The sequence below is a fragment of the Chachezhania sediminis genome (assembly GCF_009765275.1).
In the GTDB taxonomy this organism is placed as follows: Bacteria; Pseudomonadota; Alphaproteobacteria; order Rhodobacterales; family Rhodobacteraceae; genus Chachezhania; species Chachezhania sediminis.
This window is the reverse complement of sequence record NZ_VOPH01000012.1, coordinates 1-106,761: the sequence shown is the minus strand read 5'-3', so window position 1 is coordinate 106,761 and position 106,761 is coordinate 1. Positions and strand designations below refer to the sequence as shown.

The window sequence follows — 106,761 nt, the reverse complement described above, 5'->3', positions numbered from 1 at the left end:
GGAATCTCGTCCGCGATGTCGGCATAGTCGTCGGCCAGGTAGACGTCGGTCCAGCCCACCGGCGCGTCCTGCCCGTCGATATGGCGGGTCTGGCGGATCAGCATCCAGCGCCGGCCGGGGCGGTCGCCCAACCGCTGCGCCAGCGCCTCGTCCGCGACGAGGGGGGCGATGTCCTGCACCTTGCGAAAAGACGGCCCGGCGAAGTGCATCAGGTCGCCGGTGGCGGACATGGAATGGACATAGGTCGGCGGCGGTTCGGTCGAGGTGACGCGGGTCGCCGCACCCTGCTTGCGTTCGATCATGCCCATCCGCTGCAGTTCGGCCATGGCGCTGCGGATGGTCGAGCGGCTGGCGCCGAAACGGGCGCAGAGCACCGCCTCGCTGGGCATCGGGTCGCCGACCCTGAAGTTGCCGGACCGCAGGTCGGCCATGATTCGGGCTGCCACCTCGGGGTAACGCTTCTTCATTTCAGCAGGCATTCCAATGGCTTGCGCAGAGTCCCCATGACCCTGCTTGACCTGTTGCCCATCTTGCACCAACATATCCGCATAAGTCAACTTGTTCGAACAAGTTAGGGGGAGACGGGGATGACCATGGATCGCGCGGGTCTTCAGGCCGGGATGGAACAGGCCGTGGACGGGGCGCAGGAGCTGGACGCCGAAGGCCATGACCGGTCCCTGCCGTGGTGGCTGGGCGTGGCGCTGACGGTGCTGTCGGCGGCCTATGCGGCGTTCCACCTGGCGGTCCTGAACTTCTGGTCCATCGACGAATGGGTCTATCGCGTGATCCACGTCAACATGGGTGCCGCGCTGGCCTTCATCGGCATCCGGGCCTGGCGGGGGGAACGGGGGCGCAATGTCCCGATCCCCGACTGGATCCTGATCGCGGCCGCCATCGGCTGCACGGTCTATGTCGCGGTGAACCTGCAGATGCTGATCATGCGCACGGGCGTCATCACCACGACAGGGGATTTCATCTGCGGCGTGGCGGGCACCATCGTGGTGCTGGAATTCGCCCGTCGGGTGGCGGGGCTGGTCCTGCCGGTGATCGCGCTGATCTTCATGGGCTATGTCTTCGTGGGCCCGTGGCTGCCGGGGATCCTGCATCACCAGGGGTTCCAGACGGCGAACTTCTTTTCCTTCCTCTACAGCCAGGACGCGATCTTCGGCATGACGGTCGCGGCCTCGTCCCGCTACATCATCCTGTTCGTGGCCTTTGCCGTGTTCCTGCAGGCCTCGGGCGCCGGGGACTATTTCATGCGGCTGGCGATGACGCTCTTCGGCGCGGCGCGCGGCGGTCCGGGCAAGGTGTCGGTCTTTTCCGGCCTTCTGTTCGGCACCGTGTCCGGGTCGGCCGTGGCCAATGTGGTGGCGTCGGGCACCTTCACCATCCCGATGATGCGGCGCGTGGGCTACTCCCGCGAAAGCGCCGGCGGGATCGAGGCGGCGTCGTCTTCGGGCGGACAACTTGCCCCGCCGGTGATGGGGGCAGGGGCCTTCATCATGGCGGAAATCACCGGCATTCCCTATTCCGACATCGTCGTGGCGGCGGCGCTGCCCTGCCTGCTGTTCTATCTTGCGATCTATCTGACCGTGGACCTGCAAGCCTTGCGGACCGGCCTGACCGGGATCCCCCGGAAGGAGCTTCCCAAGGTGGCCGAGCTGAAGGCCGACGCCTTCCTGCTGCTGCCGCTGGCGGTGCTGCTTTACATCCTGCTGTCGGGCTATTCGATCATTGCCGCCGGCACCTGGGGCCTGGCCGCGACGCTGCTGGTGCTGCTGAGCCGCGAGATCGGGTTCCGGTCCTATGTGCTGGCGCTGCCGCTGGTCCTGTTCGTGGTGCTGCCGCTGACGGGGATGGCCGTGAACATCGCGGGCGCCATCGCCTTCCTGTCCAGCATGGCGCTGCTGCTGGTTCTGGCGGTCGTCACGGGCAAGGCCGCGAAACTGCCCGGTGCCGTGAAGGTTCTGGGGGTCGAGACCTTCCGGGGCCTTGCGGATTCCGCCCGCAAGTCGCTGCAGCTGATCAGCGTGATGGCCTGTGCCGGCATCGTCGTGGGCGTGCTGGGGCTGACGGGGCTGGGGGGCCGGTTTTCGTCCGTGCTGCTGTCGGCGGCGGGGGAAAGCCAGGCGCTGGCCTTCGCGCTGGCGATGATGATTTCCATCGTCCTGGGCATGGGGATGCCCACGACCGCGGCCTATGCCATTGCCGCCGCCGTGGTGGCGCCCGCGCTTCAGCAGATGGGCATTTCGGCGCTGGCCGCGCATATGTTCGTCTTCTACTGCGCCGTGATCTCGGCCATCACGCCGCCGGTTGCCATCGCGGCCTTTGCAGGTGCGGCCATCGCGGGGGGCAAGCCCTGGCCCACGTCGATCCGCGCCATGCGCTATGGCATCGCGGCCTTCGTGCTGCCCTTCATGTTCTATACCAGCCCCGAAATCCTGCTGCAGGGCAGCTGGATCCAGACGGCCCATGTCTTTGCCACCGCGCTGGTCGCCATCTACCTGATCGCCGTCGCGGGCGAGGGGCAGCTTTACGGCCCCGCCACGCCGGTCGAACGCATCGTGGCCGCCATCGCGGCGCTGCTGCTGTTGTGGTCCAGCCTGGGCACCGACATTGCCGGGCTCGCCATCGCCGCGCTGCTTCTGCTGTGGGCCCGGCGGCGGGCCGCGCCTGCCGCGGTGGCCGCGGCACCCGGGCGCTGAGCCCTTCAGGAACCACCCCAAGAGACAACCCCGAGGAGGAGACCCCATGACCATCAGACACAGCTTCATCGCGGCCGCGGCGCTGGCCGTTGCCACGGCCCTGCCGGCGGGCGCACAGACCGCGCCCGCGTCCATGACGATTTCGACCGCGTCGCCGGGCGGCGTCTATGCGATCTATGGCGAAGGCGTGGCCGGCGTGGTCAGCGATGTCGTGGGCATCCCGACCTCGACCCGGCAGACCCAGGGCCCGGCGCAGAACCTGATCCTGCTGCAGGGCGGGCAGACGGAACTGGCGATGACCACATCGGGCCCCGCATGGGAAGCGATGAACGGCGAGCTGGAGCTGGCGCCCGGCAAGAAATACGGGGACCTGCGGGTTCTGTTCGCGATGTATCCGACGCCGTTCCAGATGATCGCGCTGGAAGACAGCGGCATCGACAGCCTGGACGACCTGGCAGGCAAGCGCGTGGGCGCGGGCCCGCGGGCGGGCACCGGCGGCACCTACTGGACCCGCTGGATGGACAGCATGGGGATCGACGCCAGCCTGCAATATGGCGGCATCGGCGACCAGGCCAGCCAGCTGGCCGATGGCCGGCTGGATGCGATCATCACCGCGGGCGGCATTCCACACCCCGCGCTGTCGGAACTGGAGAACACGCAGGACGTCACCATCTTCGGCATGTCCCCGGAAACCCAGGCGACGCTTCTGAAGGCCAATCCCTATGCCGTGCCCTTCGTGATCCCGGAGGGCACCTACAAGACGCCCGGCGGCGATCTGGACACGGTGGCGATGTGGAACTTCGTGGTCGTCGATGCCTCGATGCCCGACGACGTGGCCTACCAGGTGACGAAGGCCATCCTGGAAGGGAACGAACGGATGGTGGCGACCCATGCCGCGGCCAAGGGCACGGTGGCGGAAAACATCCTGCAGGACACGTTCATCCCGCTGCATCCGGGCGCCGCGAAGTACTATCAGGAAGTCGGTGTCGAGATCCCGGCCGCCATCGCGCCCGGCAGCGAAGGATAAGGGCATGAGCCTGGCATCGACCGCCCCGGGGCTTCTGTCCCAGACGCAAGGCTATCTGCGCGCCATGTCGGTCTTCGGCGAGGCGGGGACGGTCGATGCCTATCTGCAGTTCGAGGCGGCCCTGGCCGAGGTTCAGGGCCGTCTTGGCATCATCCCGGCAGAGGCCGCGGCGCCCGTGGCAGCCGCCTGCCGGTCGGGCGGGCTGGACCTGGACCTGCTGCGGGTCCGGTCGGCGACGGTGGGCTATCCCATCGCGCCGCTGGTCGAGATGGTGGCCGAAAAGGTCGGTCCCCATGGCCAGTGGGTGCATTACGGCGCCACGACGCAGGACGCGATGGACACGGGGCAGGTGCTGCAACTGCGCGCCGCGCTTGGTCCTGTTCTGGCGGATCTGGACCGGACGGTGGGTTTGCTGGCCGATCTGTGCGCCCGGCACCGGCACACGCCGATGGCGGGGCGGTCCAAGCTGCAGCACGGGGTGCCGATCACCTTCGGCTACAAGGTCGCCGTCTGGCTGGACCAGATCGCGCGGGCGCGGGACGATCTTGCCGCGGCATTGGACGCCGCGTCCGTTCTTCAGTTCGGCGGCGCTGTCGGGACACTGGCCTCGCTTCGGGACCGTGGCATGGCGGTGCGGCAGGCGCTGGCGGAACGGCTGGACCTGACGGAGCCCGACATTTCCTGGCATGTCAGCCGCGACCGGATGGCAAGGCTGACCGGGGCCGTGGCCGCGATGCTGGCGGCGCTGGGACGGATGGCGGTGGACATCGCGCACATGATGTCGACCGAGGTCGGCGAGCTGGCGGAACCGGCGGCGGCGGGGCGGGGCAGTTCGTCGACCATGCCGCAGAAGCGCAACCCGGTGATCTGCGAGGCGATGATCGAGGCCGCGCGCACCGTGCAGGGCGCGCCGGCCGTGGTGCTGGACGCGATGCTTCAGGAACACGAGCGCGGGCTGGGCCATGGCTATCGCGAGCGGATGGCGATCTGCGATGCGACCGCGCAGCTGGCCGGGGCCGCGACGCTGTCGGCCGAGCTTCTGGCGGGGCTGGAAGTGAACGTCGACCGGATGCGCGCGAACCTGGACCTGACCGGCGGGCTGATCCATTCCGAGGCGGCGATGATCCACCTGTCGGAAAAGCTGGGCCGCCTGCGCGCCCATGCCGTGCTGCACGAGGTCGCCCACCGCGTCGGCAACGGGGGCGCGGGATTCGAGGCCGCGCTGGCCGAGGTCGCGGGCGAAACCCTGCCGCCGGGCCTGACCGACGCCGCCGCCGGGACCGATGCCGCTGCCGCGATGATCGACCGGGTGCTGGCCCGGATCGGCGGTGCGGTGCGCGACGTCGCCGAATAGGCCGCATCCGGGCGGCGGGGCCGGTCCTGCGTCCGCCGTTCGGGCGGCCGTGCGGTTCCTTCGGTCTGTGCTTTCCCGGTCTTCCCTGTGCCGCTCGGCATCCGGCGCCGGCGCGTTTCGCGCGGGACGCCGACGCTTTGCCTGAACCCCCGTCATTCCCTGTCCTGCCCCGTCTTGCAGACCCGCCGGGCGCCGCCCCGGCGGTCGCGACGTGCTGTGCCGGTGTCTGCCGCGGCGCTTTCCTGCTGCCATATTGCGCAAACTGGCATTCAAAAGGCCGGCAGGGTGGAATATCCGAATCCAAAAATGCTTTTCATGCAATCAAAACGCTGTAAGGTTGCGGTGAAGAGTCTGCGCCCGGTATCGGTCCTGCCGGTGTCGGGTCCGGGCGGGAGATAACAACCGACAGGGGTTCCACATGACTATTCACTCAGGCCGCTGCGCGACATGTGCGGCGCTTGTGCTGTCTGCCGGGCTGGCCATGGCCGGTGCGGCCCAGGCGGACACGGTGCTGAACGTGCGCATGAATGCGGATATCCGGGCGCTGGACGGGTTCAACCGCGACAGCAACTCGGACACCGTCACTCACCACATCTTCGAAACGCTGGTGGCCTTTACCGCCGATCTGGGGATCGGGCCGGCGCTGGCGAAGGACTGGACGATTTCCGGGGACGGGACCGTCTATACCTTCCACATCCGGGACGGGGCGACCTTTCATGACGGATCGCCCGTGACCTCGGCCGATGTGCTGTGGAACTGGAAATGGCGCACCGATCCGGCCAATGAATGGGTCTGCGCGTCGGAGTTCAACGGCGCCAAGGGGCTGGAGGTCGTGTCGGTCGAGGCGCCGGACGACGCCACCGTCGTCTTCACCCTGAACGCGCCCAATGCGCTGTTCCTGATGCAGCTGGCCAATATCCAGTGCAACGCCTGGATCGCCAGCCCCGCGAATGTGGGCGAGGACGGCAAGTGGATCGCGGGCAGCGCCATCGGGTCGGGGTCCTTCATGCTGGAGGACTGGGCCAAGGGGCAATATGTGCAGCTGACGGCCTATGACGGTTATGTGCCGTCGGGCGCGCCGCTGTCGGGCCTTTCGGGCGACCGGACCGCGGGTGTCGATCACGTGCGGTTCCAGGTCATCCCGGATACCGCCGCCGCCGAGGCCGCGCTTTACGCGGGCGAGATCGACATCCTGCCGGGATTCGAGGCCGCGCGGATCGACCAGGCGACCGGCCGGGGGATCGTCGTGGATTCGGCGCCGGGGCTGAGCTGGACGCCGCTTCTGGTCCAGACGCTGGACCCGATGATGTCGAACCTGACCTTCCGGCAGGCGCTGGCCCATGCGATCGACTGGGACCAGATCGTTGAGGTGCGCACCAACGGCCTGGCGTCGCACAATTCCTCGGCCGTGGCCGAGGCCAGCGTCTTCTTCGACGAGGATTTCCTGGAATGGCCGGAATATGACCCGGCCAAGACGGCCGCGCTGCTGAAGGACGCGGGGTACAATGGCGAGGCGGTGAAGATCCAGACCAACACCCGCTATCAGGGCATGTACGACAATGCGGTGCTGGTGCAGGCGATGCTGATGGCCGCCGGCATCAATGCCGAGTTGGAGACGCTGGACTGGGCGGCACAGCTGGACAACTACCTGGCGGGCAAGTTCCAGATGCAAAGCTTCGGCTATTCCGCGCGGCTGGACCCGTCGCAGATGTACGGCCGCCTGATCGGCGACAAGGAAGCGTCGCCCAGCCGCCAGTGGCAAAGCGACGAGGCGATGGCGCTTTACGTAAAATCGACCCAGACCGCGGATGTCGAGGAACGCCGGGCGATCTTCAAGCAGCTGCACAAGCTGATGGTGCAGGACCTGCCGATCTTCGGCCTGTACTACGAGCCGGTGATCGACGCGCTGGGGCCGAAGGTCGAGAATTATACCGTCTGGGCCGCCGACAAGACGCTGTTGTTCGGGGTCGGCAAGGCCGACTGACGGGCCGCTTCAAAGGCCGGGTGACCGGGTCGTTTTCCGGTGCGCGGGCGGGGATTTTCCCGCCCGTCTGCATTTGGGGACCGGTGCCGGCATGCCTCTGGCCGTTTTGTCATGCTGTGGGATGTCGTCCCGGACGGGACGGACCGGGCCGGGCCGGTCGGACCTGTCACGACGGGCAAATCAGGCCGGGACGGACAAGTCGGAACAGTCTGCGTCAGGCCCGTTCATATGGCGTTCAGGCGGCGTTCAGGCGCAGGGACGCTTCCAGCAGGCGCTTCGTGTAGGGATGTTCCGGCGCGTCGAAGATCCGGTCGCGGGGGGCCAGTTCGACGATGCGCCCGGCCTCCATCACCGCGACGCGGTCGGCCACCTGTTCGACGGCGCCCAGATCGTGGCTGACGAAAAGACAGGCAAAGCCGTGGCTGTCCTGCAGGTGGCGGATCAGGTCGAGGATCTGTTTCTGCACGGTCATGTCGAGCGCCGAGACCGGTTCGTCCGCGACCACGAAGGCGGGCCGTGCGATGACCGCCCGGGCGATGGCCACGCGCTGGCGCTGCCCGCCCGACAGCTGGTGGGGAAAGCGGGTCATCAGGGCGGGATCCAGCCCGACCTCGACACAGCAGTCGCGGGCGCGGGCACGCCGGTCGCCGTCGGACAGGCCGGGCAGATGGCGCAGTGCCTCGACCAGCAGGGGACCGACCCGTTGCCGCGGATCGAGCGAGGAATAGGGATCCTGAAAGATCATCTGCATGTCGCGCCGGGCCCGGCAGCGCGAGGCGGTGCCCTGATCGCCGATGTCCTGCCCGCGAATGCGGATGCTGCCGGTTTCGGGCCGTTCCAGCCCGATGATCGTCCGTCCCAGCGTCGTCTTGCCCGAACCGGAGGCGCCGACCAGCGCCAGTGTCTCGCCCGGGCGGATCGCCAGGTCGACGTCGTGGACCACGCGGCGGAACCGTTTCGGGCGCAGGGGCCCGGCCTTTTCCGGATAGCCGATCGACAGGCCGCGGGTTTCGACCAGCGGCGCGGCATCCGTCGGCGGGCGGGCAGGGCCGCGGCGGGGCAGGGCGGCGACCAGTTTCCTTGTATAGGCGTTCTGCGGTGCGCGCAGCACGTCGCGGGCGCGGCCGCTTTCGACGGCGCGGCCCTTTTCCATCACCACCACGTCGTCCACGTAGCGGGCGACCATGCCCAGATCGTGGCTGATCAGCAGGACCGAGGTGCCGCTGGTCCGGGTCAGGTCGACCATCAGGTCCAGCACGTCGCGGCTGACCAGCGTGTCCAGCGCCGTCGTCGGTTCGTCGGCGATCAGCAGACGGGGCTTCAGCAGCATGACCGACGCGATCATGATCCGCTGCCGCATGCCGCCGGAAAATTCGTGGGGCCAGGCAGACAGGCAGCGTTCGGGGTCGCGGATCTGCACCCGGTCCAGCATGGCCAGGCATTCCGCCCGGATCTGGCGGGTCGACAGCGTCGTGTGCAGGCGCATCGCCTCGGCCAGTTGCTGGCCGATCCGCATCGACGGGTTCAGCGAGACCATGGGCTCCTGGAAGATCATCCCGATCCGCGCGCCCCGGATCGCCCGCATCTGCGGTGCCGAGGCGCGGGTCAGATCCTCGCCGTCGAAGAGGATCCGGCTGTCCGGCGTGGGCGACAGGCCCTGGGGCAGCAGGCCCAGGATCGACCGTGCGGCCAAGGTCTTGCCCGATCCGCTTTCGCCCACCAGTGCGGTGAACTGACCGGGCGGGATCGCGAATTCCAGATCGTCGACCAGCGTCAGCGGCGACCGGTCGGGGCGGATGGTCAGGTTCCTGACGATCAGTCCGTCCTGCATCCTCAGCCTCTCATCTTCGGGTCAAGCCAGTCGCGCAGCGCGTCGCCCAGAAGGTTCACCCCCAGAAGCGACATTGCGATGCAGAGCCCCGGCAGGATCACCATGTGCGGCGCCTGCGCGGCGTGGGGGCGGGCGGTCGACAGCATGTTGCCCCAGCTGGGCGCCGGCGGCGGCACGCCCAGCCCCAGGAACGACAGCGAGCTTTCCGACAGGATGATCCAGCCGAACATGGTGGTGGCCAGCACGATCACCGGGGCCATGCAATTCGGCAAAACGTGCCGAACCATGGTGTACAGTTCGGAATTGCCGCCCACGCGCGAGGCTTCGACATATTCGCGGGCACGGACCGATAGGACCGTGCCGCGCACAAGGCGGACGACCACGGGCATGTAGGCCAGTCCCAGTGCGATCACGATTCCCGTCCGGCTGGCGCCGAAGACGGTCATGAAGCCAAGCGCCAGCAGCAGGCCCGGAAAGGCCAGGAAGGCATCGTTGAAGATCATGATCGCCCGGTCGGGCAGGCCCCGCAGGAACCCCGCCAGCGTGCCGAAGACCAGCCCCAGCGCCACGGCCACCAGCGTCGTCACCAGCGCGATCCCGACCGAGGTGCGCGCCCCGTAGATCAGGCGCGAGGCGATGTCGCGCCCGAATTCGTCGCCGCCCAGAAGATGCCCGCCGCCCGGGCCCTGCATGCGGGCGGGCAGGTCCAGCTTCAGCGGGTCGACGGGCGCGATCCAGGGGGCGAAAAGCGCCATCAGCAGAAGGATGCCCACGACGGTGCCGCCGATCCACAGGTTCAGGGGCAGGCGTCTCATTCCGCGACCCTCGGGTCCAGCAGCGGATAGACGAGGTCCACCAGAAGGTTCACCATCACGTAAAGGAAGGCGATGAACAGCAGGCAGCCCTGCACCAGCGGATAGTCCCTGCCATAGATCGCGTCGATCATCAGCCGGCCCAGGCCCGGGATGGTGAAGACCGTCTCGATCACCGCGATATTGGCCAGAAGGCTGCCCAGCACCAGGCCGATCAGCGTCCAGGTGGGCGCAAAGGCGTTGCGGAAGGCGTGGCGCCACATGACCGCGCGTTCCGACAGGCCCTTGGCCCTGGCATGGGTGATGTACTCCAGGCGGCTGACCTCGATCATCGAGGCGCGGGCCATGCGCACGATGGAGCCCATTTCGACCAGCACGATGGTCACGACCGGCAGGATCATCGCCCGCGCCGCCGCCCAGGCATCCTGACCGAAGGGGACATAGCCCACGATGGGCAGCCAGCCCAGTTCCAGCCCGAAGACCAGAAGCAGCATCAGCCCCATCCAGAAGCTGGGAATGGACAGAAGCAGGGTCGAGCTGCCGATCACGGCCAGGTCGCCGGCGCTGTCCTGGTGCCAGGCGGCCAGGATCCCCAGCGGCACGGCGATGGCGACCGCCAGAAGGACCGAGGCCAGGACGATGGTCGCCGACACGGAAAACCGGTCCAGGATCAGGGGCAGCACCGGATCGCCCAGCACGATCGAGGTGCCGAAATCGCCCCGCAGGATCTGCCCGGCCCAGGTCAGGAACTGGACCCAGACGGGATCGTCCAGGCCCATCGACCTGCGCATCGCCGCGACCTGGTCCGGTTCCGCTAGATCGCCCAGCATCAGGGTGGCCGGGTCGCCCGGCACCATGCGCATCAGAACGAAGATCGTGACCGCCACCAGAACGAGCGTCGGCACAGCGCTGAACAGCCGGGACAGGACGAAGCGCAGCATGGCCTAGTCCCGCAGGTCCATGTCCAGCCGGTAGCGGGTGAAGGTGTCGTTGACCGCCGGCAGGGGCGCGATATCCATCACGCCCAGGGCCGGTTCCATCAGCACCATGGCGACGGTGGCCGACAGGTTGCCGTTGCCCTTCTGCAGGGGCGGACGGCAGACGCCGTAGGGATCGGCGAACCGGTCCATCAGCGCGGTCTTCAGATCCTCGACCGTCAGATCGGCCCGGCCGTCCAGATGATGGCGCACCCGCGCATCGCGGTAGAGACTGTCGGGCACATCGTCGAGCCCGGTGTCCTTCAGTTTCGACAGTGCCGCATTGTGCAGCCAGTGATTGGCGTGGACGATCAGGCCCTGCGCATCGGGATAGATCGCAAAGGATTCGTCCGGGGCGCATTCCAGGTTGACGGCGAACCCGCCGGCATAGCCCAGCATCATGTTGTTCGACCCGGACTTGGGCGTCACTGCGACCACCCTGATCGCATGGGCGAAATGCGCAGCCTCCAGCGCGCGGCGGCGGATCAGGGGCAGGGGGATGCCCAGGCCGCGATAGTCGCGGTCGCATTCCAGGTAATTCGCGGTGATCGAGATACCGGCGGCATTCATCCCCGACCGGGCGAGGCCCCCGGCCTCGGTGAAGGTCAGGAAATCGGGGCCGTCGTCGCGTTCCACCTTCAGCACGACCGAGGTGTCGGCGCATTCGGCCCGCCAGTCCCAGTTCTGGCCGTGGATCAGGTGGCCCGCGTCCGTGGCCCCGGGCAGAACCACCGCCCCGGTGCAACCGTCGGGTTCGGGGTCGGGCTGTGTGCCGGTCCGGCGGTCGGCCAGTTGCAGCACCTCGGTCCGGGCGTTGATCAGCACGATCTCTGCCTGCGCCAGGTCCGCGCCTTCGGCGATGCCTTCGATCTCTTCCATCAGGTCGGGGGCCCAGTCGCGGATCCGGGGGGCAAACCCTGCGGCCATTTCCAGCACGTCGTCCCGGGTCAGGCCGCGCTTGCCCAGCGAGCCCATGTAAAGATCCACCGACCCCCGGATGCGGTCCCGGGCCTGCTCGCCATAGAGGCGGCCCCGTTCGCGCGGGGTGCCACGGGTCTGGATCAGCGGAAAGGCCGGGTGATGTTCCATGAAGAAAGATCCTGAATCGGGGTATTCCCGGCACAGTATGTGCATTTTGAGCATACGAAAAGCAAATAATGTCCTGCGGGCCGTCTACCGCCGGGGGGGCGAAGCGGCTATGGTTGCCGGACCGTTTCAAGTGGGGATCATGGCCAGCGTGGGACAGGACGACAGCCGCGACGACATCACGCCGCTGCAGATCGAGGTGATGCGCGGCGTCGTGGAGCTGATCCGCGACGAAGGCTGGGCGCCGGGCACGCGACTGTCGGTTCCGGATCTGGCGCGGCGCTTCGGCGTGTCGCGCTCGCCCGTCACGGTGGCGCTGGGGCTGTTGACGGAACGCGGCATCGTCGCCGCCATGCCGGCGCCGCATCGCGGGCTTCAGGTCGCGGTCGACCTGCGCGACATGGACGTGGCCGACATCGCCCCCAGCAGTCCGCTGGACGATCTCTATCGCCGGATCATGCGCGACCGGGCCTCGGGCGACCTGCCGCAGGACGTGTCAGAGGCCGAGTTGATCCCCCGCTACGACATTTCCCGCGGCGTGGTGCGCAAGCTGCTGATGCGGTTCGCGGCCGAAGGGCTGGCACAGCGCCAGCCCGGGCACGGCTGGCGCTTTGCGGATTCGCTGGATTCCATGGACGGGCTGCGGGACAGCTATGAATTCCGGATCACGGTGGAATGCGCGGCGTTGCGGTCGCCCCGGTTCCGGATCAACACGGGCCAGCTGGACAGCATCCGCCGGATGCACCGGCGCATCCTGGACGGCGCGCTGCAGCCCACGGGCGAAGAATGGTTCCGCGTGAACGCGTCCTTCCACGAAGGGCTGGCCGCAATGTCGGGCAACCGGTTCTACCGCGATGCGATCCACCAGCAGAACGCCCTGCGCCGGATGCAGGAGGCGGCCAGTTTCGAGGAACTGAGCGCCGACCGCATCCGCGAATCCTGCGAGGAACATCTGGCCGTGCTCGACGCGGTCGAGGCAGGCAACATGGACTGGGCCGAGGCGCTGCTGCGCCAGCACCTGAAGCAGGCGGCGGAATACTAGGGTCCTGACCCTGGGGTCAGGACCCCGGGCCCGTCTCAGTCGTCGATGAATTCCGCGACCTCGTCGATCCCCGCGCGGCGGGTGCGGAAGCCGTTGGCGGGGTGGGTCTTGTCCTCGAACCCGAAGGAGATGCCGCAGACCACCAGCCGGTCGTCGGGCAGGTTCAGGTGGTCGCGGACAAAGTCGGCGTGATGGGCAAAGGCCGCCTGGGGGATCGAGGCCAGACCAAGCGCCGTTGCCGCCAGTATGAAGTTCGACACATAGGCGCCGCAGTCGATGGCGCCATAGGTGCCCAGCTTGCGGTCGGTGGTGACGATGGCCACGTGCGGCGCACCGAACAGGCGGAAGTTTTCCAGCGCCTGTTTCGCCGAGGCCGCGCGGTCGCCCTTCGGGATGCCGACGCTGTCGTAAAGCCGGAAACCGCTTTCGCGCCGGCGGTCCAGATACTTGCCTTCATAGGCTTCGGGGAAGGGCAGGTCCGACACGACGGCGGCGCCGCCCGCGGCCCAGTCGGTGATGCCCTTCGAAAACCGCTGTGCCGCGCGGCCGCCCAGGATCGTCACGTGCCAGGGTTGCGTGTTGCACCAGCTTGCGGTGCGCTGTGCCAGGGTCAGGATCCGGTCGACGGTCGCGCGGGGGACCGGATCGGACAGGAAGCCGCGGCAGGAATAACGCTCCTGCAGCAGCCGTTCGAATGTCTTGTCCAGGGTCAGTGTGTCCGTCGTCATGGGCCGGGTCCTTTGTCGATTCCGGGCGGCGGCGGGTGCATCCGCCGTCCCGGGGGCGGACGGTAGGGGGTGCAATCCCGGCCGGCAAGGCCCATGGCGCAAAATTCGAAGCGTTTGCATGAAGCAATTGACTTATGGATCGGCCGATGCAAGATTGTGCGCTGTTTGCGCTAGATCCCCGGCGGCCCAATCCTGCAGGGCCACGCAGATTTCAAGGAGATCGGGATGCCGGCCAAAGGTTCGACGCCATGACCGGGGCCGTCACAAATCGCCAGTTCGTCGGGGACAGCCTGGGCGGTCCGGACGCGTTCGTCCTGCGCCAGGCCATCATGCCGGAACCGGCCCCGGGGACCGCGTGGCGCTGTGGGATCGGGCGGCGTCGGCAAGGTCATCATCACGCCCCGAGGGGCAAGAAATGGCCGCGTGGGCCGGGGGCTGCGCGGCTGCGAGGAGGACGCATGGACTATCAGATCGAACGGCGCGGGGCCGGGGCCATCTTCACCCTGAACCGGCCCGACAAGCTGAACGCGACGACGCCGCAGGTCTGGGACGGGCTGACCGCGCTGCTGGACGAACTGGAGGCCGGCGGCGGGCGATACGTGGTGATCACCGGCGCGGGACCCAGGGCCTTTTGCGCGGGCACCGATCTGGGCACCACGGTCGCCCTGTCGAATGACGAGGTCGCCAATCGTTGCGACATGGTGCGCAAGGTCCTGCTGCGGCTGCACCGGTCGCCGGTGTTGTCGGTCGCGGCCGTCAACGGCCTGGCCTATGGCGGCGGGATGGAGCTGGCGGCCGCCTGCACGCTGCGGCTGGCGGTGCCCTCGGCGCGCTTTTCCGTGCCGGAAATCAAGATCGCCGCGATCCCGGCCTATGGCGGCACCCAGTACCTGCCGGCGGTGCTGGGCCCGGCCGTGGCGCTGGACCTGCTGCTGACCGGGCGGGTCCTTGGCACCCCCGAGGCGATGACGCTGGGATTCCTGAGCCGGATCGTGGAGGCCGGCGCCGATGTCGTGGCCGAGGCCGTCGCGGTGGCCGAGACCGTGGGCGGCTTCAGCGCCCCGGCGGTCGCCGCGATCCGGTCCGCGGTCGCATCCGCCGGGCCGCAGGTGACCGAGGCGGGCATGGCCCGCGAAGGCATCCTGGCGCGCGAAATCTTCCAGGGCGAGGACTGCCGTGAAGGCACCGCCGCCTTTCTGGAAAAGCGTGCACCGGTCTTCACCGGGCGCTAGGTCCAACCCCGGGCCCGCCCCCGCGCACTGCCAAAGTGCCATCCGAAAAGCCCCAATTCTGTTGACAAGCGGCAGGGGGCTGACTACCACTAAAGCAATCGCCTCAGTCATATGACTTCCTTGCGGGGAACAGGAATGAGCCAAGGCGAGTAGGGAGGAAATTATGAACAGTTTCAAATTTCTGGCTGCCGTGGCAGCCGGGTCTTCGATCATGTCCATGGCCAGTGTGGCCGATGCCCAGACGCTGCGGTTCGCCTATGGCCACCCGCCGGGATCGATTCTGGACTATGCCGCCAATGCCTTTGCCGACAGCGTGGCCGCGAACGAGGAAGCGGGGCTTGAGGTGCGGACCTTCCCGTTGTCGCTTCTGAACCTGGTCGAGACCTCGGAAGGTCTGGCGACGGGCCTGGCGGATATCGGCGCGCTGATGACGCCGATCTTCCCCAAGGAATATCCGCACATCAACCTTGCGATCGAACTGTCGGAAACGCTGCTGCTGGGCGACGGTCCCGCGGATGAGGCGCAGGGCGTTCTGTTCGGGTCGATCATCACGGATTTCGTGGTGAACGACTGCCCGGGCTGCCTGGACGATTTCCGCAACCGCAACAGCGTCTTCACCGCCGCGGCGGGGTCCACGCCCTATTCGCTGACCTGCACGCAGCCCTATGTCGAACTGGACGACCTGAAGGATGCCGGGATGCGGATTTCCGGGTCCTACTGGGCGCGCTGGTCCACGGCCGTCGGCGCCCGCCCCGTCACCGTGTCCGGCAACGAGATGCTGGAGGCGCTGACCCAGGGTGTGGTCGACTGCGTGCTGCTGTCGGTGCCGGACGTCTACAACTTTGGCATGGGCGACCTGGTGACCGACATCACCGAAGGCGCGCCGGGCGGGATCTTCGTCGTGTCCTCGGCCCAGATGAACCGCGACACCTGGCTGTCGCTGAACACGCTGCAGCGCGAAACGCTGATGCGGGCGGCAGGCGCCGCCGCGGCCGCGACGTCCATGCGCTATCAGGCGCTGCTGGACGAGATCCGGGCGAAATCGGCCTCGGGCGAGGTGAAGGCAAAGTTCCACCAGGCGGCCCCGTCGCTGGTCGAGGCGACGCAGGCCTTCGTCGAGGAAGACATGGCGAACCTGGTGGCCAGCTATGCCGAAAGCTATGGCGTGACCGATGGCGACGACGTCGTGCAGAAGATCAACGCCCTGATCGAGAAGTGGCGCGGCAAGCTGGAAGGGGTCGAGACCGAGGAAGAGCTGGCGCAGCTCTACTGGGACGAGATCTATGCCAAGGTCGATTTCGCGACCTACGGCGAGTGAACCAATAACGAACGGCCCCGGCGCAGCGTGGCTGCCGCCGGGGTTTTCATATCCGACGGAGACCGAGATGAAGATCGAACGGCTGGACCGGGTGGTCCTTGGCGTGCGCGACATGGACGGGGTATCCGGGTTCTTCGAGGACCTGCTGGGCCTGCGTTTCGACCCGCTTCTGTCCGATCCGGCGGTGGGCATGGATGCCCGCTACAGCCGCGAGGGGCTGGAACTGGTGGCGGGTCATCCCGGCACCGCCGTCGACCGCTTTACCGAAACCAGGGGCGAGGGCGTGTTCTGCGTGGTCTTCAAGGTCGCGGACATGGACGAGGCCATCGCCCATTTCCGCGCCCGGGGGCTGGAGCCGGTGAACGACGTGACCTTCGGCGCCATGCGCGAGGTGGCCTTTCACCCCGCGGGCAGCCACGGGATGCAGATCGTCCTGGCCGAATATCCCGAACGCCACCCGGCGACGGATGCGGTCCTGGGGGGCGCATGATGCAGGCGCTGGACGGGATCCGCGTGCTGGACATGGGCCGGCTGGGCCCGTCGGCCATGGCGTCGATGTACCTGGCCGATTTCGGGGCCGAGGTGATTTCCGTCACTGCGGCAGGACCGGGCGACATGCCCGGACCCGACGACGATTTCTGGAGCTTCGCGTCCCAGATGACGCTGATCGCCCGGTCGCTGAACCGCAACAAGGACAGCCTGACGCTGAACCTGAAGGATCCGGCGGACCGCGACCGCCTGCTGGAGCTAGCGGACGGCGCCGACGTGGTGATCGAGGATTTCCGCCCGGGCACCGCCGACCGTCTGGGCGTGGGCTATCGGGCGCTGTCGGCCCGGAACCCGCGCCTGATCTATTGCGCGCTGTCGGGCTATGGCCAGACCGGGCCGCTGCGCGGCGAAGGCGGGCACGACCTGAACTTCATCGCCCGCGCGGGCCTTCTGGACCTGATCGGCCCCTCGGCCGATGCCCCCCCGGTGATCCCCCTGTTCTTCCTGTCCGATTTCGGCGGCGCTGCGATGCACGCGGTCACGGGAATGCTGATGGCGCTGCTGGCGCGGGACCGGATCGGACAGGGACAGCTGGTGGACATTTCTTTCGTGGATTCGGCGCTGGGGCTGGCCAATCCGCTGGCCTATCACCTGCTGAACGGGGGAGAGGGGTTTCGGCGGGGGGCGCTGCTCTATTCCGGCAGTTTCCCGCATTATGCGCTGTATCGGTGCCTGGACGGCGGCTGGCTCGCGGTGGGATGTTTCGAACCCTGGCTGTGGCAGGGGTTCTGCGAGGCGATCGGCCTGCCGCAGCATGGCCCGGCCGACCTGATGGACCCCGACACCGCACGGCTGGTGCGGGACGAAGTGGCCGCGGTTCTGGCGCAGCGCACCGCCGCTGAATGGGACGCCCTGCTGGGGCCGAAAAGCATCTGTGTCAGCGCGGTGCAGACCCTGGGCCAGATGCTGGACAGCGACCTGGCGGCGGCGCGGGATCTGGTTGCGGAAACGCGCCATCCGCAGCGCGGGACCGAACGGCATCTGGCCAACCCTATCCGCCTGTCCCGGACGCCTGCGCGGATCCGCAAGGCCGCGCCGGAGCCCGGGGAAGACAGCCAAGACATCATGGAACGCGCAGGCAGAAAAGCGACAGGAGTGCCCACATGACCATCGCATCCATCCTGAAAAAACAGGTCGACCGCCACCCGGGGAAGACGGCGCTCTGCTTCGCAGATCAGGTCCTGACCTATGCCGACCTGGGCGCGCGGGTCGATGCCACCGCCGCGCGGCTGGCCGGGCTGGGCGCGGGGCAGGGGACCAAGATCGCCCATCTGGCCTTCAACGACCCGTCCTTCTTCGAACTGCTCTTTGCCTGTTCGCAGCTTGGCGCGGTGCTGGTGCCGGTGAACTTTCGCCTGACCCCGGACGAAATCGCCTTTCAGCTGGCGAATTCGGAATCCGCCATCGCCGTCTTCACCGGCGACTTCGCGGAAACGATGGAAAAGGTGCGGCCCTTGGCCGGGACCGTCGTTCACTGGATCGAAAGCCTGGCCGAAGGGCTGGGGACCGGCGCCGCGCCGGTCCGGACGCCTGTCGCGGACCATGCGCCGGATCGGGCGCTGGTGATGATCCATACCTCTGGCACCACGGGGCGGCCCAAGGGGGCGCTGCTGTCGGAGCGCAACATCCTGGCCACCGTCCAGAACCAGGTCGCCGACTTCCCGCTGACCCGGGACGACGTGACCCTGACGGCTGCGCCGGTCTTTCATGCGGGCGGTTCGCTGATCTGTACCCTGCCGCTCTTGCTGATCGGCGGTACGGTGATCCTGCAGAAGCATTTCGACCCGACGGCTGCCCGCCATCACATGGCCGAAGACGGCGTGACCTGCATGTTCGCCGCCCCCGCGATGTGGCAGGCGATCATCGCCACGGGCGAGGGCGGGCCGGGGGCCTTTCCGATGCTGCGGCTGGCGCTTTCGGGCGGGGCTGCGGAAACCGAACAGTCGATGCGCACCTTCCGCCAGATGTTCGGTGTGACGCTGATGCAGGGCTACGGGTTGTCCGAATGCTCCTCGACCTCGACGCTTCTGCGGGCCGAGGATGCCGGTGCGCGGCTGGGATCGGTCGGCAAGCCGATGATGACCAACCGCGTGCGGGTCGTGCGCGACGACGGAACCGACTGCGCCCCGGGCGAAGTGGGCGAGATCGTGCAGGGCGACGACACGGTGATGCTGGGCTATTACGGCAACCCTGAAGCCACGGCCGAGGCGATCCGCGACGGCTGGCTGCACACCGGCGACCTGGGCCTGACGGACGAGGACGGCTTCCTTTACATCAAGGGCCGCAAGAAGGAGATGATCATCTCGGGCGGAGAGAACATCTATCCCGCCGAGGTGGAGCAGGTGCTGAACGCCCATCCCGGCATCGTCGAAAGCGCGGTGGTGGGGGTCCCCGACCCGAAATGGGGCGAAACGCCGGTGGCCTTCGTCGTGCGCGGCGATGCAGCCCTGACAGGGGCGCAGGTGATCGCCCACTGCCAGTCCCGGATCGCGTCCTACAAGAAGCCTACGCGGGTGATCTTCATCGATGCGCTGCCGCGCAACCCGTCGGGCAAAGTCAAGAAGTTCGAACTGGTGGTGGACCCGGCCGAGGTCTGACCCCCCCGAACTGGAAATGCCGTCGGCGGCCCCGCGATGCGGGGCCGCCTTTTTCGTGCGCGAAGCGGCCGGGCGGTGGCCGGACCCGGACCCGGCCACCGCCCCGGAGACCTGACCGGACTGGGCCGGGCAGGGCCGGGGTTCTGGGCGGGGTCAGTCCCCGGTTAGTCCCAGCGGGAACAGGACCAGGTCGGGGAACACGATCAGGATGGCCAGGATCACGAAGTCCATCAGAAGGAACCAGCCGATCCCCCGGAAGATCTGGGACGTGGTCACAAGATTGCCGACCACGCCCTTGATGACGAAGACGTTCATGCCCACGGGCGGCGTGACCATCCCGATCTCCAGGAGTTTCGTCAGGATGATGCCGAACCAGATCAGGTCGAAACCCGCATCCTTCACGATGGGCAGGACCAGCGGCAGGGTCAGCAGCATGGCGCCCACGGGTTCCAGGAACAGGCCCAGGAAGACATAGAGCACCACCAGCCCCAGCATGATCACCACCGGGTCCGAGGTGGCGCCCATCACCAGTTCTCCCAGAAAGTCGCCCGCGCCGGAAAAGGCCAGGAACCGGGTCAGCACGGTCGCGCCCACGCCGATGATGATCATGGTCGATGTGGTCAGCACCGTGTCGGTGATCGCCGCGATCAGCACCTTCAGCGTCAGCGTCCGCTTCAGCAGGGCGACCAGCGTCGCGAGGAAGGCGCCGACGGCCCCGGCCTCGGTCGCGGTGAAGATGCCGCCGAAAAGGCCCGCGAAGACGCCCAGCATGATGATCACGATGGGCCAGGTGTCCCGGGTCATCAGCAGCCGGTCCCGCAGCGTGTAGGGGTTGCCGTCCCGCGGGGCGAGCGCCGGGTTGATCCGAATCCGGATCAGGATCACGACGATATAGCCGACCGCGGTCAGCAGCCCGGCCAGGATGCCGGTCAGGAACAGGCTGGTCACGGGGACCTGCGCGATCACGGCATAGATCAGCATGATCACCGATGGCGGGATCAGCGCCCCGATGGTGCCGGCGACGGCCACGGTGCCGGTGGCCAGTTCCGGGTGATAGCCGGCCTTCGTCATCTCGGGCACGGCGATGCGGCCCATGGTGGCCGAACAGGCGATGGATGACCCAGACACGGCCGCGAAGCCGGCCGATCCCATGACCGACGCGATGGCCAGCCCGCCTGGCAGGCCCTGCAGCCAGACGCGGGCGGCCCGGAACAGCCCTTCGGTCAGGCGGGCGTGATAGCAGATGAAACCCAGAAGCAGGAACATCGGCACCGAACTCAAGAGCCAGCTGGCCGCGAAGTTGAAGGGCAGGATGCCCATGCTGCCCCAGGCCACGCGCCAGCCGCCCAGAAGGTACAGCCCGCCGAAGGACACGCCGATCATCGCCAGCCCGATGGGAAAGCGCAGCGCGATCAGGACGAACAGAAGGGCCAGGCCCCAAAGGCCGGTTGCGATCTCAGTCATGGTGCACCCCGTCCTCCTGCGAGGCCTCTCTGGTCTGGTCTTCGTCGGGGGCCAGGGGATCGGCGCCCAGCAGGAATTCCACGAACCGCAGGGCGACCAGCAGGGTCATCAGCCCCGCACCCAGCGGCAGGGCGAAGGTGGCGGGCCATGTCTCGATCGTGGTCAGGCCCTGCACCTGCGAGGCGCCGCGCGCCATCTGCTTCACCGCCTCCTCGTATCCGCGCCAGGCCAGGCCGCCGGTGATCAGGCCCACCGGCAGAAGCTGCCAGCCGGTGACCTGCCGCGCCATGGGGCGGGACATCATTTCGGTCACAAGCTCCATCTGGATATGGGCGCGGCGCAGTTCGGCGAAGGCCAGCGGCACGAAGGCCACGATGACCATGTAGTAGTAGCTGACGATGGTCAGCGTGCCGGGAATGCCGGTGCCGAAGACCGCGCGCAGGGCCACGTCCAGCGCCACCTGAACCATCATCAGGAAGACCGACAGCCCCGCGGCCACGGCTACCCCGCGGATCACGGCCGACAGGACCCGGCGCACCGGATCCAGCGCCGCGATATGCGCAGGCCGTCCTGTTGGGTTTGCGATAGTCATGTTTTCCTCCCTGTCCGCGGTCCGTCAGGCGCTGGCCGCGATGCAGCGGAAGGCCGCGTCGATCAGGCCCTGGCCGCGGGGATTGACCAGGAACCCCGGCCCCATCCGTGTCATCGTGTAGGCCATCGACAGGTCGGTTTCCGGGTCGCGGAACCCGAAGGACCCGCCGGCGCCGACATGGCCGAAGGCCCGCGGCCCGATGCGGAAACTGTCCCCGGCCGGCGGGCCGTCCGCGCGCCGGTTGTCCATGTGCAGCATGAAGCCCGGCCCGAAGCGCGTGGGCTGCAGCAGCATCCCGTCCGCATGCGTGGCGGACGTGGCCTGACCGAAGCTTTCGACCGCATCGGTCGTCAGGCCCAGCGTACCGTCGGGGCGGAGCGCGTCGAAGAACCGGGCCAGCCCCTGCGCGTTGGTCACGCCCGAGGCCGCGCCGATTTCGGCCGCGCGGCCGGGGCCCGTGTTCACGTCGCGGGCCATCCAGGTGCCGTGGTTGAAAAAGAAGAGGTTCGGCAGCGATCCCTTGTCCCGCAGCGCCAGCCCGAAGGGCGTGGGCGCGCCGCCCTTTTCCGGCACGAAAGGCCGGATCAGCGCCACGCGGGTTTCCTGTTCCGGCGGCAGGCCGATCCAGAAATCCAGGCCCAGGGGTCCCGCGACCCGGTCGGCAAAGACCTGGCCCAGAGTTTTCCCTTCGATCCGGCGGACCAGTTCCGCCAGGATGAAGCCGCCGGTGACCGGGTGATAGGCGGTGCGGCTGCCGGGGTCGAAAAACGGCGCCTCGGCCGCCAGGTGGTCGGCCATGTAGGCGTGATCCATCAGGCAGTCGGGCTTCAGCATGGGCCGCAGCGCGGGCAGGCCGGCAGTGTGGTCCAGCACCATGCGGACGGTGATGGCGTCCTTCCCGGCCTGTGCGAATTCGGGCCACCATGTCGCGACGGGCGCGTCAAGGTCGATCCGGCCGTCCCGGGCCAGCAGGTGGATGCAGGCCGCCGTCGCCGGTTTCGTGGCCGAGAAGATGATGGACAGGGTGTCGTCCTGCCATGTTCCCGCGGTGCCGTCCGGGCCGTCGATGACGCCGCCCCACAGATGCGCGACCTCGGCCCCTTTCCAGATCGCGTGGCAGGACGCGGCGGCCTCTCCCCTGTGCAGGAAGTTGTCGGCAAAGGTATCGGCCAGCGCTTCGAAGCCGGGGGCGATCCGGCCCTGCAGCCGGACGGTCTGCCCGGCACACGGGATGTCCCGCGCCCAGAGGCGCGTCGAGTCGAGCATATTTTTCCTCCCATTTCAGGCACCTGGCCCCGCCGCTTCGTCTGCCGCCTCTCGCGTTGAACGAGAGTGTTGCGTTGGCGGGCGAAAGGCATTAAGCCGTTTGCTTGAACTATTTGACTTCCTCGATAGCCGAATGGGGTGAGGTTCGTCAATCGCAACGAGGAGGAACCCAATGCTCGTCAAGGAAAAGGCCGTCGCGCCTGTCCCGGAACTGGACCGTGACCGGGTCCGCGAAGGCGTGGCCCAGGCCAATCTGCCGGCCCTTCTGTGCGTGCTGTACCAGCTGACCGGGGAAGAGCGCTGGCTTCAGGCGCCCTATCTGCCGTCGCGGTCCCGCGGGCTGGACGACAACGACGACGGCGGCTTTTCCGAAGCCGTGCAGGCCGAGATCCGGGAAGCCGCATCCGAGGCTCTGACGGCGTGGCTGGACGGCAGGCCGCTGGCGGTGCCGGAACCCACGCGCGAACAGCTGGCGCGGATGCTGTCGGTGTCGATGAACGAACCCGTCCCGGACGAATATGGCGAGATCATTGCGGCCGAACTGGGTATGGCACAGCACAGCAGGATCGCGCACCCGCAGCTTCCGAAGGGCCTGAAGGCGCTGGTCATCGGCGCCGGGGTGTCGGGCATCTGCGCGGGCGTGAACCTGTCGCAGCTGGGCGTCGATTTCGAGATCATCGAGAAGAACGACGATTTCGGCGGCACCTGGTTCGAAAACCGCTATCCCGGGGCCGGGGTGGACACGCCGAACCACATCTACACCTTTTCCTTCGCGCGGAACGACTGGTCGCAGTATTTCGCCCTGCAGGGAGAGCTTCTGGACTATTTCCGCGGTGTCGCCGACACATTCGACCTGCGCCGATCGACCCGTTTCGACACGAAGGTCGAAGAGGCGCGCTGGAACGCGGACACACGGAAATGGGATGTCCGGATCCAGCGCCCCGACGGGGGGCAGGAAACCCTGTCCGCCGACATCCTGCTGAGCGCGGTGGGTGTGCTGAACATCCCGCAGGTCCCCGAGATTCCGGGCGCCGAGACCTTCACCGGCACCGCCGTCCACACCGCCCGCTGGCCGGAAGGGCTGGACGTTTCGGGCAAGCGCGTGGCGCTGATCGGCAACGGGGCGTCGGGCATGCAGGTTGCGCCCGCCATCGCCGACCAGGTGGAACATCTGACGATCTTTGCCCGGTCCAAGCAATGGGCCGCGCCCTTCCCGCAGTTCCGCAAGAAGGTGCCCGACCCGGTGCGTTACCTGCTGATGGCGGTGCCGCTTTACCAGAAGTGGTACAGGATCCGGCAGTTCTGGATCTTCAACGACCGGATCCACGGATCGCTGCAGAAAGACCCCGATTGGCCCGCGCCCGAAACCGCGCTGAACGCCACGAACGATTCCCACCGCCGCGCCTTCACCCGATATATCGAGCAGGAGCTGGGCGACCGTCAGGACCTGATGGATCTGGTGCTGCCGGACTATCCGCCCTACGGCAAGCGGATCCTTCTGGACAATGGATGGTATCGGACCATTCGCAAGCCCAACGTGACGCTTGTGCCCGAACGTCTGCAGCGCATCGACGGCGATACCCTGATCGCGGGCGACGGATCGGAGCACAAGGCCGACATCCTGATCTATGCCACGGGCTTCAAGGCGGCCGAGATGCAGTCGTCCTATGACATCGTGGGCGTGGACGGGGCGCATCTGGCGGATGTGTGGGAGACCGACAATCCCCGCGCCTATATCGGATCGACCGTTCCGGGCTTTCCGAACTTCTTCACGATCCTGGGCCCGAATGTCGGGCTGGGTCATGGCGGCAGCATGATCAAGGCGATCGAGCTTCAGACCTCCTATATCCTCAGCATCGTGGCGCGCATGGCCGAGGCCGGCGCCCGCACGGTCGAGGTGAAGCCCGAGGTCTACGAGGACTACAACCGCAAGATCGACGAGGCCCATAACCGCATGGTCTGGACCCACGAGGGAACCGAGAACTGGTATCGTAACAGCCGGGGCAGGGTGGTGGCGATCACGCCCTGGCGCAACGACCATTTCTGGCACCTGACCCGCGACGCGGATCCGGACGACTATATTTTCGACAGCTGACCGGACCGGAGGAGGGTCCGGCGCAACGCCGACAAGGGATTTCAGGGAGGACACAATGATCAACGCAGAAGCGATGCCCGAAGGCGCGGTCATCCGGGACCCCCGCGTGCCCGGCCGTGACACGGTCGTGACCCGGCCGACGCTGGAACGGCTGGCTGCCGAACAGGGCGACAAGGTTTTTGCCAAGTTCGACGACAATCTGGAGGAATGGACCTACGCCCGGTTCCATGACCTTGTCCGGCAGACCGCCCTTGGCCTTCAGCAGCAGGGCGTCGGGCAGGGCGACATGGTCCTGGTCTTCATGCCCAACAACCGCGAACAGATCCGGATCATGTTCGCCCTGAACTATCTGGGCGCGGTCTATGTGCCCATCAACACGGCCTATCGCGGCGGTTTGTTGGAGCACGTGGTCAAGCTGTCGGATGCGAAGCTGGCCATCGTGCACGCGGTCCTGGCCCCGCGTCTGGCCGATGTACCGACCGCGGCGCTGGAACACGTGATCGTCCAGGGCGGCGATCCGGTGGCCATAGGTTCGCTGAAGGTGTCGCGCTATGACGACGTACTGCTGCCGGAACAGGGCACGATCCGGGCGCCGGGCCGTGCCATCGAACCCTGGGATCCGATGGCGATCGTCTTCACCTCGGGCACCACGGGGCCGTCGAAGGCGGTGCTGATCTCCTACGTGCAGCTTTATTCCAACGCGGGCCCGGAAACATGGCCCTTCGTGGACGAAACCGATCGATATCTGATCAACGCGCCCATGTTCCACCTGGGCGGCATGGGGCCGATGTACGTGATGTTCGTGCGCGGCGCCTCCTTCGCGATGATCGAACGGTTCGATACCAAGACCTTCTGGAATTCCGTCCACCGTTGCGGCGCGACCGTGGCCTTCCTGCTGGGCGTCATGGCGACCTTCCTGGAAAAGCAGCCCCCGTCGGACATGGACCGGGGCCACGGGCTGAAGAAGGCCATCGTGGTGCCGATCACGGCCGAGCTTGAATCCTTCCGCCAGCGCTTTGGGATCGACATCTACACGATCTTCAACATGACCGAGGCGTCGTCGCCCTGCGTGTCCGAGGCGAACCCGACCCGGCAGGGCACCTGCGGCAAAGTCCGCCGGGGCGTCGAGGTGCGGCTGGTGGACGACAACGATTGCGAGGTGCCGGTGGGCGAAGTGGGCGAGATGCTGGTGCGCACCGACCGGCCCTGGGCGATGAATTCGGGCTACTACAACAACCCCGAGGCCACGGCGAAGGCCTGGCGCAACGGCTGGTTCCATACCGGCGACGCCTTCCGGCGTGACGAGGACGGCTATTTCTACTTCGTGGACCGCACCAAGGATGCGATCCGGCGCCGGGGCGAGAACATCTCGTCCATGGAGGTCGAGGGCCTGATCCTGCGCCACCCCGCGATCCTGGAGGCTGCCGTGATCGGCGTGCCGTCGGAATTCGGCGAGGACGACGTGATGGTGATCCTGTCGGCGGTCGAGGGGCAGAGCCTGGACCGGATGGAGGTGTTCGAGTTCATGCGCGAGGCGCTGCCCTATTTCATGGTACCGCGCTACATCCGTTTCATGGACCGGTTGCCCAGGACGCCCAGCGAAAAGGTCATGAAGGCCGAGCTGCGCAAGGAAGGCATCACTGCCGATACCTGGGATCGCGAAGCCCATGGCATCCGCCTGACCGGCGAACGCATCGCCTGATTGCAATGTCCCCCCACGGGGCTTTTGACCTTCCGCCTGCCTGCGGGTAAGCGGAAGGAAACAGACCGGGACATGCTCATGGCAAAGCCAGCCGAAGACGAAGACACGCGGGAACGGCTGAAGACCTCGGCCATCCGGCTCTTCTCGCGTCACGGGATCGACGGGATCTCGGTCCGGGCGATCCTGAACGATGCCGGGGTCAAGAATTCCGCCGGGATCCACTATTACTTCCGCACCAAGGACGACCTGATCCGCGAGCTGGTGCAGGATGCGCTGAAGCGGACACGGCGCGCCCGGAACGCCGCGCTGGACGCGCTGGAGGCGCGGGGCACGCCCATCACCGTGCGCGACGTGGTCGACACGATCCTGCGGGTCGAGACGACGGGCACCGGCGATCCCGAACAGCGCACCGACCTGCCCATCGGCTTCGGTCACATGCGGTTCATTTCCGTTATGCAGCTGAACCATCGCGACATGTTCATCGCGGCGGTGCGCAGCGAAGGCGACAACAGTTTCGAACGCTGTATCGAACATATCGCGACCGCGCTGCCCGACGTGCCGCGGCCCGTGGTGAACCGGCGGATGATCTTCTTCTTCCAGTTTGCGCAGGCCAGCCTGTCCGCGCGCGAGGCCGCCTTTGTGCTCGACCCCACCGGCGGCAAGCTGTGGGGGGATCCGGATGCGCTGGACGGCCTGACGGAAACCCTGACCGCGGCCCTTTACTGCGACATTCCGGACTAGGCCGCGGCGGGACCGGCGCAGGACGGACGCGGTTCGGGACTGTGCCGGCGTAACTGCCGGGGGCGCGCAACATGCGCCGTCCGGACGTGCGCGTGCCCGACGGGGCTGACCTGCGCCGCCGGCGATGAAAAGTCGGGCGGTTGAAACGGTGCCATCCCCCGGGGGGCGCCGTCCCGGGACGGCGGTCGCGGTAGCCGCTGAAAACAAGTGTTGTCGTCGGTCTTGTGCCAGGCTGGGGCCCATAAAAGGGGGACCATGCCCGACATGTACGACAATTCCAGGCCAGACCGTTACTTCACCGAAGCGCACCAGGCCTTCCGCCAGAGCCTTCGCGCCTTCGTCGCGCGCGACATCACGCCGAATGTCGAGGCCTGGGAAGCGGCCGGTCACCTGCCGCGCGACCTTTACCGAAAGGCGGCCCGCATGGGCATCCAAGGCGTGCTGTTTCCGGAGGAGGTCGGCGGATCCGCCGGCGACTTCTTCATGCAGGTCGTCGTGACCGAGGAGATGGCCCGCTGCGGCGCAGGCGGGGTCTGTGCCTCGCTCGGCTCGCATTCCATCGGCATCCCGCCGGTCGTGGCCCATGGCAGCGATGCGCTTTGCGCGGCCTTTGCCGTGCCGGTGATCGCGGGCGAGAAGATCGCGGCGCTGGCGGTGACGGAACCGGGCGGCGGGTCCGACGTGGCGGCGCTGCGCACGACGGCGGTGCGCGACGGCGACCATTTCGTCGTGAACGGAGAGAAGACCTTCATCACCTCGGGCATGCAGGCCGATGTGATCACCGTGGCGGTCCGGACCGATCCCGTTTCACGGGGGGCGGGCGGGATTTCCTTCCTGCTGGTCGAAGGCGACACGCCGGGGCTGGAGCGGCGCGCGCTGAAGAAGATGGGCTGGTGGGCGTCCGACACCGCGCACCTGACGTTCACCGATTGCCGCGTGCCGGCCGATCACCTGATCGGGGTCGAGGGCCAGGGCTTTCGCGCCGCGATGATGAATTTCAACAGCGAACGGCTGATTATCGCGGTGCAGGCCTATTCCATGGCGCAGGTCTGCTACGAAGAGGCCCTGGCCTGGGCCAGGCAGCGCCGCGCCTTCGGCGGCACGCTGACCGAACAACAGGTGATCCGCCACAAGCTGGTCGACATGGCCGCCCGGATCGATGCGGCGCGGACGCTGACCCATGACATCATCTGGCGCCGGATGGAGGGGCTGGACCCGCTGAACGTGCACGTGGCGCGGACCAGCATGGCAAAGATCCAGGCCACCGAAGCGATGAAGTTCTGCGCCGACCAGGCCGTGCAGATCCTGGGCGGCATGGGCTTCATGCAGGGCACCGCCTCGGAACGGATCTACCGCGAGGTGAAGGTCCTGACCATCGGGGGCGGGACGGACGAGGTCATGCGCAACCTTGCTGCCTCGCAGCTGGGGATCTAGGGGCGGGGCCCATCGGTCTGGCGCCGTCAGCGCCAGATCCGCGAAATGTCAGTGGGTGGGGTCCGGGAGCGGTGGTTTCGCCTCGGCCCGTGCCGCCGGGGGGACGTGGATCGGGCACCCTTCCGACTGGAGGGGCCGACCCCTTTTGCCCCCATGTGCGCGCCTGGAACGGAAACCCTGTTCTTGCGCCCCCGGTCGTGACCAGGGACGCAATCCGTCAAACAGACAATGCCGGAAAGGTGGGCTCTGCCGTCACAGGCCCAGGATCGCGCGCGCCTCGGCGGGCGAGGCGACCTCGCGCCCTGCGTCGCGGGCAGTGCGGGCCATTTCGGCGATCAACTGGCCGTTCGACGTCACCTTTTCGCCCGTGGACAGGTAGAACGTGTCCTCCAGCCCGGTGCGCAGGTGGCCCCCCAGTTCCGCCGCGCGGCGGTGCAGGTCCCAGATCTCGGCCCGGCCGATGGCGGTGACCTGCCAGCGCGAATCTTCCGGCGCGAGGCCCGCCAGGATTGGCAGCAGCGCCGGTTCGGCCGGCATGCCCGAGGCCACGCCCATGACGAAGTTCATCTGTGCCGTGCCTTCGAACATGCCGTTCTTCTGGTACATGTCCACGCAGCGCACGATGCCGGTGTCGAAACACTCGAATTCCGGGATGGTGCCGGCCGTCTTCATCACGTCGATGAAGGCCTGCACCTTTTCCACCGGGTTGTCGAACATCATCGGCGGCCAGGCCCAATCGCCGTTGGACCTGAGTTTCAGGTAGTTGAGCGAGCCCGCGTTGCAGGCCGCCATTTCCGGCTTTGTCGCTGCCACCACGTCCAGCGCCGCCTGGTAGATCGGGCCGACCGTGCCGGTGGTGTGGTTGATCACCACTTCTGGGCAGGCCTCGCGGATCGCGGCCTGGACGGCGTGGGACAGGTCTATGTCCCAGGATGCCAGGTGCCCCTGATCCGGTCCTTGCCGGCGCAGGTGGATGTGCATGACGCTGGCGCCTTCGTCATAGGCCCGGCGGGCCTCCTGCGCCATTTCCGCGGGCGTGACCGGCACGTTGTGCTGCTTGGGGTTGGTCAGCACGCCGTTCAGCGCGCAGGTGATGATGGCCTTGGACATGATGCCTCCGGGATCTTGCAGGTGCCCGGTCTGGATAGGCCCGACGGGCGGGGGCCGCTTGCGCACAGGCGCTGAGGGTGAGGGGTCAGAGGACGGGCGCTTCCAGCCCTGCCGCCTGCATCGCCGCCTCCTGTGCCGCCTTCGCGCGGCGAAAGCCGTCGCGGGCGGACAGCCGGTCTAAAAGCGCCAGGCACCTGGGCGGAAGATCCGCCCCCAGCCCGATCCTTCGCGCCAGCTGGATCGCGTAGCCGACCGAGATGTCGGCATTGGAAAAGCCCGAGGCCAGCAGGTGATCGCGCCCGTCCGACAGGGCTTCCTCGGCCAGCCGCAGCCGGGCCAGGAACCACTTGCCATAGTCCTCGGCCACCTGCGGCTGGCGTCGTTCGGCGGGTTCCAGAATCGCGTAGCGCAGATAGATCGTCTGCGGGAAGGTCAGTGTCGCCTCGCCATGGTGCAGCCAGTTCAGATAGGCGCCGTAATCCAAGTCGCCGGGGGCCCGGGCCAGCCGGCCAGACCCGTGCACCGTCGACAGGTAGTGCGGGATCGCGGCGCTTTCCGTCATCCGGGTCGCCCCGTCGACCAGCAGCGGGATCGTGCCCAGCGGGTTTTCCGCCAGATAGTCCTTGCGAAATGCGCGCGGCGGGAACGGCAGCATGTGCAGCCTGTAGGTCAGGCCCAGTTCCTCCAGCGCCCAGAGCGCCCGGAAGGACCGCGCATCGTGGCAGTGCCAGAGTTCCAGCATGAAGATTTCCCCCCTTGGACGGGGCGAAGTCTAGGGCCCCGCGGCCGGTCGGGATTGCGTGAAGGCGCTGCGCCCGGGACCGCTGACAAGGGTTTGAACATCGTCCGACGAAACGTTGAACGTGGCGATCCCGTCGTCTAGCCTTTGGAAGGCCGTCACCCAAAATGCGTTGAGGAGCGCCGGGGGCCGGACCGTTTCATGCTGTAGGGAGGCAGTCATGACGCTTGAAGTCGACGCGAACCGGTACATGCTGGTGCTGGAGGATCGTGTTTTCTATTTCGGCCTGCTGGGACACAGAATGAAGACGCGGCGTCTTGGGGCCGCGTCGGTCTATCTGTCGCCGGCCGGGGGAATGCGCCTGAAATACGGCAACGGCGACTGGTTCCGGTGCGACCTGGCCATCGTGGCCCCCTACCAGGACCACCAGGTCGTGTCGGATTGCGGCAGCGTCATCAGCGTCCTGATCGAACCCGAGCGGCTCGTGCAGGGCGAGATGGAGCGCCTGCTGGCGGACTATGCCGATCCCGACCGCCGGACCGGGCACCTGTTGCGCCTGCGCGGGGCCGCCGCGCGGCTGGCCTGTCGGGCACCGGATGGCGAGATTTCGGCGGCGGCCTTCGACCGGATCGTCCTGGGCCGGGTGCTGGGCGAACGCAGTCTGGACCCGAGGATCGACGACGCGCTGGAAGAGATGGAGCTTCAGGGCCTGGAAAGCCAGACGCTGGCATCGGAAATCGCGGAAAGCGTCGGCCTGTCCTCGTCCCGGTTCCTGCACCTGTTCAAGGAACAGACCGGCACGTCGTTCCGCAATTATCGCATGTGGCGGCGGGCGCGGACTTTCCTGATGCATGCCAATCATTCGACCAGCCTGACCGATGTCGCGCTCAGCCTGGGCTATCCGGATTCCAGCCATTTCAGCCATTCGATCCGGCGGACCTTCGGCCTGCAGCCGCGGTCGATCCGGATCGGATCGCAGAACCTGCGGGTGGACAGCAGTGCCCGGCTGGCGGCCATGGCCTGCACCTGACGCTGCCCGCGAATTGGGCCAGGCCAGCGTCAAAACACAAGACGGCTCTGGTTTGGCCACGCGACAGTCCCCCCGGAACACTCTGGGAGGAGCACATGAATTTCGCACGGACCTGTGCACTGAGCCTTGTGCTCGGTGCCGCATCCACCGCCGCCGGCGCCGACACGACGCTGCGCTATTCCAACTGGCTGCCCGCCACCCACGGCTTCATGGCCAATGTCATCGAACCCTGGATCGCGGATGTCGAACGGGTGACCGACGGGCGCGTGAAGGTGGACATCCTGCCCAAGGTCGTCGGCACCGTGCCCACCCAGTTCGAGGTCGTCCGCGACGGGCTGGCGGACGTGTCGCTGATCGTCGACGGATACTCTCCGGGCCGGTTCAACGTGAACGGTATCGTCGAACTGCCCTTCCTGGGCAACAATGCCGAGGCGATCACCATTGCCTACTGGCGGATCTACAAGAAGTATCTGGAACCCTTCGCCGAGTACGAAAACGCCATCCCCTTCGGCAAGGCCTCGGTCGGCGCGATGGCGCTGGCCACGGGGTCGGACAAAGTCGACACGCTGGACGGGTTCCGCGGGCTGAAGCTGCGGGTGCCCACGCCCACGACGTCGAAGATGGTCGCCGAACTGGGCGGTGCCCCGGTCAACAAGCCCGTCAGCGAGATGTACGAGCTGATCTCCACCGGCGTGGTGGACGGCATGATCTCGTCGACCGAGACGATCAAGACCTTCAAGGTCGCACCGTCGATCAAGCATGTCCTGACCGTTCCCGGGGGCCTGGGCAGCACCGGGATTTCCTTCATCGTCAACCAGGAGGCGCTGGACGAGTTGTCGCCCGCGGATCGTGAAGCGTTCTGGAGCGTTTCGGGCGAAGTCTTCTCGAAGCGGATCGGCGAGGTCTATGTCCGGCTGAACGCCGAAGGGGTCGCAGCCGTGCTGGAAAACGGCGGCCAGATCAACGAGGCCTCGGCCGGGCTGACGGCCGAACTGCACGAGAAGCTGAAGCCGATCGAGGCCGCCTGGATCGCCGACGCCGAACAGCGGGGCCTGAAGAACGCCGCCGACGTGCTGGCGGAATTCCGGGCGGAAATCGCCAAGCTGGAGGCGGAACTTGGCGACAACTGATCCCGACCGGGCCGCGGCGGGTGCCTGGGCACCCGTCCGCTGGATGATCGCTGCCTGCGACGTGCTGGCGGCGATCGGCCTGATGGCGATGATGGGTACGGCCTTTCTGGACGTGATCGGGCGGACCTTCCTGCAGGCGCCCATCCCCGGCGCGACCGAGATCACGGAACTGGCGGTTGCAGCGACCGTGGCCTGCGTGTTCCCGTCGCTGGCCTACCGGGCGATGCACGCGACCATCGACGTGCTGGACGTCTTCATTCCCGACCGCCTGCGCGTGGTGCAGGACGCCGTCGTCAACGTCATCTGCGCCATCGCCATGGGTTTTGTCGCCTGGCGCGTCTGGATCGAGGGCGACAAGACCGCCCGTTTCGGCGGCCAGACCGCGCTGCTGGAGGTGCCCCTTGCGCCCGTCCTTTACGGCATCGCGGTGTTCTTTGCCATTTCGGCCGCCGCGTTCCTTTACGCCGCGGCCCGGCCCGAGAAGTTGATCCAAGCATGACCGAAGCCCTGATCGGCGTTCTTGCCGCCTTCGTCCTGATCTTCGCGCGCGTGCCGCTGGCCGTGGCCCTGGGTCTTGTCGGCTTTTTCGGCTTCGGCCTGCTGCTGTCCTGGCGGCCCGCCTTCGCGATGGTCGCGCTGACGACGAAATCCAGCCTTCTGAACTATTACCTGTCGGTCATCCCGCTGTTCGTGCTGATGGGCAATTTCCTGACCCGGGCCGGCATCTCGGGCGAATTGTACCGCGCCGCCTATGCGGTCGTCGGGCACCTGCGGGGCGGGATATCCTTGGCGACGGTGGTGGCCTGCGGCGGTTTCAGTGCCGTCTGCGGATCGTCGCTGGCCACCGCCGCGACCATGGCCAAGGTGGCGATGCCGTCGATGCGGGAATTCGGTTATGACGACCGTCTGGCCACCGGGTCCATCGCGGCCGGGGGGACCCTGGGCATCCTGATCCCGCCCAGCGTGATCCTGATCATCTACGGGGTGATCACCGAAACGAATATCGGCATGCTCTTCGCCGCCGGCATGATCCCGGGCCTGATCGGGCTGGTGGGCTACATGATCGCCGTGCGCTACGTCACCTGGCGCAATCCGGCGGCGGGCCCGGCAGGCCCCAGGATGAGCTGGGCCGAACGGATGGCCGCGCTGAAGGGCGTCTGGGCAGTGTTGCTTCTGTTCGGGGTCGTGATCGGCGGTATCTATGGCGGCCTGTTCACGCCGACCGAGGCCGCGGGCGTCGGCGCCGGGGTCAGCTTCCTGTTCGCGCTGGCGCGGCGGTCGATGAGTTTCCGCGATTTCCTGGAGGTGCTGGTCGATTCCGCCCGCACCAGCGGCGTGATGTTCGCGGTCCTGATCGGGGCCACGATATTCAGCGAGTTCATCAACTATACCGGCATGCACACCGCCTTCCTGGACTGGGTGTCCGGGCAGGACGTGCAACCCTGGCTGGTGATTGTGGTCATCGTCCTGATCTATCTGGTGCTGGGCTGCGTGCTGGAAAGCCTGTCGATGATCCTGCTGACGGTGCCGATTTTCTTTCCGATCATCGTCGAACTGGGTTTCGACCCGGTCTGGTTCGGAATCGTCGTGGTGGTGTCGGTCGAGATCGGTCTGCTGACGCCGCCCATCGGCATCAACGTTTTTGTCCTGCGGTCGGTGCTGCCGGATGTCGCGACCTCGACCATCTTCCGCGGCGTGGTGCCGTTCTGGATCGCCGATATCATCCGGATCGCCCTGCTGACCGGGATCCCGGCGATATCGCTATTCCTGCCGCGACTGCTGTTCTGAGCCCCATTGGGCAGGACCCACTGACCCTAGCTAACCGACGCAAGCGACGCCCGGGTCCCTTGTCTAACCTTGACCCATCGCCGGGGCGGCCATCGCCCGGGCGGGCCTTCATTCAGGATCGCGGACAGCACATGGCGAAGATACTCAGCTCCCTCTCCCCCCAGTCGCCGGTCTTTCAGGCCAATCGGCAAGGCATGCTGGACCTGCTGGCCCAGATGGAGAAGATCGAGGGACGCAGCCGCACCGCCTCGGAGCGGTCGCGCGAACGGTTCGAAAAGCGTCACCAACTGCTGCCCCGGGACCGGGTGGCACTGCTCCTGGATCCGGGCCGGCCCTTTATCGAGCTGTCGAAGCTGGCGGGCTACGGGCTGGATCAGCCGGACCTCGACCGGTCGGTGCCGGGTGGCGGGGTGATCGCGGGGATCGGGTACATCGCGGGCAAGCGGTGCATGATCAACGCGTCCGACAGCGGCATTGCGGCGGGCGCGCTTCAGCCCATGGGCCTCGACAAGCAGTTGCGCGTGCAGGAGATCGCGCTGGAGAACAACCTGCCCTACGTCCAGCTGGTGGAAAGTGCCGGGGCGAACCTGATGGCCTACCGGGTCGAGGATTTCATCCGGGGCGGGAACATCTTCCGCAACATCGCCCGCTTTTCGGCCGCGGGTCTGCCGGTGGTGACGGTGACTCATGGCAGTTCGACCGCCGGCGGCGCCTATCAGACCGGGCTGTCGGACTACATCATCATGGTCCGGGGCCGGACAAGGGCCTTTCTGGCCGGGCCGCCCCTGCTGAAGGCCGCCACGGGCGAGATCGCGACCGAGGAGGAACTGGGCGGGGCCGAGATGCACACCGGCATTTCCGGCCTGGGCGACTATCTGGCCGAGGACGACCGCGAGGCCATCGGCCTGGCCCGGTCGATCCTGGGCAATATCGATTGGCACGCGGAGAACGAGGCACGCGACTACGAAGAGCCGGCCTATGACCGCGAGGAGATGCTGGGCGTCATGCCCATGGACCACCGCCAGCCGGTCGACATGAAAGAGGTCATCGCCCGGCTGGTCGACGGGTCCGACTTCGTCGAATTCGGCGAGCGTTACGGCGGGGCCACGGTCTGCGGCAACGGGCGGATCGCCGGCTGGCCCATCGGGATCATCACCAACAACGGGCCCATCGACCCTCAGGGAGCGGCGAAAGCCACCCATTTCATCCAGGCCTGCTGCCAGGCCGGCACGCCGATCCTGTACCTGAACAACACCACCGGATTCATCGTCGGCCGCAGTTACGAGGAAGCGGGCAGCATCAAGCACGGGTCCAAGATGATCCAGGCGGTGACCACCGCCACGGTGCCCCAGTTCACGATCTATTGCGGCGCGTCCTTCGGGGCGGGGAACTACGGCATGTGCGGCCGGGGCTTTCACCCGCGGTTCTGCTTTTCCTGGCCCAATGCGCGCACGGCGGTCATGGGAGGCGAACAGGCCGCGGGCACCATGGCCGTGGTGCAGGAAATGCGGGCCGAACGGCTGGGCGAACCGGTCGACCATGAAAAGCTGGACGCGCTGAAATCCGCGATCACCCAGAATTTCAACCGGCAGATGGACGCCTTCTATACCTCGGCCCGGGTGCTGGACGACGGGGTGATCGACCCCCGCGATACCCGCGACCTGATGATCGAACTGATGCAGATCGTCCGCGAAGGCGATGCGCGCCAGCCGAACAAGATCCAGTTCGCCGTTGCACGACCCTAGGATGCACGAGACCCAGATGACCACACCGACACCCTTCTCCAGACTGCTGGTCGCGAACCGGGGCGAAATCGCGGTCCGCATCCTGCGCACGGCCCGTGCCATGGGCTATGGCACCGTCGCCGTCTATTCCGAGGCCGACGCGGATGCGGAACATGTCCGCATGGCCGATGCCGCCGTCTGCATCGGGGCGGCCGCCCCGCGAGATTCCTACCTGCGGATCGACGCGATCATCGACGCGGCCCGCCGGACCGGGGCAGATGCGATCCATCCGGGGTACGGATTTCTGGCCGAAAACGCCGATTTCGCGGCGGCCTGCGCCAAGGCGGGCCTGATCTTCGTGGGCCCCGACGCGGACGCCATCGCCGCGATGGGCGACAAGGCCGGGGCCAAGGCTCTGATGGACCGGGCGGGCGTGCCCTGCGTCCCTGGCTATCAGGGCAAGGATCAAAGCCCCGACCGCCTGCTGGACGAGGCGCGGCGCATCGGTTTCCCGGTGATGATCAAGGCCACGGCCGGGGGCGGCGGTCGCGGCATGCGGCTGGTCGGGCGGGAAGAGGATTTCGCCACCCACCTGACATCCGCGAAATCCGAAGCGCAGGGGGCCTTCGGCAATGACGTGGTGCTGCTGGAAAAGGCCATCCTGAACCCGCGCCATGTCGAGATCCAGATCATGGCCGACCGCCACGGCAATGCGATCCATTGCGGCGAACGCGACTGTTCCGTCCAGCGCCGCCACCAGAAACTGGTCGAGGAAGCGCCGTCGCCTGCCGTGACACCCGACCTGCGCGTGCGGATGGGGCAGGCGTCCATCGATGCTGTGCGCGCCATCGGCTATGTCGGTGCGGGGACCTTCGAATACCTGCTGGATGCCGACGGCAATTTCTACTTCATGGAGATGAACACCCGTCTTCAGGTCGAACATCCTGTGACCGAGGCGATCACCGGGCTGGACCTTGTCGCCCTGCAACTGCGCGTCGCCGCAGGCGAGGCGTTGCCCCTGACGCAGGACGACATCACCTTCACCGGCCACGCCATCGAGGTGCGCCTGTGCGCCGAAGATCCCGCCGCGGGCTTCATGCCGCAAAGCGGGCGGCTGGACCTGTGGGAACCCGCACCGGGCATCCGGGTCGATCACGCGCTGCGCAGCGGATACGTCGTCCCCCCGGATTACGACTCGATGATCGCCAAGCTGATCGCCCATGGCACCACCCGCGACGACGCACGGCGGGAACTGATCGCGGCGCTGGACGGGACCAGGGCCATGGGCCTGCGGACCAACAAGGATTTCCTGGCGGATGTCCTGTCCCACCCGATCTTTGCGGCCGGCGGGGCCACCACGGCCTTTATCGGCGACCATGGCGAGGCATTGCTGGAAACCGCCGCGGCCACCGAACCCCGTGCCGCGATGGTCGCCGCGGCCCTGTTGCGCGCAGGGCCGGGCAGCCGGCTGGCCCATGGCTATCCCGCGCCCCTGCGGCTGGCGCGGGACGGAACGGAATACCAGCCGGTGGTGCAAAGCCTGCGCGACGGGCTGGCCCGCGTGACCATGGTGGGGCAGGATTCGCTGGAATTGCGCGTCGCGGGCATCGACGGGACAAGGGCGGACTACGACCTGGGCGGCGTGCGTCGGACTGCCACGATTGCAGTCGGGCAGGCCCGCGTCACGGTCCAGACGCTGGGACGATGTCACGATTTCGACGACCTGACCTTTGCGCCGACTGTCACGGCCGCGGCGGCGGGTGGCGACGGCAAGGTCCGCGCGTCGATGAACGGCAATATCGTGTCGGTGGAGGTCGCGGTGGGCGATACGGTCGCGGCGGGGCAGAAGCTGATCGTGGTCGAGGCGATGAAGATGGAACACACCCATGCCGCGGCCGTCGACGGGACGGTCACGGCGGTGAATGTGGAAAAGGGCATGCAGGTCAGCACCCATGCCGTCCTGGTGGAGATCGACGCGACATGACCGACGCAATCGTCCTGCACGAACGCCGCGGCGCGGCCTTCTGGATCACGCTGAACCGGCCCGAAAAACGCAATGCCATCACCGGGGATCTGATCGCGCTGGTGGCCGAGGGCTTTGCCCGGGCCGCGGCCGATCCGGAGATCCGCTGCATCGTCCTGACCGGCGCGGGCAAGGCCTTTTGCGCGGGTGGCGACCTGCAACCGGGCGGCGGGTTCAATTTCGACTTCGCCCGGCCGCGGCTGGCCTATGGCGATCTGATGCGGCAGGCGCAGGACAGCCCGCTGCCGATCCTGGCTGTGGTCAACGGCGCCTGCGTGGCGGGCGGCATGGGCCTTTTGGCGCTGGCCGACTTGGCCGTGTCGGTCGACAGTGCCAGGTTCGGCCTGCCCGAGGTGAAGATCGGCCTGTTCCCGATGCAGGTCCTGGCGCTGATGAAGACGCTGGTCCCGGCGCGGACCTTGCGTGAATGGACCCTGACCGGCGAGCCCTTTACGGCCGACGAAGCCCTTGCCGCCGGCCTTCTGAACCGGGTCGTCCCCGCGGATCAGCTGGACGACACCGTCGCCACCATGGTTGCGCGTCTTTCGGCGACCTCGCCTGCCGCGATGCGGCGGGGCAAATATGCGCTTCGCGTGCTGGAAGATATGCCCTTCGATCAGGCCATCGCCTTTGCCGAAGGTCAACTGGGCCTGATGACCCTGACCGAGGACGCGCAGGAAGGCCTTGCCTCGTTCAACGAGAAGCGGCCGCCGAAGTTCACCGGGCGCTAGGGCAAGGGGCTTCGGTCCGGACCCGCCAGTTTGACGGATTGCACGTCAGGCCACGACCGGTGGCCGCGTCTACGGGCGCTTTTCAGGAAACCGAAAGGGCGGACCGAGAGGCCCGCCCTATTTCATTGTCGCCGTTGCGCTGAGTGAAAGATCCCCGAGCGGCCCCCCCCCTCAAACCATCTCGTCCGCGTAGAGGTCGGCATAGGCCTGCCGCAGTTCCACCTTTCGCAACTTGCCGGTTGCGGTCTTGGGCACGGCGTCGACGAAGACGATGCGCTTGGGCACCTGGAAACCGCCCAGATGCCGGTGCAGACGGTCCATGATGGGCTGCGGGTCGGCGTCGGTGCCGTCCTCAACCACGACGAAGGCCGTCACCGCCTCGCCCCAGCGGGCGTGAGGGATGCCGACGGCGATCGCCTCCTTCACGCCGGGACAGTCCAAGAGATGCGCCTCGACCTGCATGGAGGATACGTTCTCGCCCCCCGACTTGATCATGTCCTTGGTCCGGTCCAGGAATTCGAACTCGCCCCATTCGTTGATCCGGCCCAGATCGCCGGTGTGATGCCAGCCGAAGCGGCGGGCCTCCTCCGTGGCTTCGGGGTTCTTGTAATAGCCCCGCATCACGTTCGGGCCGCGGTGGACCAGTTCGCCGATCTCGCCCGGGGGCAGCAGCGTTCCGTCCTCGCCCATCACCGCCAGGTCGTTGATCAGCGTGGCTTCGCCCCAGACATTGCCGAAGCGTTTCAACTGCATTTCCGGCCGGGAAAGCGTCGTGATCGGGTACATCTCGGTCTGGCCCGAGGACAGCTTGAAGGTCGGGCAGATGCGGTCGATCATTTCCCGCATCAGGCTTTCGTACATCGGCGCCATGGTGTGGAGGCCGAACCGCAGGGATGCCATCGACCGCGTCTCCATCTCGGGATGGGCCAGCATCGCGGCATACATCATCGGCAGGCCCACGACGACGGTCAGCTGCTCTTCCTCGATCACGCGCAGCATGGTGCCGGCATCGAAACCGCGCAGCAGCACGCATTTCGCGCCGACCATCAGGAAGGACAGCAGCAGCACATGGGCGCCGCAATGGAACAGCGGCAGTTGCAGCGGCACACCATCCTCGCGCACGAAGCTGGATTCCACGGCATTGGCCATGATCGCCATGACGATGGACTGGTGCGAGTGCATCGCGCCCTTGGGCTTCGACGTCGTGCCGCTGGTATAGATGATCGCCGCGATGTCATCGCGGTCGATCTCGACGTCCGGTTCGGTTCCCGGCCGGTCTGCGCAAAGGGCAAGGCCGGGCGCGACCACCGTCGTCGCGATCCCCAGCCGGCGCGCCACGGCGCCCAGGTTCGGGTGGTCGGCAAAGACCTCCTCGACCGCGACATGGCTGACGCCGGCATGGGTCAGGGTGTATTCGACGTCGTCGGCGTCCAGCATCAGGTTGATCGGCACCCAGATCAGCCCCGCGCGGTGGATGGCGAACAGTGTCACCACCAGTTCGATGGAATTGCCGAACATCATCGCGCAGCGATCGCCGGGCTGGCAGCCCTGCGCGATCAGGTAATGCGCCATCCGGTTGGCGGCCGCATCCAGTTCGGCGGCGGTGACGCGGCGGTCGCCTTCGACCAGAACCGTGTTCCCTGGCAGGCGTCTTGCAGTCCGCCGCAGGATGTCGCCCACGGCGATCCGGGTAATTTCGGAAGGGGGTGGCGTCACGCCGCCATCGAATGTCCGCCGCGCCATGAGCTCCTCCCGCCGCTGGTGTCTGGCCTGCGCCCACGCTAGCAAGGGCAGGGGCACGAAACTTGCGACGACAGGCTGACGGGGCCCTAGTCCGACGCGATCCCCATATACCGGGTCAGGATCCGCAGCATCACCTCGTCCGCGCCACCGCCGATCGAGGTCAGGCGCACGTCGCGGAAGATGCGGGAAATCTCGCTGTCCTCGCTATAGCCCATGCCGCCCCAGAACTGCAGGCAGCCGTCCGCCACGGTCCGCGCCAGCCGTCCCGCCTTCAATTTGGCCATGGTGGCGATCCGCGTGGCGTCCTGCCCGGCCACGACCATTTCCACACCGCGCCAGTTCAGGGCATTCAGCGCCTCGACCTCGGCCTGCATCTCGGCCAGGGCAAAGTTGACGTACTGGTTGTCCAGCACCGGCTTGCCGAAGACCTGCCGTTCGCGGGTGTAGGCGATGGTGCAGTCGATGGCCCGCTGCAGCATCGCGGCATTGTTCAGCGCCCCCCACAGGCGTTCGATCTGGAACTGCTCCATCTGGTAGATGAAGCCCATGTTCTCCTCGCCGATGCGATTGGCCTGCGGCACCCGCACGTCGTCGAAGAAGATCTGTGCCGTGTCCGACGCGCGCATCCCTATCTTGTCGATCTTGCGCGCGATCTCGACCCCTTTGGTCTTCATCGGCACCACGATCAGCGACTTGTTGCGGTGGACCGGCCCGTCGCCGGTATTGGCCAGAAGGCAGCAGAAATCGGCCTGGACGCCGTTCGTGATCCACATCTTCGTGCCGTTGATCACATAGTCGCCGCCATCCTTACGCGCCGTGGTCCGGATCGAGGCAACGTCGGAGCCGCCCCCCGGTTCCGACACGCCGATGCAGCCGACGTATTCGCCGGTGATTGCGGGGCGCAGGAATTCCTCGCACAGGGCGTCGCTGCCGTGCTTTTCCAGCGCGGGCGTGCACATGTCGGTCTGGACGCCGATGCTCATGGCAACGCCACCGGACTTGATCGACCCCAGCGCCTCGGCCACCACGGCGGCATAGGAGAAGTCCAGCCCCAGCCCGCCGAACTTTTCCGGCTTCGACACGCCAAGCATGCCAAGCGCGCCAAGCGCGCCCATGACCTGGTGCGCGGGATAGATCCCGGCGGCCTCCCAGTCGTCGACATGGGGGTTCACCTTGTCGTCGATCCATTTCAGGACCGACTGCCGCGTGGCTTCGTGTTCGTGGGTCAGTTCCATTGCGCATGCGCCTTTCCGAAGCGTTGGAAGGGGTGGGCGGGTCCGCCCCGGGGGGCTTTTCTCAGGCGGTCCGCAGCGATTTCTTCATGACCTTGCCGGACCCGGTCATCGGCAGTTCGGTCAGGATCTCGACCTCGCGCGGGTATTTCTGGGCCGACATGTTGGCGCGTGCCCAGTCGATGATCCCTTCCGGCGTGGCAGAGGCGCCGGGCTTCAGGACGACGAAGGCCTTGATCTCTTCGCCGTACCTTTCGGACGGCACCGGAACGACCGCGGCAAGCGAGATCGCCTCGTGTTCGACCAGCCGCTTCTCGACCTCGGTGGGATAGATGTTCTCGCCCCCACGGTTGATCATCTCCTTCAGGCGGTCGACGACGTAAAGATAGCCCTCGCTGTCGAATTCGCCGATGTCGCCGGTATGCATCCAGCCGTCGACAATCGTGGACGCGGTCTTTTCCGGAGCGTTGTAATAGCCCTTCATCACGTTGTGGCCCCGGCAGATGATCTCTCCCCTGTGGCCGGGCGGGACGGAATGGCCGTCGGCATCCACGACTCGCACCTCGACCCCCCAGAAGGGCGTGCCGACCGATCCGATCTTGCGAGGCATGTCCAGCCGGTTGAACGTGATGCCCGGAGAGGTTTCGGACATGCCGTAGCCTTCGATGATCGCGGTGTTGAACTTCTTCTCGAAGGCTTTCAGCGTGGCACCGGGGATCGACTGACCCGCGGAAATGCACAGCCGCAGCGCATTGCCGACGACGTCGAGGTCGGCAATCTCCGACGTGTCGTGCTGAAGCAGCGCCCAGTACATGGTGGGCACCCCGCAGAACACCGTGATCCGTTCCGCGATCATGGTCTTCATCACCAGGTCGGGATCGAAACGCGGCAGCATCACGTGGGTGACCCCGTGATAGACGCCGGAGGCCAGCTGAACCAGCAGGCCGAAGACGTGGAACATCGGCAAAACCAGAAGCGAGATGTCGTCGTCGCGGTATTCCAGCAGGTCCCGCATCAGCATGGTGTTCATCATCACGTTAGACTGGCTGAGTTCGGCCCCTTTCGGGTCGCCCGTGGTGCCCGAGGTGTAGATGATCAGCGCCGTGTCCTCGCTGGACATCGGTTCAGGATCGTATTCGGGCGAGCGGTCCGCCATCAGCTCGCCCAGCGTGCGGGTGTCTTCGAAAGGAGAGGGGGCGGCAGGATCGGCGGTGATGGCACAGAAGATCTCGCAGCCCGGCACCTGGGCAAAGGCCTCGTGGCCCCACTGGCCCATGGGCAGCACGTCGTTGCCTTCGAAGCAGAAATAGGCCTTCGCCTCGCAATCGCGCAGGTGATAGGCGATTTCCTTGGGCTTCAGCAGCACGTTCAGGGGTACGAGGACGGCACCGATCTTGGCCGCGCCGAAGAAGACCATCGGGAAATAGGGCAGGTTCAGGCAGCTGATGGCGACCTTGTCGCCCCGCCCGATCCCGGCCGCGCGCATGCCGTTGGCCACCTGGTTCGCGGCCGCGTCCAGCTGGGCATAGGATATCTGCGTGTCGCCGAAGACAATCGCCGGATGCCCCGGCCGGCGGCGCGCGCTGTGTTCCAGCATGATCGAAATGTTCAGCATTTTTCCTCCCTGTCCCGCGCTCCCGTCGCGGGGTGTCGCGCCCTGGGCCGGGGGACCCGGCCGGATCCGCATCGCCGCCTGCGGGCCTTGCAGGTCTTCCGGCAGGCGGGTCTGTCACCTTCGCTCCGGCCGGATACCGTTTTCCCCGATCCGTCGGGATCCAGTATCCGGGGGCGGCCGGATGCGTCTTGTGCCCAGAGGTTGTCGAAGGGCGTAATCCGGTCGCGAACTGGAAAAAGAAACGGGAAGCCAGCCCCCTGAGCCGGGGTTGTGGGCCGGCGGCAAGGCGCTGCCGTATCCCGGGAAGGGCCGGGGATTCCGGGGAACTCCTTCACATATCCGGACCCGGAAGGCGGCACAGCGCGGGTCTGCGGGGCGGGCCGTCCTGCAGATGCTGGACCCGAGTCGCCGGTCCGCGCCGCGATCCGCGGCCCGGCGGAAAACCCGGTGGTCTGGGTCTGCCGTGTGACCGACCGGGGCGTCGGCGGGTGAAAGCCGGTGCTGCCGATCAGGATCCCGCGTCAGGGCAGGAAAGGCCCGACCACGAGATGTCTTGGCATAACAACATGACATAAAACCAGATATGTAATGTTTTTATTGCATTTTAGCCGGATTCCAATGTATCCAAAAGATACTGAACATGAATATTCCACATCCGCCGATATGTAACATTTACAGGTCACATGCCGAAGAAAACCCACGTCTACTCTCCCTATGCCCGGGATGCAGCAGAACTTCTGGGCCGCATGATCCGCGCCGCACGGCTGGAGCGGAACATGACCGCCGGCGAACTGGCGGAACGGGCCGGCGTTTCGCGGCCGCTGCTGGGCCGTGCCGAAAAGGGAGACATGGGCGTGTCCATGGGCACGATGTTCGAACTGGCCAGCATTCTGGGCATTCCGCTGTTCGAACAGGACACTGACAGGCTGACCCTGCGCCTTGAAGCGGAACGGCGCGCTGGGGCGCTTTTGCGCAAGCGGGCCTTTGCGGGTAGCCAAAGGCAGGTCGACGATGACTTCTGATATCCTGGCACCGGCCCGGACGGCCTTTGTGTGGACCTGGTTGCCGGACGCGACCGACCCGGTGGTGGCCGGCCGGATCGATCTTGTCGACGGTATCTACCAGTTCGCCTACGGGCGCAGCTATCTTGACCGGGGGGACGCGATCCCGCTGTTCCTGCCGGACCTGCCCTTGCGGCGGGGGCTTCAGGTTCCCAGGGCGCCCCACGCGATCGCGCCGGTCCTGCGGGACGGGGCGCCAGATTTCTGGGGGCGGCGCGTCATCGTGAACCGGCTGACCAGCGCACGGGGGGCAGCCGTCGACGTCGATGCGCTGGACGAGCTGAACTATATGCTGCACTCCGGCTCGGACCGGATCGGTGCGCTGGACTTTCAGGAGTCTGCCACCCGATACGTTCCCCGGCTGACCGGCGAGGCGACGCTGGAACAGCTGATGAACGCGGCAGCGCTGGTGGAACGGGGCGCCCGCCTGCCGCTGGAACTGGACGAGGCCATCCGTCACGGCACCTCGATCGGGGGCGCGCGGCCCAAAGCCCAGGTCGAGGGCCCGGACAGAAAAATGATCGCCAAGTTCAGCGCCAGCAACGATCAGCACAATGTCATCAAGGGCGAATATCTTGCGATGCGGCTTGGCGCCGGGGCCGGGCTGAACGTGGCCCGGGTTGATCTGGCCGAAGTGGCCGGGCGCGATGTCCTGCTTGTCACGCGTTTCGACCGCATGGCGACCGCGGCCGGGTGGACGCGCCGCGCCATGGTGTCCGGGCTGACCCTGCTGGACCTGCCCGAGCACGAGGCGCGCTATGCCAGCTATCAGGATCTTGCCACACGGCTGCGTCATGACGGCAAGGCGCCTGGCCGGGATCTGCGGGAACTGTTTTCCCGCATGTGCTTCAACATCCTGATCGGTAATACTGACGACCACGCCCGCAATCATGCCGCGTTCTGGGACGGGCGCCAGGTCGAGCTGACGCCGGCCTACGACCTGGACCCACGGCCGCGCCGGTCATACGAGGCCAACCAGGCCATGGCGATATCCGGGACCGCCCGTCAAAGCCGCCTTGCCCTGGCGGTCGAGGCCGCCCCAGCCTTCCACCTGACCCGGGACATCGCCGAAGAGATCATCAGGCACCAGGTCGAGGCCATCCGGGACATCTATCCCGGCCTTGCCCGCGACATCGGGCTAAGCGCCATCGACGACAGGATCCTGCGCGACGGTGCCTTGTTGCAACCCTACGCCTTCGAGGGGCTTGGGGGTCGGCTTTCGGGCTTCAGCCCGGCTCTTCGGTAACGAGGGTTGCAGGCACGGATCACGCCCATGGGGGCAACCTGCCCCAGACCCTGCCGGCCCCGAGCGGGTGCAGACCCCGGATTGACCGGCCGCTCGGGATAAGCCGACGAGGGCAGATCAGACAGTCAAACGGCCATTACATTACGTAACGTCAACATTCACAAGCCAAGGCCAAATGGTGTGAAATCGGACGCTACGGCAACTGCCACGCTGGAAGCACACGGAAAGGTCGACCGCGATGCCCAAGAAACAGCCTGTCTGGGGCATGGTCCTCGACGCGTCCTCGTCCATTGATGAGCTGTTTGCCAAAATGGACAGCGGGATGAAGTCCTACGGGACCTTCGGGCGCTGGTCCGAAAACCATTTCCGCCTTGAACCGTACCCGGGCGATGGCGAGACCTTCACCGCGGCGTGGAGCGAGTGGCGTTCCTACGCCTGGTTCAAGAACGCTGCGATCAAGCCCGAGGACATTGCGGACAGTATAGAGGTTCATGCCCTGGGCAACACGGCCGATCAGGGCACGTCCGGCCAGAACCGCACGCTTACCTACCGCAGCAAGTTCATCGAGAAAGTCGACAATCTCACATACAGCGAATGGGTGCTTTCCAGATCGGAAAGCAAGGTCGGCATGTTGCAATTGTTCGACACGGATGCGACCGGGGATTGGATCTCGCGCGATATCCTGTGGTCGGGGAAGGCCGGGGGCGACAGCGCGCTCTCCTATTATGCCCCGACCAAGAAGAACCTGCTGAACCATGTCGGCAAGGAGGTCGATCTGGAAGACGACACAATGCATGTCTTCCTGATCACGGGGAACAAGAGGGTCTCTCTGGGCGGCGGGGACGACATCGTGTCCACGTTCTTTCCGCAGCACAACTGGGAAAACAACGGTTACACTCCCGACGAGATCGACCTTTCGCCGACCGGCCGCTACAAGGGCGGGTCCGTCATCGACGGCGGCGATGGCTTCGACCGGCTGATCTATGATGATGGTGAATACTTTCACAACTTCAATCAGGTCCCACGCTCCGACGCGCAGAAATTCATGCGCGGCGATTTCGAGATTTCGGTGGTGGGCAACCCGCTGAAAGGCGTGTTCCAGGTCACGAACACCAAGTTCGGCTGGACCGACAAGATCAAGAATATCGAAGAGCTGGAATTCGCGATCCCGTCCGAGAATGACCCCACCGCATCGGTCACGATCGGCATCCGGTCGCCGTTCACCCATCTGGACGACACGTTCGACTTTAACGGGAAGCTGGCCGAGTTGCAGGACAAGGCCAAGCTGGGCATGACCTTCAACATGTCGGGCGGCGGAAATGATGTGGTGCAGCTGCCGACCGATTTCGCCGTACTGGTGGACGGTTCGATCGACCCGTCCGGAAACAGCAACAATTTCCGCGCCGGCAGTGGCAAGGACGTGATCACCGGCGGCGGACAGCAGGATTTCATCCGGGGCGGCGGCGCCGACGATGTGATCAACGGCGATCCCGACTTCGAAAAAACCGGATCAGACAAGTTGTTCGGCCAAGGGGGCGACGATTACCTTGCCGGTGGCGGGGACAACGACTGGCTTAGCGGCGGCCCAGGGAACGACTACCTCACCGGCGATCTTGGCAAGGACTTTCTTGAGGGCGGCAAGGACGACGACAAGCTGATCGGAGGTCTTGGTAACGACAAGCTGAAGGGCGGCAAGGGGTCCGACACCTTCGTCTTTACCCATTCCTTCGCGCACAACGGCGACCAGACCGAAAAGTTCGGGCGCGACACGATCCTGGATTTCCAGGCCACGGGCCCCCGATCGAAACAGGATCACATCGAGTTCTGGAAACTGGTGGGCGAGGTGGAGACGTTCCGGGAGTTCAAGGCCGCGTCGACGCAGAAGGGCAAGAACGTGATCTACGATGCCGATGATGACGGGATCAACCAGATCGTGTTCCGCAACCTGGACCTGGACGACCTGAGCGCCTTCAACTTCGACTACGTCTAGGCGCGGCCCGGCGGCGCCGGGCTGGCGGAAAGGCGCGTTCATGCCGGCAGGACGGCCGGTCCGGACCGGCCAAGATGGCGCTTCAGGTGCGTCGGCCGACCTGAACCGTCCCGGCCGGTCGGGGGGTCTTCCTGGCGGACGCCCATCTGGAGGGCCTAGGACACGGCCTTCCCGGACAACCAGCCCGAGAATGTGCGCATCGCCGGTGTCACCCGCCGGTCCGACGGCCAGGCCAGGTAATAGCGGCCGGCGGACACGGTGACCCCGAAGGGCTGGGCCAGGCGGCCCTGCGCGACATGGGCTTCGAACATCGTCACCGGCAAGAGCGCCGCCCCCGCCCCCGAAGCGGCCAGTTCCGCCAGCGCGACCGAGCTGTCGAAGACCGGCCCGGTCACGGGCGGACAGGCGGTGCCGGCGGCGTCGAACCAGCCGGGCCATTCGGCGCTGCGATAGCTGCGCAGCAGCGTCACCTGTGCCAGGTCGGCCGGATCCAGCAGCCGCGCCGCCATGTCGGGCGCGCAAAGCGGGGTCAGCGGGGCCTCCATCAGCGGGACGGCGTCGTGGCCGGTCCAGCCGCCGGTGCCGAAGCGGATCGCCATGTCCAGCCCTTCGCGCAGGATCTCCACCCGGTTGTTGTTGGTCGAGATGCGCAGGTCGATTTCGGGATGGGCGCGGCGGAACAGGTCCAGCCGCGGCATCAGCCAGCCAAGCGCGAAGGTCGTGTTGACCCCCACCTTCAGCACCTCGATGTCGCGGCGCCCGTTCAGCCGGTCCAGCACGCGCGCCATCGCGTCGAAGCCGTGTTCCAGAACCGGAAACAGAAGCCGGCCTTCATCCGTGGGCACCAGCCCCTGGGACGTGCGCAGGAACAGGGTTGCGCCCAGCAGATCCTCCAGCCGCGCGATCTGGTGGCTGACCGCGGCCTGAGTGACGCGCAGCTCGATCGCGGCCTTGGTGAAACTGCCCTGCCGCATCGCGACCTCGAATACCCGCAGGGCGTTCAGCGGCAGGTCCGGGCGATCCATATCAGTACCTCAGCTAATGGCTGGCCATAATATTTGTCGATTGTGGGGCGCCCTCAAGGCCAAATACATGATCCCCATGACATCACCTGATGTCATCATCCGAGTGCCGCCCCGGCCTCTTCCCAGAAAGGACATCTGACATGCGGTTCACCGCCTCCGGCCTGTCGCGCCTCGCGGCAGGGCTTTCCCTTGGCCTGTCACTGGCCTCCGCCTCCTTTGCCCAGACGCCTCTCGAAGCGCTGTCGGACACTGTCGAACAGGTCGAACAGACCCTGGGCGCCCGCGTCGGCCTGGCGCTTGTCGATACCGGATCGGGCCGGTCGTGGTTCCATCGCGGGGACGAACGCTTCCTGATGAACAGCACGGTCAAGGTCCCGGTCTGCGGGGCCGTACTAGCGCTGGACGACGCCGGCGTGCTGGACCTGTCGGAGTCCCTGCCAGTGGTGCAGGAGGAAATCCTGTCCTATGCGCCGGTCACGAAAACGCGCGTCGGCCAGCAGATGACCCTTGCAGAGCTTTGCCTGGCCGCCATCGACATAAGCGACAATACCGCCGCGAACATGCTGATCGACCGTGTCGGCGGGCCGCAGGCCGTCACCGCCTTTTTCCGCGCTGCCGGGGATCAGGCCAGCCGTCTGGACCGGCGCGAACCCGAGCTGAACAGCTTCAGGGCCGGTAATCCGCAGGACACGACGACCCCGGCCGCCATGTCCGGAACCCTGCGCGCGCTGCTTTTCGGAGAGGTCCTGTCGCCGGCGGCGCGGGAACAGCTGGCGGAGTGGATGAGCCAAGGGGGCGTTACGCGCAACCTGCTGCGCGCAGATGCACCGGCAAGCTGGCAGATCCTCGACAAGTCCGGTGCCGGCAGCCACACGCGCAACATCATCGCGGCGATCACGCCGGACGGCGGGGACCCCTGGATCGTCACCATCTTCGTGTCGGACGTCGACGCGGATTTCGAGACCCGCAACGCCGCGTTGCGAAGGATCGGCAGTGCCGCGATGGCGGTCGTCGGGGGCTGAACGCGGCCGGGCGCTGCCTGACAGGGTCCTCTGCCCCGCTGCCAGCGGCCGGGGCTTCCGGTTCTGACATCGCGCGGCTGCGTCGGATCCGGGGTTGCGGAACCACGTCAGGACTGTCGGTGCGGTCGGCAGGGATGACCCTGCCGACCGCCTGCGGCCATGGCGTCCCGCGGCGACGGCACGTCACCGCGGCTCACAGCGCAAGGGCCGGCGCATGGCCCCTCTGCCGCGGGCCTGCGGGTCAGAGGACGGTTACGGACCCGGTCGCGATATCGTAGAAGCCGGCCGCGGTGCCGATCTTGCCGGCGGCGTGGGCTTCGGCCAGGATCGGGCCCGCGCCAGCGGCGAAACCGGCGTTCAGCGTTGCGTTCCGCCGTGTCGCCGCGGCCAGCAGGTCCGCGGGCTTTTCGGGCATGACGTCATAGACCGCGGGCCGGATTGCGTTCACCAGATGGGGCAGGTGGCCCGGGGGCAATTCGGCGTCCTGGATCGACTTGATCGTCGCATCCACCGCTCCGCAGGCGGAATGGCCCAGCACCATGATGGTCTGGATGCCCAGCACCGCCACGGCATATTCCAGACTGGCCAGGCCGTCATCGTTGATGAAATTGCCGGCCACCCGCACGACGAACAGATCGCCCGGTCCCTGGTCGAAGATCAGTTCCGGCACGACGCGCGAGTCCGAACAGGTGACGATCCCTGCGAAGGGGCTTTGCCCCTGCGACCGGGCGATCCGGTCGGCCGAGTGATCACCGTTGACGGTCGCGTTTGCCACATAGCGGGCATTGCCGTCGATCAGACGCTGCAGCGCTTCCTGCGGCGAGGCCGGGGCGGCGGCTGCCGTCTGGGCACGGGCCTGCGAGACGGTTGCGCCGGCCAGTGCAAGGGCCAGACCGCCCTTGAACAGGTTGCGGCGGTCCATCGACGTGGGGGGGGATTTTTCGCACATGGGTCTTTCTCCTGTCATGTCGGCCGCCCGTGAAAATCCCCGGGTGACGGGACATAGTGCGCCGCATCATACCTCAGTTCGGCGAAACCGGGCACGCATAATCGATCTAGGGATGTGTCCGGCATGCGTGGTGCCGCCGCGATGATATCCTTGGCCCGGATGCGGCCGGACCGGCCCGGCTTCGGTGTGGAACCGGCCCGCCTCCGCGAAAGATAACGTATTGAATTTTCGCCGACCGCATCGTGAAATGACCGGGGCACGATGAGTGGAGCTTTGTTTCCGTTGACGAATACACCGAGACATCATGGCAGAAGGTGACGCTTCGCGCCGGTCTCCCTATCGCGCCGCTGCCCTTGAACGCCTGAGATCGCCGGAAGAGCTTGAAGGCCTGATGCGCGTGGTGGGGCCCAGCGGCTGGGCCATCGGCGCAGCCCTTGCGATCGTCGTGGCGGGCGCGCTCTACTGGAGCGTCTTCGGCCGTGTCGCGACCGTCGTCACGGGCCGCGGGATCCTTGGCCCGTCCTTCGGCGAGGTGCGGAACCTTGTCGCCTCGCATGACGGCGTGCTGCGGGAACTGGATGTCGCGCTGGGGCAGCCGGTCAAGAAGGGCGACCGGCTGGGCTCGGTCGAGATTTCGGCCGCGATGGAAGCGAAACGCGATGCGGAACGGACGCTTCGGCTGCTGCAAAGCGAAGAGGAACGCCTGATTGCCTATTGGGAGGCCTACCAAGCGCAGCAGACCGCCTCTCTCGACAAGCAGGCTGCCGATCTGGACAAGCAGATCCAGTCCGCCCGGGACAGCGTGACCGGCCGCCAGAAGATCCTGGACGGACTTCTGGACCTGCAGAAGCGCGGCTTCACAACCGACGTGAACGTGGAAACCGCGCGCGAAGCGGTGGCCGAGATGAAGACGGCCCTGGCCCAGACGCGGCTGCAACGCGAAAAGCTGGAAACCCAGTACCTGGACCTGGAACATCAGCGGATCGCGGCACTGGAGGAGATGCGGGAACGGCTGTTGCAGGTCCGGGAACAGTTCGACGACGCCGAGGAGGTCCTGATCGACGGCGGCCAGATCCTCGCCGACGCGGACGGGCGCATCGTCGAGATCGCCGGGCGCATCGATTCCTTCGTCGAACCGGGCGCGCCGCTGCTGACGATCCAGTCCGTGCGCGACGATCTGGACGGGGTCTTCTTCGTGGAACCGGCGCAGGGCAAGCGGATCGAGGAAGGGATGTCCGTCAACGTGGCGCCGTCCATCGTCGAACCCGAACGGTTCGGCACGATCCGCGCCAAAGTCGTCTGGGTCACGCTGGAGCCGCAAAGCGACACTGCGGTCGCCCGCCAGCTGGGCAACCCGACGCTGGCCCAGTCGCTGGTGGGAAACGAGGCACCGATCATCTTCGGGGTGGCACTTGAACGCGACCCGACCGCGCCTTCGGGGCTGAAATGGACATCGGGCACCGGGCCGAAGCTGAAGATCCCCGACGGGACCATCGCCAATGCCGAAGTGGCGGTGAAGAAGGAACCGCCGATCGTCCTGGTCATCCCCGCGCTCCGTCGCCTGTTCGGGCTGGACGCGTGATGCGGACGGAACGGCGATCACGCACCGGCATCTGCACAGGCAGCGGCGCGGCAGAGAGAGAGCTTCTGCCGTGACGAATGCAGGGGCCGGAAGCCGCTTCGCATTCTGGCGCAGCAGCAAGACGCCGACCATCCTGCAGATGGAGGCGGTCGAATGCGGTGCGGCCTGTCTGGCGATGGTGCTGGCCTATCACCGTGCCTGGGTCCCCTTGGGCGAATTGCGCCTGGCCTGCGGCGTGTCGCGCAACGGGTCGAACGCGTGGAACGTCATCGAGGCGGCCCGCCGATATGGCCTGAACGCCCGCGGCCTGAAGGTCGAACTCGGCGGTCTGAAATCCATCAAGTTGCCGGCGATCATCTTCTGGAACTTCAACCACTTCGTCGTGCTGGAAAAGCTGGATGCAAAGGGCGCGCGGATCAACGATCCCGGCAGCGGCCGCCGCCGCGTCAGCCGGGACGAACTGGACCGCAGCTTCACCGGCGTGGTGATCGAACTGACGCCGGGCAAAGATTTCCAGCCAAGCGGCACGAAACCGTCGGTGCTGCGCGCCCTGCGCCATTACAGCCGCGGGTCGGAAATTCCGTTCCTGTTCATCGTCTTCGTCACGATCCTGCTGATCGTACCGGGCATCGTGATCCCGGTGATCGGCAAGGTCTATGTCGACCAGTACCTGATCGACGGACAGAAGGAATGGGTGCGCCCTCTGATCCTGACCTTCATCCTGGCGACGCTGGTCAGCCTGTCGCTGCAATACCTGCAGCGCTACTACCTGATGCGGTTCTCGGTGAAGATCAACCTGTCGATGACCGCCAGCATGTTGTGGCACATCCTGAACCTGCCGGTCGAATATTTCACCCAGCGCTATGCCGGCGACATCGCCTCGCGCCTGGGCGCGGCGGGGCGGGTGGCGACGCTGGTGTCGGGTCCCCTGGCGATCAGCCTGGTGGGGCTCTTCTCGATCCTCTTCTACGGCATCATGCTCTTTGCCTACAGCCTGCCCCTGGCCTCGATCGTCGTGGCCGGCGCTGTCCTCAACGTCATCATGGCCCGCGTGGTCTGGATCCGGCTGGAAAACGCCCGGCACCTGCTGGCCAAGAACGGGGCCGAACAGGCGTCGTCCCTGCTGGGCGGTCTTGCCGCGATGGAGACGATCAAGTCCGCCGGGCAGGAGGATCTTCTGTTCTCGCGCTGGGGCGGTCTGCAGGCGCGGTTCGTGTCGCTGTCGCAAACCATAGGGCGCGAAACAGCGCTGCTGAACCTGCTGCCGGGCATCCTGTCCGCGCTGTCGGGTATCGCGATCCTGTCCCTGGGCGCGCTTTACGTTCTGGAAGGGCAGTTGAGTATCGGCGATCTTTTTGCCTTCCAGATGCTGACGCAAAGCTTCAACGGTCCCGTCGCGGGTCTGGTCGGGCTGGGGTCCACCCTGCAGAATGCGCAGGTCGACCTGCACAGGATCGACGATGTCATGACTTACGACGGCACGATCAGGCCCCGGCCCGGCGACGCGCCCACCGGGACAGCGACTGGGGTAGCGTCCCCCGCACCGCCGCTCGCCGCCGTGCCCGAGACAGGGACAGGGACAGGGACAGGGACAGGGACAGGGACAGGGCAGGAGACCAAGCTGAGCGGGCGGGTGGAATTGCGGAACGTGACCTTCGGCTACAGCCGTCTGGCCGATCCGCTGATCACCGACATCTCGCTTCGGCTTGAACCGGGGAACCGGATCGCCATCGTCGGATCCAGCGGATCCGGCAAGTCCACCGTCGCCAGGCTTGTCTCCTCGCTCTACCGGCCATGGGCAGGCGAGATCCGGGTCGACGGCGTGCCGCTGGAAGGGATGGACCGCCGCGTGCTCGTCTCCTCCATCGGTGTCGTCACGCAAGAGGTCACCATGTTCGCCGGCACGCTGCGGGACAACATCACCCTGTGGGACCCGACCGTCGACGATGCCGCCGTCCAGCGCGCGATCGAGGACGCCTGCCTGTCCCACCTGCCGCTGCTGCAGGAGGGCGGGCTGAACGCCAGGGTGAACGAAGGCGGCAACAACCTGAGCGGCGGCGAACGTCAGCGCGTGGAAATCGCCCGGGCGCTGGCAAAGGACCCGACCGTCCTGATCCTGGACGAGGCGACGGCCGCGCTGGATCCCGTCACCGAAGAACAGATCGACGCGAATATCCGCAGACGCGGGGCGGCCTGCCTGATCGTGGCACAACGCCTGTCGACGGTGCGCGACTGCGACGAGATCATCGTGATCGACGCGGGCCGCATCGCGGAACGCGGCACGCACGAGGGCCTGATGCGCCGCGACGGCGTCTATGCCCGGCTGATCGCGTCGCAATGACGGACCGGACGACCACACCCGCCGTCGCGGACCAGCCGGGCACGGCCTTCGCCGACGTTGCAGGTCCGCCCAGCATTCCTAAGGCCGCGCTTCTCAACGGCACCGGGACGGGCTGGGTGGTCGAACGGGGATACGTCGACATCTTCGCCGTGGCGGCGCATCCCGGCGAGGTTTATGGCCCCCTGTTTCCGCTGGGCCGGCTTGGCCCCGGCGATGCCATTGCCGGGCTGGCCGTGGCAACGGCCGACGGCATGCCGGACATCCTTGCCATCCCCGGCCGCGGCGCCACCTTGCGCCCGATGTCTGCCGCGGCAACGGCGACAGCAACAAATGCAGAGGCAGAGCAGGCGGGCTGCGACCCGCTCGACGGCTGGATCGCGAACCTGATCGCGTGGAGCGCCCCGGGCGCCGCGCCGCGCGGCACCCTTCCCGTGGTGCCGGGCCGGGCCATCCGCCTTTCGCCGGACATGACGCTTGGCACGGTGCTGCCGCTGATCTGGCTGATGTCCGACCAACCGCTGACCGTCGCCGGACATGCCGAATTTCCGGCCCGGACGATCCTGCCGCTGACCCGCGACCTGTGGGTGCAGTCCGGGGTCGAGGCGACGTGCCGGACCCAGACCAGTGCCGGCCTGCCCGACGACGCCACGCGGGCCGCAGCCCGGGCAGGGGCGACGATCATCGCGCTGGAAGGGATCGCGCGCAGGCTGGCGCAGGGGCGGGCCGATACCGCCGCGGCCGTCGCGGCAAGCGATCAGGCCGCCACCCGGCGGGTGCGCATGGCAGCGGCCGGCCTGGCCGGCACCATCGAAAGCGCCCTGCGCCGTCCCGGCGCCAAGCCGGGCGGCGATCCTCTGTTCGCGGCATGCACGCGGGTCGCAGCGGCAGAGGGGCTGACGCTTGGCGACTGGCCGGCCCCTGCCCCGGGCACCGGGGACCTGTCCGACCGCACCGGCGCGGTCGAGGCGATCGCCCGGGCCAACCGGATGCGCGCCCGGCGGGCGCGGCTGGATGCGGAATGGTGGCGGGCGGATTACGGGCCCTTCGTCGCCTTCACGGCCGCGGGCGAGCCTGTCGCGATGATCCCCGCGCGGCTCGGCTATCACGCCTTCATGGCGGACGGCACCCGGCAAAAGGTCGATGCCGCACTGGCCGGGGACCTGGACGGCGACGTGTTCGCCTTCTATCGCGGCTTCGCCGATGGCGAACTGAAGGGGCAGCAGATCTTTTCCTTCGCCTTCACGCGGAACTTCGGCACCCTGATGACGATCCTGCTGGCCTCTTTCGCGGCGTCGATCCTGGGCCTGTTGACGCCCATCGTATCGGGCCGGATCGTCGACACCATCATTCCCCATGCCGATTACGATCAGCTTCTGCAGGTCACCATCGTGTTGGTCGCTGCGGCCTTCGCGGCGCTTGGCTTTCACCTGTCGCAGTCGCTTAGCCAGTTGCGGCTGCGCGGGCGGCTGGACGCGGCGGTGCAGGCTGCGGTCTGGGACCGGTTGCTGCGCCTGCCCAGCACGTTCTTCCACGCCTACGATGTCGGCGACCTGGCCAACCGCGCCGCCGGCATCAACACCCTGTCGCGCGCCCTGACCGGCGCCACGATGAGCGCGCTGTTCGGCGGCCTGTTTTCCTTCATCAGCTTCGGCCTCATGGTCTATTACGCGCCGAAGCTGGCCTTGGTCGCGCTGGTCGCCATCGTCCTTGTCATCGGCTTCAGCGCCGGGTTCGCCTGGTATGATCGTCTGGTCCAACGCGAACAGCTGGAACTGCGGGGCAGGCTTTCGGCGCGGATCTTCCAGTTCATCCGCGGGATCGAGACGATCCGGGTCAACGGGGCCGAACGCTTTGCCTTCGGCGACTGGGCCGAACGCTATGCCCGCGACGTCCATTTCCAGCTGCGCAGCACCATGATCGGCTGGGGGCAGGGGCTGGTATCGACGGCGATCTTTTCCGCCTTCAGCGTCTTTTCATTCGCCTACTTCGCCTTCTTTGCCGACGATGTCAGTACCGGGACCTACATCGCCTTTCATGCCGCCTTCGGGCAGCTGTCTGGCGGATTGTCGGGCTTTGTCGGTGCCATCATCACGGTCTATTCCCTTGCGCCGATCTATGAACGGACGGAGCCGATCCTGAAATCGGATGCGGAATCCGATGCCAGCCGCGGCCAACCCGGCGACCTGACCGGCCGGATCGAAGTGACCGATCTGTGCTTTGCCTACGAAGGGTCGTCCCGACGGGTGCTGGACGGGGTGTCGATGCGGGTCAGTCCGGGCGAATTCATAGCCATCGTCGGCGGGTCGGGCAGCGGGAAGTCGACGCTTCTGAAGATCCTTCTGGGCCTGGTCCAGCCTGTCAGCGGACGCGTCACCTTCGACGGACGCGAGCTGTCGACGATGGACCCCGGCGCGTTCCGTCGGCAGTTGGGGGTCGTGCTGCAGAACGGGATGCTGCTGCCCGGCACGATCTACGACAACATCACCATGAACGCGCCCTTCACCCTGGCAGAGGTCCAGCAGGCCGTGCGGGACGCCGGGCTGGAAACCGATCTGGACGCCATGCCGATGGGCCTTCAGACTCCGGTCAGCGAGGGCGCCGCGACCTTCTCCGGCGGCCAGAAGCAGCGGCTTCTGATCGCCCGTGCGCTGGTCCGCCGCCCGCGCATCCTGCTTTTGGACGAGGCGACGAGCGCACTCGACAATGTCACGCAGGCCCGTGTGGGCGAGGCGCTGTCGCGGATGAACGCCACCCGCATCGTCATCGCGCACCGTCTGTCGACCATCGTCAACGCCGACTGCATCCACGTCCTGAAGGATGGCCGCTTCGTCGAAAGCGGTACCTACCAGGACCTGCTGGAGCAGGGCGGCGCCTTTGCGGAACTGGCGCGCCGGCAACTGGTCTCTGATTGATCCTGACCGGATCGTGCCCCGCTCGGGTCCCCCGGGCGATGCGGCGCCCCGCTTCCACACTTCGTCGGGCAAGGCATTTCCCCTGCGGCAGAGCGGCCGGGCGCCCGTTTCACGCAAAGGTCACAAACTGAAACAAAGAGTGCCTGGACAGTGAAAATCCGTTCCCCCCGGCGCGCCAAAGGGTCGATTTCGCAGTTTCCGCAACGAAATGCTTTCGGAACTCAAGAGGTTATCCGTGCCGGCCGGGCGCCACCGCCCTGGCCCTGTGACCGGGGATATGTTTGCAGGCGAACGAAGCTGTTGTAACGACAGGATCTTTTTCTTGAACTGGGGCTTGTGGGCTGTGACACTCTTCCTAGTTTCCCGCTACCCGGCGGGATGGCGCGGTGTGGTACGCCAGCCGGGCAATTTTTCAGAACGAAGGCTGCTATTCAGTAAGTGGGAGGCCGATATGGCTGAAGAAATCAAGAAAGCATCGCAAGACATGACCGCCTCGGTTTCGACCGAAGACAGCTCTGTCGAACTCAGCAAGGACGAACTGCAAGGCGTCGCAGGTGGCAACTTCCTGACCGACATCGGCAGCGAGATCGGCGGTGCGGCCGAAGCTGTTGGCGGCGCCGTCGCCGGTGCAGCCGAGGGTGCGGCACATGGCGTTGCCGAAGGGGCCGAATGGGCATACCACAACCCCGTCAAGGCCGGCATCATCATCGGGGCGACGGTTGCAAGTGGTGGCGCCGCGCTCGCGGTTGCAGGGACGGGGCTTGCGACTGCCGGGACAGTTATCGCAACCGCCGTCGGCGCAGGTGCCGCCGGCGGACTGGGTGGCGGAGCGATCGGCGGTTCGATCGGCATCGCCGACGGTCAGGATCTGACCAAGAACGGCAAAAAGGTGGATATCGGCTGACGACAGAACCGTCACGCCGGTCCTTCGCGGCCGACATGTGCGGCGCAGACGCACGAACCAGACGCGGCCTTCACGAGGTGAGGGCCGCGCCTTGTCTTTTGAGGTATCGTTTCAAGGTATCGTTTCTTGAAGCCCGTTTCGGACGCAGTGCACACCGACATGCGCGGCGTCCTGTAGTGGGGGTTATGGTAAAACGACCTCTTACTCTGCCGGTTCGGCCTGCGGTCTTGCCCCCCTGAGCGGACAATGCACCAAGCTGGCGCGGCAGCCACGTCGACCGCCGTTCAGCACCGCCGTCAGGTCCGTTTGCCCCGGCCATAACGACCCGGCGCATCCCGGCTGGGGTTGCACCGACCGCGCCAGGGATATCCACGATGTGGCGGCCTCAGGTCAGATCTCGCGGATGCCATGTACCCGCCCGTTCCCTTGGACCACACGCCGGATCTTGGGCTGCAGCCTCTCGTCACAACGGGCACCGACGGGCAAGTGCGCCCGGTAGCCCGCATCGTCGGGTGATCATGGCAGGCGGACGGACCGGTCTGCACGACGCAGCCATACGCGTCACTTCCAGGCGCCCGGACAGAACACGACAATCAGCCGAACCCGAAGCCCCCGGAATCGTCCGGAGGTTTGCCCATTCCTTTCGCACGCATAGGTGGGGAATGACGCCCGACGGCACGGCGGACGACCGCCCGACCTGTCGCAACATAGGCCTGTCCAGGAACCTTCGGCCTGTTCGAACGTTAATGTTGTGAAGATCATACGCGGCGCATCTTGAACGGGATCTCGCAAAGATTGTTGCCATTCTGCACAAACCCAAAGTGCGGCTGGACAACGGTGCTGCTGGGCTCTTGCGGTTGCTCTCTGTGCGAACCAAGCTGTGCATTGCGGGGCAGGAAACGTGCAAGACACTGAAATAAATAATACAATTTCACATTTGGACCAGTGACAAAGTGCGCCTATGGAACAGCGACCGAAAGGATCTTACAACGTTTAAGTGCGACGATATGAATACAACACCCTTAAGTTGTTAACGGTTTATCGGAATAACCGAACCCGAAAATCAACCTTAAGGAGAAATTCAGCCGGGCACACTGCTCGTCTTTGAAGCGAAGCCAAGGAGTGAGAAGAAGACCAAATGGACCAGACCGACGTACTGAAAGCCGGGAATGGCACCACGCACCAGGTGCACATTTACGATACGCCGCTGTACAAGGATCACGACCTTCTGGTCCGTCTGGATTTCTCCGAGGTAACGCGGTTTTCCCAAGGGCATCATGTCTTTACCGGAGCCGGGAACGACATCATTGATTTCCAGAACTTCAATAGTGTCGACAGCGTCGTCGTCGGCCGCCTGAACGACTTCGATCCCACGCGCGATCAGATTGCGCTCGATGGGCAGGCCATCGATCTGACGAACCCTCCCAGCAATGTCCGGATCGTCGAATTCAACGGCAACCACAACGATCCCGGCGCCCATCCGCAGCAATGGATGCTGGTCACGACCGATGCCGGCGGGAAGATATTCTATGCGCTGGAAGGCTTCCGCATCGACATGACAGGCGACGGCATTGCCCGCGACGGAAACGAGGAAGGTCATTTCATCCGCGAAGAGGGCGTGCCCGATTTTTCGAAGCTGACAGATGTCGCCTATGAAGACCCGCAGGACACCGTGCCCGACGGATTCACGGCTGCCGACGGCAACATCATCAACGACATCGACAGCAACCCCGCCGATGTGAATGATCTGATTTCAGGAACCAATGGCGTCGACCTGATTGCCGGTGGCCTGAACGACGATACCATCAGCGGCGGCAATGGCGACGACAAGATCTGGGGCGGAAGCGGGCACGATACCGTTTTCGGGGGAAATGGCGACGATGTCATTTGGGGCGGCTTCGGTGAAGACGACCTCGTGGGCGGCGACGGCGATGACGTCATTTTCGGCGGCAAGCATTCCGACGAACTGCACGGGCTCGCCGGCAACGATACGCTTCGGGGCGAACGCGACGACGATGTGCTTTTCGGCAATGAAGGCGATGATTACCTCGTCGGCGGCGGCGGAAGCGACCTCCTTTTCGGTGGCGATGATGACGACATCCTGGAGGGCGGTTTCGGCTTCGACCAGCTGAACGGTGGCCAGGGTGCCGATATCCTGACCGGCGACGCCGGACGGGACACGTTCGTCTTCAAGTCGGATCACATGATCCACTGGGATAATCTGAGCGGCACCGGAACGGAGAAACTGCTTCAACTCGACCGGATCACCGATTTCACGATCGGCGACGATGTCATCGCCTTCGACGGAATTCCCTACATCCAGTCGATGGCGGACCTGGATACCTGGGTCAACACGATCGACGGGAACAAGTACTTCACGCTGCGCGTTTCGGCCACGGACGAACGCATTCTGGTCGACGTCGACGACTCGGTCGGCCAGGCGCAGTTCATGGACGCCGACAACTTCCTTTTCACCTGAGACAGGTCTGCGTATCACCTGTCCCGGGCTTCACACCTCGTTCTTCGGTCTGGTGCCCGGGCCACGGGCACGGACATGGCCCGGGACAGCGGTCCGCCCCTTCGAAAGGCGGCCGCTTTCTGAAGTGCCGGCAAAACATTCGCCCTGGCAGCGCCGGACGCCCGGGGCCGCAGCAGATGCAATCGCCCGAATGTCCGGGACCGCCCCTAGGACGATGCGACCAGATCGAAAAGCCTGCGGCCAAGCGCGGTTTCCGGATCGGCCAGATCGAAGACAATCGTCAGATGATTGGCCGCGGTTTCCGTCCTCAGTTCCACCGCCATATCTTCCCGCCGCAAAAGACCGGCCAAAGCGACAGCCTGGTCCTGGAAAGGCGCGGTTTCCCTTTCCCCGCAGGTGATTATGCGCAACGGGCCGGGCCTGTGCCGGGCCAGGACCGGCGACCACGCCCTGGCCTCGTCGTCCCGCATCTGCGCCTCGTCCTTCAGGAACGATCCGGGAATGCCCGAAAGGTCGTAGATACCGCTGACCAGCAACATGCCGCGCAGGTCCGGGACATCGGGCGGACCCGCGTCGCCGGGAGCGTCGGAGGCCAGCAGCGCGGCCAGATGCGCCCCGGCAGAGTGACCGCTTACCGTGAACCGCCCCGGGTCCGCGCCGATGTCGGGTGCGATCCCGATCAGATGCCGCGCGGCGCTGCGAACCTGCGCGACGATCTCTGCCAGCCGGGTCCCGGGCATCAGATCATAGCTGATCAGCGCCGCGATACCGCCGGCGGCGACGACCGGCGCGGCGACAAGGGTATGCGCGTCCTTGCTGCCGGCGCGCCAGTATCCGCCGTGAATGAACATGTGCAGCGGCGCCGACGGGGCCGGATCCGGTGGGAAGACCAGATCGAAGCTCTGCCTTTCTGTCGGGCCGTAGCCCAGGTTCCGTTCCATCCGCGCATGCGCGGCGAAGGCGCGGCTTCGCGCCTCCGTCTTCTCCATGATCGCATCGAAGTCGGGGATGAAGTCCCGGTTTCGGTAGAGGTCCCGTTCGGCCATCGTCCGTCCTTTCCCGCTGTCGGAATCCGCCGTCAGAACTCGACGGCGAAGTATTTGGGCTCCATGAATTCAAGGATCCCGGTGACACCGCCCTCGCGCCCCAGGCCGCTTTGTTTCGCTCCGCCAAAGGGGGCGGCCGGGTCCGACATCAGCCCGCGGTTGATGCCGACCATCCCAGTCTCGATCCCCCGCCCGACGCGCATCGCCCGCATGATGTCCCGCGAATAGACATAGGCCGCAAGCCCGTACTCGGTATCGTTGGCCAGTCGGATCGCCTCTTCCTCGGTCTCGAAACGATAGATCGCGGCGACCGGGCCAAAGATCTCCTCGTGCGCAAGCGCGGCATCGGTCGGCACGTTTTCAAGCACGGTCGGGGGGTAATAGTAGCCGCTGCCGTCCAGCGGCGCGCCCCCGGTCGTGGCCCGTGCACCGCGCGACTTCGCCTCGGACACCAGCCGGTCGATCTTGTCCACCGCCTTCGTAGTGATCATCGGCCCGCACTGCGTGTCGGGAGCGTAGCCGGCCCCCAGCTTCATCGCTTTCATGCGGGCCGTCAGCCCTTGGACGAAGGCGTCATGGATGCCCGATTGCACGTAGAACCGGTTCGCCGCGGTACAGGCCTCGCCCCCGTTGCGCATCTTGGCGACCATCGCACCGTCCAGCGCGGCGGACAGATCGGCATCGTCGAAGACCACGAAAGGCGCGTTGCCGCCCAGTTCCATCGAACAGTTGACCACGGACTTCGCCGCCTCGGCCAGCAGCACACGGCCGACGCCGGTCGACCCGGTGAAGGACAGCTTCCGCACCCGCGGATCGGCCAGCATCGCCGAGGTCACGCCGCCGGGATCTGTCGTGGTCAGCACGTTCACCACGCCCGGGGGCACGCCCGCCTCGGCCCCCAGCCGCGCCATCGCATAGGCGGTCAGCGGCGTTTCCGAGGCTGGTTTAAGGATCACGGTACAGCCCGCGGCCAGCGCCGGGCCGATCTTGCGCGTGGCCATCGCCGCCGGGAAGTTCCACGGCGTGATCAGGACGGCAATGCCGATGGGTTCGTGATCCACAAGGATATTGTGCGCCCCTGACGGGGTATGACGGAACTCGCCCCCGATCCGCGTCGCCTCTTCTGCATACCAGCGAAAGAACTCGGCGGCATAGGCGACCTCGCCCCGCGCGTCGGGCAGCGCCTTGCCGTTTTCAAGCGAGATCAGAAGCGCCAGTTCCTCGGCATGGTCTGTCATCAACGTGAACCAGCGGCGCAGGATTTCCGACCGCTGGCGGGGCGGCGTGCGGCGCCAGTCGGCCGCAGCCGCATGGGCGGCCTCGACGGCGCGGATCCCATCCCCGACACTGGCGTCGGGCACTTCGGCCAGGGCGTTCCCGGTCGATGGGTCGAGCACGGGAATGCCGGTCCCCGCCTCCCACCTGCCACCGATGAAAAGTCCTTCGGCATGAAGGGACGGATCGGCATAGCCGGTGAAAACGGTATCGAGTGTCATTTCTGTGTCTCCCTCAATGGGTCTCAAGGACGGCGCGGTCGCCGTGGAAGGCTGCACCGACCAGCCGCCGCATATCCTCGGGCGGGAGCGGGCGCGGATTGTTCTGGATCAGCCGGGCGATGCCGCAGGATTGTTCGGCCACCCAGTCAAGCCGGTCTTCCTCCAGCCCCAGGTCCCGCAGGGTGCGCGGGATGCCGATCCTGTCGAAGAGCGCGGCGATGGCGGGAATGACCTCGGCACCGCTGGCCACGCCGATCAGACCGGCGACCCGGTCCAACTCCGGCCCGATCACGGGCGCGTTCCAGGCCATGACATAGGGCATCAGACAGGCCACGCCGGCGCCGTGCGCGGTGTGGGTCAGGGCCCCGACCGGGTATTGGATCGCATGGGCCGCGGCCGTACCCGCGACGCCGAAGGCCAGGCCGGCGGTGGTGGCGCCCATCATCACCCTGGCCCGCGCATCGGCATCGCTGCCGTCGGCGCAGGCGCGTTCCAGCCCTTCCCAAAGCAGGCCGATGGCGGTCAGCGCGAAATGGTCCGACGTAGCATTCTTGCCGACGAAGACCCGTTCCTGCGCCAGCCCCGGCGTGGGCGTGCGGCGGATGGCGGTGAAGGCCTCGATCGCGTGGGTCAGCGCATCGGCCCCGGCAATCGCCGTCAGCGATTTGGGGCAGGTCAGAGTGAGGTCGGGGTCGCAGATCGACGCGGTGGGAATGATGTAGGGCGACGAGATGCCGACCTTCAGCTGGCGTTCGTCATCGGACAGCACCGCAACCGGCGTCGCTTCGGACCCCGTGCCTGCCGTCGTCGGCACCGCGATCAGCGGCAGGACCGGGCCGGGGACCATGAATTCTCCGTAATAGTCCTGGGGTTTGCCGCCATGGGTCAGAAGCACCGCCACGCATTTCGCCATGTCGAGGCACGAGCCCCCCCCGACCCCGATCACGAGGTCTGGCACGAAATCGCGCGCGGCTTCGGCACTGGCGACCGCGGTTCCGACCGGGACGTCGGGCAGGGTCGAGCTGTCGACCCGGACCTGCAAGCCACAGGCTTCAAGCTGGGCGATCATCGCCCGAAACATCGTGTCCCCCGCCAGTCGTTCGTCGGTCACCACCAGCGCCCGCCTGCCGAGTTTCGCCGCGACTTTCCCAAGGGCGTCGCGCTGGCCCGTGCCGAAGATCAATTCTCGCGGGGCCCTGATCGTGCCGAATAATGTCATCTCGTCTCCTGTCGTTGTCATCAGCCCTGAGCCAGGGTGCAGATCTGGTCGTAGAGCGTGTCGGGCAGATCAGCGCCTGCGCCCGCCGGGCCCGCATCCTGTTGCCGGGCGCCGACGCAGGACGGCAGGGATCCTCCGCACGGGACGCGCGCAGATTATCGAGACGGTCAGACGACCCTGCCGCGCGGCCCGCGCAAGAAGTGTCTTTTCCACAAGCGTCCGAAGGTTTTCGACCGAAACCGGCACGCCCGAACCCTCCCCCCTGAATCAGATCCTATATGATATTGTATTTGACATTCGATATCCTATCAGTGTTAAGATCTCGCTTGTCAAGAATGCTGAACTTGGAGGAACGCATGGCTGTAACGACGGATCGCGACCACAAAGGCGGGTTCGTGCGGCCTTCGAGCATAGCCGAAAGCGTTCATGAACGGATTTACGAGCGGATCATGTCGCTTGAGATTCCGCCCGGCGCCCGCATCACCATCGACGGTCTGGCGCGCGAGCTGAACGTCTCGCAGACACCTGTGCGCGAGGCGCTGACCCGGCTGGAACGCGAAGGCCTGGTGCGCAAGGCGCATCTGATCGGCTATTCCGCCTCGCCGCAGCTGACGCACAAGGAATTCGACGATCTCTACAAGTTCCGGCTGATGCTGGAACCGGAAAGCGCGCGGCAGGCCTGCCTGAACCTGACGCCGGAAACGCTGAAACGGATCGAAAGTGCGGCCGCCGACATGGAGACGGGCGAACAGCCGGTCGACAGCAACAGCCGCTATTCCCGTTTTGCTCGGGCGGATGCGCACTTTCACGACGAGATCCTGAAGGTCGCCGACAACGAATTCGTCCGGCAGGCCCTGAACGACCAGCACATCCACCTGCACATCTTCCGCCTGATGTTCCACAGCCGCGTCACCCAGGAGGCGCTGGAAGAGCACGAGCGTCTGCTGGCCGCCTTCCGCGCCGGCAACGCGGAAGCGGCCTATCAGGCAATGCAGGACCATATTGCCCGTTCGCGCGACCGGCTGGCGGCCGCATTCCAATGATCGACCCGGCGACCGATACCGCGGGCGGCCCGACGGCGCCCCAGCCGCCGGTGCTTCTGGCCCGGGGTCTGTCCAAGGCCTATGGCGCCATAACCGTGCTAAGCGAGGTGACGCTCGACATCCGCGCAGGCGAGGTTCACGCGATCATAGGCGAAAACGGCGCTGGCAAGTCGACCCTGATGAAACTTCTGTCGGGCCATGCCGAACCCACCGAGGGCACGATGGCGCTGGCCGGCGCCCAGGTGAAATTTGCCGACGCCGTGCAGGCCGAAGATGCAGGCATCGTGCTTGTCCATCAGGAAATCCTGCTGGCCCCCGATCTGACCGTGGCGCAGAACCTGTTCCTTGGCCGCGAGCTTTCGCGGTTCTTCGCCGTCGACGACAGAAGGATGAACCGGCGCACGGCCGATGTGCTGGCCCGTGTCGGTTCGACCGCGCGGCCCACGACCATCGTGGGCGACCTGCCGCTGGCGCAGCGCCAGCTTGTCCAGATTGCCCGCGCGCTGCTGGATGACCGCAAGGTGATCATCCTGGACGAACCGACCGCGATGCTGGCCAATGACGAGGTCGGCGCGCTCTTGGACATCGTGCGGAACCTGCGCGCCCAGGGCGTTGCGGTACTCTACATCTCGCACCGCCTGGAAGAGGTCGAAGCGCTTGCCGACCGTGTCACCGTCTTGCGCGACGGTAAGATGATCGGCACCTGGCCCGCGGCGGATCTGGACCAGCGCCAGATGGCGGAACTGATGGTCGGGCGCGAACTGTCTATGCTCTACCCGCCCAAGAGGGGTGCCGCGTCCGCGGAACCGATCCTCGAGGTCGAGGACCTGTCGGTCGATCACGGCAAGATCGCGGGGTCCTTCATTGCTCGCCCCGGCGAGGTTCTGGGCATCGGCGGCATGATCGGGGCCGGTCGCACGGAACTGATCGAAGGCCTGATGGGCCTGCGCCCGGCCCAGGGGGGCACGATCCGCCTGAATGGCACGACGGTGGTAAAGCCAAGCGTCCACACGATGATGGACGCGGGCCTTGTCTACTTGACCGAGGATCGCAAGGGAAAGGGCCTGCTCCTGAACGAGGAGATGGGCCCCAACCTGACCCTTCAGGCGCTCGACATGATCAATCCGGGCCTGCGTCTGGACCGCAGGAAGGAAACCGCGGCGCTGCGGGCGGTGGTTCAGGAATACGACATCCGTGTCCGCACGCTCTCGGTCCAGGCGGGCCAGCTTTCGGGGGGTAACCAGCAGAAGCTGCTGCTGGCCAAGGTGATGCAGGCCAATCCGTCTGTGGTCATCATCGACGAACCCACACGCGGCATCGACATCGGCAACAAGGGCCAGATCTATCGCTTCATCGACGCGCTCGTCCGGACGGGGAAGGCCTGCATCATGATCTCGTCCGAGCTGCCCGAACTCGTCGGCCTGTCCGACCGCGTGCTGGTGATGCGCGCCGGGCACTTCGTGGCCGAACTGACGGGTGCGGACATCACCGAACAGAACGTCGTCTATGCCGCCGCAAGCAGCGGCGACGGCACCGAGGGGAGGAAACGCGCATGAGCAGCGCCGAAGTCGCAACGCTTCCGGAAAGCGAAGGATTCAGGATCCGCTGGGGCGACCTTGCCCCGTTCATCGCTCTTGGCGTGATCATCCTGCTGGGCACGCTGATCAATTCGAACTTCATGTCGGCGAACAACATCCTGAACGTGATCACCCGAAGCGCCTTCATCGCGATCATCGGCGTGGGCGCGACCTTCGTCATCGCGACCGGGGGGCTGGACCTTTCCATCGGGTCGATGCTGGCCTTCGTCGTCGGCATCATGATCATGGCGATGAACGCGCTTGCCCCGGCGCTGGGGGCCTGGGCGATCCCGGCGGGTGCCGTCGTCGCGCTCGTGGTCGGATCGCTCTGCGGGTTGCTGAACGGGCTGATCGTGACCGTCGGACGGATCGAACCCTTCATCGTCACGCTGGGCACGATGGGTATCTTCCGGGCGCTGATCACCTACATGACCGATGGCGGTTCGCTGTCCATCGACCGCAGCCTGCGCAACGCCTATCGACCGGTCTATTTCGGGGATTTCCTGGGCATCCCCTACCCCGTTCTCATCACGCTGGCGATCGCGCTTCTTGGCGCCTTCATCCTCTACCGGACGAAATACGGTCGCCGGGTCACTGCCGTGGGTTCGAATGCCGACGTTGCCAGCTTTTCGGGCGTCCATGTCTCTCGCGTGCGGACGATGGCCTTCGTTATTCAGGGCTTCTGCGTCGCCGTGGCCGCGATCTGCTATGTGCCGCGGCTTGGCGCCGCGACGCCCACGACCGGCCAGCTGTGGGAGCTCCAGGTCATCACCGCCGTCGTCATCGGCGGCACGCTGCTGCGCGGGGGCAAGGCCCATATCTGGGGCACCGTCGCCGGCGCACTCATTCTCGAGGTCATCGCCAATGTCATGGTCCTGTCGGACATGGTGTCGGAATACCTCGTCGCTGCGGTCCAGGGGGCGATCATCATCATCGCCATGCTGGCTCACCGCTTCACCAGCACCCGCTGAACCGGCGGGGCACAAACTGAAAAAATGGAGGAGGGAACCATGAAGATGACGAAGAAAGGTGCGGCGCTGCTGTCTGCCGCGGCCGTTGCAGGCGCGCTGACCGGCGCGGCGGCACAGGCCCAGGACAAGGAATTCACCATCGCGGTGTCCATCCCGGCCGCGACCCATGGCTGGACCGGCGGCGTGGTCTACCACGCCCAGGAAGCCGAAAAGCAGCTGGAAGCCGCCTTTCCCAATATCGACGTGATTGTTTCGACCGCGTCGTCGGCCACCGCGCAGGTGTCGTCGCTGGAAGATCTGTCGGCCACCAACAAGCTCGACGCGCTGGTGATCCTGCCCTTCACCTCGGAAGAACTGACGGGCCCGGTCGAACAGATTGCGTCGAACGGCACCTTCATCACGGTGGTGGACCGGGGCCTGGCGGATCCGTCGATCCAGGACCTTTACGTGGCCGGCGACAATATCGCGGTCGGCGCGAACACGGCGAAATGGCTGGTCGACAAGCTGGGCGGCCAGGGCGAGATCGTCGTGCTGCGCGGCATCCCGACGGTGATCGACGACGAACGCATCAAGGGCTTCCAGGACGTCATCGACCAGAGCGACATCAAGATCCTCGACATCCAGTACGCCAACTGGAACCAGGACGAGGCCTTCTCGCTGATGCAGGACTATCTGGGCAAGTACCCGCATATCGATGCCGTCTGGGCGAATGACGACGACATGCTGCTGGGCGTGATCGAGGCCGTCGATCAGGCCAAGCGCGACGAAGTCCAGTACATGCTGGGCGGCAACGGCATGAAGCAGGTGATCGAGATGGTGAAGGCGGGCGACGAACGGACGCCGATCTCCACCCCCTACCCGCCTTCGATGATCGCCTCGGCCATGTACATGACCGCGGCGCAGTTCGCCGGCCAGGCGCCGATGCGCGGATCGTTCAAGCTGGACGCACCGCTGATCACGCCCGAGAATGCGGACCAGTTCTATTTCCCTGAGTCCCCGTTCTGATCATCCCGACCACCGTCCGGCCGCCCCAGGCCCCCTTGGCCCCGGCCGCCGGACGGACCACCCCGAGACCCAGGAGACCCAGATGAGCGGCAAGAAAATCCTCATGCTGACCGGTGAGTTCACCGAAGAATACGAGATCTACGTCTACCAGCAGGGCATGGAGGCCGTCGGCCATACGGTCCACGTGGTCTGCCCCGACAAGAACGAAGGCGATCTGATCAAGACTTCGCTGCACGATTTCGAAGGCGACCAGACCTATACCGAAAAGCCGGGCCATTTCGCCGAGATCAACAAGACGTTCTCCGAAGCCGAAGCCGAGCTCGACAGCTATGACGCAGTCTATGCCGCCGGCGGCCGCGGCCCCGAATACATCCGCACCGATCCCCGCATCCAGGCGATGGTGAAACACTTCCACGATGCCGGGAAACCGATCTTCACCATCTGTCACGGCGTACAGATCCTGATGGCCGTGCCCGGCGTGCTGAAGGGCAGGAAGGTCGCGGGCCTTGGCGCCTGTGCCCCCGAAGTCGCGGCAGTGGGCGGCATCTATATCGATGTCGACCCCAAGGAGGCCTTCGTCGACGGCACGATGGTGTCGGCCAAGGGCTGGACCGGCCTTGCCGCCTTCATGCGCGAATGCCTGAAGGTGCTCGGCACCGAAATCCGTCACAACTGAAGACCGGCCGACCGTCCGGACAAGGGCCGCCTCGTGCGGCCCTTTCTCTTTTCCGGCTGGGGGGCCTGCCCCCGCACGCCCCGCACGCCCTGTGCGCCGCGCGCCGCCATCGGGCCCGGAACGTCCCTTTGCGGATTGCCTGCAGCAGGCGCAATCGCCGCGCCCGCATCGGCCTGTCCAAAGGCCATGGCGGAACCGATGCCGCCATTCGCCCGCGACCCGCGCGCCGCCGTTCCCCAACGTCTGCCGCGTCCAGTCCCGTTCGTTCTCCGTCCCTCACGCCTCGGCCCACGGCTTCCCACTGGGTGACAAATAGAGATTCGGCCGGAGGAATCACTGGAACGGCTGGATTGTTTTGTCCGACCAAAACAAGGCCATTCGCGCCAATAAGCCCGTCAAGATTGTGCCAGATCGGATTTTCTCGGGAAATTTCTCCATCTTGGTACAACAAAAGCGCCGATCCGGGCCCGGAAGTCGCTTCAATTTGTTGATATGCACGCCAACCTATGCCTTATTTGCCCAACCAATGGGGTGGTGGCGCCCCTCCCGGCATGCTGGAGGAGCTGGACCGGGCATCGACATGAGGGAGGATTGACATGAACCTGGTACAAAGACTTGTCGGCCTGACGGCCGTCGCGGTTACGACCATCGGCTTTGCCGGCGGGGCCATGGCCGCAGACTACAACTGGACATTCCAGACATCGGAAACCGCAGGCGAACCGGGATTCGTCAACAAGCAGAAATGGGCCGAAAGCGTCGGCAAGATGTCGGGCGGCCGGATCGCCATCGAGATCCTGCCGATCGGCGCGGTCGTACCGCATACCGACACGCTCGACGCGGTCGGCGCCGGGATCCTGCAGGGTCACCTGACCGATCCCAGCTACTTTTCGGGCAAGGATCCGGCCTTCGCGATGATGGGCAACCTAGTCGGCGCATGGAGCGATCCGTTCGAACTGCTGGGCTTCATGGAAAGCGGCGGCGGAAACGAACTCTATGCCGAACTGGTCGAGCCCTACGGCGTCCAGTTCATCGGCCCCGCCGCGACGGAACCCGAAGCCTTCGTCTCGCGCATTCCGATCCGCTCGGTCGAAGACCTGAAGGGCGTCAAGATGCGTGCCCCCGAAGGCATGGTCTACGAGATCTTCTCGAAAGCGGGCGCCGCGCCGGTGTCGCTGCCGGGGTCCGAGATCTTCTCGGCACTCGACAAGGGCGTGGTGGATGCGGCGGACAACACCGTCTTCGCCACCAACCAGGCGCTCGGGATGAACGATATCGCGCACTACCCGCTTTACCCCGGGTTCCATTCGCTGCCGATGATCGACGTGTCGATGACCAAGTCGATCTGGGACGAACTACCCGAGGACCTGCAGGATATCCTGATCGCATCGGTAGAGCAGTTCAGCTTCAACCACATCTTCTCGGTTCGCCAGCTCGACGCGGCCGCGGTGGAACAGGCCAAGGCCAACCCGGATATCGAAATCATCAACTGGTCGGGCGACGAGCGCGCCAAGTTCCGCCGCATCGCGCAGCAGGAATGGCAGAACTGGGCGGGCAAGACGGACATGACACAGCGCTACTACGACGCGGTCACCCAGTATCTTTCCGGCCGCAACCTGCTCTGATCCATCGAAAACAAGAAACTGCTGCGCCCTGCGAACCATGGGCAGGGCGCAGAAACGACAGGCAGGGGGGTGCCGAATATGGCCGAAGTGGGCGATATCGTAAACGAGGTGGAAGACGCGGATGCCGACATCCGCACCGGGTTGGACCGGGTGATCGCGGGGTCTTCCAAGGTTCTTGCATGGGCGATCTTCGTCGCCTTCGGCATTACCGTGATCGAGGTGGTGGCCCGCTATGTCTTCGACAGCCCGACCTTCTGGGCGCATGAAACCACGACGTTCCTGATCGCCGCGATCTTCCTGATCGGCGGCCCCGTGGCCCTGGCCCGCGACAAGCACATCCGGGTGCGGATCTTCTACGACGCGGTCGGCAGCGAGCGCCGCCGCACGCTCGACATCGTCAACTCCGTGATCGCGCTGATCTTCTTTGCCGGGCTTGCCTATGCAAGCTGGGTGATGGTGGGCAAGTCCTGGTTCACCCCCACCGGTGCGCTGCACCTGGAAGGAACCGGGACGTCCTGGAACCCGCCGACCCCTGCGCTGCTGAAACTGATGGTGCTGCTCTGCGTGGTCGCGATGTTCGTCCAGACCGTCTTTCACCTGGTCGCCGCGATCCGGCGCGCCCCTGCCGCCGCCGACGGAGGCAAGTGACCATGGGTCTCAACGCTCTCGGGATCGAAGCCGGGTCCTACATTCTCGTCGCCTCGATCTTCCTTCTGCTCCTGACCGGCCAGCCCCTGGCCTGGGTCACGGGCCTGGTGGCGCTGATCTTCACCTTCGGGTGGTTCGGGCCGATGGCCCTGCCGCTCGTCACCTCGCGGATCTTCGGCTTCATTACCGAATATTCGCTGGTCGCCATTCCGATGTTCATCCTCATGGCGGCCCTGCTCGACCGGTCGGGCATCGCACGGTCGCTGTTCAACGGCATGCGCATCCTTGCCGGCAGGCTGCCCGGGGGCGTCGCGGTCCAGACCCTGATCGTGGCGATCCTGATGGCCGCCATGTCGGGCGTCATCGGGGGCGAGATCGTCCTTCTCGGCATCCTCGCGCTGCCGCAGATGCTGCGGCTCGGCTATGACCGGAACCTGTCCATCGGGGTCGTCTGCGCCGGCGGGTCGCTGGGCACGATGATGCCGCCGTCGATCGTGCTCATCATCTACGGGCTGGTCGCCAATACCTCGATTGCGGACCTGTTCATCGCGGCGATCACCCCCGCACTCCTGCTTTTGGGCTTCTACGTTGCCTATGTCCTCTTCCTCTGCTGGCGAAATCCGAATCTCGGCCCGCCGATGTCGCGCGAGGAAGTGGCCCAGGAATCCATGTTTTCGGCCCTGCGTGCGCTTGCGGCCCCGTTGTTCATCGTCCTGGTGGTGCTCGGCTCGATCTACGGCGGCATCGCCTCGATCACCGAAGCGGCGGCCATGGGCGTCACCGCGGTCCTGGTCATCGCACTGGTGCGGAAAGAACTGACGGTGAAGATGGTCCAGGACAGCCTGGTCCACACGCTGGAAACCTGCGGCATGATCATCTGGATCGGCATCGCCGCGGCGGTTCTTGTCGGGGTCTACAACCTGATGGGCGGCAACCGGTTCGTGGCCCAGACGATCCTGGGGATCGATGCGGCGCCGGTGGTGATCGTCATGGTGATGATGCTGATCCTGCTGGTGCTGGGGATGTTCCTCGACTGGATCGGCATCGCGCTGCTGACCCTGCCGATCTTCGTGCCCATCGTGGTGCAGCTGGGCTTCGACCCGATCTGGTTCGGCATTCTCTTCGCGGTGAACATGCAGGTTTCCTACCTGACGCCGCCCTTCGGCCCGGCCGCCTTCTACCTGAAAAGCGTGGCCCCCAAGGAGATCACGCTGAAGCACATCTACACCGCCCTGCTGCCCTTCATCGCGCTGCAACTGGTGGTACTCGCGACGATCCTGTTCTTCCCGCCGATCGCGACCTGGCCGATATGAGGACACCGTGACCAATAGACACCCAGCGACAGAGTTGGACGACACGTGCGACGAACCCGCCGAAGGGTCTGCCGTCGACCAGGTCGTGGCCCAGATCCGGGACCTGATCGACGCAGACGGACTGACCGTCGGCGACAAGCTCCCGACAGAGCGCGAACTTTGCGAACGCTTCGCGATCAGCCGCAACACCGTGCGCGAGGCGATGCGGATGCTGAAGGCCTACGGCATCGTCGACGTGCGTCCCAAGGTCGGCGCGACCATCGTCGACCAGCGGATGAACCGCGCCCTGGACATCTTTTCCTTCAACGTGGCCGAAATTTCGCGTCGGACCTTCGACGACATCCAGGGGTTCCGCGAACTGATCGAGACCGGCACCGCGCTGGCGATTTTCGACGCGGTCACGCCGGAGGACCTGGCCGAGCTGCGCGATCTCAACCGGCGGATGGTCCAGGCGGAAAGCGTCGTCGAAGCGTCGGAGTTCGATTTCCAGTTTCACGTCAAGCTGATCTCGCTGACCGGCAACCGGTCGATCCTCGATGTCTACGGCATCATGAAACCGGTGATCCTGCGGATCATGCAGCGCGGCAAGACCCGCAGGATCATCGAGGGCGAAACCTACCTTGAACACGAAGGCGTTCTGCGGGCGGTCGAGGAGGCCGACCACCTTGCCTACCAGTACCTCATGCGCAGCCACCTTCGCCGGGGCCTGGCAACCTTTGCCGAGCCCCCCGAAGCCCACGACGGCAGGTCCTGACGAGCACAACGATCTGAAGCCGGGACCACCCGGCCGGAAGCAGCACATCATTCTGTCTCTGGGAGGAGAACATGAAACCACGGACGATACTTGCCACGCTATCGATGGCCACGATCCTGAGCGCGGGCGCGGCCCTTGCCGGACCCGCGGTCGTGTCCGGGCCCGGTGCCCAGCCCGAATGTTTCGCGCCCTGGACCGAGGACACGAAATACCTCCAGTGGCCTGCCAAGGAAGGCCCCTACCAGATCGCCGTGGTCAACGGCTTCGTCGGCAACACCTGGCGGATCCAGATGGTCAAGACCGCCAAGGCCTATGCCGAGGATCCAAGCGTCAAGGACAAGATTTCCGAGTTCAAGGTGGTGTCCACCGGCACCGATGCGCCGGCCCAGCTTGGCGCCATCGAGGACTTCATCAACCAGGGCTACGACGCGATCATCACGATTGCCGTGGCGCCGACCGGCTTCGACCGTGTGATCCGGCTGGCCGACAAGAACGACGTCGTGCTGGTGCCCTTCGACAACGTGCTCGACACCGATGCGGTGATGCAGGTGAACGAGGACCAGCTTGCCATGGGCAAGAAGTGGGGCGAATTCATCCTGGGCGAACTCGACGCCATGGGGGTCGATGGCGGCAAGCTTCTGGAAGTGCGCGGGCTGGCCGGGAATTCCGTCGACCGGGACCGGTCGCAGGCCATCAACGATGCCATCGCGGCGGATGACGGCAACTGGGAGGTCATCTCGGTTGTGGGCAACTGGGACGACGGAACCACCCAGAAGGTGGTGGCCGACGCCATCGCCGTCCACGGACAGTTCGATGCCGTAATCGGTCAGGGCGGCTCGAACGGGATCGTTCAGGCCCTGAAGGATGCCGGCCACCCCTGGGTGCCGGTTGCGGGCGAATCCGAAAACGGGTTCCGCAAGGCCATTGCAGAATATTCGGACGAGGGGCTGAAAGGCATCTCGATCGGCCAGTCGCCCGGTCTTGTCGCGGTGGCCATGAAGGCGGCGATTTCGGCGCTGGAAGGCAACCCGATGCCGCAGCTGATCTCGGTCCCGCTGCCGGTCGCCACCTACAAGGATCTCGCGGACGGCCAGAACTTCTGGTCCGAACTGCCGGACAACTTCTTCACCGTGAACGAGTTCCCGCCCTGCGGCGTGAACATCTCGGGTCCGGCCATCATGGCCGAAACCGGCGACGATTCCTGACAACGCACCTCGTGGGACCGGGCCTGCCCCGGTCCCACGGATCCTACGACCGGGGTGGAAACCATGCAGAACGTGCCCATCGTCGAACTGTCTGACGTGGCGATCAGCTTTGCCGGGGTGAAGGCCCTGGCCGGCGTGGACTTTGCCTGCCACGCCGGATCGACCCACGCCATCCTGGGGGAAAACGGCGCCGGGAAATCGACGCTGATCAAGATCATCTCGGGCGTTCTGAAGCCCGATACCGGCACCATTGCGGTGAACGGCAGCAAGGTCGGCTTTTCCGGCCCGGCAGACGCCGCCGATGCCGGGATCGTCTGCATGTTCCAGGAACTGTCGCTGATCCCCGACCTGAGCGTTGCCGACAATGTGTCGATTCTGCGGCCGCCGCGGCGGTTCGGCCTGATCGACCGCCGCGCCCAGATCGCCCGGACCGAGGAACTGCTGGCCCGGGTGCGGTGCGAGGATGTCGACCCGCGCGCCATGGTCCGCGACCTGTCGCTGTCGCGCCGCCAGATGGTCGAGGTCGCCAAGGCGCTGGGGCGCGACCCGAAGGTGCTGATCCTGGACGAAGCGACCTCGGCCCTGACCCAGCGGGACGTGGAAACCATCTATGGCCTGCTCGACGAGTTGCGGGCGGACGGTGTGTGCAGCCTGTTCATCAGCCACCGGATGCACGAGGTCGAGGCGCTGTGCGACCGGTTGTCAGTCTTTCGCAACGGCCAGCATGTCGAAACCTTCGCCAAGGGCGAACGGAGCGATGCCGAAATCGTCCGGCTGATGATCGGACGGGACGTCACCGCCAAGTTCCCGCCCAAGCCCCCGATCCGCGCCGAGCGCGCGCCCGCGGTGCGGCTGGACGACCTGCGCTGGGAGGACCGGCTGAAAGGCGTCTCCCTGACCCTGGGAAAGGGAGAGATCCTGGGCATCGGCGGGCTGGACGGACAGGGCCAGAAGGAACTGCTGCTTGCCCTTTTCGGCGTGCTGAAGGGGACGAAGGGCACGGTCACGGTGGGCGATGGCGACGGGCTTGCCACCTCGCCCCACAGGGCCAAGACCGGGAAGAACCGGATCGCGCTGATCCCGGACGACCGCAAGACCGAAGGGCTGATGCTGTCGCTGTCGATTGCCGACAACATCGTAGCCGCCGCGCTCGACAAGGTGGCCAGCGGGGGGGTGATCGACCCGGGCCGGCTCGATGCGGCCGTCAGGGACGGGATCGCGCGGCTGCAGATCAAGGCGGGAAGCCCCGCGCATGCGGTCAGGACGCTGTCGGGCGGCAACCAGCAGAAGGTCGTTCTGGCAAAGTGGCTGATGATCGCCCCTGACGTGATCCTGATGAACGACCCCACCCGCGGGATCGACGTGGGCACCAAGCAGGAAATCTTCCGCATGATGCGCACCCTCGCGGACGAGGGGAAATCGATCCTCTTCTATTCGTCGGACTATGCCGAGCTGATCGGCTGCGCGGACCGGGTGATCGTGCTCTACGACGGCCGCGTCGTCAGCGAACTGACCGGCGAGGCCATCACCGAGGAAGCCATCGTCGCCGCCTCGCTCAACCTGAAAGGAGAGGTGGCATGACCCGCTGGATCGCCCAGAACCGCGGCTTTGCCGCTGCGCTGGTGCTCTTTGCCGCGCTCTATTTCTCGTACCACCTGATGCATCCGCGCGGCTTTTCCACCGCGGTGCTGGTCCAGAACGCGAACGAGCTGGTGGCCATCGGCTTCGTCGCCATGGCCCAGACGGTGCCGGTCCTTCTGGGCGGGCTCGACCTTTCGGTGGGCGCGGTCATGACGCTGGCGGCCTGCGTCGCTTCGTGGCTTTTGGACGGAACGCCCGCGCAGATCGCGCTTGGCATGATCGCAACCCTTGCGGTCGGCGCGGGCTTCGGGCTGATGAACGGGCTGATCGTGGTCTATGGCCGGCTGCAGCCGATCATCGCGACCCTTGCCACCGGCGCCATCGCCATCGGCCTTGCCCTGCTGATCCGGCCCAATCCCGGCGGCAATGTCGACGGCGACCTGAACTGGGCGCTGACCAATTCGGTCTACGATTTCGCCGAGACCTACGGGTTCGCCAGGGGCGGCGATGCCGCGTGGCTGCAGCCCTTCGTGAACATCCCCGTGCCGCTGATCCTGCTGTTCGGCACCGCCTGCCTTGTCTGGCTGCCGTTCAAGCGGACGGTGACGGGGCGCACCATCTATGCCATCGGCTCGGCCGAAGGGGCGGCCTATGCCTCGGGCCTGCCCATCGACCGGGCGCGGATCGCGGCCTTCACGCTGGCGGGGTTCTTTGCCGCCTGCGGCGGGCTGTACCTGGCGATCCAGACCTCGACCGGGAATGCCGATGTCGTACAGGCGGGGGCCTATACGCTAAATTCCATCGCCGCCGTGGTGCTGGGCGGAACGGCGCTTTTGGGCGGGACCGGCGGCGTCATCGCCTCGATCCTGGGCGCGATGATCCTGCGGGCGGTTTCGTTCTACTTCCGCATCCTCGACATAGACCCCCTGCTGCAGCCGCTGATCGAAGGGATCGTCCTTCTGACCGCGGTCAGCGCGGTGGCCTTCCGCACCTTCGGGGTGAAGAACCAACTGGAGCTGTTCCGATGACGACAATGCCGCAGATCCGCCCCGACGACCGCCCGCTTCTGATCGCGTTCGGCTTCACGCTGGTGATCCTTGTGATCGGCACCGGCTATACCTTGTCGACCACGGGAACGATGCCGCTGCTGCAGCCGTCCTACCTGATGCAGCAATTGCAGATCGGGTCCTTTCTGGGGATCTGCGCGGCCGGGATGATGCTGGTGATCCTGACCGGTCATATCGACCTGTCGATCCCGTGGACGCTGACCTCGGCTGCGATGGTGGCCACATCGGTCGGCGGCCCGTGGGCGATCCCGGCGGGACTTTCGGTGGGCCTCTGCGTCGGGCTGGTCAACGGGTTCGGCGTGTCGGTCCTCAGGGTGCCGTCGATGATCTTCACGCTGGGCCTCGATACCGTGCTGCGTGGCCTGATGGTGGCCCGGACCGGCGGTTTCGCGCCGCAGGACACGGCCACACCAGCCATGCTGTACCTGGCCAAGGCGAAGCTTCTGGGCGTGCCCGTGGCGCTATTCGTCTGGATCGCGGTGTCGCTCGTGGTGACGTTCCTGCTGACCCGCACCACCTTCGGGCGCGCGCTCTATGCCACAGGCACGAAGGAACGCGCGGCCTGGCTGTCGGGCATCCGCACCCGGGCGGTTGTCACCGGCGCCTTCCTTGGATCGGCGCTCTGTGCCGCGCTGGCAGGCGTATTGCTGGCCGGCTACTCGGCCAAGGCCTACCAGGGCATGGGCAACAGCTACCTTCTGCCCGCCATCGCGGCGGTGGTGCTGGGCGGCACGCATATCCTGGGCGGACGCGGACGCTATGCGGGCACGTTCCTGGGCGTCGTGCTGATCGTCCTCTTGAACTCGATCCTGTCGATCATGCAGATGCCCGAGGCATTTCGGCAGATCATCTATGGCGCGGTCATCATCGGCATGTTGCTGATCTATGGCCGCGGAACGAGGGTTTCGGAATGACCAATCATGAACCGTTGAAACTGAGCGCAAAGGACATCCTGCCGGAAACGCCCGGAGCGCTCCTTGTCGGACGGGTCTGGTCCGGGGCCGAAAACGGTCCCTGCCCCGTGGCAATCCGGGACGGCGACGTGCTGAACCTGACCGGTGTGGCGCCGACCCTGTCGGCCCTGCTGAACCTCGACGACCCCGCCGGGGCGGTGCGCGCGGGGGGACCGTCGCTCGGTCCGCTCGATGCCTTTCTCGACCGGGGCAACGGCACGGGCACGGCCGGGCGCCTGCTTGCCCCTTGCGACCTGCAGGCGATCAAGGCCGCCGGCGTCACCTTCGCCGGCTCCATGATCGAACGCGTGATCGAGGAACGCGCCAAGGGCGATCCGGCCCTGGCCGAGGCGATCCGCAAGGATCTGGCCGAAATCCTCAGCGGCAATCTGCGCGGGCTCGTCCCGGGTTCCGAGACGGCGGCGCAGGTGAAGACGCGCCTGCAGGAGGCCGGTCTCTGGTCGCAATATCTCGAAGTCGGGATCGGCCCGGATGCCGAGATCTTCACCAAGGCACAGCCGATGTCCGCCGTGGGCTGCGGCGCCGATATCGGCATTCACCCGGGATCGCGCTGGAACAACCCCGAACCGGAGGTCGTGCTGGCCATCGCCTCGACCGGCGCCATAAGGGGGGCGGCCCTCGGCAACGACGTGAACCTGCGCGATTTCGAAGGCCGCTCGGCCCTGCTTCTGGGCAAGGCCAAGGACAACAACGCGGCGGCCGCGATCGGCCCGTTCATCCGACTGTTCGACGACGGATTCACGTTGGACGACGTCAGTACCCTGTGCGTCAGCCTGGACGTCACCGGCGACGACGGGTTCCGGCTGTCCGACCGTTCGGACATGGCCCAGATCTCGCGCCAGCCGTCCGACCTTGTGGCCCAGCTTCTGAATCCCACGCACCAGTATCCGGATGGCGCGATGCTCTATCTCGGGACGATGTTCGCCCCCACCAAGGACCGCGAAGGCCCGGGCATGGGCTTTACCCACAGGACCCGCGATCTGGTCACCGTCTCCTCGCCCCAGCTCGGCCGTCTCGTGAACCGGGTCCGCCCCTGCGACGAGGTCGAGCCCTGGACCTTCGGCACCGGGGCACTGATGGGCAATCTCGCAGTGCGGGGAGTGCTCGGATGACAAAGCGGCGTCTCAGAAGCCAGGACTGGTTCGACAATCCCGATCATGCCGACCTGACGGCGCTCTATCTCGAGCGCTTCATGAACTACGGCACGACCCCCGAGGAACTGACCGAAGGCCGCCCCATCATCGGCATCGCGCAGTCGGGCAGCGACCTGTCCCCCTGCAACCGGCATCATATCGACCTGGCCAAGAGGGTGCGCGACGGGATCCGCGATGCGGGCGGCATCCCCATCGAATTCCCGACCCACCCGATCTTCGAGAACTGCCGCCGCCCGACGGCCGCGCTGGATCGCAACCTGGCCTATCTGGGGCTGGTCGAGGTTCTTTATGGCTATCCCATCGACGGGGTCGTCCTGACGACGGGCTGCGACAAGACCACGCCCGCCGCGATCATGGCCGCGGCCACCGTCGATATCCCGGCCATCGTCCTGTCCGGCGGCGCGATGCTGGATTCGGTCCACGAAGGGCGCCTTGCCGGATCGGGCACCGTCATCTGGCAGTCCCGCCGCCGCTATGCCGCGGGGGAGATCGACCGGGACGAGTTCCTGGCCGCCGCGCTCGACAGCGCGCCATCGATCGGACACTGCAACACGATGGGCACGGCATCGACGATGAACGCCCTGGCCGAGGCGATGGGCCTGTCGCTGACCGGCTGCGCCGCCATTCCTGCCGCCTATCGCGAACGCGGACAGATGGCCTACCGCACCGGCAAACGCGCGGTCGAACTGGTGGAAGAGGACCTGCGCCCCTCGCAGATCCTGACCCGCGACGCGCTGCTGAACGCGATCCGGGTCAACGCCGCCATCGGCGGGTCGACCAATGCGCAGCCCCACCTTGCCGCCATCGCGGAAACCGCGGGCGTCGCCCTCAGCCGCGAAGACTGGCAGATCCACGGCTACGACATTCCGCTTCTGGCCGATGTCCAGCCCGCCGGGCGCTTCCTGTCGGAACGCTTTCACCGCGCGGGCGGCGTGCCGGCCATCATGTGGGAACTGGCCCAGGCCGGGGAGCTCGACACGAGCTGCCTGACCGTGACCGGCCGGACCATGGCCGAGAACCTGAAGAACCGCGAAACGAAGGACCGCGAGGTCATCCACCCCTATGCAAAGCCCCTGATGGAGCGGGCGGGCTTCCGCGTCCTGACCGGCAACCTGTTCGATTTCGCCATCATGAAGACCTGCGTGATCTCGGAAGACTTCCGTCGCCGCTTCCTGTCGGAACCGGGGCACGAGAACCGTTTCGAAGGCCGTGCCGTGGTCTTCGACGGCTCCGAAGATTACCACGCCCGGATCAACGACCCGTCGCTCGACATCGACGAACGGTCGATCCTCGTCATCCGCGGCTCCGGTCCGCTGGGCTGGCCCGGCGCGGCCGAAGTGGTCAACATGCAGCCGCCCGACCGCCTGATCCGGGCCGGGATCACCAGCCTGCCGACAATCGGCGACGGGCGGCAGTCGGGCACTGCCGACAGCCCGTCCATCGTTCACGCCTCGCCGGAAAGCGCGGCAGGCGGCGGCCTGGCCTGGCTGCGCAGCGGCGACATGATCCGGATCGACCTCGCCACCGGGCGCTGCGACATGCTGGTGTCCGAGGACACGATCGCGGAACGCAAACGGCAGGCCCCGCCCGCCGTGCCCGCCGCCGCGACGCCCTGGCAGAAAATCTACCGGCAGGAGGCATCCCAGCTGTCCGAGGGCGCCACCCTGCGATCCGCCGGCGGCTTCAATCGCCTCAGCCGGACCTTACCGCGCCACAATCACTGACCCGGGTTCGCCCCGGTCGGGCCCGCGCCGCGTTGCCGGCAAGGCGGCGCGGGCGGCGCCTCAGGGGCCCCGCTGCGGAAGCACGGCCCGCCGTTCATCGCATCTGGGCATACGCCCCGCGCGGAACACGCCGCGGGGGCGGCCCCGGCCGCGCCTGTCTTTGCGACCCCGCGCCGTCACCGTCGACAGACCGGCCAGGACCGGTGCGCGACATCGCGCGCCTGCGCATCGGCAGGGGACCGGGACGTCAGCCCCGGCCTTGGCCCGCGGGTTCCACGAAGGGGCCGAAATCGGCGCGCCCGTAGGCGGGGCGTGCCTGCAGGGCCGCCCACCAGTCGGCCACTTTCGGCCGGACCGAAGGCGACAGCGCGTCGGGGGCAATCTCCTCTCCGATCCGCCGGACAAAAGGCGCCACGGCGATATCCGCCAGCGAATAGCGCCGCCCGAACAGCCAGCCGCCGTCGATCGTCGCTTCCATCCGGTCCAGCAGGGCCAGAAGGTTCGCCCGCGCGCCGTCCAGTTCGGCTTCGGTATAGGGGTCGCGGACCGTGCGCAGCCACGCCTCCTTCCGTTCGGCACTGGGCACCTTCTCCAGCATCGCCTGGAACTCGGCCTCGCTGAGTCGCGCGGCGCGCGTGGCCATGCCGTGACGCCAGTTGAAACGGATCAGGTTGCCGATCAGACCGTCGACATGGCGCACCCAGTTGCGCACCAGCGCCCGGTCATATGCGCCCTCTGGCATCAGCGGCGGATCCGGGAACACCTCGTCCAGGTATTCGCAGATCGTGCCGCTTTCGTGCAGGGCCAGGCCGTCGTGCAGGATCGTCGGCACCACGCCCATCGGGTTGATCTTCAGATAGGCCTCGGAATGCTGTTCCTGCAGCGCCAGGTTCACCTCGTGGCCATCCCAGTCCAGCCCCTTTTCCTCCAGGAACAACCGCACCCGGCGCGAGGCGCTGGACTTCGCCGCGTGATAAAGAACGAGGCCCATCATCGTCCCTCGAAGGCCGGCTTGCGCTTTTCGCGGAACGCGGCGCGGCCTTCCTCGAAATCCCGGCTGTCGCGGCAGGCCAGCGACAGCGCCAGGATCGCCCCCGGGTCCTGCCGCGATTCCGGCAGCAGCAGGTCGGCCACCGTGGCCTTGGTCGCCCTGACCGACAACGGCGCATTCCCGGCGATGGTCCGGGCCATCGCCATCGCCGCATCCCACAGCGCGTCGGGGGCATAAACATGTTCGACCAGCCCCCAGGCATGGGCCGTCGCTGCATCCACCCGGTCGCCGACATAAAGCAGCCGCCGGGTCCGCGCCGGGCCTATGCACTCGACCAGCCGCGCCAGCCCCGCGCTGCCGTAGGAAATCCCCAGCTTGGCCGCGGGCACACCGAAGCTGGCATCGGTCGCCGCCAGCCGGAAGTCGCAGTTCAGCGCGGTCATCAGCCCGCCGCCCAGGCAATAGCCCCGGATCACCGCGACGGTCGGCAGCGGATAGTTCGCCAGGGCACGCTGCCTGTCCAGAAAACTCTGCCCCGTGGGCTGCGGCCCGTCGAACCCGCCGATATCGGCGCCCGAGATGAAGGCGCGCCCCCCCACCCCGGTGAACAGAAGGACCCGCGCCTTGTCCCGCGCGGCGTCCAGCGCCTCGATCATGCCGCCGGTCGCGGCATCGTCCAGGGCGTTCATCTTGTCGGGGATCTGGATCGCCAGCACGGCAATCCCGTCCGCGATCCGAAGCCCCACGCGGCCGTCGCCGAAGGTGCGGTCGGGGGTCCAGTCGGGCGGAAAGGCAGTATCGGTCATGGGGTCTTCTCCGGTCATGGGATCAGGACGATGGGCGCCGTGGTGGTCCGGCTTTCCATCATGCGGTGGGCCTCGGCCGCCCGGGCCAGCGGCAGCGTCGCACCGATGGGCGTCACGATCCGGCCGGCCGTCAGGGCCTCGAAGGTGGCCCGGGCGGCGGCCGCAGCCTCGTCCGGGTCGGAAATCCAGCTGCGCAGCGTCGGCCGCGTGACGACGATCGATTTCGAATGCAGAAGCTGCAGGTCGAATTCGCCCACGTTCCCCGACGCGGTGCCATAGCTGATCACCATCCCCCGCGGCCGGATACAGTCCAGCGACCGGCGAAAGGTCGCCCTGCCCACCCCGTCATAGATCACGTCGGGGCCGACACCGCCGGTCAGGTCCAGTACCGGCTGCACGAAGTCCTGCGCGTTATAGTCGATGACATCCGAATACCCGAACTGCAGGGCCAGTTCGGCCTTTTCCGGCGACCCGGCCGTACCGATCATCCGTGCGCCCAGCAGGGCCCCCCACTGCCCCAGCAGCAGGCCCATGCCGCCGGCCGCGGCATGGACAAGCGCGGTCTTGCCCGGCCCCAGCGGATAAAGCCGCCGCACCAGATATTCCGCCGTCAGCCCGCGCAGCAGATAGGCGCCCGCGACCTCGTCCGACAGCGCCTCCGGCAGCGGGAAAAGCCGCGCCGCCGGCATCACCGTATGCCCGGCATAGGAATTCGGCCCGATATAGCCGACCCGCGTCCCAACCGCGGGCCCCGCCGTGTCCGGACCCAGCGCCTCGACCACGCCGGCGGCCATGTGGCCCATCGTGACGGGCATGGGCTTGGCGGAATGCGGCCCGCCGTGATCGCCTTCGCGTTCGTAGATGTCGGCATAGTTCACGCCGATGGCCGTATTGCGCACCAGCGCCTGGCCCGGGGCCGGATCCGGCAGGTCCACCCTGTCCATCTGCAGGACCTCGGGCCCGCCGTGGCGGTGAATTCGGATGGCTTCTGTCTGCATGCGCTCCCCCTCGTACTGCAGCAACGGACTCGCTGATTCCGCACTTCCGCACATAGAGCAACATTAAAGGACACAAACAATCCCTTTACGTATACATAAGAATCGATAATGAATGCACAAACGACTCGAGGAGGGGACATGGCGCGTGCCAGCGAAACGCTTCGCCGCAAGCTAGAGGGCGAGATCAATGCCGGACGGCTGAAGCCCGGCGACACGATCGACGAAAAGTCCCTGGCCGAACGGTTCGAAGTCTCGCGCACCCCCGCGCGCGAAGCGATCATGCAGCTGGCAGCGTCCGGCCTGGTCGAGATGCGGCCGCGCCACGGCGCCGTCGTCGTCGGGCTGAACGCCGAACAGGCGGTCGCCATGATGGAGACGCTGGCGATCCTGGAGGCCGAGGCCGCGGCCCTGTCCGCCGAACGGATGCTGCCCGAGGAGGTGGAGGCGATGCGCGCCCTTCACATCGACAGCGCACCTTTCGCGGCGGACCTGGACAGCGACGGCTATATCCGCCTGAACCACCGCTTCCACGCCGCGATCTATGCCGGCGCGCGGAATGCCTACCTGTCCGAGATGCTGCGCCAGACGCGGCGGCGGATGGCGTTCTATCACACGTCCAGCCTCTATCAGAAATCGCGCATCACCCGGTCATTGCAGGAACACGGTGTCGTGGTCGAGGCGATCAGCGCCGGCGATCCCGCCGCCGCGCGCGAAGCGATGCGCGACCACATCCTGTCGGGCGGCCGGGTCTATGCCGATCTCGTCGCGGCCCTGCAACGCAGCAACGAGCACCGCAAGGAAAGCTGACAGCCTATCGGCCGGCGCCGGAGGAGACGCAAGACGCGTCGGCGCCGCCGCTGTCGCATCGAAGATTTGTAAGGGAGGAGAAACCCATGAAACGCAGAACAGTGCTGACGGCACTGGCAACGGTCCTGGCGCTGGCGCCGCTGACCGCCGCCTCGGCCGAAACCATCGAAGAGCTTTACGAGAAGGCCAAGCCCGAAGGCGAGGTGACCTGGTATGTCGTTCCGGTCGATTCCGAGACCGCCGAGCGGATGGGGAACCGGTTCACCGAGCTTTACCCGGGCATCAAGGTGAATGTCGTCCGGTCCACTGCAACGGTGGCCTTCCAGCGGCTGAACCAGGACATCGACACCGGCGTCGCCAATGCCGACGTGCTGACGACGTCGAACATGGCCCATGCGGTCGACCTGAAGGGGCGCGACCTGCTGATGTCCTACACCCCGATCCGCAAGGGCGAGGTCCTGGCCGATCTTCAGGGGGTCGACGCGGACGACATGTTCACGATCACCACGGTGGGCCCGATGTCGATCGTCTACAACACCGACCTCGTGTCCGAAGAGGAGGCGCCCAGGAACTGGACCGATCTTCTGGACCCGAAATGGAAGGGCAAGGTCGCCATCGGGCATCCCGGGTTTTCGGGCTATATCGGCATCTGGGCCGTGAAGATGCGCGAACTTTACGGGGACGAATTCTTCGAAAAGCTGGCCGCGCAGGATCCCTATGTCGGCCGGTCCTCGATCGACGTGGTGACGACCACCGCGGCGGGCGAAACGGCCGTCGGCGCCGGTCCCGGCACCTCGGCCCTGATCTCGGCCGCGAAGGGCAACCCGATCAAGCTGGTCGCACCGACCGACGGAACCGTGCTGATCACCTCGCCGTCGATGATCATGAAGGACGCGCCGCATCCCGAGGCCGCGAAGCTTTTCATGGAATTTCTGCTGGGGACCGAAATCGCAGAAATCGCGGCCGGCAACTTCTCGACCCCGATCCGGCCCGATGTGGCCACGCGCGAAGGCGTGCCGTCGATTGACCAGATCAAGGTGATCACGGCCACCACCGGACAGATCCTGGAAGAGGTCGCGCCCTCGGCCGAGAAGTTCCGCGACACGTTCGGCATCTGATGAGCGCCGAGACCGACATCGATACGGGGCGGCGCGCCGGCTGGCGCGCCCCCCGCTTCGACTGGACCATCGCGATCTTCGTCGTGCTGGCCCTGCTGCTTGTTGTCCTGGTTGCCAGCCCCCTGTCGCGGCTGGTGATCGAAAGCTTCTCCGACCCCAAGACGGGCGCCTTCACGCTGCAGAATTTCGCCGCGATCTTCGGCCGTGCGCGGTACATGACCGCCTACTGGCACACGATCCAGCTGGCGGCGGTGACCGTGGCACTGGCGCTGTTCTTCGCGCTGCCGATGGCTTTTGCCGTGTCGCGCACCGACACGCCGCTTCGCGGCCTGATGTATTTCGGGGTCATCGGCGCCTTCATCATCCCGCCCTTCCTGGGCGCCATCGGCTGGATCCTTCTGGCGGGTCCCAATGCCGGCTGGCTGAACCAGCTCTGGCGGGCCGTGACGGGGTTCGAAGGTCCGCTTCTGAACGTCTTTTCGATGTGGGGGCTGGCCTTCGTCATCGCGATCAACGTCTTTCCGCTGATCTTCATCTTCGCCACTTCGGCCTTCGACCTGATCTCGTCCGAGATGGAGGAAGCCGCCGCCATCCATGGCGCAGGCCCCCTGCGCACCACATGGCTGATCACCCTGCCCCTGGCCCTGCCGGCGGTGCTGGGCGCCTGCATGCTGGTCTTCCTGGAAACCATCGCCCTTTACGGCACGCCCGCACTGATCGCCATTCCGGCCCGTTACAACGTGGCCACGACCCAGCTGACGACCTTCTTCGAATATCCGGCGAAGGTGGAACTGGCGATGGCCTTTTCCGTTCCCATGGTGCTGATCACCATCGTCCTGCTGGTGATCCAGCGGCTGATGCTGCGGGGCGGCACGGTCGCCGTGTCTGGCAAGGGCGGATCGCGCCAGCCGATGAAGATCGGCGGCTGGAAATGGGTCCTGCTGGGGCATGGCGCCTTCGTCACGCTGCTGGCCGTGGTGCTGCCGGCGGGGATGCTGATCACCACCTCGTTCTCGGTCGCCTGGGCCAAGCCGCCCAGCTTCGACAACCTGACACTGGCGAACTATGTCGAGATCCTGTTCGAACAGCAGACCGTCCGGGACGCGATGTGGAACACGATCAAGGTGGCCCTGTCGGGCGCCACGATCTGCACCGCGATGGGCTTTCTGCTGGCGTATACGGTGATCCGGAAACTGGTGCCCTATGCCCAGATCCTGACCTTCCTGACACTGGCCCCCGTGGCCGTGCCCGGGATCGTGCTCGCGATCTGCTTCTATGCCGCCTATGCCGGACCGCCGCTGTCGCTTTACGGATCGTCCCTGCTGATCGTGATCGCCTTCGTCACCCGGTTCCTGCCGATCTCCTTCCTGTCCTGTTCGTCCGGCATCCGCAGCCTGAACCCGGAGCTGGAGGAAGCGGTGCGCATCCACGGCGGTTCGCGCCTGCGGGCCCTGACCGACGTGGTGGCGCCGGTCCTGAAGAAGTCCCTGCTGGGGGTCTGGATCCTGGTCTTCGTGATCTGCTCGCGGGAACTGTCCACCGCCATGTTCCTGTCCAGCTACCAGAACCGGGTGATCTCGATCCTGACGCTCGATCTGTCGGAACAGGGCGAATACGAAATGCTCGCCGCCATGGGGGTGGTGCTGCTTGCGATCACGACGCTGGTCGTCGTCGTCGGCATGCGCCTTCTGGGCCGCGACTTCATGCTGCGAAGGAACTGACATGACGGTGCTCGACCTCAAGGGCCTGACCAAGAGCTATGGCAGCTTCAAGGCCGTCGACAACATCTCGCTGCGGCTGGAGGACGGAGAGTTCCTGTCCCTGCTGGGCCCGTCTGGCTGCGGCAAGACCACGACGCTGCGGATGATCGCGGGCTTCATCACGCCGACCGAAGGCACGATCCACCTGGATGGAGAGGAAATCAGCTCTCCGCGCGGGGTGGTGCCGCCGGAACGGCGCCACATGTCGATGATCTTCCAGTCCTACGCGATCTGGCCCAACATGACCGTGGCCCAGAACGTGGGCTTCGGGCTGCGCATGAAGCGCCTGCCCAAGGACCGGATCGCCCGGCAGGTGGACGAAACGCTGCGGGTCGTGCAGCTGGGGCACCTGGCGGAACGCTATCCGGCGGAACTATCGGGCGGCCAGCAGCAGCGCGTGGCCCTGGCCCGCGCGGTGGCGCTGCAGCCCAAGGTGATGCTTCTGGACGAGCCGCTGTCGAACCTCGACGCCAACCTGCGCGAGGAGATGCGGGGCGAGATCAAGCGGATGCACGACGAATTCGGGATCACCACCGTCTACGTGACCCATGACCAGTCCGAAGCCATGGCGATTTCCGACCGGATCGCGGTGATCAGCGCCGGCCGGATCGAACAGCTGGATACGCCCTACCGGCTTTATTCCCGCCCGACGACACGCTTTGCGGCCGAATTCATCGGCCGGACCAACCTGGTCGACGGGCGGCGGAACGGTGCCCGGCTGGAATTCGACGGGTTCTCGGCCCCCGCGCCTGCGGGCACCGGCGGCGCCGACGGCCCGGTCCTGGTGTCGATCCGGCCGCAGACGCTGCGCCTGGTGCCGCGGACGGACGACATCGCCCCGGATATCCCGGGCGCGCGGGTCCTGCCGGGATCGGTCGCCGACCGCACCTTCCTGGGCGAACGCTGGGACTATGGCCTGTCGCTGGCCACCGGCGGCGCCGGGCTGCGGGCCGCCGGACCGCCCGAAGAGAACTTTGAAACCGGCAGCGCGGTCTGGATTGCGATCCCGGAACGCGCCATCGTGCTGGTGGAAGACGCACCCCTGATGGAGGCCGCCGAATGAATGCACCCCAACCGCTGGACCGCTTCCGGGTCCTGGATCTGACACGGATCCGGTCGGGCCCCACCTGCGTGCGCATGCTGGCCGACTGGGGCGCCGACGTGGTCAAGGTCGAACCGCCTGCGGACGATACCGGCTATGGCAGCCGCGAAAGTTCCGATTTCCAGAACCTGCACCGCAACAAGCGCAGCCTGACACTGGACCTGAAATCGCCCGAAGGGCAGGAGGTGCTGGGCCGCCTGATCGACGGCGCCGACGTGCTGGTCGAAAATTTCCGCCCCGGCGTGAAGGCGCGGCTGGGGCTCGACTGGGACAGGCTGCACGCCCGCAACCCCGGGCTGGTGCTGGGTTCGATTTCCGGCTTCGGCCAGACCGGCCCCTATGCCGAACGTCCCGGTTTCGACCAGGTCGCCCAGGGCATGGGCGGGCTCATGTCGATCACCGGCCTGCCGGGGCAGGGTCCGGTGCGCGCCGGCATCCCCGTGGCCGATCTCAGCGCCGGCATCTTCTGCGCCATGGGCATCCTGATCGCGCTTCTGGACCGCGACCGCACGGGCCAGGGCCAGTGGGTGCAGTCCAGCCTGCTGCAGGCCCAGATCGCGATGCTGGATTTCCAGGCGGCGCGCTGGCTGATCGACGGCGAGGTGCCGGGACAGGCCGGCAACGACCACCCGACCGCGGTGCCGATGGGGGTCTATCCGACCTCCGACGGGGCGATGAACATCGCCGTGAACGGCAACCGCATGTGGGTGGCCTTCTGCGACCTGATCGGCCGGCCGGATTTCGTCGACGATCCCGACTATTGTTCGGCCCGCCAGCGCTATCTGAACCGCGACAAGCTGAACGCCCAGATCTACGCGATCACGCGGACACGGACCTCGGCCGATCTGACCCAGGCCCTGTTGCAGGCACAGATCCCCTGCGGCCCGATCAATACGATGGACGCGGTCTTTGCCGATCCGCAGGTCCAGCACGTGGGCATCGTGACCGAGGTCGACCATCCGACCCGCGGCCTGCAGAAGGTGCTGGGTCAACCCATCTCCCTCTCTGGCGCCGAGGCACGGATGCGGCGCCCCACGCCAGAGGCGGGGGAACATACGGTCGAGGTGATGACCGAACTGGGCTATGACCGGACCGAGGTCGAGGCATTGAAGGCAAAGGGTGTGATATGAGCGAACTGGCAAGGATCCCGCTGGAACCCGAGGCGGACGGATACACGCCGCAGGTCGTGGCCACGGTCGAGGATGGCGTGGGCTGGCTGACCTTCGCCAATCCGCGGCGGAAGAACGCCGTGACCTACGCGATGTGGTGCCAGATCCCGGCCGCCTTTGCCGATTTCGCCGCCGATCCCGCGGTCAAGGTGATCGCGCTCAGGGGCGAGGGCGAAGGGTCCTTCATCTCGGGGGCCGACATCTCGGAATTCGGGCGCCGCCGGTCGACGCCGGAACAGGTCGCGGAATACGACCGCGTGGGCGCGCAGGCCAACGCGGCCATCGTCCGCTCGCCAAAGCCCACGGTGGCGGTGGCGCGCACCTGGTGCGTGGGCGGCGGCATGGGCACGGCGCTCAGCTGCGACCTGCGGATCGCGGCCGCCAATACCCGCTTTGCCGTGCCCGCCGCGCGGCTGGGGCTGGGATACCGCTATGCCGGCATCAAGGCGCTGGTCGATGTCGTGGGTCCCGCCCACGCGCGCGAGATCTTCTTCACCGCGCGCAAATATTCGGCCGAGGAAGCGCTGACCATGGGCCTGATCAACCGGATCCTGCCGGTCGAGGGCTTCGACCAGGCCGCCGCGGCCTACCTGGCCGAGATCGCCGGCAACGCACCCCTGACGATCAAGGCCGCCCGGATGGCGATCCGCGCGGTCACGCAGGACCCCGACGCGCGCGATCTGGACGCCATCGATGCCGCGATCCAGGCCTGTTTCGACAGCGAAGACTACAAGGAAGGCCGCGCCGCCTTTGCCGAAAAGCGCGCGCCGCACTTCCGCGGCCGGTGACGCCGCGGGCGCGGCCCGTCGCGCCCCGCCCCTCCCCCCATCCATCACGGCGGATCGGCCGCGATCCGGCGCGTCCCGCGCCGGACGGGCCCCGGTTCCGCCCGACAGGACGATCCGATGACCGAGAATCCGCTCTACGATGCGCTCTTCGCCCCGCATGCCGGCCGCGACGCGCCCTTCCTGACCTTTGCCGACGGCGGGACGCTGACCTATGCCGGCTTTCTTGCGCTGGTCGACCGCCTGGCCGCGACCCTGCACGCCGCGGGCATCGCCCCGGGCGACCGGGTCGCGGCCCAGGTCGAAAAATCCCAGGCGTCCCTGGCACTTTATGCCGCCTGCACCAGGACGGGGGCCGTCTTTCTGCCGCTGAACACCGCCTACCCGGACGAGGAGGTGCAGTTCTTCCTGCGCGACTGCGCCGTCTCGCTGTTCTTCTGCGATCCCGGCAGGGCCCCGACGCTCGCGCCCGTCGCGGCGGGGCTGGGCGCCCGGGTCTGCACCATGGCCCCCGACGGCCGCGGCGACTGGGAAACCGTGGCCGGCCCGACGAACCCGACCGGCACAACCGGCCCGATCGCCCCCCGCGGGACCGATGACCTTGCCGCCATGCTCTATACCTCCGGGACCACCGGCCGGCCCAAGGGCGCGATGCTGAGCCACGGAAACCTTCTGTCCAACACCCGGTCGCTGTCGCGGCTCTGGGGGATCGGGGCCGGCGACGTACTCCTTCATGCGCTGCCGGTCTATCACAGCCACGGGCTGTTCGTGGCGTCGAACGTGATCCTGCTGAACGGCGCGCAGATGCTGTGGCTGCCGAAATTCGACGCCGCCCAGGCGATACGCCTGATGCCGCGGGCCACGCTGATGATGGGCGTGCCCACCTTCTATACCAGGCTGCTGTCGGACCCGGCCTTCGGGCGCGACACGGCCGGGCACATGCGGCTATTCATTTCGGGCAGTGCACCGCTGCTGGCCCAGACCCACGCCGAATTCGAAGCCCGGACCGGACAGCGGATCTTGGAACGATACGGGCTGACCGAAACCTCGATGAACACTTCGAACCCGCTGGACGGGCCGCGCAAGGCCGGCACGGTGGGCCTGCCCCTGCCGGATGTCGACCTGCGCATCGCCCCGGGCGAAGGGGCCGTCGGCGAAATCCAGGTGAAGGGCCCGAATGTGTTCAAGGGCTATTGGGGCCTGCCCGACAAGACGGCAGAGGCTTTCACCGAAGACGGCTGGTTCCGGACCGGCGACCTTGGGACCCTGGACCAAGACGGCTATGTCACGATTGTCGGCCGTTCCAAGGACCTGATCATCACCGGCGGGCTGAACGTCTATCCGAAGGAGGTCGAGGCGCTGATCGATGCGGCGGACGGTGTGCTGGAAAGCGCCGTCTTCGGCCTGCCCGACGCCGATTTCGGGGAACGCGTCGCCGCGGCCGTGGTGCCCGTGCCCGGGGTGCAGCTGGATCTCGACGCGATCCAGGCGGCGCTGGCACCGCGGCTGGCGCGGTTCAAGCAGCCCAAGGAATGGCACGCCGTTCCGGAACTGCCCCGGAACGCCATGGGCAAGGTCCAGAAGAACGCCCTGCGGCAGACATATTCCTGATACCGGCCCCATACCGGCCCCGTCCCGGCCGCTCCGGCGCCATCGGAGGAACTGCACCCGGTATCCGCCGGACCCCCGATATGGGGCGACCGGCGGGTGCACGATGGGGCGCGGTCCCCCGCACCGCCTGCCCTGCCCGCCCGGGACGCCCGGTTTCCGCCCTCTCCCGCTATCGCAGCCACAGCCCGCCCGCCGCGGTGCGGCCGGGCTGCGCCCCGGCGCTCAGGTCAGTCCGGCGCGGGCCAGGTACGCGTTCAGGCGTTTCAGGAAATCCAGCGTCTCGGGCCGGTCGCGCCCCGCCATCGTGGTCCACAGGCCCACGTTCCGCGTCGCAAGTTCCACGTCCAGATCGACGGGCGCGATGCGGAACCGGTCCTGGAAGGTGCCCAGCAGGCGAAAGGGCAACAGGCTGCACGACCGGGTCTTTTCCAGCATCCGGAAGGTCATCGTCACGTCGCCGGTATTCTCGATCCGGGGGACGACATCGTGCAGGCCCAGATGGTCCAGCATCTCGCGCGTGACGTCGAAAAGGCCCGAAATCTCGCCCACCGAAATCCACTGGTGCTGCGCCAGATCGCGGGCGGGAACCGCCCTGCGCCCGACCAGCGGATCGGTCTGGCCCACAAAGACCGACAGGTGATCCTGGAACAGCTTTTCCCGCACCAGAACGTCGTCGTCGCGGTTCAGGTCGTAAGGAATGATCGCCACGTCCAGCTGGTCGCGCTTCAGCCGTTCCACCAGCCGCGCCGCGTATTCGCAATAGATCTTCTGCCCGTAGGACGGCGGTTTCGCCATCGTCTCGGCAAAGAAGTCGCCCATGATGGTCGTGGCCAGCATCGGCCCGACGCCGATCCGAAGCTCCCCCTTGAAGCCGTGCTTCCATTCCTCGATCGCGGCATCGGCCTGCTGCGACCGGCGCAGGATCTCGCGCCCCTCGGCCGCCAGCCGCGCCCCGATCTCGGTGGGCGCCACGCCGTGGCGACGGCGGCGCAGCACGGCCGCGCCCACACGGTCCTCGATCACCTTCACCGTCCGCGACAGGGTCGGCTGTGTGATGTTCAGCTTTTGCGCCGCCTTGGTGACGGACCCAAGCTCCACGATCGTGGCCAGTTGCGTCAGAAGTCTCGGGTCCATTCCAGATATACCATTTTTCTATGCCAATCCGACAAATGCGAATTTTACATCATGTATTAACCGACACAATGTGCATCGCAGATTCATCTTCGCACCGACTGACGAGACCGCCATGCAAGACGACACCGATATGCTGAGGGTGACCCTGCTGGGCACGGGCATTCCGAACCCGCATATCAACGCCTTCGGCACCTCCACGATGATCGAGGCCGGCGACCAGCGGGTTCTGATCGATTGCGGGCGGGGCGCGGTGATCCGGATGGCACAGGCCGGGTTCCCGGTGGGCCACACCGACACCGTGATCCTCTCGCACTATCATTCCGACCACTATGCCGGGATCTTCGACCTGCTGATGACCGGCACGATCCAGCAGCCCTTTGCCAATCGCGGCGGGCCACTGCATGTCTACGGCCCCCCGGGGATCGAGGATATCGCCGCCGGCGCCTGGCAGGCGTCGGGCCCGGACCGCGCGATCCGCGTCGCCGACAGCGAGATCGACCCCGAACACATGCGCATGGTTCCCCATGTCTACACGTCCGAAGGCACGGTCTTCGACCGCGACGGCCTGAAGATCATCGCGATCGAGGTCGACCACGGCGATTTCATCAAGCCCGCCTATGCCTTCCGGGTCGAATACCGGGGCCATGTCTTCGTCCACAGCCACGACACCCGCTATAACGAGAACCTGATCGCCCAGGCCCATGGCGCCGATGTCTTCGTGCACGAAATCGCGGCCGGAACGCCCGAAACCTTCGCCAAGAACCCGCGGGCCAAGATCGCCATCGACCACCACGCCAACCCGCAGGAGGTGGGCCGCGTCTTCGCCCAGACGAAACCGCGTCTGGCGATGCTGACCCATATCGCGCTTCTGCCACCGGATCCGATGCCGATTTCCCGGATGGTGGCCGAACTTGCGGACGAATACGACGGTCTGGTCCTGGTGGCCGAAGACCTGATGACCATAGAAATCGGGCGGAACGTCACCGTCGTCCCCTATCGCTACGGGGGACGGCCATGATGAAGCCGGGCATGAAACCACGTCAATTGCGCACTGAGGGGGGCCAATGACCACCAAGACACTTCAACAGAAGATCGACGCCGCGGGCAGCGTGCTGAACATGCTCCGCAGTTCGCCCCTGGGTCACTCCGTCTTCCCGGGGATTCCGGCGGAATTTTCGAACTGGCGGGACGAACAGCGGGCTTGGCAGCATTCGGTCGTCCTCTTCGAACAGTCCTATCACATGACCGAAACGCATCTGCGCGGGGCGGATGTGAAGAAGTTCATCACCGGGCTTGCGACCAACAACCTGAACGACCTGCATCCCCTGCGGGGCAAGCAGCTGGTGATGGTGAACGACGATGGCTACCTGATTTCCGACGCGATCCTGTTCTGCGAGGCGGACGATTTCCTGCGCGTCGTGGGCCCGCCCACCGCCAGCAACTGGGTCCAGTACAAGGCCGAAACCAGCGGCATGCAGCTGGAAGCGACCCGGGACGAGAACATGATCGTCCCCCGCCCCCGGCGCGACGTGTTCCGGTTCCAGCTTCAGGGCCCGAATGCCCTGCCCCTGGTGCAGGAAATCGCCGAAGGCCCCCTGCCCGACATCAAGTTCTTCCATGTGGGCGAGTTCCGGATCGCCGGCCGGACCGTCCGCGCGCTGCGCCACGGCATGGCCGGCCGCCCGGGATTCGAAATCTACGGCAACTGGGACGACCGCGATGCCGTCCGCGCCCGGGTCGAGGAAGCCGGCATTGCCTTCGACCTCAGGAAGGCCGGCGCCGTGACCTATCCCACCGCCGCGCAGGAAAGCGGCTGGATGCCCCGGCCCTTCCCCGCGCTTTACGCGGGCGAGGACACGAAGGGCTTCCGCGACTGGCTGCCCGCGCGAAGCTTCGAAGGCGCGGCCTCGCTGGGCGGCAGCTACGTTTCGGACGACGTCCGGGACTATTTCGTCGAACCGAACGAACTGGGCTATGCAAAGATGGTCCATTTCGAACATGATTTCATCGGCCGGGACGCGCTGGTGCGGCGCAACCGCGAAGCGGCGCGCACCAAGGTCACGCTGGAATGGAACAATGACGACGTCTTCGACGTGATGCGCCGGTCGCTGGGCGTGGACCGCCCGCGGACCAAGTTCATCGCCCTGCCGGTGCCGATGTACGCCACCTTCGAATATGACGAGGTGCGGATGGACGGCAAGCCGGTGGGCATCTCGCAATGGTCGTCCTATTCCTCGAATGCGGGCGCGCTGCTGTCGACGGCCCTGATCGACAACGACGCGGCCCAGATCGGGAAGGAAGTCACGCTGATGTGGGGGGAACCGAACTCGCGCCGCCTGAATGTCGAAGAACACGAGGTGGTGGGGATCAGGGCCAGGATCGCGCCGGTCCCGTATTTCGAGAAGAGCATCAAGAAGGACTGAACATCGGCCGCGCCCGCAGGGAGAGACGGGCGCGCCGATCACCAAAGGGGAGGAGAAGGACATGACGCGAAGCCTGTTTGCCGCCGTATTTGCAGCCGTGGCGGCCAGTTCGATAACGATCTCGGGCGCGGCCACCGCGGCCGAGAACCTGACGGCCTATACATCCGCGCCGGGCGTGGCCGTGCACCTGTCGATCGCCCATCTGGCCGAAGTCGCCTCGGAACGCGATATCGCCGATATCCAGATCACGCTGGGCCAGACCGGCGCCGATGCGACCCAGGCCGTGGCCGAAGGCCGGATCGATATCGGCATCTGCCCGTTCATCCTGCCGTTCCTGATGTCGAAGGGGCTGGGCCCCTATGCCGCCATGGGACCGGACAAGGGGGCTGAACTCGCCTCGAACCTGCGGATCCTCTATCCCTATTCCTTCGGGGTCTACGTGCTTTACGCCTATGACACCGTGGGCCTCCAGGGCTGGGACGACCTGCAGGGCCGCCGCATCCTGAACGGCCCGCCCCGCGGCGGCGCCACGGCCGAGGCCCGGGCGCTGATCCAGGTCATGACCGGGCTGGAGGAAGGCAAGGGCTATGAAGGGATCCAGTCCGACTGGTCGCAGATGGTGACGACGATCACCGAAGGCACCTCGGACGCGGCGCTCCTGCCGGAATTCATCCCGTCGGACCGCCCGCTTCAGGCGCTCTCGGCCGGCAAGATGACCTTCTGGTCGATTCCCAGGGACAAATGGGAAAGCGAAACGATGCAGCGCCTGCTGTCGGCGCCGGGCTCCGCCCCGGTGGAATTCACGATGGAACAGATGCAGACGCTGGGCGACAACGCCACCATCGTGTCCGACGACGACATCTTCCGCATGCGTGGATCGGTCGGCGGCAACTGCGTGAACGCGGCCATGGACGAGGACCTGGCCTATCAGCTGACCAAGGCCCATATCGAGACGCTGGACGAGATCTATGCCAAGGCGCCCTATGCACGGAACGTGGGGTTCGAGGAGCTGGACGCCCGCAAATCCGGCATGTGCGGTCCGAACCCGGTCACCTACCATCCCGGCGCCGTCCGCGCCTGGGAAGAGGCCGGGTACACCGTTCCGGACTGCGCCAAGTAACGCCCTGACCGCCGGGGGCAGCGCCCTGCCCCCGGCCCCCATTCGTTGACATTCGCTGACCCTGGGCACGACATCATGGCCGACACAGGCACCCCGACCGTCAAGGCGGGACCGAAGACGCTGACCTATATCCTGGCCGTGGCGCTGGTCCTGGCGGGCATGATCAATTCCACGCCGTCGATCCCCGGCTGGGACACGTTCTGGCGCGAATTGCTGAACGCCCCCGGCCTTGCGGTCCGGCGCTTTCCCTACGAATTTTTCTATCCGCTGACCTTCGCCTGGATGATGGTGATCGTGGTCCTGACCAGCTCGCTTCGGCGCAAGTGGCTGGACGACACGCCGCTGCGGCGGGCCTGGGGGCTGGCGCTGGACGTGGCACTGGTGGTCGCGGCGCTGTCGATCTCGGTCACCTACCTGATCGAACACGAGGCAGTCTGCCTGATCGACGTGATCACGGGCGAACGGTCCGCGCTGATCGAACGGGCGCTGAAGGCAGAACAGGACATGGCCCTGGCCATGGGTCTGCCGAAACCCACCAGCATCGAAAACCCGGCCTGCCTGGCCACCACCGGCAGCTGGCTGGTGCTGATCGTGGGCCTCGCCGTCGTCGTCTTCCTGGCCTACAACGTGCAGGTCTGGGGCTTTTCGCTGGTGCTGGTGTCGATCATCCTGGCGACCTATGCGCTGGCCACGGTGCTGATCTGGTATGTCTTCGGCGCCGACGACATGAACAAGTACCTGATCACAGCCCTGGGGGGCGAACCCCGATCGCTGGCGGACGGTCAGGCACGGGTGCAGGACCTTCTGACGAACCAGGGGTCCGGCCTTCTGGGCCAGTTCCTGCACATCATGCTGAACACCGTCTTTCCCTATATCGTGCTGGGCGCGCTTCTGGCCGTCAGCGCGGGCGGCAACACGCTGATAAAGCTTGCTTTTCTCTGGACTCGCAAGCTGCGCGGCGGCCCTGCCCATGCGGCCATCGTGGCCTCTGCCATGTTCGGCACCACCACCGGTACGCCCGTCGTCAACGTGCTGGGCACCGGGGCCCTGACCATCCCGATGATGATCCGCCGCGGCTTTTCCGCCGTCTATGCCGGCGGGGTCGAGGCCGCGGCCTCTTCCGGCGGGCAGATCATGCCGCCGATCATGGGCATCGCCGCCTTCGTCCTGGCCTCCATGACCGGCGTTCCCTACCGCGAGGTCGCCATCGCCGCGATCATCCCGGCCGTGGCCTATTTCTTCTGCATGTTCCTGTCGGTCATGTTCCAGTCCCGCAAGCAGGGGATCGAGGCGGTGGGAGAGATCACCGCGGACATGCGCCTGACCCGCAGCGACCGGATCCACCTGCTTCAGATCGCGCTGCCGATCCTGCTGATCGTCGTGCTGCTGCTGATCCCGAAGGACGCCATCGGCTGCGATCCGGTCTCGCGTTTTCTGGGGGCGGATATCGTCATGGTCGGCACCAGCTGCCGCGCCACCGACCTGCCCTGGATCATGCAGCTGATCCAGAATTCGGCCGGGGATGCCGGCAGCGTCGGCTGGTGGGCGGCGATCCTTCTGGCGGTGCTCCTGTTCATGGACCGCGACTTCCGCGCCCGGCCGATGCGCTTCCTGGACGTGCTGGCGGATGCGGGGGTCACGATCTCGACCCTCTACCTCATGTTCCTGGCCGTCTCGGTCATCGACATCAGCCTGAACCTGACGGGGCTTGCGAATTTCGTGGCGCTGGACGTGCTGGGCTGGCTGAAGTCCCTGGACCTTGGCGGCGGCGCACCGATGCTGTTCCAGTTCGTGGCCCTGGCCGTCACCATGTTCCTGGCGATCCTGCTGGGCATGGGAATGCCCGCCGTGCCCGCCTATATCAACGCGGCGCTGCTGATGGGCCCGCTGCTGGTCGGTCTGGGTATCGCCCATTTCACCGCGCACATGTTCATCTTCTACTTCGCCTGCGCCTCGGCCATCACCCCGCCCGTGGCCGTCGCCTCCTATGCCGCGTCGACGATCACAAGGGCCGACCCGATCGCCACCAGCTTTTCCGCCGTCCGGTCCGGCGCGGTGATGTTCGTCATCCCCTTCGTCTTCGCCTTCCACCCCGATATCCTGCTGGTCCCCGCCGCCATGCTGGACCCCTCGGCCAATGCCGCCGTCGGCGCGTTCCTACCCGGCTATGACGGTCATCTTCACCTCGGGCCGCTGGCCTGGCTTCTGGCCCGGCTGGCGCTGGCGCTCTACCTCATGGCCAGCGCACTGGCCCGGTTCGACCGGGCCCCCCTTCCCTCCTGGGAAATCATCCTCCGGCTGGGCTGCGCCGTACTGCTCCTGTCGTCGTCCGCCTGGATCAGCCTGGGCGCGCTGGCCATGGCCGCGCTCCTCCTTCTCCGCGTCGATGCCCGGCGTCTGCTGGCCGGGTCCTAGATCCCCAAGACCCCGCCGGTCACTCCTCCAGCCCGTCGAAGGCGCCGGGCGACAGCGTTTCCCAGAACGCCTCGATCTCGGCCACGTTCAGGGCCGACATCCAGCCATGCCGTTCGAAATCGTCCCGCCTGGCCCCGTCGAGCTTGGACAGGAACAGCCGCTTGTCCGCATCACGCTGCGTCGGCGTCCGCGCCGCGGCCAGGTCCCGCACCCGCTCCAGCCGCCGGGCGCGCAGCGACACCGGCCTGCGGTTTTCCGGGTTTCGCTGCGAAACCTCCGGGCCGAAATCCTGCTTCAGCGCGGCGGTCAGATAGCCCACGGGGTTCTTCACCCCCCCCTGCCCCGCGACATAGTCGATCTTGCGCTGCACCACGCCTTCACCGTGTTCGCCGATCCACTGCCGCGCCAGCCGGTCGCTGACCCCCAGCGCGCGCAGGCGGGGATAGACGTCGGAATTGCGCACCCCTGCCCCGTCGTCCAGGTCCAGGATCGCCAGTTGCGGGTTCTCGGCGATGCGGAAACGGATGTCTGTCACCGTGCGGCCCATCTTGCGGACCTCCGGCGTCACCACGATGTTCGAGGTCTTGTTCACCTCCGCCACCGCCGGCTTGATGATCTTGGCGTTCAGGTGCTTGTAGGTCTCGTAATAGGGGCTGTCCGCCACCCCCATCAGCCGGCGGAACAGGTCCAGGGACCACCAGCCGGTGCTGCCCGTCCGCAGGAACCGATAGCAGTTTTCATAAAGCGCCAGCGCATGGCCAGAGGTAAAGCGTCGCTGGATGTTCAGATTGATCAGGGCAAAGACCTTGGGGTCGTTCAGCTTTTCCGCCAGCGCGGGCGAATAGGCATATTCGCAGATCCCGCCCTTCAGCTTGGCGTAACTCAGAAGCGCGGAAACGCCCCATTCCTGCTGACCCTTCTCGTCCAGCATGTCCCATTCGGCGACAGTTTCTGCCAGGCCGCGCAGGCTGGCTTTCAGCGTCTCCATGTCGTTCGAATTGTAGCCGATCATCATGCACAGCGTTCGCGCATCGATCCGGTGGACCGCCTGGCTGATCAGCGTGTCGTAGGCATTCAGCAACAGCACGTTCGAAAGCTTGCGCTGCAGAAGCGTCAGCTTGCCAGAGACATGGATCGCCGCGACATGCTTCTTCACCGCGCCCCGGCGGAGCGAGCCTGTCAGCGTCTCGTGCGGGATGTCATCCATCCTGGTCTGCCCCCTGCCCCGGCGAGTCTTTGTATCGTGGCCGCAGTATCGACCATCAGGTACCCGCGTGGCAAGCCGTGCATTGGCACCTTTCGCCGGGGGCCCTGCCAAAGGTCCCCGCGGCGAAGGCCCGGCAAAAGGTGCCCACTTACAGGATCGGTTTTCCGGACGCCCCCCACATACCGGGGCTGACAGGCCGGTTCCCCCAACATATCCTTGATTTTCAGGGCCAGCGGAGTCCCGGCCGCGGAACAGACCGCGAATCGGAGCCTCTTATCCCGCAAACGGGTCCCCTTGCCCCTGTTCCCGGCGCCCGGCGGTCCTGTATCCGGATGCCTGTTACCCTGCAAGTCTTTGACAAACAATCAGAAATCTCAGCGTAAAGATTCTAAAATATCTACAAGATTCCTAAACAGTTCCGCCCTGTTTTCGATTTGTTAAGGTAAACAAGGGAAAACGACGGCGTGATCGATTCCCATTCTCTTCTCCATGTGCCATATTCGGACACATATCCTCGAAAACAGCGGACATGCGAGGCTGTCATGGCAATCAAGTCGGGGACCGGATCCCGGTCCGACCTGCCCCCCTACTTCAATATCGACCCGGCGCAGGCGGCGGAAGGGCTGGCAGAGCCCATCGACACGACCCGCTTTGCCAAGGCCGCGGCCTTTGCGGCGCGCGGCCGGGACGATCTGGCGCGGCGGGGCTATGCGCCGGACGGGCAGAAGCGGCTGCGCAAGTTTTCCACGTGGGAAGTTTGTCGCTACCTGATCCCGGTGGCGCCGGCCCATCTGCGCCGCGTGCTGAAGGCCCATCCCGACCTGCCGCAGGGCACCGGCGACGGCGGTTCGAAATGGTTCACGCTGGAAGAGGTGATGCAGCTGCGCGACCATTTCGCCACCGAAGGGGCGGCCAACCGCGAATACCGTGCCTGGCGGCCCGAAGGTCTGCCGGCCAAGGTCGTGGCGGTGGCGAACTTCAAGGGTGGCGTCGGCAAGACGTCGACCGCGGCGCACCTGGCGATGTCAGCGGCGCTGGATGGCTACCGCGTGCTGGTGGTGGATCTGGACAGCCAGGGCTCCATGACCTCGATCATGGGCGGCAAGGTAGAGGACGAATGGCAGACCGCCTTCCCCCTTCTGGCCCGCGATTTCGCCCGCCATCTGGAGGCGGAAAACCGGGTGCGCGTCGCGGCCGGCGATCCGGCGATCCCCTTCGACGAGACCCTGACAGAGGCGCTGGCGGTCGAACCTGCCAGCCTGATCCAGCCGACCCACTGGCCGAACATCGACCTGATCGGCGCGCAGCTGAACCTCTACTGGTCGGAATTCCAGGTGCCGGTCTGGCGCATGCAGGCGCGGTCCTGGCCCTTATGGGATTCCCTGTCCAATGCGCTGAACGACGGCGGTCTGCTGGACCGCTACGACGTGATCTTCCTCGATACGCCGCCCGCGCTCGGCTATCTGACGATCAACGCGCTGGCGGCTGCCGACATCCTGCTGGTCCCCCTGGGCGCGTCCTTTCTGGAATTCGATTCCACCGGCCGGTTCTTCGACATGATCTATTCGACCTTCGCTTCGATCGAGGAGGGGGAGAACCGGATGCGCCGGCAGGACGGTCTGCCGGAGATGCGGTTCGAATGGGATGCAGTCCGCGCGATCATCACCCGCTTCGACGCCGCCCAGCAGTCGGATCTGGCCAACGTGATCCAGGCCTATTTCGGCGACTTCATGACCACCTACCGGCAGGAGGTGACGGCGATGGTGGGGCAGGCCGGCGAACAGGTGTCCGGTATCTACGAAACCGATTACCGCGACTTCAACCGCGACACCTATGTCCGGGGGCGCGAAACCTTCGACCGGACCTGGGCCGAGGTGAAGACGCTGATCCTGGGCACCTGGTGGCGCGACCAGCAGATGGGGAAGGAGTAAGCCATGGCCAAGCGACGCAAACTGGACCTGCCGACGGCCGAGGACCTGTCGCGCTATGAAGACGAGTTTCGCCGCGAAACCGGGGTGAGGGCGCCGGCGGCACCGATTGCCCAGGTCGCGGCCGAAAGCGCGGCGGCCTACGATGCCCGCCCGGCGGAGGAGCGGGCGCGGGCGGCGCAGGACCGGACGGATGCCGAGCGGTTGCGCGCGGCAGAGGGGCAGGGCCTGCTGATGCTGGAGATCCCGCTGGACGAGATCGACGCCGATGCGCTGGTCCGCGACCGGGTGGTGCTGGACAAGGTGGAAATGGAGGAGCTGGAGCAGTCCATCGCCGCTAACGGGCTGCGGTTGCCGGTGGAGGTCTTCGTCTTTCCCGGGGACGAGGCGGCGCGGAAGGGCTATCGCTACGGGCTGCTGTCCGGCTACCGCAGGCTGCGCGCGGTGCAGGCGCTGAAGGGCAGGGCGGGGGGTGACCGCTTCGCCACCATCCGGGCCGTGGTCAGGGACCCTGCGGCGATGGGCGGGGCCTTCGCTGCGATGGTGGAAGAGAACGAGGTCCGCGCCTCGCTGAGCCATTACGAACGCGGGCGGATCGCGGTCATCGCCAGCAAGCAGGGCGCGTTCCCCAGTGTCGAGGCGGCGGTGGACGGGCTGTTCCCGGTGGCGTCCAAGGCCAAGCGATCCAAGATCCGGTCCTTCGCGCTGATCTTCGAGGAGCTGGGGGACATGCTGAACTATCCCGACCTGATCCGCGAGAAGGAGGGGCTGAAGATCGCCCAGGCCCTGCGAAACGGGTCGGGCAACCAGATGCGCTATGCCCTGGCCGAACAGGTGCTGGACACGGCCGCCGAGGAGGCCGAGGCGCTGACCCGTGCGCTGGACGCTGTGGAACCGGCGCCGCCGGAACCCACGCGGGGGGGCCGGCCGCGGAAGGCGGCGGTGAAGCGCAAGGGGCAGGAGATCGCGCTGGAGACAGGTATCACCCTGACCAGTGCCGAGGACGGGCAGGGCTGGATGATCCGGATCCAGGGTGCCCAGGTGGACGAGGAACTGGTCGACGTCGTGATGGCCGAGGTCGCGCGATTGCTGGATCGGGGATAGGCCGGAACCGGGTGGTGCGGATGGTGCGTGCGGAGCACGCACCCTACGGCGTGGACAGTCTGCGGGATGGCGGAACGAAAGGTGGATTTTCGTTCCGATATGCCGGGCAGATGCTGGCGCGGCCCTGGTCGGCCCAGGGATGCAGGAAAGCCGGGCAGGACCTTTGGTTGCGGTCCTGAGCCTTTCGCGTTCCGTGGCTTCGGTATCGGTATCGGTATCGGTATCGGTATCGGTCCGGACCGGGGCGCCGGGGTCAGTAGGGCGCTTCCACATCCCCCATCCGCACATAGACGGATTTCAGCTGCGAATAGTGTTCGATCGCTGCTGCGGAATTCTCGCGTCCGACGCCCGACATCTTCATGCCGCCGAAGGGGGCCTCGACCGGCGCGTCGTTGTAGGAGTTGATGAAGCAGGCGCCCGCCTGGAACCCGGCCGCCACGCGGTGGGCGCGGGTCATGTCCGACGTGAAGACACCCGCCGACAGGCCGAATTCGGTGGCGTTGGCGCGGGCCATCGCCTCTTCCTCGGTCTCGAAGTCCAGGACCGACATCACGGGGCCGAAGATTTCCTCGCGCGCGATGGTCATGTCGTCGGTCACGTCGGCAAAGACGGTGGGCTGCAGCCAGAAACCGTCGCGGTTCAGCCGGTTGCCGCCGCAGACCAGCCGCGCGCCTTCGGCGATGCCTCTGGCGATATAGCCTTCGACGATTTCCATCTGGCGCTGGCTGACCATGGGGCCGAAGCTGGTGTCGGGGTCCATCGGATCGCCGATCACGGCCTTGCCCACGCGTTCGGCCAGGCGGGTCAGGAACGCCTCCTTGATGCCTTTCTGGACGAAGACGCGGGTGCCGTTGGAACAGACCTGACCCGAGGAATAGAAGTTGCCCAGGATCGCGCCACCCACGGCGTTGTCCAGATGCGCGTCGTCGAAGACCAGCAGCGGCGACTTGCCGCCCAGTTCCATCGTGACATGTTTCATCCCCGCGGCCGCGGCGGCATAGACCTTTTTCCCCGTGGGCACCGATCCGGTCAGCGACACCTTGTCGACGCGCGGGTCGGTCACCAGTGCTGCGCCGACGTCGCCCAGGCCCTGAATCACGTTGAAGACGCCGGCGGGCAGGCCGGCCTCGACCAGGATCTCCGCGACCTTCAGGGCAGAGAGCGGCGTGGTCTCCGAGGGCTTGAAGACCATCGTGTTGCCGCAGGCCATGGCCGGGGCGCCCTTCCAGCAGGCGATCTGTGTCGGATAGTTCCAGGCGCCGATGCCCACGCAGACGCCCAGCGGCTCGCGCCGCGTATAGACCCAGTCCTGGCCCAGCTGGATGTGCTGTCCGGCCAGCGTCGCCGCCATGCCGCCGAAATATTCCAGCGCATCGGCGCCCGAGGTCGCATCGGCGACCGAGGTTTCCTGATAGGGCTTGCCGGTGTCGTAGGTTTCCAGCACCGACAGGTCGTGATTGCGGGCGCGCATCAGGTCGGCGGCGCGGCGCAGGATGCGGCCCCGTTCGGCGCCCGTCATCGCCGCCCATTGCGCCTGTGCCGCGCGGGCCGAGGCCAGCGCCCGTTCGACGATTGCGGGCGTGGCGGAATGGACCCGGGCGATGACCTTCCCGGTCGCGGGATAGATCACGTCGATCGGCGTGCCGGCGCTGTCTTCGACATAGGTTCCGTCGATGAAATGGCTGGCGGTCGGTTGGGTCGGATAGGTCATGGCAGGCTTTCAGAAGGACGGCAGTAGTTGCATCGAATTGCGGCCGCGCCGCAAGCCCTTCCTTGAAATCGGCGTGAACGGGGATCTGTGCAGGGGGGTCACCCCGTGCCTGCCGGTCGGGCAGGGCCGCGGCGCGGGCAGGGTCCGCTTCGGGACGCGGGAATACAGGTCAGGCCCGGCAAGACCGGGTCAGGACCGATCGGATCCGGTCAGGCCTGCCGGCGCAGGGTGATGTCATAGCTGTAGTGCTGGGCCGGCAGCACGCTGAGCGTGATGATCTGGCTGATACCGTCGCCGTCGCGGTAGGTCCGGCGCAGTTCCAGCGCGGGGCTGTGGGCCGGGACCTGAAGCGGGTCCGCGAATTCCTGTGGCAGCATGATGGCGCGGATCGACTGGCGGATCTCCTGGATCACCACGGCGTGGCGTTCTTCCAGCAGGGAATAGACCAGCCCGGGATAGTCCGGAATCTCGTCCGCGATGTCGGCATAGTCGTCGGCCAGGTAGACGTCGGTCCAGCCCACCGGCGCGTCCTGCCCGTCGATATGGCGGGTCTGGCGGATCAGCATCCAGCGCCGGCCGGGGCGG

Annotated in this window: 84 protein-coding genes; 58 read left to right on the top strand and 26 right to left on the bottom strand. The window is 66.3% G+C overall.

From position 1 onward, the window contains the following. Window positions 1-467 (bottom strand): GntR family transcriptional regulator (locus FQK05_RS22775; RefSeq protein ID WP_158971284.1); only part of this gene is annotated, 467 nt, incomplete at its 3' end. Window positions 468-587: 120 nt separating this feature from the next. Here FQK05_RS22775 and FQK05_RS22770 point away from each other — a divergent pair. From FQK05_RS22770 to FQK05_RS22755, 4 genes are all read left to right on the top strand, one after another. Next, window positions 588-2,705, top strand: coding sequence for a TRAP transporter permease (locus FQK05_RS22770; RefSeq protein WP_233270639.1), 2,118 nt, complete (start codon window positions 588-590; stop codon window positions 2,703-2,705). 46 nt (window positions 2,706-2,751) lie between these two features. Next, entirely contained in the window at window positions 2,752-3,732 is a 981-nt protein-coding gene (locus tag FQK05_RS22765) for a TAXI family TRAP transporter solute-binding subunit (RefSeq protein ID WP_158971282.1), read from the top strand. 4 nt (window positions 3,733-3,736) lie between these two features. Continuing rightward, window positions 3,737-5,086, top strand: a complete 1,350-nt coding sequence (locus FQK05_RS22760; protein ID WP_158971280.1) for a class-II fumarase/aspartase family protein — start codon at window positions 3,737-3,739, stop codon at window positions 5,084-5,086. Window positions 5,087-5,504: 418 nt separating this feature from the next. After that, window positions 5,505-7,070, top strand: a complete 1,566-nt coding sequence (locus FQK05_RS22755; RefSeq protein ID WP_158971278.1) for an ABC transporter substrate-binding protein — start codon at window positions 5,505-5,507, stop codon at window positions 7,068-7,070. A gap of 235 nt (window positions 7,071-7,305) precedes the next feature. On the opposite strand, the gene FQK05_RS22750 is transcribed toward FQK05_RS22755, so the two are convergent. The 4 genes from FQK05_RS22750 to FQK05_RS22735 are packed head-to-tail and all read right to left on the bottom strand — an operon-like array spanning window position 7,306 to window position 11,779. Continuing rightward, window positions 7,306-8,901, bottom strand: coding sequence for a dipeptide ABC transporter ATP-binding protein (locus FQK05_RS22750; protein WP_158971276.1), 1,596 nt, complete (start codon window positions 8,899-8,901; stop codon window positions 7,306-7,308). Between the two features lie 2 nt (window positions 8,902-8,903). Then, window positions 8,904-9,716, bottom strand: coding sequence for an ABC transporter permease (locus FQK05_RS22745; RefSeq protein WP_158971274.1), 813 nt, complete (start codon window positions 9,714-9,716; stop codon window positions 8,904-8,906). Continuing rightward, on the bottom strand, window positions 9,713-10,654 hold the full coding sequence (locus FQK05_RS22740) for an ABC transporter permease (RefSeq protein WP_158971272.1): 942 nt from the start codon (window positions 10,652-10,654) through the stop codon (window positions 9,713-9,715). The genes FQK05_RS22745 and FQK05_RS22740 overlap by 4 nt, the downstream gene beginning before the upstream one ends. Window positions 10,655-10,657: 3 nt before the next feature. Next, window positions 10,658-11,779, bottom strand: a complete 1,122-nt coding sequence (locus FQK05_RS22735; protein ID WP_158971270.1) for a C45 family autoproteolytic acyltransferase/hydolase — start codon at window positions 11,777-11,779, stop codon at window positions 10,658-10,660. Between the two features lie 139 nt (window positions 11,780-11,918). Between FQK05_RS22735 and FQK05_RS22730 the strand changes: the two genes are divergently transcribed. Then, on the top strand, window positions 11,919-12,818 hold the full coding sequence (locus FQK05_RS22730) for a GntR family transcriptional regulator (RefSeq protein WP_158971268.1): 900 nt from the start codon (window positions 11,919-11,921) through the stop codon (window positions 12,816-12,818). Window positions 12,819-12,853: 35 nt separating this feature from the next. On the opposite strand, the gene FQK05_RS22725 is transcribed toward FQK05_RS22730, so the two are convergent. Further along, a complete protein-coding gene (locus FQK05_RS22725) occupies window positions 12,854-13,546 on the bottom strand; it encodes a nitroreductase (RefSeq protein WP_158971266.1) in 693 nt (230 codons plus the stop codon). A gap of 458 nt (window positions 13,547-14,004) precedes the next feature. Here FQK05_RS22725 and FQK05_RS22720 point away from each other — a divergent pair, with 458 nt between their 5' ends. The 5 genes from FQK05_RS22720 to FQK05_RS22700 all read left to right on the top strand — a co-directional run bounded on the left by FQK05_RS22720 (window position 14,005) and on the right by FQK05_RS22700 (window position 19,242). Then, on the top strand, window positions 14,005-14,778 hold the full coding sequence (locus tag FQK05_RS22720; RefSeq protein ID WP_158971264.1) for an enoyl-CoA hydratase/isomerase family protein: 774 nt from the start codon (window positions 14,005-14,007) through the stop codon (window positions 14,776-14,778). Window positions 14,779-14,941: 163 nt separating this feature from the next. Continuing rightward, window positions 14,942-16,096 carry a type 2 periplasmic-binding domain-containing protein gene (locus FQK05_RS22715; protein WP_158971262.1) on the top strand — a complete coding sequence of 385 codons (1,155 nt, stop codon included), beginning with the start codon at window positions 14,942-14,944 and terminating at the stop codon, window positions 16,094-16,096. A 67-nt stretch (window positions 16,097-16,163) separates the two neighbouring features. Further along, window positions 16,164-16,586 (top strand): VOC family protein, encoded by a 423-nt coding sequence (locus FQK05_RS22710; protein WP_158971260.1) that lies wholly within the window; start codon window positions 16,164-16,166, stop codon window positions 16,584-16,586. Beyond that, window positions 16,583-17,752, top strand: a complete 1,170-nt coding sequence (locus FQK05_RS22705; protein ID WP_158971258.1) for a CaiB/BaiF CoA transferase family protein — start codon at window positions 16,583-16,585, stop codon at window positions 17,750-17,752. Before FQK05_RS22710 ends, FQK05_RS22705 begins: the two co-directional genes overlap by 4 nt. Next, window positions 17,749-19,242 carry an acyl-CoA synthetase gene (locus FQK05_RS22700; protein ID WP_158971256.1) on the top strand — a complete coding sequence of 498 codons (1,494 nt, stop codon included), beginning with the start codon at window positions 17,749-17,751 and terminating at the stop codon, window positions 19,240-19,242. Before FQK05_RS22705 ends, FQK05_RS22700 begins: the two co-directional genes overlap by 4 nt. 153 nt (window positions 19,243-19,395) lie before the next feature. On the opposite strand, the gene FQK05_RS22695 is transcribed toward FQK05_RS22700, so the two are convergent. Genes FQK05_RS22695 through FQK05_RS22685 form a run of 3 tightly spaced genes read right to left on the bottom strand, consistent with a single transcriptional unit; the run spans window position 19,396 to window position 22,564 of the window. Next, window positions 19,396-20,706, bottom strand: coding sequence for a TRAP transporter large permease (locus FQK05_RS22695; protein ID WP_158971254.1), 1,311 nt, complete (start codon window positions 20,704-20,706; stop codon window positions 19,396-19,398). Beyond that, window positions 20,699-21,298, bottom strand: a complete 600-nt coding sequence (locus tag FQK05_RS22690; protein WP_158971252.1) for a TRAP transporter small permease — start codon at window positions 21,296-21,298, stop codon at window positions 20,699-20,701. The genes FQK05_RS22695 and FQK05_RS22690 overlap by 8 nt, the downstream gene beginning before the upstream one ends. Before the next feature lie 24 nt (window positions 21,299-21,322). Then, complete coding sequence (locus FQK05_RS22685) at window positions 21,323-22,564, bottom strand: serine hydrolase domain-containing protein (RefSeq protein ID WP_158971250.1); 1,242 nt, start codon at window positions 22,562-22,564, stop codon at window positions 21,323-21,325. A 172-nt stretch (window positions 22,565-22,736) separates the two neighbouring features. Between FQK05_RS22685 and FQK05_RS22680 the strand changes: the two genes are divergently transcribed. From FQK05_RS22680 to FQK05_RS22665, 4 genes are all read left to right on the top strand, one after another. Continuing rightward, window positions 22,737-24,659 carry a flavin-containing monooxygenase gene (locus FQK05_RS22680; protein WP_158971248.1) on the top strand — a complete coding sequence of 641 codons (1,923 nt, stop codon included), beginning with the start codon at window positions 22,737-22,739 and terminating at the stop codon, window positions 24,657-24,659. 55 nt (window positions 24,660-24,714) lie between these two features. After that, on the top strand, window positions 24,715-26,361 hold the full coding sequence (locus FQK05_RS22675; RefSeq protein ID WP_199252744.1) for an AMP-binding protein: 1,647 nt from the start codon (window positions 24,715-24,717) through the stop codon (window positions 26,359-26,361). Window positions 26,362-26,439: 78 nt separating this feature from the next. Further along, on the top strand, window positions 26,440-27,102 hold the full coding sequence (locus FQK05_RS22670; RefSeq protein ID WP_199252743.1) for a TetR/AcrR family transcriptional regulator: 663 nt from the start codon (window positions 26,440-26,442) through the stop codon (window positions 27,100-27,102). Window positions 27,103-27,357: 255 nt separating this feature from the next. After that, complete coding sequence (locus FQK05_RS22665; RefSeq protein ID WP_199252742.1) at window positions 27,358-28,536, top strand: acyl-CoA dehydrogenase family protein; 1,179 nt, start codon at window positions 27,358-27,360, stop codon at window positions 28,534-28,536. Between the two features lie 252 nt (window positions 28,537-28,788). Here FQK05_RS22665 and FQK05_RS22660 read toward each other — a convergent pair whose 3' ends face one another. Continuing rightward, window positions 28,789-29,646, bottom strand: a complete 858-nt coding sequence (locus FQK05_RS22660; protein ID WP_199252741.1) for a BKACE family enzyme — start codon at window positions 29,644-29,646, stop codon at window positions 28,789-28,791. A gap of 85 nt (window positions 29,647-29,731) precedes the next feature. Then, window positions 29,732-30,388 (bottom strand): glutathione S-transferase family protein, encoded by a 657-nt coding sequence (locus tag FQK05_RS22655; protein WP_158971243.1) that lies wholly within the window; start codon window positions 30,386-30,388, stop codon window positions 29,732-29,734. Between the two features lie 217 nt (window positions 30,389-30,605). Here FQK05_RS22655 and FQK05_RS22650 point away from each other — a divergent pair, with 217 nt between their 5' ends. The 7 genes from FQK05_RS22650 to FQK05_RS22620 all read left to right on the top strand — a co-directional run bounded on the left by FQK05_RS22650 (window position 30,606) and on the right by FQK05_RS22620 (window position 38,811). Further along, window positions 30,606-31,415, top strand: coding sequence for a helix-turn-helix transcriptional regulator (locus FQK05_RS22650; protein ID WP_158971241.1), 810 nt, complete (start codon window positions 30,606-30,608; stop codon window positions 31,413-31,415). A gap of 95 nt (window positions 31,416-31,510) precedes the next feature. Then, window positions 31,511-32,545 (top strand): TRAP transporter substrate-binding protein, encoded by a 1,035-nt coding sequence (locus FQK05_RS22645; RefSeq protein WP_158971239.1) that lies wholly within the window; start codon window positions 31,511-31,513, stop codon window positions 32,543-32,545. Beyond that, window positions 32,532-33,044, top strand: coding sequence for a TRAP transporter small permease (locus FQK05_RS22640; protein WP_158971237.1), 513 nt, complete (start codon window positions 32,532-32,534; stop codon window positions 33,042-33,044). Before FQK05_RS22645 ends, FQK05_RS22640 begins: the two co-directional genes overlap by 14 nt. Beyond that, window positions 33,041-34,333, top strand: coding sequence for a TRAP transporter large permease (locus FQK05_RS22635; protein WP_158971235.1), 1,293 nt, complete (start codon window positions 33,041-33,043; stop codon window positions 34,331-34,333). The genes FQK05_RS22640 and FQK05_RS22635 overlap by 4 nt, the downstream gene beginning before the upstream one ends. A 131-nt stretch (window positions 34,334-34,464) precedes the next feature. After that, on the top strand, window positions 34,465-36,078 hold the full coding sequence (locus FQK05_RS22630; RefSeq protein ID WP_158971233.1) for an acyl-CoA carboxylase subunit beta: 1,614 nt from the start codon (window positions 34,465-34,467) through the stop codon (window positions 36,076-36,078). A gap of 16 nt (window positions 36,079-36,094) precedes the next feature. Next, the gene (locus FQK05_RS22625; RefSeq protein WP_158971231.1) at window positions 36,095-38,041 is read left to right on the top strand and encodes an acetyl-CoA carboxylase biotin carboxylase subunit; all 1,947 of its coding nucleotides are present in this window, start codon (window positions 36,095-36,097) and stop codon (window positions 38,039-38,041) included. Continuing rightward, on the top strand, window positions 38,038-38,811 hold the full coding sequence (locus FQK05_RS22620; RefSeq protein ID WP_158971229.1) for an enoyl-CoA hydratase-related protein: 774 nt from the start codon (window positions 38,038-38,040) through the stop codon (window positions 38,809-38,811). Before FQK05_RS22625 ends, FQK05_RS22620 begins: the two co-directional genes overlap by 4 nt. Before the next feature lie 171 nt (window positions 38,812-38,982). Here FQK05_RS22620 and FQK05_RS22615 read toward each other — a convergent pair whose 3' ends face one another. From FQK05_RS22615 to FQK05_RS22605, 3 genes are all read right to left on the bottom strand, one after another. Continuing rightward, entirely contained in the window at window positions 38,983-40,554 is a 1,572-nt protein-coding gene (locus tag FQK05_RS22615; protein WP_158971227.1) for a class I adenylate-forming enzyme family protein, read from the bottom strand. Window positions 40,555-40,640: 86 nt separating this feature from the next. Next, window positions 40,641-41,789 carry an acyl-CoA dehydrogenase family protein gene (locus tag FQK05_RS22610; RefSeq protein ID WP_158971226.1) on the bottom strand — a complete coding sequence of 383 codons (1,149 nt, stop codon included), beginning with the start codon at window positions 41,787-41,789 and terminating at the stop codon, window positions 40,641-40,643. A 61-nt stretch (window positions 41,790-41,850) separates the two neighbouring features. Further along, window positions 41,851-43,401: a long-chain-fatty-acid--CoA ligase gene (locus FQK05_RS22605; RefSeq protein WP_158971224.1), complete on the bottom strand. Its 1,551-nt coding sequence runs from the start codon at window positions 43,399-43,401 to the stop codon at window positions 41,851-41,853. Window positions 43,402-44,084: 683 nt separating this feature from the next. On the opposite strand from FQK05_RS22605, the gene FQK05_RS22600 reads away from it, so the two are divergent. The 3 genes from FQK05_RS22600 to FQK05_RS22590 all read left to right on the top strand — a co-directional run bounded on the left by FQK05_RS22600 (window position 44,085) and on the right by FQK05_RS22590 (window position 47,698). After that, on the top strand, window positions 44,085-44,423 hold the full coding sequence (locus FQK05_RS22600; RefSeq protein WP_233270638.1) for a helix-turn-helix transcriptional regulator: 339 nt from the start codon (window positions 44,085-44,087) through the stop codon (window positions 44,421-44,423). After that, complete coding sequence (locus FQK05_RS22595) at window positions 44,413-45,708, top strand: type II toxin-antitoxin system HipA family toxin (protein ID WP_158971222.1); 1,296 nt, start codon at window positions 44,413-44,415, stop codon at window positions 45,706-45,708. Before FQK05_RS22600 ends, FQK05_RS22595 begins: the two co-directional genes overlap by 11 nt. Before the next feature lie 238 nt (window positions 45,709-45,946). Continuing rightward, on the top strand, window positions 45,947-47,698 hold the full coding sequence (locus FQK05_RS22590; protein WP_158971220.1) for a calcium-binding protein: 1,752 nt from the start codon (window positions 45,947-45,949) through the stop codon (window positions 47,696-47,698). 155 nt (window positions 47,699-47,853) lie between these two features. Here FQK05_RS22590 and FQK05_RS22585 read toward each other — a convergent pair whose 3' ends face one another. Beyond that, complete coding sequence (locus FQK05_RS22585) at window positions 47,854-48,723, bottom strand: LysR family transcriptional regulator (protein ID WP_158971218.1); 870 nt, start codon at window positions 48,721-48,723, stop codon at window positions 47,854-47,856. Between the two features lie 140 nt (window positions 48,724-48,863). Here FQK05_RS22585 and bla point away from each other — a divergent pair, with 140 nt between their 5' ends. Next, entirely contained in the window at window positions 48,864-49,745 is an 882-nt protein-coding gene (gene bla / locus FQK05_RS22580) for a class A beta-lactamase (RefSeq protein ID WP_158971216.1), read from the top strand. 241 nt (window positions 49,746-49,986) lie between these two features. On the opposite strand, the gene FQK05_RS22575 is transcribed toward bla, so the two are convergent. Further along, window positions 49,987-50,694: a carbonic anhydrase gene (locus tag FQK05_RS22575; RefSeq protein ID WP_158971214.1), complete on the bottom strand. Its 708-nt coding sequence runs from the start codon at window positions 50,692-50,694 to the stop codon at window positions 49,987-49,989. A 304-nt stretch (window positions 50,695-50,998) separates the two neighbouring features. Here FQK05_RS22575 and FQK05_RS22570 point away from each other — a divergent pair, with 304 nt between their 5' ends. From FQK05_RS22570 to FQK05_RS22550, 5 genes are all read left to right on the top strand, one after another. Further along, window positions 50,999-52,276 carry an NHLP bacteriocin system secretion protein gene (locus tag FQK05_RS22570; RefSeq protein ID WP_158971212.1) on the top strand — a complete coding sequence of 426 codons (1,278 nt, stop codon included), beginning with the start codon at window positions 50,999-51,001 and terminating at the stop codon, window positions 52,274-52,276. A 70-nt stretch (window positions 52,277-52,346) separates the two neighbouring features. Next, on the top strand, window positions 52,347-54,617 hold the full coding sequence (locus FQK05_RS22565) for an NHLP family bacteriocin export ABC transporter peptidase/permease/ATPase subunit (protein WP_199252740.1): 2,271 nt from the start codon (window positions 52,347-52,349) through the stop codon (window positions 54,615-54,617). After that, the gene (locus tag FQK05_RS22560) at window positions 54,614-57,529 is read left to right on the top strand and encodes an NHLP bacteriocin export ABC transporter permease/ATPase subunit (RefSeq protein WP_158971210.1); all 2,916 of its coding nucleotides are present in this window, start codon (window positions 54,614-54,616) and stop codon (window positions 57,527-57,529) included. Before FQK05_RS22565 ends, FQK05_RS22560 begins: the two co-directional genes overlap by 4 nt. Before the next feature lie 322 nt (window positions 57,530-57,851). After that, on the top strand, window positions 57,852-58,433 hold the full coding sequence (locus tag FQK05_RS22555) for a hypothetical protein (protein WP_158971208.1): 582 nt from the start codon (window positions 57,852-57,854) through the stop codon (window positions 58,431-58,433). A gap of 1,138 nt (window positions 58,434-59,571) precedes the next feature. Continuing rightward, window positions 59,572-60,912, top strand: coding sequence for a calcium-binding protein (locus FQK05_RS22550; RefSeq protein WP_158971206.1), 1,341 nt, complete (start codon window positions 59,572-59,574; stop codon window positions 60,910-60,912). A 206-nt stretch (window positions 60,913-61,118) separates the two neighbouring features. Here the strand turns inward: FQK05_RS22550 and FQK05_RS22545 are convergent, their stop codons facing one another. Genes FQK05_RS22545 through FQK05_RS22535 form a run of 3 tightly spaced genes read right to left on the bottom strand, consistent with a single transcriptional unit; the run spans window position 61,119 to window position 64,673 of the window. After that, window positions 61,119-61,958 (bottom strand): alpha/beta hydrolase, encoded by an 840-nt coding sequence (locus FQK05_RS22545; RefSeq protein WP_158971204.1) that lies wholly within the window; start codon window positions 61,956-61,958, stop codon window positions 61,119-61,121. A 32-nt stretch (window positions 61,959-61,990) separates the two neighbouring features. Then, a complete protein-coding gene (locus FQK05_RS22540; RefSeq protein ID WP_158971202.1) occupies window positions 61,991-63,454 on the bottom strand; it encodes an NAD-dependent succinate-semialdehyde dehydrogenase in 1,464 nt (487 codons plus the stop codon). Window positions 63,455-63,467: 13 nt separating this feature from the next. Beyond that, window positions 63,468-64,673, bottom strand: coding sequence for an iron-containing alcohol dehydrogenase (locus tag FQK05_RS22535; protein WP_158971200.1), 1,206 nt, complete (start codon window positions 64,671-64,673; stop codon window positions 63,468-63,470). A 335-nt stretch (window positions 64,674-65,008) separates the two neighbouring features. Between FQK05_RS22535 and FQK05_RS22530 the strand changes: the two genes are divergently transcribed. The 15 genes from FQK05_RS22530 (at window position 65,009) to FQK05_RS22460 (ending at window position 81,987) form a co-directional block, all read left to right on the top strand. After that, window positions 65,009-65,716 carry a GntR family transcriptional regulator gene (locus FQK05_RS22530; protein ID WP_325063949.1) on the top strand — a complete coding sequence of 236 codons (708 nt, stop codon included), beginning with the start codon at window positions 65,009-65,011 and terminating at the stop codon, window positions 65,714-65,716. Then, window positions 65,713-67,272 carry a sugar ABC transporter ATP-binding protein gene (locus FQK05_RS22525; protein ID WP_158971196.1) on the top strand — a complete coding sequence of 520 codons (1,560 nt, stop codon included), beginning with the start codon at window positions 65,713-65,715 and terminating at the stop codon, window positions 67,270-67,272. The genes FQK05_RS22530 and FQK05_RS22525 overlap by 4 nt, the downstream gene beginning before the upstream one ends. Further along, window positions 67,269-68,264 (top strand): ABC transporter permease, encoded by a 996-nt coding sequence (locus FQK05_RS22520; protein ID WP_158971194.1) that lies wholly within the window; start codon window positions 67,269-67,271, stop codon window positions 68,262-68,264. The genes FQK05_RS22525 and FQK05_RS22520 overlap by 4 nt, the downstream gene beginning before the upstream one ends. Before the next feature lie 39 nt (window positions 68,265-68,303). After that, window positions 68,304-69,269 (top strand): substrate-binding domain-containing protein, encoded by a 966-nt coding sequence (locus tag FQK05_RS22515; RefSeq protein ID WP_158971192.1) that lies wholly within the window; start codon window positions 68,304-68,306, stop codon window positions 69,267-69,269. Window positions 69,270-69,351: 82 nt separating this feature from the next. Continuing rightward, window positions 69,352-69,945, top strand: coding sequence for a DJ-1/PfpI family protein (locus FQK05_RS22510; protein WP_158971189.1), 594 nt, complete (start codon window positions 69,352-69,354; stop codon window positions 69,943-69,945). Window positions 69,946-70,541: 596 nt separating this feature from the next. Beyond that, window positions 70,542-71,567: a TRAP transporter substrate-binding protein gene (locus tag FQK05_RS22505; RefSeq protein WP_158971188.1), complete on the top strand. Its 1,026-nt coding sequence runs from the start codon at window positions 70,542-70,544 to the stop codon at window positions 71,565-71,567. A 78-nt stretch (window positions 71,568-71,645) separates the two neighbouring features. Continuing rightward, the gene (locus FQK05_RS22500; protein WP_233270636.1) at window positions 71,646-72,215 is read left to right on the top strand and encodes a TRAP transporter small permease subunit; all 570 of its coding nucleotides are present in this window, start codon (window positions 71,646-71,648) and stop codon (window positions 72,213-72,215) included. 2 nt (window positions 72,216-72,217) lie between these two features. Next, the gene (locus FQK05_RS22495) at window positions 72,218-73,528 is read left to right on the top strand and encodes a TRAP transporter large permease (RefSeq protein WP_158971286.1); all 1,311 of its coding nucleotides are present in this window, start codon (window positions 72,218-72,220) and stop codon (window positions 73,526-73,528) included. A 7-nt stretch (window positions 73,529-73,535) separates the two neighbouring features. Continuing rightward, window positions 73,536-74,282: a FadR/GntR family transcriptional regulator gene (locus FQK05_RS22490; RefSeq protein ID WP_158971184.1), complete on the top strand. Its 747-nt coding sequence runs from the start codon at window positions 73,536-73,538 to the stop codon at window positions 74,280-74,282. A 71-nt stretch (window positions 74,283-74,353) separates the two neighbouring features. Next, window positions 74,354-75,487: a sugar ABC transporter substrate-binding protein gene (locus tag FQK05_RS22485; RefSeq protein WP_158971182.1), complete on the top strand. Its 1,134-nt coding sequence runs from the start codon at window positions 74,354-74,356 to the stop codon at window positions 75,485-75,487. Window positions 75,488-75,550: 63 nt separating this feature from the next. Then, complete coding sequence (locus FQK05_RS22480) at window positions 75,551-77,068, top strand: sugar ABC transporter ATP-binding protein (RefSeq protein WP_158971180.1); 1,518 nt, start codon at window positions 75,551-75,553, stop codon at window positions 77,066-77,068. Further along, the gene (locus FQK05_RS22475; RefSeq protein WP_158971178.1) at window positions 77,065-78,096 is read left to right on the top strand and encodes an ABC transporter permease; all 1,032 of its coding nucleotides are present in this window, start codon (window positions 77,065-77,067) and stop codon (window positions 78,094-78,096) included. The genes FQK05_RS22480 and FQK05_RS22475 overlap by 4 nt, the downstream gene beginning before the upstream one ends. Then, entirely contained in the window at window positions 78,093-79,049 is a 957-nt protein-coding gene (locus FQK05_RS22470; RefSeq protein ID WP_158971176.1) for an ABC transporter permease, read from the top strand. Before FQK05_RS22475 ends, FQK05_RS22470 begins: the two co-directional genes overlap by 4 nt. Further along, the gene (locus FQK05_RS22465) at window positions 79,046-80,221 is read left to right on the top strand and encodes a fumarylacetoacetate hydrolase family protein (protein WP_158971174.1); all 1,176 of its coding nucleotides are present in this window, start codon (window positions 79,046-79,048) and stop codon (window positions 80,219-80,221) included. The genes FQK05_RS22470 and FQK05_RS22465 overlap by 4 nt, the downstream gene beginning before the upstream one ends. Beyond that, window positions 80,218-81,987 carry an IlvD/Edd family dehydratase gene (locus FQK05_RS22460; protein ID WP_158971172.1) on the top strand — a complete coding sequence of 590 codons (1,770 nt, stop codon included), beginning with the start codon at window positions 80,218-80,220 and terminating at the stop codon, window positions 81,985-81,987. The genes FQK05_RS22465 and FQK05_RS22460 overlap by 4 nt, the downstream gene beginning before the upstream one ends. A 247-nt stretch (window positions 81,988-82,234) precedes the next feature. Here the strand turns inward: FQK05_RS22460 and FQK05_RS22455 are convergent, their stop codons facing one another. The 3 genes from FQK05_RS22455 to FQK05_RS22445 are packed head-to-tail and all read right to left on the bottom strand — an operon-like array spanning window position 82,235 to window position 84,782. Continuing rightward, on the bottom strand, window positions 82,235-82,978 hold the full coding sequence (locus FQK05_RS22455) for a glutathione S-transferase family protein (protein ID WP_158971170.1): 744 nt from the start codon (window positions 82,976-82,978) through the stop codon (window positions 82,235-82,237). Then, window positions 82,978-83,784 carry an enoyl-CoA hydratase-related protein gene (locus FQK05_RS22450; RefSeq protein WP_158971168.1) on the bottom strand — a complete coding sequence of 269 codons (807 nt, stop codon included), beginning with the start codon at window positions 83,782-83,784 and terminating at the stop codon, window positions 82,978-82,980. The genes FQK05_RS22455 and FQK05_RS22450 overlap by 1 nt, the downstream gene beginning before the upstream one ends. A gap of 14 nt (window positions 83,785-83,798) precedes the next feature. After that, complete coding sequence (locus FQK05_RS22445; RefSeq protein WP_158971166.1) at window positions 83,799-84,782, bottom strand: quinone oxidoreductase family protein; 984 nt, start codon at window positions 84,780-84,782, stop codon at window positions 83,799-83,801. Window positions 84,783-84,920: 138 nt separating this feature from the next. Here FQK05_RS22445 and FQK05_RS22440 point away from each other — a divergent pair, with 138 nt between their 5' ends. From FQK05_RS22440 to FQK05_RS22410, 7 genes are all read left to right on the top strand, one after another. Beyond that, the gene (locus FQK05_RS22440; protein WP_158971164.1) at window positions 84,921-85,589 is read left to right on the top strand and encodes a GntR family transcriptional regulator; all 669 of its coding nucleotides are present in this window, start codon (window positions 84,921-84,923) and stop codon (window positions 85,587-85,589) included. Between the two features lie 86 nt (window positions 85,590-85,675). Beyond that, entirely contained in the window at window positions 85,676-86,707 is a 1,032-nt protein-coding gene (locus FQK05_RS22435; protein ID WP_158971162.1) for an ABC transporter substrate-binding protein, read from the top strand. Further along, window positions 86,707-88,428, top strand: coding sequence for an ABC transporter permease (locus FQK05_RS22430; RefSeq protein ID WP_158971160.1), 1,722 nt, complete (start codon window positions 86,707-86,709; stop codon window positions 88,426-88,428). Before FQK05_RS22435 ends, FQK05_RS22430 begins: the two co-directional genes overlap by 1 nt. 1 nt (window position 88,429) lies before the next feature. Beyond that, a complete protein-coding gene (locus tag FQK05_RS22425; protein WP_158971158.1) occupies window positions 88,430-89,530 on the top strand; it encodes an ABC transporter ATP-binding protein in 1,101 nt (366 codons plus the stop codon). Beyond that, a complete protein-coding gene (locus FQK05_RS22420; RefSeq protein ID WP_158971156.1) occupies window positions 89,527-90,699 on the top strand; it encodes a CaiB/BaiF CoA transferase family protein in 1,173 nt (390 codons plus the stop codon). Before FQK05_RS22425 ends, FQK05_RS22420 begins: the two co-directional genes overlap by 4 nt. After that, a complete protein-coding gene (locus FQK05_RS22415; RefSeq protein WP_158971154.1) occupies window positions 90,696-91,526 on the top strand; it encodes an enoyl-CoA hydratase in 831 nt (276 codons plus the stop codon). The genes FQK05_RS22420 and FQK05_RS22415 overlap by 4 nt, the downstream gene beginning before the upstream one ends. Before the next feature lie 117 nt (window positions 91,527-91,643). Then, a complete protein-coding gene (locus tag FQK05_RS22410) occupies window positions 91,644-93,134 on the top strand; it encodes an AMP-binding protein (protein WP_158971152.1) in 1,491 nt (496 codons plus the stop codon). Between the two features lie 222 nt (window positions 93,135-93,356). On the opposite strand, the gene FQK05_RS22405 is transcribed toward FQK05_RS22410, so the two are convergent. After that, window positions 93,357-94,268 carry a LysR family transcriptional regulator gene (locus FQK05_RS22405; protein WP_158971150.1) on the bottom strand — a complete coding sequence of 304 codons (912 nt, stop codon included), beginning with the start codon at window positions 94,266-94,268 and terminating at the stop codon, window positions 93,357-93,359. A gap of 112 nt (window positions 94,269-94,380) precedes the next feature. Between FQK05_RS22405 and FQK05_RS22400 the strand changes: the two genes are divergently transcribed. From FQK05_RS22400 to FQK05_RS22385, 4 genes are all read left to right on the top strand, one after another. Further along, window positions 94,381-95,286, top strand: a complete 906-nt coding sequence (locus FQK05_RS22400; RefSeq protein WP_158971148.1) for an MBL fold metallo-hydrolase — start codon at window positions 94,381-94,383, stop codon at window positions 95,284-95,286. A 46-nt stretch (window positions 95,287-95,332) separates the two neighbouring features. Continuing rightward, complete coding sequence (locus FQK05_RS22395) at window positions 95,333-96,691, top strand: aminomethyl transferase family protein (protein WP_158971146.1); 1,359 nt, start codon at window positions 95,333-95,335, stop codon at window positions 96,689-96,691. A gap of 61 nt (window positions 96,692-96,752) precedes the next feature. Then, window positions 96,753-97,811: a TAXI family TRAP transporter solute-binding subunit gene (locus FQK05_RS22390; RefSeq protein ID WP_158971144.1), complete on the top strand. Its 1,059-nt coding sequence runs from the start codon at window positions 96,753-96,755 to the stop codon at window positions 97,809-97,811. A 75-nt stretch (window positions 97,812-97,886) separates the two neighbouring features. After that, on the top strand, window positions 97,887-100,226 hold the full coding sequence (locus FQK05_RS22385; RefSeq protein ID WP_158971142.1) for a TRAP transporter large permease subunit: 2,340 nt from the start codon (window positions 97,887-97,889) through the stop codon (window positions 100,224-100,226). A 19-nt stretch (window positions 100,227-100,245) separates the two neighbouring features. Here the strand turns inward: FQK05_RS22385 and FQK05_RS22380 are convergent, their stop codons facing one another. Beyond that, on the bottom strand, window positions 100,246-101,433 hold the full coding sequence (locus tag FQK05_RS22380; RefSeq protein WP_158971140.1) for a replication initiation protein: 1,188 nt from the start codon (window positions 101,431-101,433) through the stop codon (window positions 100,246-100,248). A gap of 542 nt (window positions 101,434-101,975) precedes the next feature. Between FQK05_RS22380 and FQK05_RS22375 the strand changes: the two genes are divergently transcribed. Further along, a complete protein-coding gene (locus FQK05_RS22375) occupies window positions 101,976-103,364 on the top strand; it encodes an AAA family ATPase (protein WP_158971138.1) in 1,389 nt (462 codons plus the stop codon). 3 nt (window positions 103,365-103,367) lie between these two features. Next, window positions 103,368-104,465, top strand: coding sequence for a ParB/RepB/Spo0J family partition protein (locus tag FQK05_RS22370; protein ID WP_158971136.1), 1,098 nt, complete (start codon window positions 103,368-103,370; stop codon window positions 104,463-104,465). A gap of 253 nt (window positions 104,466-104,718) precedes the next feature. Here the strand turns inward: FQK05_RS22370 and betB are convergent, their stop codons facing one another. Both betB and FQK05_RS22360 read right to left on the bottom strand, forming a co-directional pair. Continuing rightward, the gene (gene betB / locus FQK05_RS22365) at window positions 104,719-106,176 is read right to left on the bottom strand and encodes a betaine-aldehyde dehydrogenase (protein WP_158971134.1); all 1,458 of its coding nucleotides are present in this window, start codon (window positions 106,174-106,176) and stop codon (window positions 104,719-104,721) included. Between the two features lie 209 nt (window positions 106,177-106,385). After that, on the bottom strand, window positions 106,386-106,761 hold a 376-nt coding region (locus tag FQK05_RS22360), incomplete at its 5' end, for a UTRA domain-containing protein (protein ID WP_158971132.1).

What these genes read in the sequence shown, in the direction of transcription:
- FQK05_RS22770 (WP_233270639.1), top strand. Translation starts at nt 588, where the DNA reads ATGACCATGGATCGCGCGGGTCTTCAGGCCGGGATGGAACAGGCCGTG.
- FQK05_RS22765 (WP_158971282.1), top strand. Translation starts at nt 2,752, where the DNA reads ATGACCATCAGACACAGCTTCATCGCGGCCGCGGCGCTGGCCGTTGCC.
- FQK05_RS22760 (WP_158971280.1), top strand. Translation starts at nt 3,737, where the DNA reads ATGAGCCTGGCATCGACCGCCCCGGGGCTTCTGTCCCAGACGCAAGGC.
- FQK05_RS22755 (WP_158971278.1), top strand. Translation starts at nt 5,505, where the DNA reads ATGACTATTCACTCAGGCCGCTGCGCGACATGTGCGGCGCTTGTGCTG.
- FQK05_RS22750 (WP_158971276.1), bottom strand. Translation starts at nt 8,901, where the DNA reads ATGCAGGACGGACTGATCGTCAGGAACCTGACCATCCGCCCCGACCGG.
- FQK05_RS22745 (WP_158971274.1), bottom strand. Translation starts at nt 9,716, where the DNA reads ATGAGACGCCTGCCCCTGAACCTGTGGATCGGCGGCACCGTCGTGGGC.
- FQK05_RS22740 (WP_158971272.1), bottom strand. Translation starts at nt 10,654, where the DNA reads ATGCTGCGCTTCGTCCTGTCCCGGCTGTTCAGCGCTGTGCCGACGCTC.
- FQK05_RS22735 (WP_158971270.1), bottom strand. Translation starts at nt 11,779, where the DNA reads ATGGAACATCACCCGGCCTTTCCGCTGATCCAGACCCGTGGCACCCCG.
- FQK05_RS22730 (WP_158971268.1), top strand. Translation starts at nt 11,919, where the DNA reads ATGGCCAGCGTGGGACAGGACGACAGCCGCGACGACATCACGCCGCTG.
- FQK05_RS22725 (WP_158971266.1), bottom strand. Translation starts at nt 13,546, where the DNA reads ATGACGACGGACACACTGACCCTGGACAAGACATTCGAACGGCTGCTG.
- FQK05_RS22720 (WP_158971264.1), top strand. Translation starts at nt 14,005, where the DNA reads ATGGACTATCAGATCGAACGGCGCGGGGCCGGGGCCATCTTCACCCTG.
- FQK05_RS22715 (WP_158971262.1), top strand. Translation starts at nt 14,942, where the DNA reads ATGAACAGTTTCAAATTTCTGGCTGCCGTGGCAGCCGGGTCTTCGATC.
- FQK05_RS22710 (WP_158971260.1), top strand. Translation starts at nt 16,164, where the DNA reads ATGAAGATCGAACGGCTGGACCGGGTGGTCCTTGGCGTGCGCGACATG.
- FQK05_RS22705 (WP_158971258.1), top strand. Translation starts at nt 16,583, where the DNA reads ATGATGCAGGCGCTGGACGGGATCCGCGTGCTGGACATGGGCCGGCTG.
- FQK05_RS22700 (WP_158971256.1), top strand. Translation starts at nt 17,749, where the DNA reads ATGACCATCGCATCCATCCTGAAAAAACAGGTCGACCGCCACCCGGGG.
- FQK05_RS22695 (WP_158971254.1), bottom strand. Translation starts at nt 20,706, where the DNA reads ATGACTGAGATCGCAACCGGCCTTTGGGGCCTGGCCCTTCTGTTCGTC.
- FQK05_RS22690 (WP_158971252.1), bottom strand. Translation starts at nt 21,298, where the DNA reads ATGACTATCGCAAACCCAACAGGACGGCCTGCGCATATCGCGGCGCTG.
- FQK05_RS22685 (WP_158971250.1), bottom strand. Translation starts at nt 22,564, where the DNA reads ATGCTCGACTCGACGCGCCTCTGGGCGCGGGACATCCCGTGTGCCGGG.
- FQK05_RS22680 (WP_158971248.1), top strand. Translation starts at nt 22,737, where the DNA reads ATGCTCGTCAAGGAAAAGGCCGTCGCGCCTGTCCCGGAACTGGACCGT.
- FQK05_RS22675 (WP_199252744.1), top strand. Translation starts at nt 24,715, where the DNA reads ATGATCAACGCAGAAGCGATGCCCGAAGGCGCGGTCATCCGGGACCCC.
- FQK05_RS22670 (WP_199252743.1), top strand. Translation starts at nt 26,440, where the DNA reads ATGGCAAAGCCAGCCGAAGACGAAGACACGCGGGAACGGCTGAAGACC.
- FQK05_RS22665 (WP_199252742.1), top strand. Translation starts at nt 27,358, where the DNA reads ATGCCCGACATGTACGACAATTCCAGGCCAGACCGTTACTTCACCGAA.
- FQK05_RS22660 (WP_199252741.1), bottom strand. Translation starts at nt 29,646, where the DNA reads ATGTCCAAGGCCATCATCACCTGCGCGCTGAACGGCGTGCTGACCAAC.
- FQK05_RS22655 (WP_158971243.1), bottom strand. Translation starts at nt 30,388, where the DNA reads ATGCTGGAACTCTGGCACTGCCACGATGCGCGGTCCTTCCGGGCGCTC.
- FQK05_RS22650 (WP_158971241.1), top strand. Translation starts at nt 30,606, where the DNA reads ATGACGCTTGAAGTCGACGCGAACCGGTACATGCTGGTGCTGGAGGAT.
- FQK05_RS22645 (WP_158971239.1), top strand. Translation starts at nt 31,511, where the DNA reads ATGAATTTCGCACGGACCTGTGCACTGAGCCTTGTGCTCGGTGCCGCA.
- FQK05_RS22635 (WP_158971235.1), top strand. Translation starts at nt 33,041, where the DNA reads ATGACCGAAGCCCTGATCGGCGTTCTTGCCGCCTTCGTCCTGATCTTC.
- FQK05_RS22630 (WP_158971233.1), top strand. Translation starts at nt 34,465, where the DNA reads ATGGCGAAGATACTCAGCTCCCTCTCCCCCCAGTCGCCGGTCTTTCAG.
- FQK05_RS22625 (WP_158971231.1), top strand. Translation starts at nt 36,095, where the DNA reads ATGACCACACCGACACCCTTCTCCAGACTGCTGGTCGCGAACCGGGGC.
- FQK05_RS22620 (WP_158971229.1), top strand. Translation starts at nt 38,038, where the DNA reads ATGACCGACGCAATCGTCCTGCACGAACGCCGCGGCGCGGCCTTCTGG.
- FQK05_RS22615 (WP_158971227.1), bottom strand. Translation starts at nt 40,554, where the DNA reads ATGGCGCGGCGGACATTCGATGGCGGCGTGACGCCACCCCCTTCCGAA.
- FQK05_RS22610 (WP_158971226.1), bottom strand. Translation starts at nt 41,789, where the DNA reads ATGGAACTGACCCACGAACACGAAGCCACGCGGCAGTCGGTCCTGAAA.
- FQK05_RS22605 (WP_158971224.1), bottom strand. Translation starts at nt 43,401, where the DNA reads ATGCTGAACATTTCGATCATGCTGGAACACAGCGCGCGCCGCCGGCCG.
- FQK05_RS22600 (WP_233270638.1), top strand. Translation starts at nt 44,085, where the DNA reads ATGCCGAAGAAAACCCACGTCTACTCTCCCTATGCCCGGGATGCAGCA.
- FQK05_RS22595 (WP_158971222.1), top strand. Translation starts at nt 44,413, where the DNA reads ATGACTTCTGATATCCTGGCACCGGCCCGGACGGCCTTTGTGTGGACC.
- FQK05_RS22590 (WP_158971220.1), top strand. Translation starts at nt 45,947, where the DNA reads ATGCCCAAGAAACAGCCTGTCTGGGGCATGGTCCTCGACGCGTCCTCG.
- FQK05_RS22585 (WP_158971218.1), bottom strand. Translation starts at nt 48,723, where the DNA reads ATGGATCGCCCGGACCTGCCGCTGAACGCCCTGCGGGTATTCGAGGTC.
- bla (WP_158971216.1), top strand. Translation starts at nt 48,864, where the DNA reads ATGCGGTTCACCGCCTCCGGCCTGTCGCGCCTCGCGGCAGGGCTTTCC.
- FQK05_RS22575 (WP_158971214.1), bottom strand. Translation starts at nt 50,694, where the DNA reads ATGTGCGAAAAATCCCCCCCCACGTCGATGGACCGCCGCAACCTGTTC.
- FQK05_RS22570 (WP_158971212.1), top strand. Translation starts at nt 50,999, where the DNA reads ATGGCAGAAGGTGACGCTTCGCGCCGGTCTCCCTATCGCGCCGCTGCC.
- FQK05_RS22560 (WP_158971210.1), top strand. Translation starts at nt 54,614, where the DNA reads ATGACGGACCGGACGACCACACCCGCCGTCGCGGACCAGCCGGGCACG.
- FQK05_RS22550 (WP_158971206.1), top strand. Translation starts at nt 59,572, where the DNA reads ATGGACCAGACCGACGTACTGAAAGCCGGGAATGGCACCACGCACCAG.
- FQK05_RS22545 (WP_158971204.1), bottom strand. Translation starts at nt 61,958, where the DNA reads ATGGCCGAACGGGACCTCTACCGAAACCGGGACTTCATCCCCGACTTC.
- FQK05_RS22540 (WP_158971202.1), bottom strand. Translation starts at nt 63,454, where the DNA reads ATGACACTCGATACCGTTTTCACCGGCTATGCCGATCCGTCCCTTCAT.
- FQK05_RS22535 (WP_158971200.1), bottom strand. Translation starts at nt 64,673, where the DNA reads ATGACATTATTCGGCACGATCAGGGCCCCGCGAGAATTGATCTTCGGC.
- FQK05_RS22530 (WP_325063949.1), top strand. Translation starts at nt 65,009, where the DNA reads ATGCTGAACTTGGAGGAACGCATGGCTGTAACGACGGATCGCGACCAC.
- FQK05_RS22525 (WP_158971196.1), top strand. Translation starts at nt 65,713, where the DNA reads ATGATCGACCCGGCGACCGATACCGCGGGCGGCCCGACGGCGCCCCAG.
- FQK05_RS22520 (WP_158971194.1), top strand. Translation starts at nt 67,269, where the DNA reads ATGAGCAGCGCCGAAGTCGCAACGCTTCCGGAAAGCGAAGGATTCAGG.
- FQK05_RS22515 (WP_158971192.1), top strand. Translation starts at nt 68,304, where the DNA reads ATGAAGATGACGAAGAAAGGTGCGGCGCTGCTGTCTGCCGCGGCCGTT.
- FQK05_RS22510 (WP_158971189.1), top strand. Translation starts at nt 69,352, where the DNA reads ATGAGCGGCAAGAAAATCCTCATGCTGACCGGTGAGTTCACCGAAGAA.
- FQK05_RS22505 (WP_158971188.1), top strand. Translation starts at nt 70,542, where the DNA reads ATGAACCTGGTACAAAGACTTGTCGGCCTGACGGCCGTCGCGGTTACG.
- FQK05_RS22500 (WP_233270636.1), top strand. Translation starts at nt 71,646, where the DNA reads ATGGCCGAAGTGGGCGATATCGTAAACGAGGTGGAAGACGCGGATGCC.
- FQK05_RS22495 (WP_158971286.1), top strand. Translation starts at nt 72,218, where the DNA reads ATGGGTCTCAACGCTCTCGGGATCGAAGCCGGGTCCTACATTCTCGTC.
- FQK05_RS22485 (WP_158971182.1), top strand. Translation starts at nt 74,354, where the DNA reads ATGAAACCACGGACGATACTTGCCACGCTATCGATGGCCACGATCCTG.
- FQK05_RS22480 (WP_158971180.1), top strand. Translation starts at nt 75,551, where the DNA reads ATGCAGAACGTGCCCATCGTCGAACTGTCTGACGTGGCGATCAGCTTT.
- FQK05_RS22475 (WP_158971178.1), top strand. Translation starts at nt 77,065, where the DNA reads ATGACCCGCTGGATCGCCCAGAACCGCGGCTTTGCCGCTGCGCTGGTG.
- FQK05_RS22470 (WP_158971176.1), top strand. Translation starts at nt 78,093, where the DNA reads ATGACGACAATGCCGCAGATCCGCCCCGACGACCGCCCGCTTCTGATC.
- FQK05_RS22465 (WP_158971174.1), top strand. Translation starts at nt 79,046, where the DNA reads ATGACCAATCATGAACCGTTGAAACTGAGCGCAAAGGACATCCTGCCG.
- FQK05_RS22460 (WP_158971172.1), top strand. Translation starts at nt 80,218, where the DNA reads ATGACAAAGCGGCGTCTCAGAAGCCAGGACTGGTTCGACAATCCCGAT.
- FQK05_RS22455 (WP_158971170.1), bottom strand. Translation starts at nt 82,978, where the DNA reads ATGGGCCTCGTTCTTTATCACGCGGCGAAGTCCAGCGCCTCGCGCCGG.
- FQK05_RS22450 (WP_158971168.1), bottom strand. Translation starts at nt 83,784, where the DNA reads ATGACCGATACTGCCTTTCCGCCCGACTGGACCCCCGACCGCACCTTC.
- FQK05_RS22445 (WP_158971166.1), bottom strand. Translation starts at nt 84,782, where the DNA reads ATGCAGACAGAAGCCATCCGAATTCACCGCCACGGCGGGCCCGAGGTC.
- FQK05_RS22440 (WP_158971164.1), top strand. Translation starts at nt 84,921, where the DNA reads ATGGCGCGTGCCAGCGAAACGCTTCGCCGCAAGCTAGAGGGCGAGATC.
- FQK05_RS22435 (WP_158971162.1), top strand. Translation starts at nt 85,676, where the DNA reads ATGAAACGCAGAACAGTGCTGACGGCACTGGCAACGGTCCTGGCGCTG.
- FQK05_RS22430 (WP_158971160.1), top strand. Translation starts at nt 86,707, where the DNA reads ATGAGCGCCGAGACCGACATCGATACGGGGCGGCGCGCCGGCTGGCGC.
- FQK05_RS22425 (WP_158971158.1), top strand. Translation starts at nt 88,430, where the DNA reads ATGACGGTGCTCGACCTCAAGGGCCTGACCAAGAGCTATGGCAGCTTC.
- FQK05_RS22420 (WP_158971156.1), top strand. Translation starts at nt 89,527, where the DNA reads ATGAATGCACCCCAACCGCTGGACCGCTTCCGGGTCCTGGATCTGACA.
- FQK05_RS22415 (WP_158971154.1), top strand. Translation starts at nt 90,696, where the DNA reads ATGAGCGAACTGGCAAGGATCCCGCTGGAACCCGAGGCGGACGGATAC.
- FQK05_RS22410 (WP_158971152.1), top strand. Translation starts at nt 91,644, where the DNA reads ATGACCGAGAATCCGCTCTACGATGCGCTCTTCGCCCCGCATGCCGGC.
- FQK05_RS22405 (WP_158971150.1), bottom strand. Translation starts at nt 94,268, where the DNA reads ATGGACCCGAGACTTCTGACGCAACTGGCCACGATCGTGGAGCTTGGG.
- FQK05_RS22400 (WP_158971148.1), top strand. Translation starts at nt 94,381, where the DNA reads ATGCAAGACGACACCGATATGCTGAGGGTGACCCTGCTGGGCACGGGC.
- FQK05_RS22395 (WP_158971146.1), top strand. Translation starts at nt 95,333, where the DNA reads ATGACCACCAAGACACTTCAACAGAAGATCGACGCCGCGGGCAGCGTG.
- FQK05_RS22390 (WP_158971144.1), top strand. Translation starts at nt 96,753, where the DNA reads ATGACGCGAAGCCTGTTTGCCGCCGTATTTGCAGCCGTGGCGGCCAGT.
- FQK05_RS22385 (WP_158971142.1), top strand. Translation starts at nt 97,887, where the DNA reads ATGGCCGACACAGGCACCCCGACCGTCAAGGCGGGACCGAAGACGCTG.
- FQK05_RS22380 (WP_158971140.1), bottom strand. Translation starts at nt 101,433, where the DNA reads ATGGATGACATCCCGCACGAGACGCTGACAGGCTCGCTCCGCCGGGGC.
- FQK05_RS22375 (WP_158971138.1), top strand. Translation starts at nt 101,976, where the DNA reads ATGGCAATCAAGTCGGGGACCGGATCCCGGTCCGACCTGCCCCCCTAC.
- FQK05_RS22370 (WP_158971136.1), top strand. Translation starts at nt 103,368, where the DNA reads ATGGCCAAGCGACGCAAACTGGACCTGCCGACGGCCGAGGACCTGTCG.
- betB (WP_158971134.1), bottom strand. Translation starts at nt 106,176, where the DNA reads ATGACCTATCCGACCCAACCGACCGCCAGCCATTTCATCGACGGAACC.